The 88965-nt window shown below is 41.8% G+C and carries 80 protein-coding genes and 1 tRNA gene (1 of these 81 cut by a window edge); 41 read left to right on the top strand and 40 right to left on the bottom strand.

Features of this window, described 5'->3' with window-relative positions; translation table 11 throughout:
* Positions 1–778: 778 nt before the first annotated feature.
* Positions 779–1204, bottom strand: coding sequence for a nucleoside deaminase (locus HWQ36_RS13165; protein ID WP_292703089.1), 426 nt, complete (start codon positions 1202–1204; stop codon positions 779–781).
* Between the two features lie 88 nt (positions 1205–1292).
* On the opposite strand from HWQ36_RS13165, the gene HWQ36_RS13160 reads away from it, so the two are divergent.
* Both HWQ36_RS13160 and fghA read left to right on the top strand, forming a co-directional pair.
* Entirely contained in the window at positions 1293–2084 is a 792-nt protein-coding gene (locus HWQ36_RS13160; RefSeq protein ID WP_292703087.1) for an ion transporter, read from the top strand.
* A 66-nt stretch (positions 2085–2150) separates the two neighbouring features.
* Positions 2151–3038: an S-formylglutathione hydrolase gene (gene fghA / locus HWQ36_RS13155; protein WP_292703083.1), complete on the top strand. Its 888-nt coding sequence runs from the start codon at positions 2151–2153 to the stop codon at positions 3036–3038.
* A gap of 28 nt (positions 3039–3066) precedes the next feature.
* Here the strand turns inward: fghA and HWQ36_RS13150 are convergent, their stop codons facing one another.
* A complete protein-coding gene (locus HWQ36_RS13150) occupies positions 3067–3843 on the bottom strand; it encodes an FUSC family membrane protein (RefSeq protein WP_292703080.1) in 777 nt (258 codons plus the stop codon).
* A gap of 210 nt (positions 3844–4053) precedes the next feature.
* On the opposite strand from HWQ36_RS13150, the gene HWQ36_RS13145 reads away from it, so the two are divergent.
* Positions 4054–4788: a Uma2 family endonuclease gene (locus HWQ36_RS13145; protein ID WP_292703077.1), complete on the top strand. Its 735-nt coding sequence runs from the start codon at positions 4054–4056 to the stop codon at positions 4786–4788.
* A gap of 133 nt (positions 4789–4921) precedes the next feature.
* On the opposite strand, the gene HWQ36_RS13140 is transcribed toward HWQ36_RS13145, so the two are convergent.
* Positions 4922–6505, bottom strand: a complete 1584-nt coding sequence (locus tag HWQ36_RS13140) for a DUF1565 domain-containing protein (protein ID WP_292703074.1) — start codon at positions 6503–6505, stop codon at positions 4922–4924.
* 165 nt (positions 6506–6670) lie between these two features.
* Between HWQ36_RS13140 and HWQ36_RS13135 the strand changes: the two genes are divergently transcribed.
* The gene (locus HWQ36_RS13135; protein WP_292703072.1) at positions 6671–9226 is read left to right on the top strand and encodes a hypothetical protein; all 2556 of its coding nucleotides are present in this window, start codon (positions 6671–6673) and stop codon (positions 9224–9226) included.
* A gap of 226 nt (positions 9227–9452) precedes the next feature.
* Here HWQ36_RS13135 and HWQ36_RS13130 read toward each other — a convergent pair whose 3' ends face one another.
* Positions 9453–11834, bottom strand: a complete 2382-nt coding sequence (locus HWQ36_RS13130; RefSeq protein ID WP_292703069.1) for a phosphoketolase — start codon at positions 11832–11834, stop codon at positions 9453–9455.
* A 441-nt stretch (positions 11835–12275) separates the two neighbouring features.
* Here HWQ36_RS13130 and HWQ36_RS13125 point away from each other — a divergent pair, with 441 nt between their 5' ends.
* Both HWQ36_RS13125 and HWQ36_RS13120 read left to right on the top strand, forming a co-directional pair.
* Positions 12276–12401 (top strand): hypothetical protein, encoded by a 126-nt coding sequence (locus HWQ36_RS13125; RefSeq protein WP_292703066.1) that lies wholly within the window; start codon positions 12276–12278, stop codon positions 12399–12401.
* Between the two features lie 95 nt (positions 12402–12496).
* Positions 12497–12664, top strand: a complete 168-nt coding sequence (locus tag HWQ36_RS13120) for a hypothetical protein (protein ID WP_292703064.1) — start codon at positions 12497–12499, stop codon at positions 12662–12664.
* On the opposite strand, the gene HWQ36_RS13115 is transcribed toward HWQ36_RS13120, so the two are convergent.
* From HWQ36_RS13115 to thrC, 4 genes are all read right to left on the bottom strand, one after another.
* A complete protein-coding gene (locus HWQ36_RS13115; protein ID WP_292703060.1) occupies positions 12637–12813 on the bottom strand; it encodes a hypothetical protein in 177 nt (58 codons plus the stop codon). The two genes, HWQ36_RS13120 and HWQ36_RS13115, sit on opposite strands and share 28 nt — an antisense overlap.
* Positions 12814–13084: 271 nt before the next feature.
* Positions 13085–13155, bottom strand: a tRNA-Cys gene (locus HWQ36_RS13110).
* 364 nt (positions 13156–13519) lie between these two features.
* Positions 13520–14134 (bottom strand): chromophore lyase CpcT/CpeT, encoded by a 615-nt coding sequence (locus tag HWQ36_RS13105; RefSeq protein WP_292703058.1) that lies wholly within the window; start codon positions 14132–14134, stop codon positions 13520–13522.
* 363 nt (positions 14135–14497) lie between these two features.
* A complete protein-coding gene (gene thrC, locus HWQ36_RS13100) occupies positions 14498–15589 on the bottom strand; it encodes a threonine synthase (RefSeq protein WP_012407520.1) in 1092 nt (363 codons plus the stop codon).
* A 651-nt stretch (positions 15590–16240) separates the two neighbouring features.
* On the opposite strand from thrC, the gene HWQ36_RS13095 reads away from it, so the two are divergent.
* On the top strand, positions 16241–16432 hold the full coding sequence (locus tag HWQ36_RS13095) for a hypothetical protein (protein WP_012407519.1): 192 nt from the start codon (positions 16241–16243) through the stop codon (positions 16430–16432).
* Between the two features lie 294 nt (positions 16433–16726).
* Here the strand turns inward: HWQ36_RS13095 and HWQ36_RS13090 are convergent, their stop codons facing one another.
* A complete protein-coding gene (locus tag HWQ36_RS13090) occupies positions 16727–19099 on the bottom strand; it encodes a hypothetical protein (protein ID WP_292703109.1) in 2373 nt (790 codons plus the stop codon).
* A 429-nt stretch (positions 19100–19528) separates the two neighbouring features.
* On the opposite strand from HWQ36_RS13090, the gene HWQ36_RS13085 reads away from it, so the two are divergent.
* Entirely contained in the window at positions 19529–21226 is a 1698-nt protein-coding gene (locus tag HWQ36_RS13085; protein ID WP_292703049.1) for an iron uptake porin, read from the top strand.
* 63 nt (positions 21227–21289) lie between these two features.
* Here HWQ36_RS13085 and HWQ36_RS13080 read toward each other — a convergent pair whose 3' ends face one another.
* From HWQ36_RS13080 to HWQ36_RS13055, 6 genes are all read right to left on the bottom strand, one after another.
* Positions 21290–21415 carry a hypothetical protein gene (locus HWQ36_RS13080; RefSeq protein WP_292703047.1) on the bottom strand — a complete coding sequence of 42 codons (126 nt, stop codon included), beginning with the start codon at positions 21413–21415 and terminating at the stop codon, positions 21290–21292.
* Positions 21416–22683: 1268 nt separating this feature from the next.
* Complete coding sequence (locus HWQ36_RS13075) at positions 22684–23022, bottom strand: CpeR family transcriptional regulator (RefSeq protein WP_292703044.1); 339 nt, start codon at positions 23020–23022, stop codon at positions 22684–22686.
* On the bottom strand, positions 23016–23645 hold the full coding sequence (locus tag HWQ36_RS13070; RefSeq protein ID WP_292703041.1) for a chromophore lyase CpcT/CpeT: 630 nt from the start codon (positions 23643–23645) through the stop codon (positions 23016–23018). The genes HWQ36_RS13075 and HWQ36_RS13070 overlap by 7 nt, the downstream gene beginning before the upstream one ends.
* 60 nt (positions 23646–23705) lie before the next feature.
* Positions 23706–24242, bottom strand: coding sequence for a phycobiliprotein lyase (locus HWQ36_RS13065; RefSeq protein WP_292703038.1), 537 nt, complete (start codon positions 24240–24242; stop codon positions 23706–23708).
* Positions 24243–24412: 170 nt separating this feature from the next.
* Positions 24413–25171, bottom strand: a complete 759-nt coding sequence (locus HWQ36_RS13060) for a phycobilisome rod-core linker polypeptide (RefSeq protein WP_292703035.1) — start codon at positions 25169–25171, stop codon at positions 24413–24415.
* A gap of 661 nt (positions 25172–25832) precedes the next feature.
* On the bottom strand, positions 25833–26414 hold the full coding sequence (locus HWQ36_RS13055; protein WP_292703032.1) for a phycobilisome protein: 582 nt from the start codon (positions 26412–26414) through the stop codon (positions 25833–25835).
* Positions 26415–26595: 181 nt separating this feature from the next.
* Between HWQ36_RS13055 and HWQ36_RS13050 the strand changes: the two genes are divergently transcribed.
* Both HWQ36_RS13050 and HWQ36_RS13045 read left to right on the top strand, forming a co-directional pair.
* Entirely contained in the window at positions 26596–27258 is a 663-nt protein-coding gene (locus HWQ36_RS13050; protein WP_292703029.1) for a HEAT repeat domain-containing protein, read from the top strand.
* A 275-nt stretch (positions 27259–27533) separates the two neighbouring features.
* Positions 27534–27734: a hypothetical protein gene (locus HWQ36_RS13045; RefSeq protein WP_292703026.1), complete on the top strand. Its 201-nt coding sequence runs from the start codon at positions 27534–27536 to the stop codon at positions 27732–27734.
* A 15-nt stretch (positions 27735–27749) separates the two neighbouring features.
* Here the strand turns inward: HWQ36_RS13045 and HWQ36_RS13040 are convergent, their stop codons facing one another.
* Together HWQ36_RS13040 and HWQ36_RS13035 are read right to left on the bottom strand one after the other, a co-directional pair.
* On the bottom strand, positions 27750–27917 hold the full coding sequence (locus HWQ36_RS13040) for a hypothetical protein (RefSeq protein ID WP_292703023.1): 168 nt from the start codon (positions 27915–27917) through the stop codon (positions 27750–27752).
* Between the two features lie 132 nt (positions 27918–28049).
* Complete coding sequence (locus tag HWQ36_RS13035; RefSeq protein WP_292703020.1) at positions 28050–28898, bottom strand: pentapeptide repeat-containing protein; 849 nt, start codon at positions 28896–28898, stop codon at positions 28050–28052.
* 115 nt (positions 28899–29013) lie between these two features.
* Between HWQ36_RS13035 and HWQ36_RS13030 the strand changes: the two genes are divergently transcribed.
* From HWQ36_RS13030 to HWQ36_RS13020, 3 genes are all read left to right on the top strand, one after another.
* Positions 29014–29589, top strand: a complete 576-nt coding sequence (locus HWQ36_RS13030) for a phycobiliprotein lyase (protein ID WP_292703017.1) — start codon at positions 29014–29016, stop codon at positions 29587–29589.
* A gap of 312 nt (positions 29590–29901) precedes the next feature.
* On the top strand, positions 29902–30636 hold the full coding sequence (locus tag HWQ36_RS13025; protein WP_114082073.1) for a 15,16-dihydrobiliverdin:ferredoxin oxidoreductase: 735 nt from the start codon (positions 29902–29904) through the stop codon (positions 30634–30636).
* 50 nt (positions 30637–30686) lie between these two features.
* A complete protein-coding gene (locus HWQ36_RS13020) occupies positions 30687–31433 on the top strand; it encodes a phycoerythrobilin:ferredoxin oxidoreductase (protein WP_292703008.1) in 747 nt (248 codons plus the stop codon).
* Here the strand turns inward: HWQ36_RS13020 and HWQ36_RS13015 are convergent.
* Positions 31416–31550, bottom strand: a complete 135-nt coding sequence (locus HWQ36_RS13015) for a hypothetical protein (protein WP_292703005.1) — start codon at positions 31548–31550, stop codon at positions 31416–31418. The two genes, HWQ36_RS13020 and HWQ36_RS13015, sit on opposite strands and share 18 nt — an antisense overlap.
* Positions 31551–31729: 179 nt before the next feature.
* Between HWQ36_RS13015 and HWQ36_RS13010 the strand changes: the two genes are divergently transcribed.
* Positions 31730–33433, top strand: a complete 1704-nt coding sequence (locus tag HWQ36_RS13010; RefSeq protein ID WP_292703002.1) for a serine protease — start codon at positions 31730–31732, stop codon at positions 33431–33433.
* A gap of 10 nt (positions 33434–33443) precedes the next feature.
* Here HWQ36_RS13010 and HWQ36_RS13005 read toward each other — a convergent pair whose 3' ends face one another.
* Positions 33444–34340, bottom strand: coding sequence for a phosphorylase (locus HWQ36_RS13005; RefSeq protein WP_292702999.1), 897 nt, complete (start codon positions 34338–34340; stop codon positions 33444–33446).
* 238 nt (positions 34341–34578) lie between these two features.
* On the opposite strand from HWQ36_RS13005, the gene HWQ36_RS13000 reads away from it, so the two are divergent.
* Entirely contained in the window at positions 34579–35826 is a 1248-nt protein-coding gene (locus HWQ36_RS13000) for an HhoA/HhoB/HtrA family serine endopeptidase (protein WP_292702996.1), read from the top strand.
* A 658-nt stretch (positions 35827–36484) separates the two neighbouring features.
* Here HWQ36_RS13000 and aroF read toward each other — a convergent pair.
* The 11 genes from aroF to HWQ36_RS12945 form a co-directional block, all read right to left on the bottom strand.
* A complete protein-coding gene (aroF, locus tag HWQ36_RS12995; protein WP_292702993.1) occupies positions 36485–37543 on the bottom strand; it encodes a 3-deoxy-7-phosphoheptulonate synthase in 1059 nt (352 codons plus the stop codon).
* A 281-nt stretch (positions 37544–37824) separates the two neighbouring features.
* Positions 37825–38295 carry a PAM68 family protein gene (locus HWQ36_RS12990; protein ID WP_292702991.1) on the bottom strand — a complete coding sequence of 157 codons (471 nt, stop codon included), beginning with the start codon at positions 38293–38295 and terminating at the stop codon, positions 37825–37827.
* Between the two features lie 12 nt (positions 38296–38307).
* Positions 38308–38577: a 30S ribosomal protein S15 gene (rpsO, locus tag HWQ36_RS12985; RefSeq protein WP_041565894.1), complete on the bottom strand. Its 270-nt coding sequence runs from the start codon at positions 38575–38577 to the stop codon at positions 38308–38310.
* 525 nt (positions 38578–39102) lie between these two features.
* Positions 39103–40878, bottom strand: coding sequence for an iron uptake porin (locus HWQ36_RS12980; RefSeq protein WP_292702989.1), 1776 nt, complete (start codon positions 40876–40878; stop codon positions 39103–39105).
* Between the two features lie 574 nt (positions 40879–41452).
* On the bottom strand, positions 41453–41851 hold the full coding sequence (locus tag HWQ36_RS12975) for a hypothetical protein (protein ID WP_292702986.1): 399 nt from the start codon (positions 41849–41851) through the stop codon (positions 41453–41455).
* Between the two features lie 290 nt (positions 41852–42141).
* Positions 42142–42330 (bottom strand): hypothetical protein, encoded by a 189-nt coding sequence (locus HWQ36_RS12970; RefSeq protein WP_292702983.1) that lies wholly within the window; start codon positions 42328–42330, stop codon positions 42142–42144.
* 455 nt (positions 42331–42785) lie between these two features.
* Positions 42786–43424: a K(+)-transporting ATPase subunit C gene (gene kdpC / locus HWQ36_RS12965; protein WP_292702980.1), complete on the bottom strand. Its 639-nt coding sequence runs from the start codon at positions 43422–43424 to the stop codon at positions 42786–42788.
* Positions 43424–43693, bottom strand: a complete 270-nt coding sequence (locus HWQ36_RS12960; RefSeq protein WP_292702978.1) for a potassium-transporting ATPase subunit F — start codon at positions 43691–43693, stop codon at positions 43424–43426. Before HWQ36_RS12960 ends, kdpC begins: the two co-directional genes overlap by 1 nt.
* Positions 43694–43699: 6 nt before the next feature.
* Positions 43700–45841, bottom strand: coding sequence for a potassium-transporting ATPase subunit KdpB (gene kdpB, locus HWQ36_RS12955; RefSeq protein ID WP_292702976.1), 2142 nt, complete (start codon positions 45839–45841; stop codon positions 43700–43702).
* 159 nt (positions 45842–46000) lie between these two features.
* On the bottom strand, positions 46001–47746 hold the full coding sequence (kdpA, locus tag HWQ36_RS12950) for a potassium-transporting ATPase subunit KdpA (protein WP_292702973.1): 1746 nt from the start codon (positions 47744–47746) through the stop codon (positions 46001–46003).
* A 373-nt stretch (positions 47747–48119) separates the two neighbouring features.
* On the bottom strand, positions 48120–49355 hold the full coding sequence (locus HWQ36_RS12945) for an FIST N-terminal domain-containing protein (protein ID WP_292702970.1): 1236 nt from the start codon (positions 49353–49355) through the stop codon (positions 48120–48122).
* Positions 49356–49724: 369 nt separating this feature from the next.
* On the opposite strand from HWQ36_RS12945, the gene HWQ36_RS12940 reads away from it, so the two are divergent.
* The 7 genes from HWQ36_RS12940 to HWQ36_RS12910 all read left to right on the top strand — a co-directional run bounded on the left by HWQ36_RS12940 (position 49725) and on the right by HWQ36_RS12910 (position 57051).
* On the top strand, positions 49725–49970 hold the full coding sequence (locus HWQ36_RS12940; RefSeq protein WP_292702967.1) for a Calvin cycle protein CP12: 246 nt from the start codon (positions 49725–49727) through the stop codon (positions 49968–49970).
* 962 nt (positions 49971–50932) lie between these two features.
* Entirely contained in the window at positions 50933–51529 is a 597-nt protein-coding gene (locus HWQ36_RS12935) for a DUF3177 family protein (protein WP_292702964.1), read from the top strand.
* A 34-nt stretch (positions 51530–51563) separates the two neighbouring features.
* The gene (locus HWQ36_RS12930) at positions 51564–51860 is read left to right on the top strand and encodes a hypothetical protein (protein ID WP_292702961.1); all 297 of its coding nucleotides are present in this window, start codon (positions 51564–51566) and stop codon (positions 51858–51860) included.
* 240 nt (positions 51861–52100) lie between these two features.
* Positions 52101–52964, top strand: coding sequence for a tachylectin-related carbohydrate-binding protein (locus HWQ36_RS12925; RefSeq protein WP_292702958.1), 864 nt, complete (start codon positions 52101–52103; stop codon positions 52962–52964).
* A gap of 132 nt (positions 52965–53096) precedes the next feature.
* A complete protein-coding gene (gene cbiD, locus HWQ36_RS12920) occupies positions 53097–54209 on the top strand; it encodes a cobalt-precorrin-5B (C(1))-methyltransferase CbiD (RefSeq protein WP_292702954.1) in 1113 nt (370 codons plus the stop codon).
* Positions 54210–54433: 224 nt separating this feature from the next.
* Positions 54434–56056: a glutamine-hydrolyzing GMP synthase gene (guaA, locus tag HWQ36_RS12915; protein WP_292702952.1), complete on the top strand. Its 1623-nt coding sequence runs from the start codon at positions 54434–54436 to the stop codon at positions 56054–56056.
* Between the two features lie 590 nt (positions 56057–56646).
* Positions 56647–57051, top strand: a complete 405-nt coding sequence (locus HWQ36_RS12910; protein ID WP_292702949.1) for a response regulator — start codon at positions 56647–56649, stop codon at positions 57049–57051.
* Positions 57052–57167: 116 nt separating this feature from the next.
* Here the strand turns inward: HWQ36_RS12910 and HWQ36_RS12905 are convergent, their stop codons facing one another.
* Positions 57168–58070 carry a cation diffusion facilitator family transporter gene (locus HWQ36_RS12905; RefSeq protein ID WP_292702945.1) on the bottom strand — a complete coding sequence of 301 codons (903 nt, stop codon included), beginning with the start codon at positions 58068–58070 and terminating at the stop codon, positions 57168–57170.
* A gap of 96 nt (positions 58071–58166) precedes the next feature.
* Complete coding sequence (locus HWQ36_RS12900) at positions 58167–58325, bottom strand: hypothetical protein (RefSeq protein WP_292702942.1); 159 nt, start codon at positions 58323–58325, stop codon at positions 58167–58169.
* Positions 58326–58607: 282 nt separating this feature from the next.
* On the opposite strand from HWQ36_RS12900, the gene HWQ36_RS12895 reads away from it, so the two are divergent.
* Positions 58608–58961, top strand: a complete 354-nt coding sequence (locus HWQ36_RS12895; RefSeq protein ID WP_292702939.1) for a hypothetical protein — start codon at positions 58608–58610, stop codon at positions 58959–58961.
* Between the two features lie 511 nt (positions 58962–59472).
* Here HWQ36_RS12895 and HWQ36_RS12890 read toward each other — a convergent pair.
* From HWQ36_RS12890 to HWQ36_RS12880, 3 genes are all read right to left on the bottom strand, one after another.
* Positions 59473–59709 carry a DUF4327 family protein gene (locus HWQ36_RS12890; RefSeq protein WP_012407481.1) on the bottom strand — a complete coding sequence of 79 codons (237 nt, stop codon included), beginning with the start codon at positions 59707–59709 and terminating at the stop codon, positions 59473–59475.
* 681 nt (positions 59710–60390) lie between these two features.
* Complete coding sequence (rbfA, locus tag HWQ36_RS12885) at positions 60391–60810, bottom strand: 30S ribosome-binding factor RbfA (protein WP_292702937.1); 420 nt, start codon at positions 60808–60810, stop codon at positions 60391–60393.
* A gap of 123 nt (positions 60811–60933) precedes the next feature.
* Complete coding sequence (locus HWQ36_RS12880) at positions 60934–61140, bottom strand: DUF751 family protein (protein ID WP_292702934.1); 207 nt, start codon at positions 61138–61140, stop codon at positions 60934–60936.
* Positions 61141–61305: 165 nt separating this feature from the next.
* Here HWQ36_RS12880 and HWQ36_RS12875 point away from each other — a divergent pair, with 165 nt between their 5' ends.
* A complete protein-coding gene (locus tag HWQ36_RS12875; RefSeq protein ID WP_292702932.1) occupies positions 61306–62163 on the top strand; it encodes a DNA adenine methylase in 858 nt (285 codons plus the stop codon).
* On the opposite strand, the gene HWQ36_RS12870 is transcribed toward HWQ36_RS12875, so the two are convergent.
* From HWQ36_RS12870 to HWQ36_RS12860, 3 genes are all read right to left on the bottom strand, one after another.
* Positions 62135–62611, bottom strand: a complete 477-nt coding sequence (locus HWQ36_RS12870; protein WP_292702929.1) for a PD-(D/E)XK nuclease superfamily protein — start codon at positions 62609–62611, stop codon at positions 62135–62137. The two genes, HWQ36_RS12875 and HWQ36_RS12870, sit on opposite strands and share 29 nt — an antisense overlap.
* A 424-nt stretch (positions 62612–63035) precedes the next feature.
* A complete protein-coding gene (locus tag HWQ36_RS12865) occupies positions 63036–64256 on the bottom strand; it encodes a HetZ-related protein (protein WP_292702926.1) in 1221 nt (406 codons plus the stop codon).
* Between the two features lie 396 nt (positions 64257–64652).
* Positions 64653–65312, bottom strand: coding sequence for an L-threonylcarbamoyladenylate synthase (locus tag HWQ36_RS12860; RefSeq protein ID WP_292702923.1), 660 nt, complete (start codon positions 65310–65312; stop codon positions 64653–64655).
* Between the two features lie 245 nt (positions 65313–65557).
* Between HWQ36_RS12860 and larC the strand changes: the two genes are divergently transcribed.
* Positions 65558–66844, top strand: coding sequence for a nickel pincer cofactor biosynthesis protein LarC (gene larC / locus HWQ36_RS12855; RefSeq protein WP_292703101.1), 1287 nt, complete (start codon positions 65558–65560; stop codon positions 66842–66844).
* 818 nt (positions 66845–67662) lie between these two features.
* On the opposite strand, the gene HWQ36_RS12850 is transcribed toward larC, so the two are convergent.
* Positions 67663–68862 (bottom strand): PLP-dependent aminotransferase family protein, encoded by a 1200-nt coding sequence (locus HWQ36_RS12850; RefSeq protein WP_292702920.1) that lies wholly within the window; start codon positions 68860–68862, stop codon positions 67663–67665.
* A gap of 228 nt (positions 68863–69090) precedes the next feature.
* On the opposite strand from HWQ36_RS12850, the gene HWQ36_RS12845 reads away from it, so the two are divergent.
* From HWQ36_RS12845 to HWQ36_RS12835, 3 genes are all read left to right on the top strand, one after another.
* Positions 69091–69894, top strand: coding sequence for a basic amino acid ABC transporter substrate-binding protein (locus HWQ36_RS12845; protein WP_292702917.1), 804 nt, complete (start codon positions 69091–69093; stop codon positions 69892–69894).
* Positions 69895–70211: 317 nt separating this feature from the next.
* Positions 70212–72182, top strand: coding sequence for a serine/threonine phosphatase (locus HWQ36_RS12840; RefSeq protein ID WP_292702914.1), 1971 nt, complete (start codon positions 70212–70214; stop codon positions 72180–72182).
* 177 nt (positions 72183–72359) lie between these two features.
* On the top strand, positions 72360–73631 hold the full coding sequence (locus tag HWQ36_RS12835; RefSeq protein ID WP_292702911.1) for a protein kinase: 1272 nt from the start codon (positions 72360–72362) through the stop codon (positions 73629–73631).
* Between the two features lie 89 nt (positions 73632–73720).
* Here the strand turns inward: HWQ36_RS12835 and HWQ36_RS12830 are convergent, their stop codons facing one another.
* Positions 73721–73939, bottom strand: a complete 219-nt coding sequence (locus HWQ36_RS12830; RefSeq protein ID WP_012407469.1) for a DUF4327 family protein — start codon at positions 73937–73939, stop codon at positions 73721–73723.
* Positions 73940–74841: 902 nt separating this feature from the next.
* On the opposite strand from HWQ36_RS12830, the gene HWQ36_RS12825 reads away from it, so the two are divergent.
* From HWQ36_RS12825 to HWQ36_RS12765, 13 genes are all read left to right on the top strand, one after another.
* Positions 74842–75267 (top strand): tetratricopeptide repeat protein, encoded by a 426-nt coding sequence (locus tag HWQ36_RS12825; protein ID WP_292702875.1) that lies wholly within the window; start codon positions 74842–74844, stop codon positions 75265–75267.
* Between the two features lie 52 nt (positions 75268–75319).
* A complete protein-coding gene (gene pseB / locus HWQ36_RS12820; protein ID WP_292702873.1) occupies positions 75320–76309 on the top strand; it encodes a UDP-N-acetylglucosamine 4,6-dehydratase (inverting) in 990 nt (329 codons plus the stop codon).
* Positions 76306–77472: a UDP-4-amino-4,6-dideoxy-N-acetyl-beta-L-altrosamine transaminase gene (pseC, locus tag HWQ36_RS12815; protein WP_292702870.1), complete on the top strand. Its 1167-nt coding sequence runs from the start codon at positions 76306–76308 to the stop codon at positions 77470–77472. Before pseB ends, pseC begins: the two co-directional genes overlap by 4 nt.
* Complete coding sequence (locus tag HWQ36_RS12810) at positions 77469–78200, top strand: glycosyltransferase family protein (RefSeq protein ID WP_292702867.1); 732 nt, start codon at positions 77469–77471, stop codon at positions 78198–78200. Before pseC ends, HWQ36_RS12810 begins: the two co-directional genes overlap by 4 nt.
* A 17-nt stretch (positions 78201–78217) precedes the next feature.
* A complete protein-coding gene (gene pseG / locus HWQ36_RS12805) occupies positions 78218–79720 on the top strand; it encodes a UDP-2,4-diacetamido-2,4,6-trideoxy-beta-L-altropyranose hydrolase (protein ID WP_292702863.1) in 1503 nt (500 codons plus the stop codon).
* Between the two features lie 12 nt (positions 79721–79732).
* Positions 79733–80797, top strand: coding sequence for a pseudaminic acid synthase (pseI, locus tag HWQ36_RS12800; RefSeq protein ID WP_292702860.1), 1065 nt, complete (start codon positions 79733–79735; stop codon positions 80795–80797).
* A gap of 82 nt (positions 80798–80879) precedes the next feature.
* Entirely contained in the window at positions 80880–81236 is a 357-nt protein-coding gene (locus HWQ36_RS12795; RefSeq protein WP_292702857.1) for a hypothetical protein, read from the top strand.
* Complete coding sequence (locus tag HWQ36_RS12790; protein ID WP_292702855.1) at positions 81237–82223, top strand: GNAT family N-acetyltransferase; 987 nt, start codon at positions 81237–81239, stop codon at positions 82221–82223.
* Positions 82224–82258: 35 nt separating this feature from the next.
* Positions 82259–82969: a glycosyltransferase family protein gene (locus HWQ36_RS12785; RefSeq protein ID WP_292702852.1), complete on the top strand. Its 711-nt coding sequence runs from the start codon at positions 82259–82261 to the stop codon at positions 82967–82969.
* Between the two features lie 14 nt (positions 82970–82983).
* Complete coding sequence (locus HWQ36_RS12780; RefSeq protein WP_292702849.1) at positions 82984–83955, top strand: Gfo/Idh/MocA family oxidoreductase; 972 nt, start codon at positions 82984–82986, stop codon at positions 83953–83955.
* 8 nt (positions 83956–83963) lie between these two features.
* Positions 83964–85232: a DegT/DnrJ/EryC1/StrS family aminotransferase gene (locus HWQ36_RS12775; protein WP_292702847.1), complete on the top strand. Its 1269-nt coding sequence runs from the start codon at positions 83964–83966 to the stop codon at positions 85230–85232.
* Positions 85229–86209 carry a hypothetical protein gene (locus HWQ36_RS12770; RefSeq protein ID WP_292702844.1) on the top strand — a complete coding sequence of 327 codons (981 nt, stop codon included), beginning with the start codon at positions 85229–85231 and terminating at the stop codon, positions 86207–86209. Before HWQ36_RS12775 ends, HWQ36_RS12770 begins: the two co-directional genes overlap by 4 nt.
* A 254-nt stretch (positions 86210–86463) precedes the next feature.
* Positions 86464–88965 carry the 5' portion of a methyltransferase domain-containing protein gene (locus HWQ36_RS12765; protein ID WP_292702841.1) on the top strand. It continues 2187 nt past the right edge of the window, so only the first 2502 of its 4689 coding nucleotides appear in the window; it begins with the start codon at positions 86464–86466; the stop codon falls past the right edge of the window.

Raw genomic sequence — 88965 nt, 5'->3', positions numbered from 1 at the left:
ATCCCATACGTTGGCGCTTGAGCGCTGTTGTAAGGTTGTTGTCATTGTTTTATAAGTGCGGTTAGTGATTTATGAATCAGGCTCGTTTGTCTTTGCCTGTGAATACACTTTACAACGCTTTACAATTTTTAATCAAGTTTTATCACTTTTGTAAATCTGATGGGACTCATCAGGTTTACTTATTAATTAAGCAAAGTTACGAGAAAGCTAAAGGATTTGATTTCAGATGAATTTCCGCGATCGTTTGCCTAAATCTGCGATATTGCGGTTACTTATACTATTTCTATATGAAGCAGTACGAAATCAACCTTGATAAGGCAAAGGGCTAAAGCCCCTTATCCCTCTTTTATTACTCCGAAAAAATAAAATATTCGTAGGTTGGGTTGAACTTTAGTGAAACCCAACAAAACCAGGGATTGTTGGTGTTGGGTTTCGTTCCTCAACCCAACCTACACCTAAATTCATCAAAGTCTTTAAAAATAAGAGTGGATGATTTTTATCCGACGAGAGTCATAAAAGAGCGTTATGTACCAATACGCTTGGGTTAAGGATTTTTTCGATAACTACAGAGGTCTGTAGAGACGTTGCATTGCAACGTCTCTACACTGCCCGCAGAACAAGGGCTTTAGTTTTATCTGAACCGTATTCCCTTATATATAACCTCACAGATAATGGTATTGGGGACAAAAAATATTCCAACCAATGGCCGTAGCAACTTTCAAGACAGTTGCTACAATGATTTGCACTTACCTAATGAAAAAGTTAAATGTGTTGTAGATTATTTAAATAACTCCAAACATTCATTTTTTAGAATGCCTTTGGTGACTTTGATGTTTCTAAATGATTTAGCGATTACCTCTTCACAAGATAGATTAATTTGTGATTGATTTATCGAGATTAAGTCTTGAATTGAAGCACCATATACAATTTCTGATAAACCACTCCAAACACAAGCAGTTGCACACATCGGACAAGGTTCGCCAGTTGTATATATACTATAACCTTCTAAAAAAGGGCTTTTAAGTTTAGCTGTTAAACTACGAATAACGTTGATTTCAGCATGGGCTGATGGATCGTTCTCTCTGACAACAGTATTATGAGCTACGGCAACAACCTCATTATCTTTCACAATCACAGCACCGTAAGGCGTATTTCCTTCTTTTGCTTGCGCCAAAGCTAAACGCATAAAATATTCTGGAATCATAGAAGGTGAGGTTAATATAAGGAGAATTATTAATAGTATCGTATTTCTGATGCTATAACTGGGAATTAAGATTAGTTAATAGTCGAATATGTTATTGAGCAGACAAGAAACAGAATTCTACTTAAAAGACCTAGAAACACCGATAGGTAAAGCGATTAATTTAACACTTGCCGCTTTGGTACTATTATCATCAGGAATCTTTGTCGCAGAAACTTATAACATTCCTGATTCTGTACGATTTCAATTACATCTAGTCGATACTGCGATCGTCATCATATTCGCGGTGGAATATTTACTCCGTTTGTGGAGTGTAGAAAACAAAATTCAGTATGTTTTTAGCTTCTATTCGATTATTGACATAATGGCAATTTTGCCATTCTTTCTAGGGATGGTGGATATTAGCTTTATCCGGCTACTGCGATGGTTTCGGATTTTACGATTAATCAGATTTATAGATAGAAAATTTTTATTCGCTACTATCAGCACCGAAGATGGCATGATCTTTGCGCGAATATTATTTACATTATTTGCAATTGTTTTTATTTATTCTGGCTTAATATATCAAGTCGAGCATCCGGTTAATCCTCAAAATTACGGTACATTTTTTGATGCATTCTATTTCTCTGTTGTGACAATGACAACTGTGGGATTTGGCGATGTTATTCCAATTTCTGAATTAGGACGTTTGCTTACGGTATTGATGATTTTCACAGGAATTGCACTGATTCCCTGGCAAGTGGGGGATTTAATTAAGCAAGTTGTGAAAACTGCTAATCAGGTAGAAACGGTTTGTTCCAGTTGTGGATTGGCTTTCCATGATATAGATGCTGGGTTTTGTAAAAGGTGCGGGACTAAGTTACCTAGTCTGAGGGTTGATTGAAATGCGATACGCGATCGCAACTACGGTATATAGTGCTAATTACCAGGTAGTTCGAGAATATAATCAATGCCTAGCGTCAACCTCATTTCAGGATATAAAAGCTTTGGTGGCAAACTCGGCTTTTACAGTCATTTTTCCTCCACCTGTAACGGTGAAATGCGTTTTGCTGTTTATCAACCACCACAAGCAACTCAAAAACCTGTGCCAATTCTCTATTTTCTCTCTGGGTTAACTTGCACGGAAGAGAATTTTATGGTGAAGGCGGGGGGAGTGCAACGCTTTGCGGCTGAGTACGGCTTGATGCTGGTTTCACCAGATACGAGTCCGCGTAATACTGGCATTGCAGGCGAGGATGATGACTGGGACTTTGGCACGGGTGCAGGCTTTTATGTTGATGCTACAGAAGAACCGTGGCGTAAAAACTACCAAATGTATAGTTATGTCGTCCACGAACTACCTGCTTTAATTAATGCAAATTTCCCTACTCAACCTGAAAAACAAGGTATTTTCGGTCATTCAATGGGGGGACACGGGGCGCTTGTCTGTGCGATGAGAAACCCAGAACTTTACAAATCAGTATCAGCCTTTGCACCTATCACTGCACCTATGCGTTGTCCTTGGGGACAAAAGGCTTTCGGTGGTTATCTTGGTGGAAATCAAGAAAGTTGGCGTGCTTATGATGCTAGTGAATTAGTCAAACAAGTAGGATATCACAGTTCAATTCTCATTGACCAAGGGACTGCTGATAAATTTTTAACTGAACAATTACTACCTGAAGTATTTGAGAAAGCTTGTGCAAATGTTAAGCAGCCGCTAAATTTGCGTTACCAAGAGGGCTATGACCACAGTTATTATTTCATTGCTAGTTTTATTGAAGATCATATCCGCCACCATGCGATCGCTTTATTGATTACAGTAGTTTTTATCTATTTAAACCCCACGTTTCTATTTTGATTTTTGAACAAGAATACGATCGATATTTTCAGGAAATCATTGATGGAATTCGAGCGGAGCAGGCAATAACTGAGCCAAGCAAGCGATCGCCATCCTGAATTAGCACCAATAACTGCTCATCCATGCAACTCCGAGCCGGCTTTCCAATCCGTGCAGTACCTAAAGTAGTCCGTGCAGTCTCTGATACTTGTCTAATTCCGAGAATATTTTCAGGTGTTGCTACCTTACCGAGAAATGCCTGAATGTACTTGGCGATTCCACTAAAGCAATCAGCCAAAGCCATCCTGAGTGGGTCATAAGGTTTAAAAGGCCACATTACTAAGGATAGTAGCATCGCCCATCCACCTGCAATTAGACATAGCAGCGATCGCATGAGTGCGGTTTCCAAGTTTCCTGGCTGTGCGATCGTGGAAATAAATGATACCCCTACCACCAAACCAACATTTGCCCCAGCGTTACCATACATTGACGCAAAACCTGAAGCAAGTCCCCAGAAAAATGTCAGTACTACAGATAACGCTGGAATTTTAGCGACTAGAGTACCTACACATACTGAAACAGCTATTCCCAAAGTAGCCGCCGCCATCGCCTTAGCTTTGATTTGGTAAGGGCCACCAACATTTGCTAAGTTGACAAAGTGAGCCATTAAACCGACAAATAATCCGATTTCCCTTTGGTTGATGAGTTGCCCAATTAACATAGGAACCCCTAACGCTAATGCAGCCCGCAAGCCGTTGGATATTGCTGGTTTTCCTGGCTCTGGCTGGATCAGAAACCTGAGAAAATTACTTCGATTCAACTGCATCGTTTTTGTTAATAAAACAAAATTTTTATCTAAATTTTCTTAATATTCTTATATATTTGGATTTATTCTAATTCATTGTGGGCAAGTGAGAGCTTTTCCAAGGAATTAAATATTAGGATGCATATTTTGTCACTTTATCACCGACAGACTGACATCACCTTCATACCGTCCCAAAAGCGATAAGATCAAAAATAAATTCATACTGTGTTTATGGCAACCCAACTCAGTGAAGCCAAATCCCAAACTGAACTGGTAATCTCTTGGGAAGCCTTGCCCAAGGATTTTAAACTAGAGGATGAACCAGTGGAGAATACAGGTCAGCCACTTTTGGCTGGTGCTTTGCGTGAAAGCCTAGAAATCAGTGGATTCATCCAACCCCAGATGTTGATAGCTTCCAACTTTGGTCTTTGTGCGACAGTCAACGGCCAGTTTATTGCTAAAGCACCTGACTGGGTTTATGTACCATCGGTTAATCAAGTTGTGGGTAATCGTAAAAGTTATACACCCAATTTAGAAGGAGATATTCCAGCGATCGCTATCGAATTTCTATCGGATACTGAAGGTGGAGAATATTCGGTCAAGCGAACTTATCCACCAGGAAAATGGTTTTTCTATGAGCAAATTTTGCAGATTCCCATCTATATAATTTTTGAACCAGATGGCGGTTTATTAGAATATTATCAACTGGAAAATAAACGTTATGAGTTAAAGCAACCTGACGAAAATGGTCGTCATTGGATTGATGTAATGGGCTTATTTTTGGGAACTTGGCAAGGAACAAAAGAAGCTCGCACTGGTTATTGGTTGCGCTGGTGGGATCAATCTGGTAATTTATTACCGTGGGCTGTGGAACAAATTGAACAAGAACGCCAGCAAAAAGAACGACTGATTGCTTATTTGCAATCTCAGGGTATTGACCCGAATAATTTGCCTCCGTTCGAGTAGTAATTAAAAACTGCGTTTCTGAAATTAAATATGAATTTGCTCTGCCTCTAATTTAGAACCCTTTTTGTAAGGGCAATTCATGAATTGCCCCTACAAAAATTATCCAATTTTGCAAAACAGATTAGTTTACCAATTAAGCAGTCACAATATAAGGCGAGTCGATCGCCGCTACACGACCAGCGTCTACCAAGGCTTGATATACTATTGCCGCTACCTCGGCGCGTGTAGCATCACGGGTAGGATTGAGTTGTTTGAGGTTCGGGTGATTGACAATAATGTCCTTGTTTATAGCTTTTACTACCTCATCCTTGGCATATTCAGGAATCTTGGCTTGGTCATCGAAAGCTTTAATAGATGCTGTACCATCAGTAGATAGCCCCAACCCATTCACTAGGGAGACAATCACTTGCACGCGCTGAATATTTTTGTTCGGGCCGAAGGTATTGTCAGGAAAACCAGAGAGAAATAAACCTTGATATGCCTGCTGAATAACCTTGGATGCCCAGAAATCTGATGGTACATCTTTAAATTTGACCACGGGACGGTTTGGCGATGGGTTGAAAGCTTTTACTAATAATGCGGCGTATTGCGCCCGTGTCATCGTAGCATCAGGTTTAAATGTGCGATCGGGAAAACCATTAACTATCCCCAATTTGACTAATTCCCGAATAAACCCACCTGCCCAATGATTCGTAATATCGGTTAATTCGATAGTAGGCGTGGGTGTTGGTGTGGGTGTCGGAGTAGGCGTTGGCGTAGGCGTTGGTGTTGGTATGGGTGTTGGCGTGGGTGTCGGAGTAGGCGTTGGCGTGGGTGTTGGGGTAGGTATAGGTGTCGGCGTGGGAACCGAACTATCTGCAAACTCTATGCTTCCCGCGACTTTAGACGCATCTATTTTATTTCCTATAGAAACCAGCTTGTTAGAACTGGCATTCTGCAAATCAAATTTACCGTTATTGCGTAGAGTATTACCTCCTAAGTTATTGGTACCGCCGATATCCGGTAGGGCAGTTCCAATTACTGTGATCCCATCATCAGTGTTATTTTCACTGACATTGTTACGTAATAGAGGACGGGCACTACCAGAGATGACAATTCCAGAACGGTTTTCGTAAATTTTGTTATCTCGAAGGATGGGTGATGCAGTATCACTAATAGCAATGCCAAAACCTGTTTTGAAGCAAGTATTACCTTGAATTTGACCTTTGGAATTTTTAGCGATCGCAATTCCATTGGCTGCATTCTCACTGAACACATTACCTAGAATAATTGGGTTTGCCTCACCTGTAGCAAATACTCCCTCCCGCTTACAGTTGGTGAAAGTGCTATTAGCAACAGTAGGAGCAGTTGATTCAATCCAGACACCACTACCACGGCTAGCTAGATTTGTTACAGTTACCCCCCTGAGTTCGGCTTTATCCAGCAGCACAAATGTGACATTCTGACCAGCAAAAGTACGGCTCAGGTAACTACCACTCCCTTCAATCAAAATGCCCTTGCCAGTGTTTGTTTCATTACCCACCACTGTCACGCCAGATGGAACCGTTAGCGGAAAGACTTCGCCGCTAGCAGCATTATAATTCCCATCTGCCAGTTGAATCTTAGTATCAGCAGTAGCTACCTTGAGGGCTTTGGTAATAGTTTTAAACGGGGCTTGTTGGCTACCAACGTTAGTATCGCTACCTGATACTGGATTTACGTAAAAAGCTTGAGCCATATTTATACTTTAATAAAATACATAGCTATCCTAGCGCTAACTATAAAGGTGGGTAGCAGTTGATGCATTAAGTAACTTAAAGTACTTCTCATTGCAAAGTTAAAGAATTATGCAAACACTTCTGGTGTTACAATACGTTCGATCTGAGTGACAAACAAGTCATAAATGAAATTCCAAAGAGTCCACAAATCTACCTTACAAAGTCAGCAAAAACCCCAAGAAATATCCAAGTTGACACCTCGATACTTTGGTATCCAGAGTAAAGAGACATCGGAGAAGCCTCTCACCCAAGAACAAATAGATAATCAAGCCTTCCAAATTCAAAAAATGGACGCTACAAAATTAGAGATCCAGGCAAAATATGGCACGATAACGCCAGAAGGACAGGAACGCTTGGGTGTATTGCAAGCCAAGATGAATAACTTCTGGATGCAGAGAAAAGAAAGTAGCAAGGGTCAGCCTAACCTGTTAGAAATCCCTGATTTATTTACAAGGCGTGAAACACGTTTAGCACAACAGATTCAGCCACAACTTACAATTGGGCAACCTGATGATAAGTATGAGCAGGAAGCAAATAGGGTAGCTACACATGTCGTAAGCCAAATGCATCAACCGCAGAGTAAGGATATTCCCATTCAGACGGCTTCTAAACTAAAGCATCAGGTTGGTGTAAGCGATAAGAGAACAGCATCAAGTGCATCGGGTAATGTAGTGAATACAGTAGATGGGATACAGTGTAAGGTAACTCAGACAGATGGAGATGTTATCCAGCTTGTTGGCGTTCAAGATATGATTAAAAAGTTTGAACAGATAGCACAAGAAAATAAAGTTTCAACTGACTCACAACCGTGGCTGAGTGATAACAGAAAACCAACAACAGATCGGATAACGAATAAGCCTATCAAAGCAGAGGAAGAGGCGCAACAGTTAGAATCCGAGTCTGGATCGAGCATTTATACAGATTCACAAGCCTCAGATTTTCGACCTCAGCAATCAAAGGAAGAGGTGAAATCAGAAGATGAAATACCAAGTACCTCCTCTGAATCAGAAACAACCTTATTCGATATCAATCGAGAGGTTGAGAAAAATTTAAATAAAATAGCAGACTATCTTTTTTCTAAAAATAAAATAGAAGACTTTATTTTGTCTCAATATAAAGGAGGCTCAGATAGGTTCATATTAAAACAGAAGTTTAAAGTTTTTTACGACGATATAATGCAATCATCACGAAAATCATTAACTGATTTACTGTCAAGTAAAATCCAAAATGGACTCACTGAAATTACTCCTTTAAGCGATGAAGAAATCATAAAATTCGTAGAAGAAATTGAGTTAATCGTAAAAGAAATTAAGTTAAAAAACGAAGCTGAACAGTTAAGAAAAGACAATGAAGATTTAATAAAAAATATTAAATTCAAGACAACATTTATCACTTCAAACTATAAAACTGTTACAAAATCTCCTAGTTCTTCCGATAGTAAAAAGCAACTAAGTCTAAAAGAACATCTAAAAGAAACTCAAGATATTCTTGAGGGTGGAGATATTACAGAAGCACGAGAAAAATTACCTGATTTGCTGCTAAACCCTGGTAAGGTTGTCTCTCTCTTGAGTGATGATGAGGTTCGAGGTCTCCTGCAAAAGTTTCTATCGCGGCATGACCCGGATAAGCTCAAGAAGCCAACGAACATAGAGATACCAAAAAGCAAAGTAGAAGAGCAAACTAAACCAGAGATACCAAAAAGCAAAGTAGAAGAGCAAACTAAACCAAAGACAACCGGGAAGGAACGCTGGAATAAACTGAAGAAGATAGTAAGAACAGATTCATCTTTACCTCAGATAAAAGGTAAATCTAAAAGTTTAAGTTATTATGACCGCGACAAGGCCAACGAAAATTACTGGTTAGAGGCATGGGATGCACTGCATCGACCTGCTTTTAAATTAGGAGATGAACATTTTGGAAAATGGTTGTATGAGACTGGAATTAAAAAATGGCTGGATGAGCAAGAAGCAAAAGACAAAGAGATGAGAACGGCTTTTGAAGAGCAAAAACAACTAGAGGATGGCGAAACAAATTTTTGGGAGTGGAAAGCAAAATCAAAGTATGCTGGGAAATCTTCACCACCTCCCACTACAGAGTCTTTCTGGGATTACCTAGCTCGAAAAAACATCAATATTCCAGGAGTCAAATACCTGGAGTCGGAAGCAGAGCGCAGACCAAGAGGAGTCACGATTAGCGGAGGTACATGGACAGATGCCTTTGGAGATGACCTTAGCTCAGAACGTATGATAGCTCATGGTGCACCAGATAATGGAAAAGATTGGATGATTTTTGTTCTTAGCCCTGATGGAAAGTTCTATGCTGATGGCCATAAGGAAGGGGAGTATCATCATTCAAGTGCTTTAGCTGGCATCCCAGTCAAAGGTGCTGGTGCCATTAAGGTTATAAATGGCACACTTGAAGCGATCGCAGATAAAAGCGGTCACTATAAGCCTAACATGCATCAGATGTATACGACTTTAAGACATTTGGAAAAATTAGGTGTAAACCCTGAAACTTATATGGTATATACAAGAGATTTGGGGGACATGGAAGGTAACAAATGGATTGAAAAATATGAAAACAGTGGTGAATTCAAAGAATACCGCGAACAGCAGCAAAAGAACTTAAATACAATAGAGCAGAGAAGAAAGAGGGAAAAAGCCTCACGGGAGCCAAAGTAATTTTAAGTAGTGCAAACGGTAGGGGTGGGCAACCCCAAACTAACGCGCTTTGGAGATGCTCTCCCTACTTTTATTGGTTGCAAAACCAGTAAAAGCAAAGAGCGTCAGCGATGCTAGAATCCCCCGAATTTATTCTTGGGAAATGTCAAGAAAACTCCCTTACCTACAAAGTCAGGGAGTTAGCAAAGTTGTATATTCTCTTCAACTGAAAAAGCCTGTCTTCCTATTAATACGGCCACTTCCAGTCCCGAATTTCCGGCATATCGTCGCCGTACTTCTCAATGTAATGTTTGTGTTCAATTAGCTTATCTTGCAGATGCTGTTTGACATAAGCCGCCCTATATCCTAGCTTTGGCACACGAGCAATTACGTCCATTACTAGGTGAAAGCGATCGAGATCGTTAAGCACAACCATATCAAAGGGAGTTGTGGTGGTTCCTTCTTCCTTATAGCCACGCACATGCAAGTTATGATGGTTGGTCTGGCGATAGGTTAGGCGATGAATCAGCCAAGGATAGCCATGAAAGGCAAAGATAATCGGTTTGTCTGTAGTAAAAATCGTTTCAAAGTCTTTTTCACTCAAACCGTGGGGATGTTCGCTTTTTGGCTGTAGTGTCATCAAATCGACTACGTTCACTACCCGCACCTTTAACTCAGGGAAGTGCTGGCGCAGAATATCCACAGCCGCTAAGGTTTCTAAGGTGGGAATATCCCCAGCACAAGCCATCACTACATCTGGTTCGCCGCCTTGGTCGTTGCTTGCCCATTCCCAAATACCGATGCCTTTGGTGCAGTGCTTGATAGCAGCATCAATATTGAGGTATTGCAATGCTGGTTGCTTTCCGGCGACGATGACGTTGACATAGTTACGGCTTCTCAGACAGTGATCGGTTACAGATAGCAAGGTGTTGGCATCGGGGGGCAAATACACGCGAACGATCTCTGCTTTCTTATTGATTACATGGTCGATAAAACCGGGATCTTGGTGAGAGAAGCCATTATGGTCTTGTCGCCAAACGTGGGAGGTGAGTAGGTAATTGAGGGAAGCAATGGGTTTACGCCAAGGAATATGTCTGGTCGTTTTCAACCATTTGGCGTGCTGATTGAACATTGAGTCAATGATGTGGATAAATGCCTCATAGCAGGAGAAGAACCCATGTCGTCCTGTGAGGAGGTAGCCTTCTAACCATCCTTGACAACAAGTTTCGCTGAGAATTTCCATCACCCGACCATCGGGGGAAAGGTGTTCATCTTCCGGGAGGATCTGGGCTGCCCAATCCCTGTCCGTGACTTCTAGCACAGCGCCTAAGCGATTTGATACCGTTTCATCGGGGCCGACGATGCGGAAGTTGCGGCTTTCTTGGTTAAGTTGCATGATATCCCGGAGAAAAATTCCTGCAACTTGGGTAGCTTCGGCGATCGCTTGTCCTGGTTTGAGAACATCTACAGCATAGTCTTGAAAGTCCGGTATCTTCAAGTCGCGCAGCAAAATGCCGCCGTTAGCGTGGGGATTGTCACCCATGCGTCGATGACCTTTGGGAGCCAGTTCTGCTAATTCGGGAATCAGCTTACCGTTGCTGTCGAAGAGTTCTTCTGGTTGGTAACTCTTCATCCAATCTTCTAGGAGTTTCAGGTGTTCTGGCTGTTTGGCGATGTTGCCAAAAGGAACTTGGTGCGATCGCCAAGAACCTTCAGTTTTTTTGCCATCAACTTCCTTTGGCCCTGTCCAACCTTTGGGGGTTCGCATGACAATCATCGGCCACTGGGGACGTTCAGTAAAACCGTGGACGCGGACTTCTCTTTGAATACTTTGAATTTGGGCGATCGCTATATCTAGAGTAGCCGCCATCTGCTGGTGGACATCTGCGGGATCGTCACCTTCAACAAAGTAGGGTTTGTAGCCGTAGCCTACAAATAAGCTTTCTAATTCCTCATGGCTAATCCGTGCCAATACAGTTGGATTAGCAATTTTATATCCATTCAGGTGCAGAATCGGCAGTACAGCCCCATCATGCACGGGGTTAAGAAACTTGTTGGAATGCCAGCTAGCTGCTAAAGCACCTGTTTCAGCTTCGCCGTCACCCACAACAGCAGCAACGATCAAGTCAGGGTTATCAAAGGCAGCACCGAAAGCGTGGACGAGGGCGTAACCTAGTTCCCCGCCTTCGTGGATGGAACCAGGGGTTTCTGGTGCAACGTGGCTGGGAATACCACCGGGGAAAGAGAATTGTTTGAAGAGTTTCTGAATTCCTTCAGTATCCTGGGAGATGTTGTGATAATACTCAGTGTAAGTGCCTTCTAGATAGGTGTTGGCTACCAGTCCAGGGCCTCCATGACCAGGGCCAGCAATATAGATCGTGTTTAGGTCATATTTTTTAATGACCCGATTCAGGTGAGCATAGATAAAGTTCAGCCCTGGTGTTGTTCCCCAGTGACCCAAAAGCCTGGGTTTGACGTGTTCCACCTTTAACGGTTCTCTCAGTAGCGGATTGTCAAGTAGATATATCTGCCCAACTGAAAGATAGTTAGCTGCACGCCAGTAGGCGTTGATCTTCCGTAATTCTTCATCTGTTAAAGGCTTTGTTTGTGGAGTTGTTGCTAATGTCATTATCGACACTCCCTTACAAAAAGTTTTTGATGGATTCATCAGTAAGGAATTGTACTTGTTTTCCAGATGATGGCCATCTACCCATGATGAATTTTTCCAGCCTTTGTTAGCGAGGAAAGACAGAGGGCAATTCTTGCTGGAGGCAGGAGGAAGAAAATATATTTTTTGCCCTCTGGGAAGTGGGTTAAAAGCCAATACGATTTAGTTAAGGCTAAAAAGCTGATTAGTGATGTGAAATTTCGGAGCTTCTACTCGTTTTCCAGTACCTCTGTGTTTTGGCTTTTTAGAGCGAAACTATGATACGGTTTTTTTCACGACCCTGGGATTATTACGGCGAATTTGTTCGGGTAATAATGTATCCAGAATCTCTAGGGTTAACCAATCCAAAAAAGGGGGAATTCTTCTGGTTGCAAATGTTGAAATTTAGGAATAGCACGACGAATGACCCGTAATGTTCCTGTAAAACTCCTTTCTTGGGAACAATACTTAATTTACATGACTTCTGGCGACGGGACAGAGAACAGCCGACCGGCTGGGATAGTCAAGTGCGATCGCACCCCGTGTTAAGGCGATAGATTTGTTAACCCAAATTGATTTGCAGAAACTTGCCGTAGACGACCTGAAAGACTTGATTTGTGTAGCACAGCAGGAGTTGAACTCTCGTGAACAAGCGGCTGAATAGTCTGAACATCGACCCAACACAGCTAGTCACTATAGAGCAAGCGCATGAGAAGCTTGGCAAAGGCTACAGCCGCAGTAGCATTTTGCGCCGAATTAAATCCGGTGAGTGGAAGGAGGGCATTCACTGGATCGACGATCGCAGTCCATAGGTGGCAATCATCCCATACAGCCACTGCCACGACTGACTTTTGATATTTTCCCGAAACTCGGCAATCAGTTTGTCACTGGGCAATTTTCGCGGCTGTACGGCTGCTGCTTTTTGATGTGGGGTTTTGAAGGTAGGGTTGCCCTCAGCCAAAGCCTGTTTCCCCTCCGCTCGATTGATACCTTGGTATTTGCTGCTCGAAGCTTGTCGTTTGCCTCGTCTATTCTGCTATCCAAAATTGTGACTAAAATTGTAACTACTCAATTGGCATACTTTGATGTATTCTGACACAATTAGGTATATTTTGACGCTTCTTTAGTACCCCAGTTTTACGCCAATTGACAGTTTGGGTTGCTTTTGAATTGCTATTAATTTACGGCATAACCCTTGTTTTGCAAGGGTTAGTGAGAAATAATGAGTTAAAAGGCGGCAGACGGATTTGAACCGTCGGTGGAGGTTTTGCAGACCTCTGCCTTACCACTTGGCTATGCCGCCACATCGACACTATAAAGTCTTTTTTGCCTACCAATTGATATGTTAAGCAGGCAATAGCATCAGTCTAATGATAGTAGCACAAGATTGTGAGGTAGAGATAGTGGGTTAACTGGATGTTTCTGGTAGTCTTTTAATCTTGCATCGTCGTCCAGGTTCTCGTTATATCTGGATTAGCGATCGCTAATCCAAACTTCTGTCATCATGACGCAGTGATAATTTAGCATACCTTAACCCATGCTTCCTTGCTAGGAGCGTGTTCCAGACCCCCTATTTGACACCATTTTTAAGAATGTCAATAAATAAATTAACAGTTGTAAGTGGGATGTCGTGAAATAGATGTTGATGAACATCTACCCACAAGCGGCTAACTTTGAGCATCTAGCGCGTTAATTAGCTTAACTTCATCGGCAAAATTAGCCCATCGGACAAAGTGAAATGGGCCGGCGATGGAACCCCAGAGACGCTCATCAGTGTCTAAATCTCTTCCCCGGTCGAGGCTGAAAAATTCTTTAGCGTCAATCTCAAATTCGTTATCTAAATAAGTATTTTTGCCGTCACGAACTACAATGCAGCCTTTACCAGGTTCAACCCTGCCTTTAAAGCTATTACCTGTCCACTCTACGACCATGTTGCAACCTGACATTTTTTCCAATTGGTCAATGGATAAAACTTTTAAACGTTCAGGTTCACGAGATGCGCCGTAAAACTTTTGTTCTTCTTTAAGGGTGTAGTGTTCAATAATAATATGATTTTCTACCGGAATCAACTTCATTACTCGCATCCGGTAGGGTTGATTGAGCATAAAATCATAAGCTTGTTCAAGAAACAAACTTACCCCTGAGAACAATTCCAAGGGAAGGGGACGGATACATACGCGAATGTGAGCATAAAAAGGTGGATTTTCAAAAGCTTGTTCTTGATTACTAAAGTCAGCTGACATCCATTGGGCTAAGGTAGCAATATCAGTAGAATGAGTCACGTTGCTTCGCTCCAAATTCAAAATTCAATAATTTTTAATCCCCATAAATAAATTTAGGGGCTTGTATCATTTTCTTTGTTGGTGATTATTAAAATGATCAACCAGTTGATTAAAAATTCTTTAGGATTATACCATTTTGGATTTTAAATTTTAGACTTCGACTTCGCTCAGTCGAACGATTTTGGATTGGGGATTGCCTGGCTGCATCTTGCTTAGTCTGAATTCATCTATCGCAAACATTTTGCAATTTGGGGTTATTTTTACACTAGTCAGACTGAAAAATCTTGGCTGCGATACCTCCGGTAGGCTTTGCCTACGCAATTTTCCAATTAGATATTACGATCGCTTGTATTTCCAGGCTGCTTAAAATCCCATTGCTTCGGCGACTGCGCCCAATTCTGCTGCAATCCCCTGTTTAAATTGACTGTGATTGTGTTTAATGGCTGTATCTGGGTCTTTTAGACCATTGCCTGTGAGGACACAAACCACTGTCGCCCCTGTAGGAATTTGGTCTTTTACCTGCAATAACCCAGCTACAGAAGCGGCGCTAGCAGGTTCGCAGAAGATACCTTCTGATGATGCTAAAAGTCGATAAGCATCAAGAATTTCTGCATCGGTAACGGCATGGAAATTTCCCTGACTTGCGGTTTGGGCTGCGATCGCTAATTCCCAGCTAGCAGGGTTGCCAATGCGAATTGCTGTCGCTAGGGTTTCAGGATGCGCCACGGGCTGACCGTGTACTAATGGGGCTGCACCTGCGGCTTGGAATCCCATCATTCGGGGTAAGCGATCGCACTTTCCATCTTGATGATATTGACAAAAGCCCATCCAATATGCTGTGATGTTTCCTGCATTACCTACGGGGATACATAGCCAGTCTGGGGCATCACCCAGCGCATCGACGATTTCAAAGGCTCCTGTTTTCTGCCCTTCTAGGCGGTAGGGATTGACCGAATTAACCAAAGTGACCGGATAGCTTTCGGCCATTTCGCGGACAATTTCTAGCGCTTGGTCAAAATTACCTTTAATTGCCAATACTTCTGCACCGTAAAGTAATGCTTGGGCTAATTTGCCCAGGGCTACATAACCGTCAGGAATTAATACAAAGGCATTCATTCCCCCACGCCTTGCATAAGCGGCGGCGGCGGCTGAGGTGTTACCCGTGCTGGCACAAATTACTGCTTTTGCTCCTGCTTCCTTGGCCTTAGAAATTGCCATAGTCATCCCCCGGTCTTTGAAGCTGCCGGTAGGATTTAAACCATCATATTTTACAAAAACCCGTACTTGTCTGCCAATACGTTCTGCGATCGCTGGCACTGGTATTAGAGGTGTGTTGCCCTCCAAAAGAGTGACGACTGGGGTTTTTTCACTGACAGGCAAGTATTGGCGATAGGCTTCTATCAGTCCGGGCCAGGGTTGGCGATGAGATTTAGCAACAGACAGGCTCAAAGTCACAGGATTTAAAATTTCTTAATGTTTTGGATTCGATATTTTAGAGAAAGTGGCAGATCGAAACGGAAGAGGAAGAAAGTGAATTTTTCTTTGCCCTGTCCCAGCCCTTTAGTTCCAAAAGAATATTACTTATAGAATATTATTTTTTGTGGTGCAGGTGTTTCACTTGCCATTTTTATTTAGAATACCAGTTAAATAGGCAATGCGCTGTCTCTCCTTGGCAGTAGTCTTGGGCGAGTCCTTGCCCAAAGACTACTGCCAAAAAGAGTGGATGTTAAAAAGGTATATTTTTAAAGAGATTGGGGGAATCTCTGCAGCGTAAGTCCTCAATTTTCATAATTTAGCAGAATTCTTGATATAGTCTACATATAATTCGTGCGTAAATTCCCCAAAAACGGCGATAATAATTCATACAACCATAATTGATAGGCTATCAATTTAAGTATTGCTAAGTATCGTCAAGTGGGCGGAAGCTTTGCACACTTAGGGTGATGTTTTCTTTGGAACACAGCCATTACGATCACCGTCTCTTATGATTGAACCTAAAATCCATTAGAGTAATTGATGAAAAATATACAATATTTTAATAAAGCTTAGAAGAGCATTATTATAATATTTCTAATGGTGTGAGTTAAATTGTGGATTTAATTAGCGATGCCTACTTGTTTATCTAGTGTTTCCGATCGCGAGTCCCAGGCTAACTGGGTCAGTAAGCTAACCAAGTCTTATTATCAAGACGATCAGCAAGCTAAATTTATGCATTTACAAGCAGAAGTAGACTCTCTGTTGCAGCAGTTGGAAAACCTGAAGAACCAACGTCTAGCCGAAACTAACCAAAAAGAATAAGTCAATCAATTTTGGATTTTAGATACTTCGACTGCACTCAGTACAAGTTTGCGATTTTGGATTGACCCTGACCACAAGGATGCAAGGCTTGGGGATTTTTAGATTTGTTCCGACCACAAGGGGAGCCGCTGCGGTCTTGGCTCGCAGCCAAGATGAGCAAGTGGCGTGCGGGGCTTGAACCGAAAACCAAATCCAAAATCTAAAATTAGCACGTTAATTTTGGAGATAGCGATGTCTACGACGGGCTACGCCTACGCCAGTGCCTCTTTAATTTAAATTTGATTAGGGGGCGTGCTATTCAAAGCGCTGATTTTTCTCTGACCAGCGCCTCAAACTGTAGTTATGAGCATTTTCTACTAATAAAGCTAAAGATTGCACGTCTGAAAGCTTGGCGATCGCAGAGAGTCTTTGTAAGTCATTTATTGTAAAATCAGTGTAAATGACTTCGTTGCTATCAGACAAAATTATAGTCCGGTCGCGGCGTTGCTCTGTATTTTCCGCCTGAATTTCAGGTGAAGACTGATTCAAAGATGCGATTGCTGCTGCTGAGATAGTCAGTATTATTTCTGGTTTAGCGTTATTTGTTAAATCAATCACTTGAACGGGCCAATCACCCAACTTTCCCTGCATCTGCTCAAAGGTAGGAATAGCACCAGCCGCAACTTCACCAGATTGCTGTAAAGATTGCCACACACTCGATAATATTACCTTCACCCCTTGGGGATTTTGTTGATGCAGTTCTTGGAGAGTGATGGGAGATGGTTGTACCCATTCCAGTGCTGCATTTGTCAAAGCTAGAGGTTTGGGTTGGAGAACATCGTTTTGATTCTCTGGAATTTTTGGGCCCGCAGCCAATAGGCGCAAAACTTTACCCTGTAGTTGTACTGCTTTGATAGCGGCTATAGTAATTTTTTGTTCTCCATTTGGCAACCAGACTATAATCTGGATTTCCGGGTCAGAAGTGATTCCCAAAGTTTTCCAGAAAAATTGGGCGGCGGCAGTTTTGGGTGGGTGCAAATTCTCAAAGGGGGAATTTAGCCAGCTTTTACCGTCATTAAATGCACTCACCTCTACCTGATACCAAACTTGATTATCAGTGAGTTTCAATTCTGCTGAGGAATTTGGTTGCAGCCACTCGCTACTAGTAACTTGAGTAATTGGTTGCACTGTACCAACAATCTGGCTAGGGTGAGTAGAAGATATTTGCGACTTTGCACCCTCACCATTGAGTCTTGCTAACAGACCTTGAATATAAGCAAGATTATCTTTTGTAATTTTTGGTTGCGTCTTTAACCAGGAATTAGCGTGTTCTTTTCCCTGCTGAACTGCCAAAATCAAAGCGAACCAAGCTTGCACATCTAGTCTATTTGGGTTCACCCGCAACGCTGCGGCTGTGCGATTCCACAACCGTTTTTTATCGGCTTTGAGTAGAGTCGCAATTTCTTGGGCATTATGTGGCGACGCTTCAAACACCTGTAATGCTTTCCCCCAGCGACCATCAATCAAGTCTGCTAGCACTTCTTGACTAGGACTTGCCCATTTTTTCTGGGCTTGGGTTTTAGTAAGTTGCGAATGCAAGCGAATCAAATCCATTTGCGCTTGCGCCACCTCTGGAAAAACTCCTTTGCGCTGTTTCTTGATAAATTTCAACCATTCAAAAGCTGGTGTCCATAGTCCACTACGGGCAATTGACAAGGCGTTTTGGTATGCAGAATCTTTGAGGGGTGCTGATTTGAGGGTAATCGCCTCTAATTCAATTGGTTTGAGAAATAACTTCACAGGCTTGACTTGGTAAACCTGTAAATGCGGTTCTAAACCTATAGTTTGATCGACAACTAACTCTTTTGTACCATCACCAGTTACCTGCTGCCATCTGGGTAATTGTCCGTTGGGACTTGTCCAAGACAACATTTGTAGTAAATTGGTGCGTTGTGGATTGTAGTATACAACTTCACCATAAGCACCAGTACCTTGTTGGCGATGACCCCGCAAATTAAACCAAACCCCTGATGATGGTGTCCCACCGTCAAAGCGTTGCACTTCAGTTAAAGGAAGGGGAATACTGATATCTTGGGGTTCTGATGTCTCATCAAGTGAGGGTGAAATCACAGAGGATTCCTCTGGCCCAGTTACAGGTAATTGAGTGGCTAGATAGTAGTAATTTTCTGACTGAGATTTAAACTCTAACTCTTGTGATAGCTCGTAAACCCTGAGTTCGACAAGTTTTTGACAATCAGATTGACAATTAGCACGCTGTTGCAAAACTGGCAGTAAAAAAGAGTCTTTCGCATCTTGACTTAAAGGCAGAGTTTCGCCAAATATTTGGTTTTTTTGACTCAAATCGAGTTTAATTTGTTTGAGAGTTTTGGGGCGTTCGTGGTTCCCAAGGGGGATTTGTGCCCATGCAGGTAAAATTTTATTTAGCCAGCTTACCTGGTCTGGATTGAAGATGAAGAGAACGCTAATCCAGGCGAAAACCATAATTAGACTAGCACTACTCAACAAAATTGCGTAGCTTGCCACCGTAGGCATCGCTAACGTTGACGAAAACCAACTTCCCCCTTTTAGCTTTTTCTGGGGTTTTTTAGCGATGCGTTTCATCACACCTGTATGAGGTTTATTTTGTTTAGAGGCTTTTGGTGTCAGCTTGCGTGGACGATTTGCCATAGATTGGGGATTAAATAATTCGTAATTCGTAATTCGTAATTCCCGTTGCGTAACGGTTTTAGACATTTTAAATGGTCTGTTTATTTCCGCCGTACTGTACTAGGTACTGGGAACTAGGAAAGAGTTTTCTCAATTCCCAATCCTCAATTTTTAACTAAGTTTGGGGATTTAAGTCCCCTGGCTCTAAAGGCAGAACGAATTGAACACCTAAGCTAAATCCCCGTCACAAAACGTAATTACGAATTACGAATTACGAATTACGCGAAGCGGTACTAGTCCCCAGTCCCCAATACCCTGTTATACTCGTCCTTTTAGAAGTTGCCCAGAAAGATTAAGTCTAATTTTGGACAAAATCCGTAAATTTTCCCAGGTGAACGTTAGACAATAGCGAATACACTCTTCACTTAAGTATGTGAAGAGTGTAAAAAGTTGAAAAGTATACTTGTTAGCCACAGTCATCGCCAAACCTGGATACTCGCATGGTTGCTAATTGCGGGAGTAAATGGAGTTGGACAAAAAGTATCAGCACAAGAATACATCAATACAGAAACTACACAAGCCCAGGAGAGTATAGACTTAAATTCTCCTCCCCTCTCCCCTGAAGATTCGATGGCGCAAGTTACATCGGTTTCTCAACTCAAAGACGTACAACCCAACGATTGGGCATTCCAAGCATTACAGTCTTTGGTAGAACGCTATGGTTGTATAGCAGGCTATCCAGATAGTAGCTATCGCGGTAATCGCGCCTTAACTCGGTATGAATTCGCCGCCGGGGTGAATGCTTGTTTAGATAGAGTCAACGAATTAATCACTACAGCCACCAGCGATTTAGTCACCCGCGAAGATTTAGCAAGATTACAAAAATTGCAGTCAGAATTTGCCCCGGAATTAGCAACTTTGCGGGGTCGTGTCGATAGTTTAGAAGCCAAAACTGGCGAACTTGAAGCCAATAAATTCTCAACAACAACCAAACTCAGTGGACTACTAATAGTTGGTATTCAAGGACGGACTAGCAATCGTGGTGATGTGAACCCTAGAGATGGACAAAAAGATACAGATGATGCTGGGACAAACACCAATGTCATATCCCTGGCGCAACTATATTTGACTAGTCAAATTACTCCCCGTAGTTACTTGTTTACAGGTCTTATAGATGGTAAAGGAAAAACTACGCCTAGATTTACCAATAGTGTTTCCCGAAATGATGTTTTACTTGGCTACGAATTTCCTACAGATAGCTTGATTGTAAGTGACCTCAATTTTCATTGGCTGGTGACAGATAAATTAGCAGTGATGGTGGGAACAGAAGGTGTAAGTATGCCTGCTGCTTTCCGAGGCCCTAATCGGGTAGAAAGTGCTGCAACAGGGCCTCTGTCTTATTTTGCCCAAAGAAACCCAATTTTAAATATGGGATACGGTCACGGTGGTATAGCCATTGATTGGCAATTTGCTAAACGCGCTAGTTTGCAGGCAATTTATACTAGTTATCAACCAGGAAATCCCGGTAAAGGTAGCGGTTTATTTGATGGAACCACAACTACTGGTGTGCAATTGCTGCTGACACCAACTGATACTCTAGATTTAAGTTTGTATTACGTCAACAATTATGCTTCGGATGGTTGTTTGCTAACCTTTGTTGGTGATGAATGCTTAACTACAGTTAATACCACTACCGGAAAATCAGCACCTTTGCAAACTAATGCCGTGGGTGCGACTGTCACTTGGCAAATTTCACCCCGCATTAGCGCAGGTGCGTGGGGTGGTTATACTAAATCTTATATTCCTGGGCAATCGGGAAATGTAGAAACGACGAATTATATGGTGTTTATGAATTTTCCTGATTTATTTGCCAAAGGAAATTTGGGGGGAATTTATGTCGGTCAACCTCCTAAAATCACCAGTAGCGACCTACCTGTGGGGAATAATGTCCCTGATTTTATTAATACCGGTTTAGGACGTGCAGGTGGACAACCAGGGACTACTACTCAAATTGAGGCATTTTATCGTTTCCAGCTAACAGATAACATTAGCATTACACCAGGAATAATTCATATCTTGGAGCCTGGTAATACACCAGATAGTGACTCAGTTACCATTGGCATTCTGAGGAGTACTTTTAGTTTTTAATTTTGCTTGCAGACAAACATTATAGAGCTTACAGCATATCAGACGAGAAGTCCGTCTGATAAATTAAACTTTTTGGCGATTTTTGCGTAAGTTTTGGAGATATAAAAAAGGTTTGGCGGTGAGCCAAACCTCTATATAAATCCAGTGCATAACAACATCCCGAATTAATTTACTCATTATTATATTCATAGGGCATCTTCCTATAGGATGTGTGCAAATATCCTCAAACCTGATAGGATATTTTTCTAGTATCATTGAATACCTCAAATAAAAAATTAATCTGCCAAATGCTAGAGACTATGGCAGATTAATTTAGATATTAAAGATAGTAAAACAACTAAAAATATTTTTACATCCAAAACTTGCATGAAAGCGATTTTTCCAACTAGTAAGCAAAATAAAAGACGGGATAAATCATCCCGTCTAAATAGCTTGAAAGTGGCAATACACCTTGGACTCTGCAAAAAACAGCACAAATAAAACTTAATAGGTTGTAAGACGAACAAATAATATGAACAAAAAGAATGCTAGTTGAGCTTATTCTTAATGTTTTAATCATTTGCATTCTAGCTAATATATCACAGCTTAATTATCATGTAATGTCAAAATGCCAAATAATTAACAACAAAAAAGACGGGCGTTAGCCCGTCTTCTGTATAATAAGTAAAAACATCTTGGTAATTTCTGCAATATATCAAAATACTCTAATCACTGGCTGCCAAATTGCCAAATACTTATCAATCAAGGACAAATATTATTTTCTCTGTACTTAAATGTTTTTGTCGGCTATAAATTTTACTCTGAGGAAAAATTAATAGTTACTCAAATAATGTAGTTTTATCTATATTGTATAATAATTTACGAAAACCACGCAAATAGACGCTGTAGGGGCAATCCGGTTCGATTAAGATCCCCCCGCCTGCGGCGACCCCCTTAAAAAGGGGGTAAAAGAGGGTTAAAAGCCCCACTTTTTAAGGGGGATTGGGGTGGGGTTCTTGTGCCTTACTCAAGCGAGAACCCCACCCCCAACCCCGCTCTTCGAGAGGGGACTATGATGTACCTTGTATGATTAGGAAACGCTATACAGCGCTTCCGGCTATTATGCAATACAGTTTTTTTCCTTGCCCTCTCCTATCAAAGCTTTCAGATTTGGGAATGTACCTCATAGCTGCCGTAAGTGCTGTATTAGAACGTTAACCGAACCGTATTGCCTACAGTGCAGGTTTATTTATCATCAAAAAATGATTAAGAAAAATTTATTTTTTAGGCAAAATCTACGCAGTATTGGATTATTTTGTATAGTATGTATTTCTAACAAACTTAGACGGCTAACTGTTAATAAGTAACAGCTAATCATAGTAAATAATTAGCAATTAAACATTAACAATTAGCCGTCAATCCCTTTGGGGAGTATTTAAAATTCAAAACTTCAGAAGGATTTTCGAGGGAAAGTCACTCTAAGCACGCTCATCAAATCTAGTGTAGAAACCACCGTATTTTATCCAGTATTGTTTCAAAGTATGATGAGGAGTATGTAAACTAGCTTTGGCCTGATATAAAATTACTTGGCGATGATCGCCCATCCAGATTTTATTAATGGGGTCAACGGATATTACTGTTCCTCCTAAAGAAGCGACACATTCAGAGAATCTTTCAATGGTCGTATATTCTAATGTCTCGAATATAAAAAAGTTACCTGAACAAATCAAGTGGCGACTACGAATCCAACAGCGCATCTTTTTTTCAGCCTGTGGAGGTAACATTTTATATTTAACAGATTCAAGCTGAATCAACATAATGCTCTCACTGCAAGTAATTCATCAGCAAAACTTTCTCGTTTTTCAAATCGCAAAGGGCCAGCAGTTGATCCCCATATCTGCTTGTGGGTTTCAATATCTATACCTTTATCTAGACTTATCCAAGTATCCTCGGTTATTTCTACGTCGCTGACTAGATATGTCTGGCATCCATTGCGGTTAATCAGACATTGATTGCCTGGTTCCACGCTACCCCGAAACATTTCACCCTCTCGCATAAAAACCATCGAACAGTTATAACGCCGTTCGATGCTCTCTGGGGTGATGGTTTTGAGGATATCTAATTCACGAGCCGCACCTGCATAAAGCATCTGGTCTTTCAAGCTGTAATTTTCGATATAAATGCGATCGCCACAATCTACCAGTTTATGTACTCCCTGGCGATAGGGTGTCCATAAATCGTGATCGTAAGCTTGTTCTGAATAAAAACCGATGGCAGAAAAAAATTCAATCGGTAAAGGACGGAAAAAAATGTGAATGTGGGCGTAAAGTTGGGGATTTGCAAAAGATTGCTTGTAGTTGCTAAAATCTCCTGCCATCCAACAGGCTAAGGTGAGCAAATCACTAGCGTTGGTGCTAGATTCACTGGGTGCTATTGTCATAATTCAACCTCAGTAGTGACAAAACCAGATGATTCCTTCTATGTTTTAACCTGAATATTACTAACTGGTTGAACTAGACAAAGAGCGAATCTCTGAAGAAAAGGAAGCTGTTGTCACGCCTTTACCATCACTGGTTTTAATTGTCGCTACCCGAAATCGCAGATTTGGTGTGGCAAACCAAATTCGCTCTTCAGCAGCAGCGTGTTCATATTCTGTCAGCAGGGTAAAAATACCATCTTCACTTAAGTGGTATTTACCCACTGCTGGGATTGTCTCAGCGTATCCTCGATCGCGTAAGAGTTTTCCTTTAGAAGGATTTTCTATATCTGGAATTGGCACTAGCACGGTGCTACCAGAGATTGGTTTATCGTCCCAGTCTGACTCACCTTTCCAAGTCATCCGAAAGGGGTGAGTGATACTGCCGGGGTCAGTGTCATACAATTGACAAATTGCTAGTACCGCCGGATCGTCGGTGGATAGAGACTCGATGTCAATGTTAGACAGCACTTGTTCAAAGTGAGCGAATGCTAAATGATGACCGCTACGTTGCGATCGCCATTGTCCAATTGAAAGTTCAAAGAATTCAGTAATTTCCATTAGAAAAGTGATTTTAAAAAGTAGCTTACAATCCAAGAGATATCTTAGCTAAATAGTTATTCTCCCAGTTATATACTAGCTTCCTTGACTGAGTTGGGAGTTAGGAGAGACGCGATTAATCGCGTCTGTACAGGAGATTCTCCCCCCAGTCCTACTCCCCACTCACCTACTTAAGCAACTTCAGTGATACTGATGATTTTGCCGCCCGTTCTATGAATGTTTTGCACTTGCCCAGACAGTTGGTTGTAGTTAACTACATATTCAAGGTTGCCCAGACGAGTACGGAGATTATTTGAACCTTTGACTGCCTTAATCAAGAAGCGTTTGCTGGTGCTGTTTACACTAGAACCAGCAGCAGGAGCCTTGATAGATGTGGGTAAATTTGCGCCTATATCACGGATCAGTTTGGCTTTGCGATCGCTATCGCTGCTTGCTACTCCTCTCAATAAGGTAAAGGTGCGGTTAAAGGTAACGTTCTTAATTCCTATTTGGGAGCTAGTGCTGCGAGGATAAGGAACAATATTCTCGCCAAAATTCTGCTGATACTCTTCGCTATCGATATAGGATTCGATTTCAGCATCGTAGCCTTGTTCGTTGTAGATGCGGACGTGTTCGGCAATTTCTGCTTGATCGGCAGGAGGACGACCTAGCAAGTGTTTGAAGTTCAGTTCAATGAACCGATATTGGGAAGAAGAACTGAAAAACAGGGATTGATAGAGTTCTGATTTCGCAACGGTGTTGACGAATTCGCGGACGCTGATTTTGCGATCGCGCAATTGCGATTCGGCAGTAGCTAGGCGCTCACTTTCTAGCAAGTGAGCATTCCCCAAAACCTGTTTGTAAACTGCCCGAATCAGTGTTTGTAATTCACTTTCGCTGGTGTTCGGACGCAGTTCAACATTAGGTGAATCAATAGCCCATAGTGACATTGAAGTATCTCCCTAAAAACGTAAATTAAATGGAATTTTTGAGCATCCTACCCCTTATGGGCGTGGAATTTCGCCTCAGCTGTCAGTTATTTTTGCTACTGACTAGCATTTGTAAAACTTTATTTTTTTAAAGTGCGTTAGATATCTTTGTATATGACAACTGACGGCAGAATTGAGCAAACCCTAATCGTGATGCTGGTCTAAAAGCTATTCAAACTATCTCCCACATTTAACAACTAAATTTTATGAGAAGGAATTCAGCAGATGTTAAAAAAACTTTACATCTTTGTGACAAAGGAAAGGTCATAGAGACTTCAAATCCTTATTAGTCTTGATTATTTAAGTTTTTACATCATCAAATACCTTTACATATTTTGATACGATGCTGAAACCATATTTATTAATTTTTATTAAGTTAGATAATGCTTTAGAGAAATTTAAGCTTGTTTTTAGTATTTGATTTGCGATTGGGATGCAGGCGATCGGATTGTTGTTTTCCCTTGAGCAAGAGTATTTATCGTGCTGAGTCACTAAAGTTAATCTTGGTAAGTGGGCAAGAATAAATCAAACTATGTTACGTAATGTAAATTTAATTAAATTGGCTCTTGGTAAGCAGATATAGCCGTGACTACAAACCTTGAATTATTCACACTCACTTACCTTACCGAATTTGGAAAGTAGCCAGTTGGGTGATTAAATGGTCAAAGTAGGGATTAAGAATTTCTTGCTGATTGGCTGGGCAACGTTTCAAACTAGCAGCTTTAATGCTTTTTAAGCCTAAGAGCATTGCATCTAATGGAACTTGTAATTCCTGATAGAGTAAATTCATATAGTGCAGTCCTGTGGGATTTGTATACTCAGCGTGCCCACCTGCGATGCCATAAGTAATGCAGCGAAGAAAATGCCAAAAATCTCGCCAGCAAGCTTGGGCGCGTTCAGGCGGATAAAGGCCACCTCCAGGCTGGATAATTTCAGGATAGGTCGTCAAAACCTGCTCTCTAGCTTCATCAACAATTTCGGCGGCGCGATCGCGTAACAATACAGCAACAGGAATCAATTCAGAATTATCGGGTGACAAGGTTGTAATCTGCAATAAATCTTCGTCGTTCAGATAGCGGAAAGCATCATCCGCAGCTTGGAATATGGCAATTGCTACTTTGGAATGAGACTGTTCCCACTCAGCAAAGCTGATAATTCTAGCTTTGGCGATTAATTCTTTGACGGTTTCGCTTAATTGAGTCATTGGCTTTGGGAATTGGGAATTGGGCACTTGTACTGAGCGAAGTCGAAGTATTGGGCATTGGGAACAGAGAAGAAGTTGTAGTAAGTCTTTCCCCCCTGCCCTTGGTTAAATCTTCCCAAATGCGATCGCTATTTTTTGACATCTGTAAAATAAAGTAAAGATAGCTCTACCAAATGCACCTATGGAAATTCATCAAATCCAAACTGAACTGAAGAACCCAGATTTTCACCATCGTTTGAAGGCGATCGCAGCCCTCAATGATTATGAATCAGAAGTTGCAGTTCCTCTCTTAACAAGTAAACTTCATGACTCAGAATTTTTGGTGCGTTCTTTTGTAGCTAGGGGTTTGGGTAATCAACAATCAGCAGAATCCTTTGCTGCTTTGATGCAAATTATGAAATTTGATGATACCCCTAATGTGCGAGCAGAGGCGGCAAATTCTTTATCGCTATTTGGTAGAGTCGCGGTTTCTCATCTAGTTATGGCATTTTATCAGGATGACCACTGGCTAGTTAAGCGGAGCATTTTAGCTGCGATCGCTGAAATGGATTGTCCTGAAGAACTATTTGATATCTGCGTTCAAGGTTTAAAAGATGAAGATTTCACAGTTCAGGAATCCTGTGTTGATGGACTCGGCTTACTAGCTAATTCTAGCCAACAGACTGCGGCATTATCCCAAATACTAACGTTAGTGAATGATGAATCTTGGCGAATGCGCGTGCGAGTTAGCTATGCCCTCAAACGCTTTGACGAGCCGGAAGCAAAAGCAGCCCTAAACCAACTTAGACAGGATGAGGATCACCGAGTTGTCGGAGCCGCTTTAGAAGACTTGTTGCCACAATAGCCATCTGGGTTTGTGCCGAATATTTTTGCGATCAAAAGGAGTCAGAATACAGAATACCATACCTACAAATTCATCAAAGAATCGCACATAATTCATGCTGAATTCTGTTAGCGGTAGCGGGGCGTTTAGCCCGTCCTGAGTTTTGAATTCTTCTTTATAAAACTTATTTGAACAACAGATAACATATTATCTTACCTTAAAATTGACCAAAATATCCGGGTAATCTGCCAAAATCTGGAAGAAAAGATCAACATTTTCGAGATGAGGAGACATTTGTGACTGATATACAAACTGGTCAAATGACTTGGCGACCACCAGGTTCCTCAGAGTGTGCTTTACATTTGCGGCATAAAGCTTGGGAACCCTGGCGATCGTATAAAGAATTTCCCCAATATGCTCTACCCGATCCACCGGGTTTTTCCGAAGGATACGCTACATTTTTAGCGCTCCTAAAAAAGAACTGGCAACCTTTATGAAGAATGCTGTATTGGTCAAAATAATTCGTAGATAATAGAGCCTCCGGCACGCTGCGCGTTTAGCGAAGCTATGCCGCAGGCTTTACGTAATTCGTAATTGTTACCCCACGACTGAAGTCGCTTGCTCTGAAAAAAGGCAGGCTGTTTTTTATCTCCATCAATGAATTGAGTTGCTTTGTCCATTAGACATCTCCAGAAATTAAATATGCGTTATCCAGAACCCTTGTAGAGACGTAGCACTGCTACGTCTCTACATTCTTTTTTGGAGATGTCCATTAATTACGAATTACGAATTACGAATTAGTAATTATTTGGTCAAGCACTCAAACTCTCACGAGTTGTTGTGCGAGTGTAGGCGTTCCAAACGTCGAGTTCTGAATATGGACGGCTTTTAAGCATGGCTTTAGTTGCTTCTGTGAGTCCTTGGGCTAAAGTAAAATCTGCACCAGCGATACTTTGAAGATGCTCCATCTCTGCATCACAGAGGTCAGTTGCTCGTAGGTCTGCATCCCGCAAATCGGCTCCAGTTAATCGAGCATTCCGCAAACAAGCCCCAGTCAAATAAGCTTTCGTCAAGTCAGCGCCACTTAAAGCCGCACCTTGCAAATTTGCTCCTGTCAAGTCAGCGCCACTCAGGTAGGCTCCACGCAGATTAACACCTTGTAAATCTGCGTTCCGTAAAGAAGCTGTGTTGAGAAAAGCACCATTGAGATTAGCACCCGGCCCTACCGCTCCCGAAGCTTTGTAGTTATATTCTTGGGGCCATTTCGTATGTGTATCATAACGCGCTACTTGCAGTTTAGCTCCCTCCAAATTTGCGCCACTGAGATTGGCTTGTTGGAGGTTAGCACGGTTTAAATAGGCTCCCTGCAAATTAGCTCCACTCAAATCGGCTCCTTGCAGATTAGCGCCTCGCAAATCTGCGCCACTCAAATCGGCATTACTCAAAACTAGCTCACTGAGGTCGGCTCTTAGTAGCTTGGCTTTGCTCAAATTAGCTTGTTGTAAATCGACTTCCCTGAGATTGAATTGGTATAAATCGACCCAATCCAGAAGGATTCCGGCTTTGAGGGCTGTTAATATTTCTGGAGTTGGACTGGGGCGTTCGGCAAAGCCGTTGCCGTAGGCATCGCTAGTAATAAGTTGAATTTCACTATTTGTCATCAGTTGATAAAAATATAACTTTTGGAGTTATTCTACACTTTAGCGAAATCGGGACTTCATCTCATTGCTCAGTATTCAATAACGGCAAAATTTGATAAAAGAGGTTTTAAAACAGATGCATCTAATACCGCCCTTGTCAATGATCGACTTCTTCCGTAAAAGTGAGGGTACATGGTTTACGGAACGCTCCGTTCACCATTTTGACTCGGCGGCGGATGAGTCTGGGCAGTCAAATTTGATCATTAAAGTCATGAAAAAGAATGATCCGAAAGTCCAAGAAGTCTGTAAAGACCAAGGGATAGACCCTACTAAAGCAACAGGCGGTGCTAGCTTTGCATGGCAGGCTAACTTAGACACCAGGCTACCTAATGATAATGCTGCCATTTTGGTTGATATTCCCGACGAAACGAGGCGTTCTGGAAAACTGATCCGTAACCAAGGCTATGTTGAGAGCATTCCCGTTGTAAGTCGGTATCAGTTTGCCGATGATGGAGTGCTGACGATTGATACTGACTATGATAATAACCAAGGTCAAGAACGTTGTTGGTTTGTTACTGATGATTTTCGTGTCAGGGTTAGTACCGTGCGAATGATGAACGGTGTCAACTTAATGACTTATTGTTCTGAACGTCGCTGTGTTTCCCAAGAACTGCTAGAGCAAATGATCGCTCAGAATCATGCTAGGCGTTAGTGGGGAATGGGGAATGGGGAATGGGGGAGATGAGGGAAATAAGGGAGATGAGGGAGCAGGGAGACAAGGAGGACAAGGGGGACAAGGGGGAATTATTGAATAGTCTCTTCCTTGTCTCCCCCCTCTTCCTTGTCTCCCTTGTCTCTTCTTCATGCCCAATGCCCAATACTTCGACTTCGCTCAGTACAAGTGCCCAATGCCCAATGCCCAATGCCCAATTCCCCATTAAGGAATGTTGCTTTGTTTCTCATAAATGAGACGTGCATGATTGACATCATTTATTTTCATGCAAGGGTTAATAAATCATGCTCCATGTATAAGCCTTTCCTGGAATTTTTAGAAAAAGAGCTATTTCAGCGCTTTGATTTACAAAGTAGGGTCATTCCCCCTGGTTTGGAATTCAAAGTTAGCGATCGCGGCAGAAACCCTGCAACTATTCGCAGTTGGTGTTACCAATCTCAAGAGTTGCGGAAAATTCGCTATACCTATATTGATGCCGGGGAAAGCGCCCAAATTTTTAACAGCGTGGTTTATCCTAGTCATAACTACGATTTACCTCTGTTAGGGATTGATTTTTTATCCTTTGGCAAAGTCAAAAATCTAATTGTGCTTGACTTTCAGCCTTTGTTTCAGGATGAAGATTATCAAAACAAATATATAGCTCCGCTAAAATATCTCCATAATAAATACCCAGATTTGGCGCAAAACTTAGAAATGAAGTTTTACGATGCCAACCAGTATTTTTCTAAGTACCTCTTGTTTGCCAAAACAGATGCCGAAACAGTCTCAACGCGAGTCTTTGAAGCTTTTCAAGATTATTTAAACTTGTATTGGCAAATGCTAGCAGATGCCCAAGCGCTTCAAGATCCAGAAGATATCCAACGGATTGTCAAAGCCCAAAAAGACTATGACCAATATAGTGCAGACCGAGATCCGGCATCTGGTTTGTTTAGCAGTTACTTCGGTCATGAATGGGCGGAGCGTTTTCTCCATGAGTTCTTATTTGAAGATGCTGTTCCTCTAGCAGTCAGTGCCAGCAAAAGATAACCAATTCGGCATTGGTTGAATTTTGAATTTTGAATTCGGAGCGAAGCGACGTGACACTTTATCAGCCATTTCTCGATTATGCGATCGCCTACATGCGATCGCGCTTGGATTTAGAACCCTATCCCATCCCCACTGGGTTTGAGTTCAAAAGTGCTGTTGTGGGTAAGGGCAAAAATCAAGAAGAAGTTGTCACCACTAGTTACGCCTTTCAAACTGCAAAATTACGGCAAATTCGTGCTGCTCATGTCCAGGGTGGTAATTCGCTGCAAGTGCTGAATTTTGTGATTTTCCCCCGCCTCAACTACGATTTACCCTTTTTTGGGGCGGATTTGGTGACATTGCCAGGAGGACACCTAATTGCTTTGGATATGCAGCCCCTATTTCGGGATGATTCAGCATATCAGGCAAAATATACTGAACCGATTCTGCCCATTTTCCACACCCATCAACAGCATCTATCTTGGGGAGGAGATTTCCCAGAAGAAGCACAGCCCTTTTTCTCTCCCGCTTTTCTGTGGACTCGTCCCCAAGAAACGGCTGTAGTAGAAACTCAGGTGTTTGCCGCTTTTAAAGACTATTTAAAAGCTTATCTAGATTTTGTCGAGCAGGCGGAAGCTGTAACAGATTCCCAAAATTTAGAAGCCATCGAGCAAGCCCAACTGCGATACCTACGATATCGGGCTGAAAAAGACCCAGCACGAGGGATGTTTAAACGCTTCTATGGTGCCGAATGGACTGAAGAGTATATCCACGGCTTTTTATTCGACCTAGAGAGAAAATTAACAGTCGTCAACTAGAGGCTCTTGTACAGGAAGTAAGGAGCAATGGCAAATTATAGTAGCCCAAGCAATGGCGATCGCATGGTAAGAATTATTTAAGCGATCGCTTTTGTATGTAATAAACTTTGACCTCACTTCCATTCCTCTCTCTACAAAACCAAAATGTTGTAGATCCTCCTAAATCCTCCGATAAATTGGAGGACTTTGAGAGTTTTTTGCCCCCCTTTTTAAGGGGGGTTGGGCAGGGTGGTTTCATACAACCAGAGAAAAACTAAAACTGGGTTTCAAAGCCTCTCTCCGTTTCGGGGAGAGGTTTGGAGAGGGGTAAAAACCGATGCCACAAAACGAGAAATCAAAATGATGCCGAAGCTTACGTTGGTATAGGCTATGTGCTAAATGCTCAAGGTAAACAAGAGGAGGCATTAGCATCTCACCAAAAAGCGATTCAACTCAACCCTAACTTGGCTATTGCTTACAACGGTCTGGGCAATGCGCTCAGTGACCAGCAGAAATTAGATGCAGCAGTTGCAGCATATCAAAAAGCAATTCAACTCAACCCTAATTATGTTATTGCTTATTACAATTTCGGCATTGTCCTGAAAGACCAAAAGAAATTAGATGCAGCAGTTGCCGTCTTCCAAAAAGCGATTCAACTAAACCCTAACTTTGCTGATGCTTACAACAATCTTGGTGTTGCCCTGAGGGAGCAGAAGAAATTAGATGTAGCAGTTGCCGCCTACCAAAAAGCGATTCAACTCAACCCTAACTTTGTTTATGCTTACAACAATCTCGGCAATGCCCTGAGTGAGCAGAAGAAATTAGATGCAGCAGTTGCCGCCTACCAAAAAGTGATTCAACTCAACCCCAACTTTGCTTATGCTTACAAAAGTCTCGGCATTGCCCTGAGTGAGCAGAAGAAATTAGATGCAGCAGTTGCCGCCTACCAAAAAGCGATTCAACTCAACCCCAACTTTGCTTATGCTTACAACAATCTCGGCGTTGCACTGAGTGAGCAGAAGAAATTAGATGCAGCAGTTGCAGCCTTCCAAAAAGCGATTCAACTCAACCCTAACGATGCTAATACTTACAATAATCTGGGTATTGCGCTAGTACTTCAGAGAAAACTAGATGCAGCCTTTGCCGCCTTCCAAAAAGTCCTAACATTGTCAGAAGACAAGTCTATAAGCCTAGCCAGCACTCATACGCTCGCTCACAATTTCTTGGGTTTACTATTCCAATTGCAAGGGAAACTAAAAGAAGCCATTGCAGAGTTTGACAAATCAGAAGAGATTGACCCCAATTATATCTATACCAGTAACAATAATAGAGAAGCACGACAATTATGGACAGAGCAACAGAATAAACTAGGTAGTGTAGAAGACGATCGCCAATGGTTGCCTAAGAATGACCCAACCGTAACCGTTAAGCGTTCTGTGGTACGCATCACTGCGGAGTTTTTTAACAGCGATCGCCAAGGAACAGAGATTGGCACTGGTATAGTAATTAAGCGAGAAGACAACCGGACATTAATTCTCACTAATCGTCATGTCATTTTTGATGGCAATGAACAAGGTAAAAATATCCAAGTGGAATTTTTCAGTACACCGCCATCCAACCGAGTGCGAATGCGGCGAGATGCCAAGCTGTTCAAAATGACCTCTGAGGAACAACTCGATTTAGCCGTTTTGGAAGTTATTGGTAAACTGCCAGAAGATATCCAACCATTATCTATCTCCTCAACTGCGATCGCCCCGAAAATGCCCATTCGGATTATCGGTCATTCTGCCCAAAGAGGTGAAGATAAATCTTGGTCTATGCAATCAGGACAAATCAGCTATCAAAACCAGCAATTAGAAATATCTCAAGCTGCACTCAAACCCGGTTATTCTGGCAGTCCTGTAATTGATTCGCAAAATCGGCTTTTAGGCATCGTCTTTGCAAGAAAAGGCGAAGACCGAGATTTAGCTTATCCGATGTCTGAAGTTCAAAAACAACTGCTTACCTGGAGCATTCGTTAAACAAACTGAATTAAGATATAGCAACACTCTTGAGGATAGTCATCGGCCCTTGGGCTTTGAGAATTTCCATTTCTGTTGCATTCCGCACCAACAAAGTACCAGCAAATCCTAATGAATTCACAGAGATAGACTGAAAATGCTCCTGCGATCGCGGTACGATCGACATCCATTCTCGTGTCGCTAGCAGATTGTAAGCACCTAATTGCTTTGCATCTAAACCCACAGCCCCTAGCAAACTACGATAAACTTCTAGTGTTGCTTGGGCTGCTGTAAGTGGCGACTGCATCCAATCAGGATTTAGTGGCGCAAAAGCGTGTACAAAAGGAAGCTTTGCTAAAGTTGCCTTCGAGTCCTGAAATTGTGCTGCCCTCAGTAGAGGTTCAATAGGTATCTGCGGCCCTGAAGGTACAAGTGGTAGTGGAACTAACTGTAAGTGTTTGTGTCGCTGACTAGCACCTGCATTTTTGCCACTGTTGTAAAATGCTAAACCATCGAAATCAGCCAAACACGCCCACATAGCCACAAAATCTTCCAGAGTCAGCAAACTTTCCTGTTCCTCGAAGGCACGGGTGATGATTAGCAGATGGCGATCGACAACATTATATTTATTTAAAATACATACATGAGTATCAGAGATATCCGCCACAAATAAATCCTCTTCGTATGGCAAAAAAGGATTAAATTCTTGACCAGAGATAGCAGATTGTTTTTCCTGTTTCTCCTTAGCTGCTTTTTTGCGATTCAGATTAGACAAAATCCGCACCAAAAAGCGCACGCCATCCTGTTCGACAAATTCAAATTCTGTCGGAATCGACAGTAACGCCCCACATTGCAAAGCATGTTCAGTTCGTTCTTTAACACTTGTCCATAAAGTGCCAGATTTCAGTAAGATTTTCCCCTGTGGCATTTTTCTTCCTTCACACATGGTATAAAATACGCAGTCAACTTAACGTAAAATTGTTGGTTATAAACCGCTCTGGCTCTAAGTTGACACGCATCACAACTGTGTAACCCTACGAATGAGTATATTCCAATCAGGTTTAGTAAAATACCAAAGCTTTCACAACAACGCAATACCTCTGCAACAAAACTGTCACAAATCATATCTACATTAGTAATACATCTAAATATCCTTCCAGACAGCAATGCAAAACCAATCTCGTGATGGAGAACACCCATCAAATAGCATTTTATCCAACACTAATCAAGCACCCTGGAAAAAGGCTGCCGCCTCTCTATCGCTGGTGCTGCTGGGATCGGGGATGACATTGGCAGGTGGCTACATGGCTGGACATTCTCGGCAGGTGTCTGATAGTGCATCTAATTTGGCAGTGAGTCGAGTAAATGCCGCTCCTCCATTATCAGCCGCCACAGATCCTAACTTTGTTACCCAAGTGGTGCAAAAGGTTGGGCCAGCTGTAGTAAGAATTGATTCTTCCCGAACCGTAAAAAGCCAAGTACCAGATGAATTTAACGATCCATTTTTCCAACGTTTCTTTGGCTCTCAAATGCCAGCACAACAGAATCGGGTAGAACGAGGTACTGGTTCAGGTTTTATTATTAGTGCTGATGGTCGTATACTCACCAACGCCCACGTAGTTGATGGTGCTGATACGGTGACAGTAATACTCAAAGATGGACGTAGTTTTAAAGGTAAAGTATTAGGAAAAGACGAGTTGACTGATGTTGCTGTTGTCAAGATTCAGGCGGACAATCTGCCGTTAGTAGCATTGGGTAACTCAGATCAACTGCAACCGGGAGAATGGGCGATCGCGATCGGCAACCCCCTTGGACTAGATAATACAGTAACTACCGGAATCATCAGTGCAACCGGACGCAGTAGTAATCTAATCGGCGCTGCCGATAAGCGAGTAGAGTATATTCAAACTGATGCAGCCATTAATCCCGGTAACTCCGGCGGCCCCCTGCTAAATTCCCGTGGCGAGGTGATTGCCATGAATACAGCCATTATCCAAGGGGCACAAGGATTAGGTTTTGCTATTCCCATCAACACAGCACAACACATTTCCAGTCAAATAATAGCTACAGGCAAAGTAGAACATCCTTATTTGGGAATTCAAATGGTGGGGTTAACACCTCAGCTAAAACAAAATATCAACTCAGATCCCAATAGCGGTTTGAGTGTGGATGAAGATAAAGGTGTATTAGTTCTAAAAGTTGTGCCAAATTCACCGGCTGCTAAAGCAGGGATACGTGCTGGTGATGTTATCCAAAAGCTTGGCGGGCAAGCAGTTACAGATGCCAGCAGTGTCCAAAAGGTAGTAGAAAATAGCCAAATCGGGGGTGATTTGCGCTTAGAATTACGTCGCAATGGACAGAATCTTAACGTAGCCGTGCAACCTGGTGCTTTCCCCACCCCACCAATACAATAAAAGTTTTGCTATTGAGTCAAAGTGAATTTTTTGGGATGGGTATTTTATCCGTCCTTTTTTTAGGTAGCAAAGATAAGGTGGGCATCTTGATTCTGACTTCTGAATTATTCTTCAACTATGACATCGGTCACGGTTGAACTAATTACCTTTTTCACTAGTGTATATCTATTTTCAGTCCTATTATTTACTTGTCAAAGAGATTAAGATTTTACGAAAAATTAATCTCTTTGATGTCTACATAATAGAAGGAAAATTTGCCAATGAGTATTAAAAGAATGCTTGCTAGTGCAGCACTGATTTTACCAATTGCGTTCAGTTAAGCATTTCTTTCTTCTCTCTGCGGACTCTGCGCCTTGGCGGTTCGTTAAAAAATTGACTTGGATAACAGAGTTTTAGCCTTAACCCAAGCGTATTGGCCTATCAATATTGATTGCAGAGTTATTTTTTTAATAGGTTTAGTTAGTGTTTAAAAATCCCCCTTTAGAAATATTTTAAAGGGGGATTATTTCATATTTAAAATAAATAGGTAGGCATAATTAAACATATAAAAAACTTAGTTTGTAGTGAGCGATTCATCGCTTCTTCAGATTTACTAGGACTAAAGTCCTGACTACAAACTTTAATTTATTTATGCCTAGTAACAAGTTGCAACTGAATTTTAAGCTAGAGCTACTGCTGGTTGCTGCCAGCGTCCTACCGCCTTACCAATTACTGCTAATTCTTGCATTAATTTATCAAAACGGTCTGGTGTCACAGATTGGGGGCCGTCGGATAAAGCTTTGGCAGGGTTGGGATGAACCTCTATCATAAGAGAATCTGTGCCAGCTGCGATCGCAGCCATTGCCATTGAAGGCACAAACTCAGACCACCCTACGCCGTGGCTAGGATCAATCATAATTGGCAGGTGAGTCAGCTTTCGCAATACTGGCACTACCGATAAATCCAGCGTATTTCGCGTATATTGGCGGTCAAAGGTACGTATTCCCCTTTCACACAAAATTACATTGGGATTGCCAGATGCCAAAATATACTCGGCTGCCATCAACCAATCTTCAATAGTAGCCGCCATTCCCCGCTTCAAGAGAACTGGTTTCGGCTGCGCTCCCACTTTTTTGAGCAAGGAGAAATTCTGCATATTTCTTGCTCCTACCTGAATCACGTCAGCAACTTCGGCAATTTTATCCAGGTCAGCCGCATCCATCACTTCTGTAATAATACCTAGTCCACTGACTTCCCGCGCCATTGCTAATAAATCCAAGGCACTCTCGCCGTGTCCTTGGAAGGCGTAAGGTGAAGTTCGGGGTTTGTATGCCCCACCGCGCAAAAACTTTGCTCCCGCCGTCTTGACGCGCCGTGCTGTCTCTACAATCATTTCTTCATTTTCTACTGAGCAGGGGCCGGCAACGACTACCAAAGGCTGATGTTCACCAAATACCACTGCTCCATTAGGAGTATTAACTACTACTTCCGAAGCTTCACCGTGACGGTACTGGCGACTGGCTCGTTTGTAAGGCTGCTCTACCCGTAACACCTGCTCAATCCAGGGGCTAAGTTCCTGAATTTGCAATGGGTCTAAGCTGGCAGTTTCACCTACAAGACCAATAACTACTTTATGTTGACCAACAATTTTTTCTGGAGTTAGCCCCCAGCTAGTTAGTTCCTCATCAATGCGGTTTATTTCCGCTTCTGGAGAACCACTTTTCATTACTATAATCATGTTAAAGTTCCTGATTAATTGAGTAAAATTTTTTGTAAATGGGCTAACTTTATTGTTGCCTATTACCCTAATTACGAATAGTTAAAAACAAAATTTATTTACAAAATAAATAGACAAAATTATAGCGCTCAGTCAGTAGTTTTACTACTGGGTAGCTGGATGTAGGTATAAAAAGATTATATAATTTTAATTAGCAATATTGAAGTTATAAAATTTCAACTTCAACATTCACTTCTTCATTTACCCAATACCGCAGTTACCTAATATCTGAGCGCCATTAATTATGAGTTTTTTTGCCGAGTTTCGCGCCAAACTGTCACCATTCGTCCCCAATTGGTGTTGAACTCACCCAAACCAAGCAAACTTCCAACTCTTTCTTCATCCCAAGAGGCAGAGAGAACGCCATAAGTTATCCCTAAGACTCCCAAACCAAATAATCCCATGTTCACCAATAACACGGCGATGGGAGGTAGTTGGATATCGGAGTAGATAGCAAGCAGATAGCTAACAACCAGGCTGGTAATGCCCAAAGCTGTTGGTACGCCACAGAAACCAGCTACCCGTCGGATCATTCTCTGGCTGACTATTTGGGGAATAGCCATCTCTTCTTTGGTGTAAGTCGGTTTTCTATCAGCCTGTTTGCCAGATTCTTGTGGCTGTGCTGCTGGTTTACTTTGAGTTTTGGCGGGTTTTTGGCGCTTTTTATTTGGTTCAAAGGGCAAGCGACTGCGTTCAGATTCTTCAGCAGACATAAGCGTTAGTCCCTATCCACGAATACCGAGGCGAGCGATTAAAGCTTGATACTTTTCCCGACTTTCCTGCGATATGTAGGCTAAAAGACGCTTACGCTGACCAATTAGCTTCAACAGTCCCCGTCGAGAAGAATGGTCTTTTTTATTTGCCTGGAGATGTTCGCTGAGGCGGTTAATCCGCTCAGTTAGCATGGCAACTTGGACATCAGCCGAACCAGTGTCGGTTTCGTGAACTTGGTAATTGGAAATTATTTCTTGTTTCCGCAGTTGCGTCAGGGCCATGATTGATTCAATTTCTAGTTTTTCTAAATGTATGTAGCAGTCTCCCATAATATCACAGCCCTTAAGCTGGATGTCGAATCATCTTTGCTGGTATGCCTGGCACTCTAGGAGACTAATTCAGAAGGCAGGGGGCAGGGGGCAGGGGGCAGGAGAGGAAGATAGCGCAACGCAAAGCTTTCTCTACAAGAGGCTTTGCCAAAGACATAGCTGCTTGTAGAGACGCTATGCGTGCGATCGCTTAGAGCGAGTCCGCGTACTCCTTCCTACGGGGATCTTGCTAAGTAAGCTGGCGCGAAAAAACTAAGTATGTTACGAAACGTAAATAGGCTTAAAGCCCTTACTAATGACCAATACTTCGGCTTACCTCGGCTTCGCTCGGCACAAGTCGCTCAGTACAAGTGACCAATGACAGCCTTTACCAGTTAGCTTTAATTGCGCCGGTCTACTTAGCAAGAGCGTCTGGTAGAGAGCATCGGGCAGTATTCTTCTAGCAAGACTGCCCATACTCTAGAACTGTCTCTCTTGTTAAAAGGTGAAAGTTGTTCTCAGAGTACCGATAATTGCATCGTCGTTAGCGCTGCTTTGACCAGGAGAGGTCAACCAGATGACACCAGGGGTAATTGAAATGTTATCTGACACGCGATACTTGTAGAAACCTTCAAAGTGATAAGGGATATCATTACCAGCAAAACCTGGTCGGTTAAACGAATATGGTTCTGCACCAGCAAAAATACCTAAAACGTTACCTTTTTTACCGAAGTCAGGTAACGCTACCCCCAGACCGTAGCTCCAAGCTTCATAATCATCACCAGCACCAAAGCCTGTGACATCATGGTAAGAAATGAAGCCACTAATTGATAGTTTGTCGCTGGGTCTGAAGGCTGCTTCTATACCGTAAGAATTACTGGAAGATGCGTTGAGGGTACTTAGGGTGTTAGCCTGATTAGTACCTACGACGCGGTTAGCACTACCCAAACCACCACCTAGATCAAATAAATTACCGCCTCCAGCACCATGATAGCCGTGAACGTAGGTAGCAGCGATCGCCAAGCGATCGCCAACACTAAAGTTCAACTGCCCAAGAGCGGCATAGTTACCCTCCAACAAACCTTGATTTCCTCCAGGATTATTAGCATTTGATGCCAAGTAACCAACAGTCAATGAACTTGGTTTGAAAAAGCTGCCACCGCTACTAAAAGGTATAGTCAATGCAGCACCTGCACCACCACCAATCCGATAGATGGGACTTTCAGAAGCAAAGGTAGACAAAGCACCGTTACCACCGTCATAGTCTTCAAAGTAAGGGTTGTTAGTGGCAGCATAATCGCTATGAATACCTCCGGTAGCCGCAAAGTAAGCTTCAACTGGACCTATGGGTACGTAATACGCCAACCAGTCTATATTGACACCGTTGTTACCACTGCTACCGATTTGAAGGGTTTGTGTACCTTCAGCACTATTGAGAACCCCATTAGCGTTATCCCTTAGTGAAAAGGCTTGTGCATTACCGGCTGCAAGACGGGTGTGTAAAAGGTCTTTACCTGTGAAGCTGGTTTGCAGGTCTAAACGTACTCTATCTTGGAAAACAGTATTATTAGCATCGCCAGTGTTACCACCAAAAATATCACTAACGGCAAAAATAGCTTCACCTACCAATTTTGTGGTAGTAGAAAACTGATTTGCTTCTAGTTCAGCAGTCCGTGCTTCTACAGCATCAACTCGACCACGTAAAGTTGCTAGTTCTGCCGAGAATTCTTCTTGCAAACGCTGGAGGGTTGCTAAATCTTGTTTTGTCACCAAGTCAGCAGTCGCTGTGGCAATCAGTTCATTAACCCGATCTAAACAAGCATTCAAACCTGCGGCAAATTCATAACGAGTCAATGCCCGATTACCACGGTAAGTAGAATTTGGGTATCCAGCAATACAACCATAGCGTTCAACCAAGGATTGTAAGGCTTGGAACGCCCAGTCAGTCGGCTGTACATCAGAAAACTGAGAAACTGATGTAACTTGAGACAGTGAATTTTGGTTCTTACCCTCACTGCTGTAGCGGTTAACCTCTTCTAAAACCTTATTGTCATCAGTCTTTTGGGCAACCAATAGCTGATTAACTTTTGGTGGCTCTGTTTGAATAAATGTTGAAGCATCAGAAGATATTGGTGCTTCTGTCTGAGCAGTTTTTGCCTTTATATCTTCAGAAGATCCTGCTACTTCAATAGCTATAGCCCTAGCGGAAACTAACACCGTCACTCCCAAAACTACTGGACTTAGTACCAGAGCTTTCCACAATAGATGAGACATTTTTTGATTTTCCTTTCCTAAAAAATACCCGAAATCAATGGGTTAAAGAAAAAGATAACAAGCAGTTATTCTACTTGTTTGAAATCTTATCAGATTGCTGTTACGTAAGCTATATCTGACACAATTTTTACGGATGAAGAATCGTAAAGTCTTGCTTATGTCTCAATACACTTCTAGTTAAGCATTTCTTCCTTCTCTTTCTTCTCTTCCTTTGCGTCCTTCTCTACGAGACGCTACGCGAATGCGTCCTTTGCGGTTCGTTAAAAAAATAACTTTGACAAATAGTTTTAACCTTAACTGAACCTTATGGGCTTACGTCTCGTTTGCCAGATTAGAGCTTATGATTGAATTTAGCTTAATTTTGCGCCATTTTTGGACTTTAGCTTCTTGTTCTTGACTCTAATTTGCCGTAAATCCTTTTGATTTTTGTAAAGGTAACAAATTTCAACTAGAGTAGACTTTGGCTAAATAGTGTCCTGGGATTGCTACTAACATCACAACCAAGAACAGGGTGAGGAAGATTTGCACAAAATCTTAAAATATAATCGAGAAGCTTCGCCATAGACGGACTAAACTATTTAGGAATGTAGTCAGAGCAATTGAGCGCTTCTTTAGTTAGAGTAGTGGCAGGGTTTACTGCACACTTTAGATAAGAGTTTTTATTAAAAAATTGGCAGCTTTTACAGGGATGTTGCTGTATATGTTTGATGCTTACTATTTCGTCTTTATCTTGCACCGCATTTTCTGGGGGATCTTCTAGTGCTTTGCAGAAAGATGAAACGAGATAAACGACAATTGCCCAAACAATCATAAAGGAAATGTGAGCCAAAAACACTGCTATCAAAGGAATATCTCCTTCGTGTAGTTTTGTGTCTTTATGTGTTGTGTTTGCCAGGTTTGCTTCAATCAGAGTAGACTGACAAACACTTTTTTGGGTGGATATATAAACTTGAAGAAGCCGCGAAGTATACATATTAAATAATTCGTAATTCGTAATTCGTAATTCGTAATTAAGTTTTGTGACGGGGATTTAGCGCCAAGTGCGGTCTTGGGGTCTCCCCCGCCACAGGATGCGCGAAGCGCTGTAGAGGAGCAACTTTGCAAGACACCCCGACCCAAAACTTTCTGCCTGTAGAGGCAGGGGAATTAAACGCCTAAACTTTGTTAAAAACAAGAAATTTAGTCAGACTCCGATTTAGGCAAGGTCATCTAAATTAAACATTTTCAGCTAGCGACAAACTAGTGTTTTGCTTGGTTTCCATCTCAGATTTTGGAAGAAATTCGCCATTGAAAATAAATCAGAAATATTAACTCACTTGCTACCTGATTGCTAACTGTGTCTGTATTACTGTTACCACTCCAAGGAGAGGTAATAAATTCAATCTTATGAATCTGGATTAATCTGTAATAGTTGAGAACAACAGCATTCCAAGCGGTAGTTTCTGGCTTCATCCGAGTAACCAAAAGTGTAGAAACTCCTGTTGCTAACCAATCTCCTTATAATATGGGTGGAGTCTCAACGATTACAATCGATTCGGTGAGAATAGTCTGACTAGCTCTAATTCTTTGCCCACCCATAAACTGAGTTTTAATAAAAACAATTTTTTTAACTCTAATAGTATTGTGCAATACTTTACACAAAAAATATTTTATTACAGATATATTTTGCAGATATATAAAATGGATTAGATGATTTTAAATAGGCATATATTTAGAGATATAGTTTTACTTATTAGGGCTTACGTAAAAGTCCAATCGGTAGGGGCAATTCATGAATTGTTCCTACGTAAGAATAAGATTTTGACATTGTGGGCGTAAATCCTAACTTAATTAATCATGAAAAAAGAGATCCCCAACAACTTTTACGAAGTTGGGGATCTGAGTGAGTCTTAGATTTTTCTTTAGCTTTATTTCTTAATCTGATCCAGAGCTAAATTCAGCTTCAACACATTAACTCCAGGTTCGCCAAAGATGCCGAGAAAGCGACCATCGGTGTTTTGGGAAATCAAAGTTTCTAGTTGGTTCGGCTGAAATCCTCGGGCCTTGGCTACTCGCGCAATTTGCGCGATCGCAGCTTTCGGGGTAATGTGGGGGTCAAGGCTAGAACCAGAGGTGTAGACTAAATCGCCAGTCGGCTGTACACCTGCTGTTTTCAGACGAGTCAGATCGCCTTCAATTTTTTTGCTGGGGTCTGGATCATCTTTACCTTTGATGCGTTCCAGTAATGCGGGATTACTGGGAGCCAAGTTACTAGCACCAGAAACCCCAGTTTTCAAAACTCCCGCATCATCCTTTTTGGGATCGGCTGTGCTGTAACTGGTGGTACTGGGACGGCTGTTAAAATAGCGATCGCTAGTAAAAGGTTGACCAATCAAGGCAGAACCTACAACTTGACCTGTGCTATTTGTCAGCAGACTACCATTTGCTTGAAACGGAAACACAATCTGCCCAATGGCAATCATTGCAAAAGGATAAATAATCGCACCGATTACCCAGAGTACTAAAGTAGAACGAATAGCTCTGCTAGCTTCACGTGCAAAACTCATCAGAATTTCTCCGGTACAAACATTACAAAAAATAAATAGATGGAAAGTCCCAGTGTCGTTAGTCCTAACAGTCCCAATCCCCAAGATTGACTGCGGGAAAGTTGTTCGCTAGTAGCTGCATAAACTAGAGGTGCAACCACTAGGTTGAAACACATCGCCAGGAATAAATACAGTGGTAGCTTTTGTCTGCGCCATTGACACCAAATATCGGTTATTTCTTCAACTACTTGGGATGCAAAGATAGTGCGGCGGATGCGAACGGGTTTCATAGTAAATTAAGACAAAGGTAAGATAATATCTATTAATTTGATGGCAATAAAGGGAGCAATGATGCCACCAACGCCATAGATGAAGATGTTGCGACGTAGCAGTTGATCTGCTGTTAAAGGTAAAAACTTTACCCCTTTGAGTGCTAGCGGAATTAGTGCCGGAATAATCAAGGCATTATAAATCAGCGCCGAGACGATCGCAGATTGGGCACTCTTTAATCCCATAATATTCAGTGCGCCGATTCCAGCAGCCGCAAAGATAGTCGGAATGATCGCAAAATACTTGGCAATATCGTTAGCGATGGAGAATGTTGTCAAGGCTCCACGAGTAATTAGCAACTGTTTACCTATGGTTACTAGGTCAATTAGCTTTGTGGGGTCAGAGTCTAAGTCCACCATGTTAGCAGCTTCTTTGGCAGCTTGCGTCCCAGAGTTCATTGCCACACCGACGTTTGCTTGCGCTAAGGCAGGGGCATCGTTAGTGCCGTCCCCGGTCATTGCCACCAGCTTACCCTGAGATTGTTCGGAGCGAATCACCTCAATTTTGTCTTCTGGAGTCGCTTCGGCAATGAAATCATCCACCCCAGCCTCTTCAGCAATTACCGAAGCGGTAATTCGATTGTCACCTGTAAGCATAACGGTACGAACACCCATGCGGCGGAGTTGGTCAAATCGTTCCCGCAGACCAGGTTTGACAATATCTTTGAGGTAGATGACACCATAAATTTTGTCATCTTGGCAAACAGCTAAAGGTGTACCGCCTAATCGGGAAACTCGCTCATAAGCTTCATCTATATCATCAGGAACATAGCCGCCACGAGAACGGACAAACCCCTTAATGGCATCCACTGCTCCTTTGCGAATTTGTTTGCCATCGGGTAGATTTGTGCCACTCATCCGGGTTTTGGCGGTAAATTCCACACCTTCGGCTTTATCGATATTAAAATCTACCGCAGCCTGAGACTTTTCTGCCAATATCACAATTGACTTTCCCTCTGGCGTATCGTCAAACAAGCTAGCAGCTAGAGAGACTCGCGCCACATCCTCTAGTGAGTGATTGTCCAGAGGAATAAACTCATCAGCCATCCGGTTCCCCAAGGTGATTGTACCCGTCTTATCCAGCACCAGGGTGTTGATGTCGCCGCAGGCTTCTACTGCTCGACCAGAGGTAGCAATGACGTTAAATTGGGCAACCCGATCCATGCCTGCAATACCGATCGCACTTAGCAATCCCCCAATAGTTGTCGGAATCAAAGCTACCAATAGCGAGATGAGGATAGCAACGCTAGCACCCGCCCGCAAACTGTTTCCTGCCTCAACGCCAAAAGCAGTGGTAATAAAGCTAGCGATGTAGCCAACAAAGGGTGTCATAGTTGCTACCACAATCAAGAACACCTGCGTTAGCACTGCCAACAATACCGTCAAAGCAATCTCGTTGGGAGTCTTGGTGCGTTGTGCCCCTTCTACCAAGGCAATCATGCGATCGATAAAGCCTTGACCAGGATCGGCACTAATGCGAATTGTCAACTCGTCTGAGAGTAGGCGTGTACCGCCTGTCACCGAACTAGCAATATCTGTACCTGGTTGCTTCAATACCGGGGCAGATTCCCCAGTAATGGCAGACTCATCTACTGAGCCGATGCCTTTAATGACATCCCCATCGGCGGGAATCATATTATTTGCACTCACCTTGACCAAATCGCCCCGTCGCAGTTCTGTAGAGTTGACTTGTTGTATGGAACCATCAGGGAGGATTTTATTAGCGATCGTATCCGATCGCGTCGATCGCAGTGAATCAGCCTGTGCTTTACCACGTCCTTCAGCTACAGCTTCGGCAAAGTTGGCAAAAACGAGGGTGAAAAAGAGAATAAAGGTAATCAACCCATTTAACAGGCGTTGTTGGTTGATATCTGCCTGGACTGTGCCAAACATATTTGGGTTAAGGGTAACAAGAAAGGTGACAATTGTCCCCACCCAAACAACAAACATAACTGGGTTTCTGACAGTAATTCGCGGATCGAGCTTGACAAATGACTCACGAATTGCTCTCTGGTAAAGTCCCCGCATATCTGTTTTAGGGGTGTGCTTACGCGAGTCACGAGTTCCAGATGGAATACGGGGCGAAGGAGAATCAGTAGTAATTGGCATATATTAAATTAATTCGTAATTCGTAATTCGTAATTCGTAATTCGTAATTCGTAATTGGGAATGGGGCATTGGGCATGGGGCATGGGGCATGGGGCATTAGTTCTTTATTCTTTCTCCCCCTGCTCCCCCTGCTCCCTCATCTCCCCCACTCCCCACTCCCTAGCCGATGCCTTTAGCGATAAAGAAAGCTTCAGCGATGGGGCCTAATGCCAGCACTGGGAAGAATGTGAGTGCGCCCAGGATTAAAATTACGCCTGCGGTAACGCCTGTAAATAGTCCGGTATCGGTTCGTAATGTACCAGTGGTGTAAGGAACAGCTTGCTTGCGAGACATACTATCTGCTAATAACAGCAAACCTAAAATTGGGATATAGCGTCCAGCTAGTAAACTGAAGCAGGTACTCAAGTTCCACCACAAAGCAGTTACAGTTGGTGCTGTACCTGTAGCGTTGGCAAAAGGAGAAGGTTGTGAATCGCCTAAACCTTCAAAACCAGAACCGTTGTTCGCAGCAGCTGAGGCATATTCGTAAATAACTTGAGAAAAGCCATGAAAGCCGGGATTGCTAATCCCTGCCAATTGGTCAGGAAATGCTAAGGCGATTCCCCCCGGAATCAAAATGGCAATGGGGTGAACTAGCAAAATCAAGAAGCTAGCAAGTACAACCTCACGCTTTTCAATTTTGCGTCCCAGAAATTCTGGCGTGCGTCCCACCATCAAACCTGTGACAAATACCGCCAGGATGCTATAGGCAAACAAGTAAGCTGTTCCTGTACCCTGTCCACCCCACATAATTTGCAGGAACATATTAGAGAGAAAAATAAAACCGCCGGCGGGCATGAAGGAATCGTGGAAACTGTTGACTGCGCCGCACATAGTGCCGGTTGTACTTACCGCAAATAATGCCGATTCTGCCCAACCAAACCGGACTTCTTTCCCCTCTAAGTTCGGTTGCTGACTGCCCAAAAGCGCATTTACAGCCGGATTGCCGTTGTATTCACCAATGGCAGTGACAATCAGAAATCCTAGAAAAATTACACCGACCATGCCGTATAGTAACCAGGCTTGTTTGGTGTTATTGGCAAACAACCCATAAGTATAGATCAGGGATGTGGGAATCGAAAGCATTGCCACGATCTGAATTAAATTCGTAAATCCACTGGGATTTTCAAAGGGATGTGCTGAGTTGATAGCGAAAAAGCCGCCGCCGTTTTCCCCTAATTGCTTGATAATTTCAAAGTGGGCAACAGGGCCACGAGCGATCGCTTGACTAATATTCGGATCTTCCAAGGTAGGGAATACAGCTACACCCGCCAGAGTTTCAGGAACGCCAGCAGCCATCAATATAATCCCGCCCACAATACAAATAGGCAGCAAAATTCGGGTAATCGAGCGAATTATGTCTACATAAAAGTTGCCTAACGATCTACCCGTCAATCCCCGAATAAAAGCAATTCCTACAGCCAAACCAGTGCCAGCAGAGGTAAACATGTGATAACCCAGTCCCCACATTTGGCTGGCATAGCTCATGTAGGTTTCACCAGAATAATGCTGCTGGTTGGTATTAGTAATAAAGGAAATTGTAGTATGCAGTATTGTATCCCAAGTTGGGGCTTTTATCCCCGTGGGATTGAGGGGCAACCATCCTTGACTCATGATGATAAAGAAAAGCAGCAACCCCATTACTACGTTGCTGTAAACGATTGCCCGCCCATACTGCCAGCCAGTCATGTTTTCTTTGGCTTTAACACCAACTAAAGCATAAAGCACTCGCTCAACCGGATTCAAAACTGGGTCGAGAAAAGTACTTTGCTCTAGGTATACACGCGCCATATAGCGCCCAAAAAATGGAGTAATCGCTACTATAATTAGCAGCGTCAAGGCAATTTGAATCCATCCTTCTAGCATTGGATTATTTCAACTCCGACATGAATAAATTTCAGAGAAATATCAGATATTTTTTGGCGCTGAATCAGAAAAAACAATGAAGTATATTGACATTATTATTAGCTAACCTATAACTATGTCTTTTCTCAATCAATCATCGATCTTTTTGTTAGAGAATACAAGGTATAAATTAATATTTAAACTAGCCTATACAAGAAATATACTTGTCTATATAGATAAGTATTCAGAGCGTTTATCTCGATATATATCTGTAAATATAGAAAGACAGTGAAAAGTAAGATCCCCGACTTCTTTAAGAAGTCGGGGATCTGGACACTGCGAATTTTCACAAATCAGATAGAATTACTGTATAAACAACAGTCTAATTCATAACTCATAACTGATTTTGGCGACAAATTCCAAATGCGGAAGTGTAGGCATGTAAGAAGGTTCTGCCACCAATAGGGCCGATTTCACCACCACAAAAAAACCCACCTACAGGAATATCGCTAAGGTAGCGGCGAAATAGTTCAGAATCGAAATTGGGTTTACCATAGAGTCCTTCGCCTCGCCCCAGACAGGAAAACATTAAGGCGGCGACGGCAGAGGGTTCAGATGCTCGTTGGGTTTGATAACTTTGGAGGAGTAATTCTAGGTCTTCAGCAGAGGCTTGGGCATCGCGGAGGTGGAATTGCAGCCTTTGACCGGGACGAACACGATCGCCAATTGCGATCGCTCCAGCTGTAGGATCAACCCCAAGAATACCACGAATTAAAAAGTCTCCCTGCTGCAAAGCCAGCTTAAACTCATCCATCGCCACACCAACAAACAAAGAATGCTGTGCTAAAGTTCGTTCGTGTTCGCTCAGACTAGCAATCAAATCTCGCAACACCACTAGCGGCACTTGCTCATCTAACTCTAAGATGATGTTGCGATCGGCTTTTGTAACTTGCAATGGTTTGCCAATCGGTCGGCATCCTTGGGCTACAATCGTTTCCAAAACAATATTGCCAGTCAAAGCTATCCCAACAGTGCCCTCACGATACAAGCTTTGGCATTCCTCCCCGTCAGTCTCATTACAAAAGAGGGCAGCACGACCACCCATACCTCCACCACTCGCCTGTCCTCCCACTATCACCGATCCTGGATAAGCAAAATCCAACCCCTGCAACAAATCGTTGATTCCAGAGGCGAAGGAACTAGACAGTAAAATGAACTGGGGTGTCGGTGATGCTGGCACACCAATCAAATCAACCCAAGCATCTGGAGAACTATCTAAGTCAGGTAATTCTTCAGCAACAACATGAAAAACTTGAACCTTCACCCCTGGAAGATGCGCTAAAGTCAAGCTAATAGCTGGTTCAGCTTCTAGCTCTTGGGTTTCTCCGTTAACTGTCGTCCCAATCACACCTCCACCACTACAGCCAATTAGCACAGGTACAGAAAGTTTCTCAGCTAACAAAGGTAACAATCGGGAATACTCACTCGTAAAAGCAGACGAAATGAATACCAGTCCTAGATCCGCAGGTGCTGTTAACGATGAGACAGCACGTTCCACCACATCCGTAACGGCGGCTTCTAAAGAATGATGGGTTGATAGGGCGTTTGCCCACTGCATTTGGTCTGCCATGAGTTTTGAGCTTTTTTCTCTTTTTGGGCTAGTAGGTTTTGATTTTTATTATGGGAAGAATTGCATCCTACAAAAATTAGTGCCAGCCTTTTGTCTCCTCCATTCCAAGAAGCTGGGGTTGTCATTCCCTAATAGATGCATCTAAATATATTGTATGATTGTTTATCTATGGTACTGATTCCACAAAATCTTAAAACATAAAGATGAATGCATTATAGATGCGGCAGTTTACTGTATTGGTTATAAATCAACAGGCTAAAGTACTAACTTATGAGCTAAATAGTTAGAATGGTTAGTAATCAAGCTAAAATCTGCCATTTCTGAAGTTTTTCTATACTAGTATTAACAACACACAACGAGACTAAAGCAATGACCAACATCCAAGAAACAGCAAAAGGCGACATCCAAGAGAAAATTCAAGAAGAAGTAGAACAAGCGCGTACTGTTTGTGACATTAACGGTAGCAGTTCACCAGAATGTGCTGCTGCTTGGGATGCAGTAGAAGAATTGCAAGCTGAAGCTTCCCACAAACGCCAAAGCAAGCCAAAAAATTCTCTAGAACAGTATTGTGATGACAACCCAGATGCAATTGAATGCCGGGTTTATGACGACTAGAAATTTAAACAAGTGAATTTTCTGTTCGTTTGTCACCAAGCAACCAAGATTTACTTACTGAGATTTCGCACTTTTACGCTACTTCCGGCTCAAATCGTACTCTTCCTCTTTCATAATTTTATCTAACGAAGAAAAATTGATGAAATATCTGGAGTTATTGGATGTATGAAGGTTAAGCTTTGAGAGTTTTTATCTTGAAAAGGAAACCTTTACACCCAAAAAAATTGGGCTTTTGTCCGCAAGTATCAAGTATATAGCTGCTGGGTGGGTTTGGAAAAGGCTCCCTGACGCTACTACAAGTAGGTGCAAAATCTAAGTTTAGGGTCTTTGAGTTGCTTGTTTTTTTGCAAAATAGAGAGATTTAGGAAAGTATATTAAACAACTGACCATGTAATACCTTTTCCAAAAATCTTTGCAACAAATAAATTGGCTGTAGGGGCGTACATCTGTATGCCCCTATAAACGTATTTATAGTATAAATTGTGTGAAATGGTATAAGTTGGGTAGCCACTTGCTTGCACAAAGAAGTTAGAGCGCAGTCTTGAGGCTAGATTTTGTGCTTTGATTAAACTGTTTGTAATATAGATAGACTACTAGCTAGCTAATAGCTTACAGGTTTGTCAGTTATATAGGAATCCGATTTGATTTATGAAAAAATCTAAGTATATGTAGGGTGTGTTAGGCGTAAGCCGTAACGCACCTGACTCCAAAGCTTTTGGTGCGTTACGCTGTCGCTAACACACCCTACTGGCGTGGCACAGCTAAATTTGTGCATTAGCAAACTCTTGTGGGATGGGCTTCTAGCCCGTCCTAATTGGCGGGCAAGATGCCCGCCCCACAAGAAAATTTATTGCAACATTTTAGTCTTGTCACGCCACTACGTCTATTTCAAAAATCAAATATGAGTCCTATAGATACTTGCTCTTAGTTAGAAATGTTTTATTTATCGTTTGAGAAAAACTATGGACTATAACGTTTGGTTTCGCCCTTTCGTCTGGATTGATTACCGACTGTCAGTATTATTCTTGGTAATTATTCCGCTAATTCTTCTGATTTGGGCATTTGTGCAAAAAACAGAAGGTATACAACGCTTGTTGACTATATACTGGAAAGTATCAAGCCTGGTGGCAATCACGATTTACTTAATGATTGCCCAATATCCAGTTAGCTTTATCTCTGGATTGATGGCTCAGATTTTGATCCCAATTTCGCTGTGGTTCTGGATAGATATCAACGATGAAATTGAGTATCAAACCAGTGGCGCTTTAAAATTTATTTTTACCTCTTGGCGCTGGGCTACAACTGTTTATTGTATTTTGGGTACACTAGCGTTTATCCCATTTTTGGGTTGTGCTTTTTCTGCCAGTGTGATGAAGACTGCCTATTGTCGCGTCTGGTTCGAGATTCCGTTATTATTCAAAGAATATTTTCATGCTAATAGCAAAGCTGAGTTCTTAGGTTTTCTTGGCATAACTAGTTTAGTAGTTTATGTGGTTTACTTAAGCTATTTTGTTCTAATTAAGCTGGGCAAACAGGGGCGTTCAGCCACACCACAGTAACTGTCGCTACGTCACCATCCCCCTACTTAAAAAAATGAATTCCATTGGTAAGCGACTGGAACAATACACCACTAAACGCCCCCAAGAAGTCTTAATTGTAATAGTGGAAATTGCCGATGAGGAAGATACAATTGCTATTTTCAAAGGTTTTTCCAGCTCTTTGATGCGCCCAACGGCATTTGATGCAGATGTACCAGTTTTGCCAGATGGGGCAATTATCCTCAACATTGACCGAGTAGCCAGTCCTTATAATCCTGAAGCACCTCGTTATATTCAACAAGGAATTTCTTGGGAAGCTATGGAAGCTCTATTATCAGAAGTGGGAGTCTAACTAATTCGTAATTTGTAATTCGTAATTCGTAATTTTGCGGAAAGGCTGACTTTGAGATTGTTGATGGAGCGATGAATACACTCATCAAGAAATATTCTGTAAAAATACCCTGTGTGGGTGCCATATCCAAACAAGCGTAAATCCTTGGTTGTGCATAAATGAAAAATTCTTGATGGGATGCGATAGTCTTTGAAACCATGATGTGCGGTACACTCCATAAAGTTATCGGAAGTAGTATAAATGGCTGATGAAATTAAGGTTTGTTCGGTGCCAGTGCTATCAGATTCAGGACAAGCGTCTGATGAATTCTCCCTTGTAGGTGTATCTGCTTTCTTCTGGGAGAATGGCAGAACTTTACAAGTTCGCTTCTTGGATGGAGTTCCTGAAGTTCAATCCAAGGTTGAGCAAATTGCTCATCAATGGAGCCAATTTGCAAACATTAAGTTTGCGTTTGGAAGTGATCCTCATGCAGAAATCCGAATCTCATTCCAACGAGAGGGATCTTGGTCAAAGCTTGGTAGGTCTGCTTTAGAAGTGACTGATCCTAATGAGCCAACAATGAATTTTGGTTGGCTGCGTTCAGACACCCCTGATGATGAATATTCAAGAGTAGTGCTTCATGAATTCGGTCACGCTCTCGGATTTGCACACGAGCATAAGCATCCCGAAGCTGGAATCAAATGGAATAGAACAGCCGTTATTGATTACTATCGACAAACTCAGGGATGGGATGAGGAGAAAACAGTTAGGAATGTACTTCATGCAGAGAGTAAGGATGCAACGCAATTCTCAAAGTTTGATCGAGACTCGATAATGCTTTATGCAATACCTTCACAACTTACAACTGATGGTTTTTCAGTTGGTTGGAATACGGAACTTTCAGAGACAGATAAACAATTTGTATCAGAAATTTATCCATTTGATTCAGATCGTTCAAGCCATCTTGCAGCGACCGGAGTAATCTATGCTGTTAAACCTGATGGCACACTGGAGTGGTATCGGCACAAAGGGTGGCAAGATGGTAGCAATGACTGGGCTGTAGACGTGAAAGTAATTGGCAGTGGTTGGAATAGTTATACCCAAATATTCTCAGGCGGTATTTGAATAGTGGCTATTCTAAAAACAATCTAACAATTCGCTTGGAGCGGACTGCCGAAAACTCTTGGTACATTGCGTAAAATACTTCCAGCCGCTCAAGCGAATTTGAAGAATTATTTTGACTTTTAAATTTACAAAATGTCCCGTTCTGGATACACACTTCCCGTCTTTGCCTGTGCTGCTGCTGTTGCAGCTTTACATTGGTTACACGATCGCAAATCCCTAACTTTAGCATCTGTAGATTTGATTGAACCCGCTCAAATCGCCGAAATCCCCATTGAACAGGTAGCAGGATTATCTGAGAATATGGCTTTGGCGATCGCTCGCAGCGATCCCGGTGATAATCTCGATTTGACTAAAGATACACCGATTTGGGCGCTGGTGGAGTGGAGGCAAGAGGGTGAGACTGTAATTATTAAAGGTGGGGAAGGGATTGGCAGGCAATTAAATGCTGATGATAAACCGGCTATTTATGCTTATGCTCAAAGGCTGTTGCAAGAGAATTTGCAACGAATGCTAGCACCGGGGGAAAAAATCACGGTGACGATTATTTTACCTCAAGGGCGATCGCTTGCTGTTCGCACTTCAAATTCTGCTTTTGGTGTGGTGGAAGGACTTTCGCTTTTAGGTACAACCGGCATTTCTCAACCTTTGAGTACACCAGATCAGCTTGCAGTCTTTCGGGCGGAATTACAAAATAAAGCTAGTCGTTTTGAGAGTCTAGTATTCTGTATCGGTGAGAATGGGCTAGATTTAGCGCGTAAACTAGGGATTAATCCCGAACAATTAGTCAAAACTGCTAACTGGCTTGGCCCAATGTTAGTAGAAGCTGATGTGCTGGGCGTGAAAGAAATCTTATTATTTGGCTATCACGGTAAGTTGATGAAATTAGCCGGGGGGATTTTTCATACCCATCACTACTTGGCTGATGGAAGACGAGAAATTTTAGCAGCGCACTGTGCGATCGCAGGTTTAAAATTACCAGATATCCAAGCTGTGTTTAACAGTGCTACCGCCGAAGCCGCACTAACATACCTAAAATCCCTAGATGCTGCAACTGGTAGTGATTGGGTAAATCAAGTTTACAGTGCGATCGCCGAAACTATCGATGTTCGTTCTCAAGAATACATCCAAAGCCATAGCGAAAGGGGCACAGCAGTTACAGTCTGTGGCTCTATTCTCTTTGATCGCGATCGCAAAATTATCCTGAAGAGTAAAACTGCTGCTCTTTTGATGGGAAAATTATGTTAATTTATTATGAATAATCGTAAACAATTCAAATAAATAATCTTTTAAGTAACCACTCTAGGGTAAGTTTATCGTTCTAATACCATCTCCGACTCCAAAACTAGACAAACGCACATAACCTCGCGTTTGTCTAGGGCTTCTATACCATTATCAGTCTAACCAGGCTGAATAATAGCATCACCATAGACCACAAAGCATCTACCCTTAACAGATATAACACTCCCGTCATGAATACAGTGGTGACTCTACCGACAGAACAAGCGCCCCAAACATTGGAAAATGTTGGGCGGCTTGATCGCCAATTGATAGTAATTCTAGACTTTGGCTCTCAATATTCTGAGTTGATTGCTCGTCGCATCCGCGAGACTCAAGTATACTCTGAAGTTTTATCCTATCGCACTACTTCTGAACAATTACGCCAACTCAATCCCAAGGGAATCATCCTTTCTGGTGGGCCGAGTTCGGTTTATGGTGACAACGCTCCCCATTGTGACCTAGAAATCTGGAATTTGGGAATACCCGTTTTGGGTGTTTGTTATGGGATGCAGCTAATGGTAAACCAACTCGGTGGCGAAGTGGCAAAGGCTGACCGAGGTGAGTACGGCAAAGCATCATTATATATTGATGATCCCACAGATTTGCTCACTAATGTTGAAGATGGTACCACGATGTGGATGAGTCACGGAGACTCAGTTACCCAAATGCCATTAGGGTTTGAATTGCTGGCACATACAGAAAATACGCCCTGTGCGGCGATCGCCGACCATGAAAGGAAACTTTACGGTGTTCAATTCCATCCAGAAGTGGTGCATTCTCTTGGTGGTATAGCATTAATCCGTAATTTTGTCTACCATATCTGCGATTGTGAACCCACTTGGACAACTGCGGCTTTTGTGGAAGAGGCAATTCGGGAAATTCGCACCAGAGTTGGCGAGAAGCGAGTGCTGTTGGCGCTATCTGGGGGAGTGGATTCTTCGACGCTGGCGTTCTTGCTGTATAAAGCCATTGGTGAGCAACTAACTTGCGTATTTATCGATCAAGGCTTTATGCGAAAGTATGAGCCAGAGCGATTGGTAAAGCTGTTCCAAGAGCAATTTCACATTCCTGTAGAGTATGTTAATGCCCGCGATCGCTTTTTAGCTAAGGTTGCTGGTATTACAGATCCTGAAGAAAAACGCCGCCGCATCGGACACGAATTTATCAATGTATTTGAGGAAACCTCCAAGCGCCTGGGTCATTTTGACTATCTAGCTCAAGGGACTCTTTATCCAGATGTCATCGAATCTGCTGACACCAACGTTGATCCCCAAACTGGTGAGCGGGTAGCGGTAAAAATTAAGAGCCATCACAATGTTGGCGGTTTACCCAAAGACCTAAGATTTAAATTGGTAGAACCACTGCGGAAATTATTTAAAGATGAAGTCCGCAAAGTTGGGCGTTCCATTGGTTTACCAGAAGAAATTGTCCAACGACAACCTTTTCCTGGGCCTGGTTTGGCAATTCGCATCTTGGGGGAAGTTACATCTGAGCGGTTAAATATTTTGCGCGATGCTGATTTGATTGTGCGGCAAGAAATTAACCAACGCGGTATGTATCATGATTTCTGGCAAGCATTTGCTGTATTGCTGCCAATTCGTAGTGTTGGTGTTATGGGCGATCAACGTACTTACGCTTACCCTATCGTCTTGCGGATTGTTACCAGTGAAGATGGCATGACTGCTGATTGGGCGAGAGTGCCTTATGATGTCCTAGAAGTGATTTCCACGCGGATTGTGAATGAGGTGAAAGGGGTGAATCGGGTGGTTTATGACATCACATCTAAGCCGCCTGGAACCATTGAATGGGAGTAATCAGGTTTTGAGTTGACTTAACTAAAAGCTCATCACTCTTTCGGATAATTGAGATTATTTGCGGTAGTTTAGATTCACATATTTTAAAATGGCAATGCCAACCTGATGTATTTTTAGTTTTGGCATTGTCTGTTTTTTGGGTTTAGTAAGGTATTCTACGTTTAGATTACATAGTTATGGCGGTCAAAATGCCTACCCTACACGAGCTTGATTTAATTTATGCAATTTAGATATTTTTAGCTTCCTAGCAAAATGTCATAGTTACTAAATTTAAAAGTCCTATCAAAATCGCAAGTTTTTAGTAATAAAGAAGGCAGCGATTATCAAAATGATTTTGTAAACACAACTATTTATTAGAATGAACTTTTTAAATTTAACCAAATTTAAACACCAACATAATTTTATCTACTCAATCATCATAAATGCCAGCAAATAATTAACCATCAATTAGATGGTGGTTAGACAAATTGAATTATCGTCTAGGAAAATAGGCGCGATCGCAGTAAAATTACTAAGGGTGTGGTAACAGACAAAAAACCAGCATGCTCATTAGAAATAACTTTCATTTGATAAACATTTATGGAGATGTTATGGAACCTCCTCTCCCACTTGCTGGCTTAAACATCCTCGTAGTTGATGATGATGACGATAGCCGCTTTTACATTACTACCGTGTTAGAAGCTGATGGAGCCACCGTCATGGCAGTTCCATCGGCGGCGGTAGCATTGAAAGTACTACCTGAGTTGCAACCAGATATCTTAATTTGTGATATTGCTATGCCTGGTGAAGATGGCTACACCCTTATCCGTAAGATCCGGGCGCTGAAGCCTAATATTTGGGAAAAACTCCCCGCGATCGCCTTAACAGCTTATGGTGATAGCGAGTATCGTAGCCGTGCGCTAGAAGCAGGCTTTCAGACTCATGTGCCTAAACCAGTCGATCCAGGAGAACTAGTTGCGATCGTTGCTAATTTGGTTGCTTCTTGTAAGAGTTAACGCAAAGATGCAGTCATTGGGTATGGGGTATGGAAAAGAGGCAGAGGGGCGGGGGGCAGGGGGAAAACTCTTCTCCCTTGCTCCCAGCTAAGAGCTCCCCATCTCCCTCATCCCCCTCATCCCTTCGTTTCAAAACTAATTTGCTCAGACTTATATGCTGGTGGCTCGACGTGAATTAAAATCCTCACTGGACGAAACTTTTCTTCTAATCGGCTTTCTACTTCTTCGGTGATGTGGTGAGCGGTTTCTACGTCTGGTGCATCTACGATTAAATGCATTTCGATGAATACCTGACGACCAAGAACACCGCGAGAAGCAATATCATGACAGTTAATTACACCTGGAACAGAAGTGGCGATCGCATGAATTGCTTCTGGTGCGATCGCCATTTGATCCACAAGCCAAGGCAAATTTTCTTTTAAAACTGACCAGCCACTCCAAAATACCAACAAGGCGACAGGAAAAGCTAACACCAGATCCATCCATTGATAACCTAGCCAAACTCCTATCAACCCGGCAATTACAGAGATTGTCACCCAAATATCGCTCATGGTATGTGTAGCATCAGCTATGAGAATTGAGCTACCTACCCGCTTACCCACAGCACGTTCGTAAAATGCCACAAAAATATTTACACCTAGCACAATTAGTAATAACCACAACTCAGGTGGCGATATTCTCACAGGTTCACCACCACCTTTGAGAATTCGTTCGATTGCTCCTTGGAGAATTTCAAAACAGGCTATTCCTAAAAATGAGGCAATTCCTAACGCTCCCACAGCTTCAAATTTGCTGTGTCCGTAAGGATGCTCGCGATCGGGTTGTGGTGAAGAAAATTTACTCGCAACTAATCCTAAAACGTTGTTGGCGCTATCTGTCACACTATGCAAGGCATCAGCTAGCAAACTCAACGAACCAGTCCAGTAGCCCACAACTGCCTTCAATCCCATTACAAACAGGTTGAGTAGTAGGGTAATAATTAAAACCTTTCGCACTTCGGCGCGGTTATCGTAAACCATAGATAATTTATCACATCAAGTTCTATGACTTCTAATGTAGAACTCAAAACATAAATAAACACAAATAAAATGTATCAAAGTCTTACGCAGTAAGAATTAAGTCTCTCTATAGGCTTTATCTTTTATACCATTTTGTTGAGATTCTTTATAACTAACAACAGCTACAAGCTTTATAGCTATTAGTAATGCCTTTACAGATAACAGCAGATTTTTAGCATTAATTACAGGAATATTTTCATTAATTTTGTTATTCATACATCCAGCCAGTCCAGATCAAATTGTATTCAAAGATATTATGACGACTATTAGATATCTGTACTTACTCAGGATAAATGACGAACTTAGTGAGTTTTATTTACTACCTGATTACGAAATGTAGGGGCAATTCATGAATTGCCCCTACAGTAAATCAAGGCTTTTACAGCCTTTTTGCATAAGTCCTATTCAAAAAAGTGGGCTTCGCAGCCGTAGATATCGGCGGCGAAGTCTCTTCTTCCGGTAAGATTAGTACTTATCAATAAGCTTTAATAAAAACTTATGTCTTCAATTCCTCTAACATTGAACCTAATTGAAGGTTCTGTCTCCTTCAGTTTTTCACCCCAAGCAGCACGAGAATTAAAGACAGCGACAGATCAACTGATGGAGCGCCTGAAAGCTGTCGCCGCTAAACCCACACCTGGCGGCGGGAAAGTCACTCCTCAGCCTCCACTGGAATATCGTTATACGGGTGAAGTATTTTTAGAAATTTTCTGTAATCCTAATATCTGGCCAACACCTTTTGCAGCCAAAGTTTTGCTGACTGTCCGCAACGTCAACATCCGCTTGACTACTGAAGCTGAACTTACCCGTATTATTGAAGACATTAATCAATATTTAGAGCAAGTCGGATAATCGTTCATATAATTTTTCTCTGCTTTTAGAGATTTTTTAACAAATAATCCTATACAAATTTGGGATTTTGCGAAAGTTGAGCCAGTTACTTGCGGAGGTTTCCTCTATTGTCGGTTAGCCCGACTGAGCAAACTTTTCAAGACGGATTCTACCTTTGAACAGCAATTGACAGCATCATTTACTTCAGGGAAACGATGCTGTCAATTGCGAGTCCAAAGTGAAGTTCCTACACTTCTATCGGATCAATGTAGGAGCTTCACAGAATTTACATACTAAACTCAAGCTGTAGCACCAGATATACAAAAAAATGGTTTTGATGCCTTATTTAACTTGAAACGCTGTATAAATTCAGACTCCAATGCTTTTGTGTTAATGAAAAACGCAAGATTCTGTATGGGGCAATCATTAAAAACCAGAGATTATCCCCTAGATTGGGCGTAGGATCGTTGACTGTGACATCCACACATCGAAAATTAACCCCCAATCCCAAAGCCGAAATACAAACATTGATTTAGTCGTTGTCCCACTGTTCACGACCAATTAGATCGCCAATGCGATCGCGTAACAAAAAGTCACATTTCTCTAATTCACATTCAACGCAAACCCACTCTCTCGCTGGAATGTATTGGCACAGGGTATATATTGGCTGTTGTCGGCTAATCATTCCCTTTTGCACCAGTCGGCGTGCTTCGTCTTGAATTAAATCGAGAGAGTAGTAATTGATAGAAGGCACCGTATTCACACTCATGGTTTTTACTCACAAATTAACACTTACGATAGTGTTCCCGTTAATAATTAGGAACAAACATTACAGAAATTAGACTTGTGGCTAGTATTTTGTAGTTTGCTATACGGAACTATTTTTATTTTGACGCTAGATATCCTGAAATTATCTCAAGAAATGTTAAGAAAGTCAACAAATCCTGACATTTTTCAAAAATCCGCTTTACAAAAAAAATTCCGAGTAGTTAACTTAACCTGCTATGGCGGTTGTATGGTTTTTATGCAACAAGTCTGAAAGTCTTGCCATTAGTCCTATTTAGGCAAGATTTGTTGGGTGGGAAGAATTCATATTGCGTAGGCGTAGCATGCCGCAGGCATCGTTTACATATCAAATAGTCACCTTAAAGCCGGATATAGAACTGCTGGTATTTATCTAAGGGTAAACAACACAAGAATATTTGTCAGACAGTAGGGTATAAACTGTTGCAAAACATAACGGCTAAAGTACACTACGAAGGCTTTTGCTCTAGCATCTGTTAACAATTTCTTAAGTAAAGTCGTGATTGCTTGGCGTATAAATGCAACTAGCGATCGCTGAAGTAGGTTATGGTTACATTAAAACAGACGCGATCTAGTCACGTCTGTAAACTGTTTGGCGGATTTGCTGAGATTAATTGTTCTGAAGTTACATTGTTATTTAAGTTACTTATTCACTAAATGATTCATCATTTTCATCTGTACTGTCTTCTACTGCTAACAGATTTTCTGGCGGACGATCGTGATTGAGTTGGCTTAGTAGTGCCAGTACCTTATTACCGCGTTCTATGGAGCGATCTTCGAGAAAGATAACTTCTGGTGTACGACGTAGCCGTACCCGCGCCCCAAGTTCACTGCGGACGTAACCTGTGGCAGACTTTAAGCCTGCCATTGTTTCTACCTTAGCTTCATCTGTACCATAGATACTGACGTAGATTTTGGCGTGTTGGAGATCGCCAGAAACATCAACATCAGTCACACTTACCATTCCAGTACCCACACGGTCATCCTTGATGCCGTTGAGCAGCATTTGGCTAACTTCCCGTTTGATCAATTCAGCAACGCGGGAAACCCGGCGATTTGTAGCCATAAAAATTTCGCCTCCTGACAGAGGTTGTACAACAAAAATAGATGCAAGTTGGGTAGACAGTACTTAGCGAGAGCAACGCCAAGAGTAACCGTCTGTAGTGCATAGCCCCGATATAGCGCTAGTCTAGATTGCACTCAAACCCAGCATTGCCCGTAGGGTGAAAGTAAGAAAGACTAGGCTGCTCACAAATAAACCTAAGAGGGCGATCAAGGTAAGTGGGCGCTTCAACAGGGGCACTAATGGCGCAAAGGTGTTCAAAAACAGCCCTAAGACGATAGTAATTAAGTACCGGGGGTAGCGAAAGACGTTATCCCAAAATCCGTCAAACATCTGAATCTAAACTGCCTTGTTATATACTTACGTTTGTTTTGATATGCTTTATCCACTTAATTGTAATCTATGCAGCCGGAAAATTAGCCAGCTAATATAAAATATGGTTCGTCGGTTATATTGGCTTTATTTAGTCACGATTATTTTCAGTTAAATCGCAAGTAAATGGTAATTCAAATCCCCAAGGAAACTAGCCCGCGTCCATTTTTGAAGTGGGCAGGGGGTAAAAGTAGGTTGATACAGCAATATATTCCTTATTTTCCCAAGAGTTATAAAAATTACTATGAACCATTCTTAGGTGGTGGTGCTGTTTTTTTCTATCTGCAACCAACTACAGCAATTTTAACTGATATTAATGCCGAATTAATTAATACTTATTGTTGTGTTAGAGACCAGGTTGAGGAATTAATTTCTCTATTGAAAGAGCATAAAATCCGACATAACAAAGATTATTATTATAGTGTCAGAAACCACTCTGGTGGCACTGATATAGAAAAAGCGGCTCGTGTAATTTATCTCAATAAGACTTGTTTTAATGGTCTTTATCGAGTCAATTCACAGGGAAAATTCAATGTGCCTTTAGGCAAATATGAAAATCCCAATATTTGTTCTGAGGTTTTGCTGCAAGCTGCATCAGAAGCGCTTTCTCATGCAGAAATTAAACAAGCAGATTTTACAGAAGTCCTAAATCATGCAACTAGCAGTGATGACTTTGTATTTTTTGACCCACCCTATCATCCTATCAGTGAGACTAGCTATTTCACCGCTTATAGTCAAAATCGTTTTAGTAAAAAAGACCAAGAACTTTTAAGAGATACTTGTGCAGAGTTGGCAAGTCGTGGTGTTAAAGTTATGGTGTGTAATTCTGAGAGCGAATTTATTAGAAATATTTATACGGATATCAATTTTGAAGCCTATAAAATCAAAGCGGCCCGATCAATTAACTCCAATATAAAAAATAGAGGCATGGTTGACGAACTATTAATTACATCTTTTAAAGATTTTTATTTGCCCAAGCAATGAATCTGTCTAAGCTATAAACTGCTAATAAATTATGGTTATCATTAACTCTTGCTTTTAGCCATTTGCTTGCACCTTCTCGCATCCCTTCACCGCCTAAAATGACGATAGTTGGTGCAGGGTAATAGTGCTGGATGTTCATGTTCAAGTAAGGAAATTTTTCATCAACCGAACCGGGGCTTTCTTGCCATTTGCACTCGAAAATTAAACCAGATGGCATTGCAGGTGAGCCAACAACATAAAAATCAACTTTCAAATCGGTATGATAAATTCCAGTTCCAATATAAACTTCTTTTCCATAACGCTTTGGCAATAAAGCAGCATTTAGTATCAATTCTTTTGGGACATAGTTCCCTACTTGGAAATAATTATACCCATTCAAGATTGCTTCTACATTTTTTTCTAAAATATTCCCAGACTTATTTGCCCGTCCACCTTGAGTCAGAGCCATCCTAAATCCCTCTGCCAAAAGTCCTGCTTATTATAGGATTTCACAGAAGTAGTAAAAAAGGGTCAGTTGCTTAATATGAATTTTTTATTTTGATGTAAACAAGGTTGGATTAATGGGTGAAAAATCGGAAAGTATTGGTATTTTTGTACTAAATAAATACAAATGTATTAATAATTTGGATGAGGAACGAGTTAGTAATTCAGATAAGAGTTATTTGTGGAAGATTGTGGCGAATTGAGGGGTGAAATTTAAACGCATAGGCGCTTCGCCTTCCCGAAGGGTAGGGGCGCAGAGGGAAGCGCAGAGGTACGCAAAGAATTGGCTACGAATTAATGAAATTTTTTACTTAGTGTATAAGCTAAATTCGCGCTCCTCGTCCCAGTTATAAGCTTCGATAATGTTTTTTGGTTATTTCGCCTTAGCTTCAACCTGTTTGTGCCTCAGTATGACCGTTGCGGATAGACCATGCTAGTTCTAAGAGTTGAGTCCAGCGCTTTTGTAACTGTTTGGGGGTGCATTTGATGGTTTTAGCGATCGCTTGATCGCTTTCTCGTGAACTTTTTAACTGTAATATTTGCTGTTGCTGTTCTGTGAGTTGATTCACAAAGATTTCCCACTGCTGGGAAGATAGACCCAATTTTTGCTCTAAACCTGCGCCTAACCATTGATGTACTAATTGCCAATGATGTTGTTTGGCAAACTTTTCGACGTGGTATTTAAACCGTTGTTGGAGATAATCGCGCTGACGGCTGGTTAAACCGAGAATTTGGTCAATTTCAGGGGCTGAGAGGTCTTGAAGTTTCAAGCTGAGGTAGTTCATACAATCAGATTGACCTTGAGACTCCAGATATTTCATCAATTCAGTGATGACGCGATCGCGTTCTGATTCTTCAGATGGATCAAAATTAGTTTGGGCAATCATCTGCGATCGCAACTGTTGCACCGCCGAGTTACGCTGGTAAGATTCTGCTTCTTCGCCCTTAGCAGATTCCACCGCCATTTCAATGTCCACGGTAGTCTCTTGTGGCTGACGACGAGCAAAACCTTGGGCCCGCAGGATAATCAATTGCTGATTTGCACCACCAGGTAAATTGATGCGGCGTTTGGCGTACTGTTCTGTAAACGCCATATATTCAGCTAATTGCAGCTGAGTACGCGGTGTGTGATCGTTAGGTAGTTCGTTTTCTCTGCGGAAAGCTTTGATAGCTTCGATATAAAATGCTTGTAAAAAATCTTCAATTAGGCTGTAACGAGCATCAAAACCCAACTCAGAGCCGGCTATAGTTACATGACGGTAAACCATAGCACCCAAATTGCTATGTAATTCCACCCGCCCTTGTTTGGAACCTAGTTGGTAGTAACGTAAGCACTTGTGCATCCGATGCCTTCCCAACGTAATCTGCCAGGATTTGATTTCCCCAGATGTTTGGATACGGGAGCTTTTATCGCAAATGCGTTCTACTTCTACGGCTATGCGATTTGCTAATGCTTCTACGCACCTGGGTGCTGCCTTCACTTGTGCTTGCATTTCTTGACACAGCAATTCAATCAAGGTTTCGCTGCTGCTGTCTGAAAATTCTTCGGTCGAAAGGTGGTTATCAAAAATGGGTGTAGAGTTTGGTAGATTGATGACGTTAGCTTTCATGACTTTTCCAGGGAGTAGTATTGCACCGTAATTACAACGCAGACACAGCAATCAAGGCTAGCCTTGGCTTACAAATCTTTGGGCATTCATCAATTAAGACTTGCCCCATATAATGCTCACATCTAAAGCTCATATATAAAACTGTAGGAAATACGAGAGGGTTACAGTTATGCCAATGTGTCGGTTTTTTCACAAGCCACCACATTGACGCGGGTACATCAGTACCCAGCATTTTGTCAAAGTTGTCAAATCCCTTGCTGTAACGACTGTTACCACCATCCTGTTATTGCATCTATGCCCGTCGTAGACATCACATTTAAATATGACAATTTAAAAACTGGAGTCGCTTTGATCGCAATTTCCGAAACAGAGAGGTGTGCCTGTGAAGTCTCATTCTTATACCCATGCTGCTGCTGCTTCCCAACCTAAACCCCTCCGTATAATTGCTGCTTCGTCTCCCGTCATATCTAAGATGGTAGAGACTTCATAAGTAGGTTCTTCGCCAGTGTCTACAATGATGTCTACCAACTTGTCCAAACGGTCAAATAGCTCTACCCGCGACTGAACAGTTTCTGGATCTATCCGAATCATCCCATTATCTGCTTCATCTGGTGGCAGATGTGCTGAAGTTGAAATAATCGGATTGCCTAAGGCTGCCAGCAACTCCAAACACACAGTATGGTTTGGGACTCTAATTCCAGTACTTTTCCGCTTGGGGCTTTGCACCAATCGCGGTACTAATTTAGTTGCTGGGAGCAAAAACGTGTATGGCCCTGGAATCAGGCGTTTCATAATCCGATAGGCTGTGTCACTTACGAAGGCATAAGTTGCCACATTTGAAAGCGAGGGACATAAAAATGTCAGTGGTTTATCATTTGCTAGCTGTTTAATTTGCCGCACTCGTTCTACCGCCGACTTAGCATTCAAATCACAACCGATCGCATAAACTGTATCAGTAGGGTAAAGCATGACTGCGCCACTAGAAAGCGCCGACTTTATTTCCTCTATTCGACGAATTTGAGGATTATCCGGATGAACTGGGAAAATTTTTGCCATAGGATTGGGGATTGGGGAGTGGGGGGCAGGGGGCAGGGGGCAGGGGAGCAGGGGGAGCAGGGGGAGCAGGGGGAGCAAGGGGGACAAGGAGGACAAGGAGGACAAGGGGGAATTATTAAAATTAAGTCTCTCCCTTGTCTCCCCCCTCTTCCTTGTCTCCCTTGTCTCTTTTCCATGCCCTGTTTGGCCAATGCCCCATGCCCAATGACTAATGACTAATGACTAATGACTAATGACTAATGACTATGAATAAAATCGCTTATCTTCAATGTCCGACAGGAATTTCTGGTGATATGTGCCTGGGTGCTTTGGTAAGTTTGGGTGTTCCTGTGGAGTATTTAATTGAAAAGCTCAATGGGTTGGGTATTGAACAGGAATATCAGTTAAGGGCGGAATTTGTCCAACGGAATGGGCAGCAGGCGACTAAAGTTCATGTGGATTTAGTACACGATCGCCATCACCATGACCACCACGACCACGAACACAGTCATCATCACACACGCCACTTGCCAGAAATAGAGCAGATGATTCTCAAAGCGGGGTTGCCATCACGAGCAGAAGCTTGGAGTTTGGCGGTATTCCGACAGCTAGCAGTCGCAGAAGGGGCGGTGCATGGAATTTCTCCTGAAAAAGTTCATTTTCATGAAGTGGGTGCTATAGATGCGATCGTAGATATTGTGGGTACTTGTCTAGGATTGGATTGGTTGGGGATTGAGAGTAATAACGAAGGATTGCCCCTACTTTACTGTTCGGCGTTTCCCACTGGTGGCGGTACTGTTCGGGCTGCACATGGTCAAATGGCAGTACCAGTACCAGCAGTATTAAAACTTTGGGAAATGCGGGGTTGTCCAGTTTATAGCAATGGCATTGATAGAGAACTGGTGACACCAACAGGAGCTGCGATCGCTACTACTTTGGTAAGAGATTTTGGTTCACCACCCGCGATCGCTATCAAGCAGGTAGGATTGGGAGCAGGAACCATAAATTTACCCATTCCCAATATTTTACGCCTCTGGCTGGGCGAAAGCGCAAGTTTACAGTCAAATTTCAGCAATTATGAAGATACTAGCTCAAATTTAGAAACTATCTCGGTATTAGAAACCCAAATTGATGATTTAAATCCGCAAGCGATCGGGTATGTATTTGAGGCTTTGTTTGCTGCTGGTGCGGTGGATGTTTTTACCCAAGCGATCGCAATGAAAAAGTCCCGTCCAGGAATTTTGCTGACTGTGATTTGTCATCCAGAAAATTTACTCAGTTGTGAAACGGTTATATTCCGTGAAACTACAACTTTGGGTATTCGCCGAACAACTCAGCAACGCGCCATTTTACAACGGGAAATTCAACAAGTGGACATTGAATATGGCAAAGTGCGTGTGAAAGTAGCATGGAAGGGACAATCACCAGAAAAAGTTATTGCAAATGTTCAGCCAGAATATGAAGATTGTGCAGACTTAGCCAGAAAACATAATATTCCCTGGCGCGAAATTCAACGGTTGGCGCTACAAAATTGGTATTTGGTCAATAACTAAATCTCCTCGCTCTCCTCGTTGCTACACTGCCAATACGGTTCGGTTAAGAGAAGAGACGCGATAAATCGCCGTCAAGACAAAGGACTTATTATCGCTCTTTTATGACTCTGATGAAAGAAAAAATGTAGGTTGGGTTGAACTTTAGTGAAACCCAACAAAACCAAGGGTTTTTCGTGTTGGGTTTCGTCCCTCAACCCAACCTACTCGTAAATTTATCAAAGCCTTAAAAATCAAGGGTTCTGAATTTTTATTTAACGAGAGTAATAGAAGAGCGTTATTGTAAAGACGGCGATTTATCGCGTCTTTGCGATCTAAGGCGTGTCATCAAAAGACTTTATCCGAACCGTATTGGCTACACTCCGTACATGGGTGACAACTTAAAGCGATCGCTAAAATGTCAAGTGCAGTGTAGAGATAAGTCCAAAGTGTCTTACAGTTGAGATTTGGGTTGATATTTAACATTTTTGAGGGGTCTAAGTCCCTCGCTTATATTGCGCGACAAGTTTTGCGGTGGGGTTAAAATCCCCTATACATTACTTAATTAACGCCGTGTGCAACTTTCTCTCAAACCTAACCCCCAACCCCTTCCCTACTAGCGTTGGGGAGCAAGAATCAAAGCCTCTCAGGAGTGGGGGAGAGGAATGGAAGCGGGATTCTAAGAAGTAAGTTGCACATCGCGTTAATTACGAATTACGTAAAGCCTGCGGCATAGCTTCTCTTCTCCTATCGGAGACGCTGCGCGAACGAGACGCTACGCGAACGCTTAACGCGGAGCGTGCCGGAGGCTCTATTACGAATTACGAATTACGAATTACGAATTACCTCAATCCGCGCAATACCGATCCTAATGTAGCGATTCCCTCAACAATCTTCTGTGTTGGCTGAAAGCTAAAAGCTAACCTGATGGCATCATCCCCTTGTCCATTGGCGTAGCAGCGAGTCCCTGGCAGAAAACTGATGCCGTGTTCATTGGCAGCAATGAGGAGGGCTGTAGCGCTGATATCTGGTGGCAATTTACACCAAACGAAGAAACCGCCATCAGGACGCAGAGCAACTATATCACTGGGAAACTCTTGAGCGATCGCTTCTAATAACAAATTGCACTTATGTTTATAGCAGGCAATTAGCTCTTGAACGTGATTGTCTAGTTTCCCTGTAGCACAATAGCGGGCGACCACATGACTGACAAATGGCCCCACAGGCCCCTCACTTTTGAACATCGCCAGCCGCTCAATAATCGCTGGATCGCCACAAGCCCAGCCTAGCCGGATACCAGGCGCAATAATTTTCGAGAAGGTACTGACATATAATACCCACCCCTCTTGGTCGAGGGTTGCCAGGGGGGGTACAGTTTCTCCTTGGAAGCGCAAATCGCTATAAGCATCGTCTTCCACCACCACCACGCCATATTCAGCCGCTAATGCTACCAGTTTTTGGCGGCGAAATAACGGCATAGTAGCACCTGTGGGATTATGAAAGGTGGGAATAGTATAAATAAATCGGGGTCGGATGCCCTGTTTCTTTAAATCGTTCAATGTGACTTCTAGCGCATCTACATCCATCCCTAACTCATCCACAGGAATAGTAATTATACGTGCGCCAGCGTGGACAAATCTGGCAACTACTCCCAAAAAAGTTGGCCCTTCTACAATTACTACATCGCCAGGTTCCACAAACACATCTGGTAGCAAGCCGAGAATCTGACCAGAACCGTAGCCAATGATTAGGCGATCGCGATCGGTAGCAATTCCCTTAGCCTGCAAGCGGAGGATAATTTGCTCATACAGTTGAGCGGAAGGTGGGCCATAATTGAGAGCGATCGGAGCCTCCTCTGCCAGCACAACGGCACTTGCAGCAGCCAAGTCAGTGTGAGGAAAGAGAATTGGGTCAGCTAGACCGTAGGCAAAACTGACAGTGACGATTTTGCTTAACTCTGTACCGTAAGTTGGTGGTGCAAGGTTCTTTGCTCGTTCGGCAAACAAATCAGTAATTCGGTAAGCAGGGGTTGTAGAAACCATAAGTAGTTAAAAATTGGAAGTCAGAATACAGAACACACAAGATAGGTAATTGGCGAAAAGTGGGATTGGAAACTTCCTCCGATCTCAACTTTTCACGAGAGTAAGGGTATTAAACTTTCGTTAGTCGCACAGAATTCATGGTGGATTGTGGCTGCTGACGGATGTATTCTTTCTTATAACATCATGACAACTATCGTGAATATTGACTGATAGAACGGAATTACTACGGTGAAATTATTTAACCTCAAGTGGCAGCAGCTAATTTTAAGCTTAGGCTGTCTGCTACTGATTATTGCCTGTAACAATTTCTATCCTACTAATCACTCAGATGCTATACCTCTTAGGGTGGCGACAGATCCCACCTTTGTCCCTTTTGAAATCCAAAAGGCTAGCGGTGACTTGGAAGGTTTTGATATTGATTTGATGAATGCGATCGCTAAAGGAGCAGGTTTTGCAGTTCAATTTGAAAGTCTGCCCTTTGATGGCATGATCTCGACTTTGCAAGCTAAAAGAGTTGATGCGGCAATTAGCGGAATCACCATTACCGCCGAACGCCTGAAAACAATTGCTTTTTCACGACCTTATTTTAAAGCCGGACTAGCGATCGCTGTCCGCGAAGACAACCAAAATATTCAAGACTTCAATAGTCTTAAAGGGAAAAAAATTGCTGTCCAAATTGGTTCCACTGGGGCAGATTTTGCCAAAACCATCCCCAATGCTAAAATTAGTACTTTTAATTCTGGTCCAGAATTTTTCCAGGACTTGCTAAATGGCAACGTTGATGCTGTGGTTAGCGATGCTTTTGCAACTTTGTATGCGATTAAAAATGGCAAACTCAAAGGCATCAGAGTTGTTGCCGATCTGCTTACTGAAGAATACTACGGGATTGCCACACCAAAAGACTCCCCCCATTTAGATGCAATTAACAAAGGTATAGCGACTTTGTTATCCAATGGCACTTACAAGCAAATTTATCAAAAATGGTTTAACGCCGAACCCCCGCAATTACCAGATTCTGGGCATAGGGCATAGGGCATTGGGTATGGAGAAGAGACAAGGGAGACAAGGAAGAGGGGGGAGACAAGGAAGAGACTAGAGACTTGTTCAATAATTCCCCCTTGTCCCCCTTGTCCCCCTGCTCCCCCTGCTCACCACTCCCCACTTATAAGCAATTGGCTACCAATATATTAAATATTTATCTAATATGCGTCACAATTAATACTGCCACCAAAATTCATTGATAAACTACAATCTCTTGTAGGTCTACTGTAGTCAGGGACAGCCAACTGTGGCACCTTTGATCTTAGTGGCTAGAAGCACCTTGGAGCGCGAATAAAGGAACTTCCACTATGCTGATTTGCCCTCAGTGTAAATTTGAAAACCCCAAAAGCAACAAATTCTGTCAAAGCTGTGGCACATCCCTGACCCACAAAGTTTGTCCTGAATGCAGCGCCGAAGATATACCTGTAAATGCACTACTTTGTCACAACTGTGGTACGGAATGTGGAACAGTGTTTTGGGCAATTATTGCTAAAGAAACGATTGAGGAAGCTTTGGGATTAGAGAGAGATCAGGGGGATGAGGGAGATGAAGAAGCAATATCCTCGTCATCTCCTCTATCCCTTAGTTCTCAGATTGCATTAGGCTCTTATTTAGACTCCCAAGAGCGCTATCAATTGTTAGATCCGCTACCTACCTCAACGGAAAATGCCACCATTACTGATACAGGTGTGAGAGTTCTAGACTGCCAGCCGTATCAAATATCACCGATTGAAGCAGTACTAGCAACGCCATCAGTAGATGCAAGTGGAATTCCTCACCTTGCGAAACCTTATATTGCCTTACACTCCCAAAGTCAGCGCGAGATACCACTGATTCACGATGCATGGCAGCAGGGGGATATGCAGGTAGTAATAATTGAAGACCGCTCAAATTGGCAGCCTTTAGTTGACTTATGGCAAGAAGAGACAACAAGTTCGTTAAAAATTTTGCACTGGTGTTATCAAATGACCCAACTTTGGGCATTGTTGGAACCAGTAAATTGTCGTCAAAGCCTTTTAGATTTGTCAAATTTGCGATTGGATGAAGACCAAACGCTGGCGCTACAAAGGTTGTATGTGGAATCATCAAGTTCTCTGCCTGTCAGCGAGTCGCCAGAAGATGACGAAGCCCAAACATTTGCTATTCCAGAAGAGCCGTTAACCATTCAAGCTTTGGGGCGAGTTTGGCAAGCACTATTTAGGCAGTCTCAACGCACTCAATTTGGCTCTGTAGTCCAAATGTTGGGAGATTTAGATGTAGGTAAAATTCACACGATCGCACAATTGCGATCGCGTTTGGAGGAAATCTCTATTGAACTGGAAGCACTAGAAACCGCAACTTTGCCCCCACCCCCAATAAAGGAGAACAATACTACTGTGCCCACTATGCCGCAATCAGACGAACCAGAAAATATCATTAGCAAAATTGATGATATGCCAACTGTTGTGCTGGCGATGCAGTTAAGTAGCTTGGAAGATGCAGGATGCACAGATGTAGGTCGTCAACGTCATCATAATGAAGACTACTTTGGCATTGAAACCAAAATTCAGAAGTTGGAGTTCCCTAAAAGTCGAGTTTTGGAAGGGCATGGTTTGTATATTCTCTGCGATGGTATGGGTGGACATGCTGGCGGCGAGATAGCCAGTGAGTTAGCAGTCAACACCCTACGGGAATACTTTCAAGAACACTGGATTGCCAATCAACTGCCAACAGAAGAGAGCATTCGTGAGGCAGTGTATTTAGCTAATGAGGCGATTTACAAGCTCAATCAACAAGATGCCCGTTCTGGAGTAGGGCGTATGGGTACAACTCTGGTAATGCTCTTAATTCAAGATACTCAAGCGGCAGTTGCCCATGTGGGAGATAGCCGTCTCTATCGCTTGACGCGTAAGCGGGGACTAGAACAAGTCACAGTAGATCATGAAGTTGGGCAACGGGAAATTACCCGAGGAGTGGAAGCAAGCATAGCTTACGCCCGCCCGGATGCCTACCAACTCACCCAAGCTTTGGGGCCTCGTGATGAAAACTCGATTAATGCTGATGTAGGCTTTTTTGAGATTAATGAAGATACTCTTCTACTTTTGGCATCGGACGGTCTATCAGATAATGATTTACTAGAAACCCATTGGCAGACTCATTTAGAACCCTTACTTAGTTCGGGCGCTAACTTAGAACAGGGTGTTACAAAATTAATTGATTTAGGAAACCAATACAATGGTCACGACAATATTACTGGTATACTTATTCGGGCAAAAGTACGCCCAAATTTGGAAAGTTAAAAATAAATTGGAATGGGGAATGGGGAAGATGAGGGAGACAAGGAGGACAAGGGGGAATTATTGAATAAATCTCTCCCTTGTCTCCTGCCTGTTGCTTGTCTGCCTTGTCTCTTCTCGATACCCAACGCCCAATGCCCAATGCCCATTCCTTAATCCATTTACCTTGTAGGTTGTATTGTGGTTAGTCTGACTCTGTTAGAACCGCAACAGAAAACGCCCCTCCAGCAGTGGTGCTTTGAGAACTCTTCCATAATTCGGATTGGTCGAGCAACAGATAATCACGTTGTTTTAAGTGATAGTTTAGTTTCGCGGCATCATTTAGAACTGAGACACGTCGATTCTGCCGACAATAGCAGTGGTTGGCGGCTGATTAGTCAGGGTACAAATGGGACTTTCCTCAACGGTGTCCTTGTGATTCAGAGTCCGTTACCAGATAATTCCCTTTTGCAACTGGCACAAGGAGGCCCATTACTGCAATTCCAAATTCAGGAGGTAACAGTACTGGAAACTGGTTTGCGATCGCCACAACAAATACAAGGGACAGAAGAAAACGCTGTTGCAACAGTCTATTCAGCCCAAGGCAAATACACTTGTACGCACGAAGGTAACTCCCCGAACAATCTGTTTTGCATCCACTGCGGTCAACCTCTCTCAGTACAACAGAAAATTCGCCATTATCAGGTGTTGCGAACTCTCGGACAAGGAGGTATGGGTACTACTTATCTCGCTTGGGATGGTGGTCAGATTGGGAGTGTCCCACAACTGCTGGTGTTGAAGCAAATGAATGCTGATATGGCAAAAATTGCCAAAGCTCAAGAATTATTTGAGCGGGAGGCGTATACTCTAAAATCGCTTAACCATCCGGGAATTCCCAAATATTACGACTTCTTTGTAGAAGGCGGAAAAAAATACTTGGCAATGGAACTAATCCACGGACAAGATTTAGAGAAACGTGTTTATACAACTGGGCCAGTTACGCCAAATCAAGCGATCGCTTGGATGATCCAAACCTGCGATATCTTAGAATATCTTCATAGTCAAGAGCCACCACTAATTCACCGCGACATTAAACCCGCCAACTTAATGGTGCGAAGTTCACTAAATCGCATAGTAGTGCTAGATTTTGGCGCAGTTAAGGAAATTGGCACAGCGCCCGGTACTCGGATTGGTGCAGAAGGTTATTGCGCTCCTGAGCAAGAACGAGGACAACCTTTGACTCAATCTGATTTATATGCAATTGGGCCAACCCTGATTTTTCTACTCACAGGCGAAAACCCGTTCAAGTATTACCGCCAAAGGGGGCGAAACTTCAGGTTTGATGTGGCAAAAGTTCCTACCATCAGTTCCCAATTAAGAGATGTGATTGATCGCGTTACAGAACCATTGCCACGCGATCGCTACCAAACTGCAAAGGAATTAGCTGCCGCCTTAGCTGCTTGCAAAGTTTAAAGAGTGGAAATTGGGTAGAGACGCGATTAATCGCGTCTTGTACTAGGGAGTGGTGAATTGTAAAAATTCCTATCCCTATTCCCTATTCCCTATTCTTCATCCCAAGTTTCTACAGCTAGCAGTTCACTAACTGGGTCTTGCATACTAAAACCAAAGTCTAGCAGTTCCTGTTTCCAGTGCTGCCATTCATTACCATATAGCAAAGCGATTTTCCAGATGCTATCGCTTGGCTTGATAATATTCGATTCTATTAGTGATTGCACGTTGCGCTGCAATTTCACCATCGGGTGAATCACTTGCTGAGTCATAACCTCGATTGAATTCAGATTTTGTTGGTAAATACTTAATTAAAACTGCTTTCCATTCTGCAATTGTTGCCGGGTCGTAGAGTGGTGTAATTTTGGTAAAGCTAGTCTTAACTTTCTAACTATACCATAACAAACTCTACTAAATTACTGGTAAATTCGGTTTTGTACGGTAATTACCACCACAAAACTCCAATTCCACCAAGTAGTCCTTAAACTTTTTGCAGAAACCAGACAAAAGTTCAGGGTAAGGGTTAAAAGATAAAGGATGCTTCTGTTTCCCCTTTAACCTTTTGCCGTGTTATTTTTCCCCTTAACTTTTACTGTCTCACCCCCAGAGTGAAACAGTACCTCTTGTAAGATATCTGTTGTGGACACCGAGCAAAATAACTAGTCCTCTGGGAAGTTGCACTAAGTAGTGAGACTGAGGACGACTGGAAAAATTCTATTTGTTTGGATCGCGAAAAATATGTTTGCTTGTTGAACAACCCACTATGACACGGGCTAGTTTGAAAGTTTCTGCCTGACAAGGGAAATTTGCAATTCATTACAAATGTCCATTGTTTTAGTTTATTAAACGTTATTTAGAATATCGCAAGCATCTAGCATTAGGCAGAATCATCGTAAATATTTATATAATTTTGATCTGCCTAAAGAATAGAACCTGGAGGATTGGCTTTGTTTAGGTGTAAGAGAGGGTTTTGCTTGAAGCATGAGAGCGATCGCATAGCAAAATTGTCAGTACAGCATGGGCTTACTGTAAAGTTTCTTCGTCTTCAGAGTCAGCTTTTGAAGTTTGTGTAAAAAATTTGTAGCCAAGATGTTAGTTTCTGTTGAGCAGATGGGTATCCTCAAAACGGGAGGGTTGCTGACACCTAACTATTTACCGCAGCAATAATTAATACATGGCTGGCTCAGATGAAGAATACCTAATTACCCGCAAAAAGCAGATTGAGCGGCGACAGAAGATTTTAACGATAGTGTCGATATTCTCGTTTTTTGGATCTACGGTATTTGCAATCATTCCAGCAATCCAACAGGCTAGCCAGCCTAAGCCAGCAACTGCATCTCCTTCTGCTGAATCAGTATTACAGCAACAGGCACAGGGTTACGAGTTGGTTTTACGGCGGGAACCAGAAAACCAACTCGCTTTAGAGAAACTGTCTTTGGTGCGGTTGCAATTGAAGGATACGAAGGGTGCAATGGAACCTTTAGAAAAGCTAGTGAAGTTGCATCCCGAACGAAAAGATTACAAAGTTCTATTAGAGCAGATTAAGAAACAACAGAGTAATGGCGATCGCAGCACAAATAAACAACCCAAATCTAATTAACAATTTTACTTAAATATTTTTGCAAAATAATTAATTTTGAGATTACTAGAAGATGTTTAATGGCAAATCGATTTTAATCACTGGTGGTACAGGCTCCTTCGGCAAGCAATTTGTCAAAACGATTCTCAGCCGATATCAACCTCTGAAAGTCATAATTTATTCACGGGATGAACTGAAGCAGTACGAGATGGCGCAGGAGTTTAATGCACCAGTGATGCGCTATTTTATTGGAGATGTGCGCGATCGCGACCGGCTACGTCTGGCGATGCGGGGTGTCGATTATGTTATTCATGCTGCGGCGCTCAAGCATATTCCTGCTGCTGAGTACAACCCAATGGAATGTATTAAAACTAATATTCATGGGGCAAATAATGTCATTGATATCGCTCTCGATCAAGAAGTAGAAAAGGTGATTGCCCTCTCAACAGATAAGGCAGTTAATCCAATTAATCTCTATGGTGCGACCAAGCTAGCTGCCGATAAACTTTTTGTTGCAGCTAATAATATTGTTGGGACAATGAAAACCCGGTTTGCTGTAGTTCGCTACGGGAATGTCGTCGGTTCAAGAGGTTCAGTTGTACCCTTATTTCAAAAACTGATTGGCGAAAAATCCACAGAAATTCCCATTACAGATCCACGCATGACCCGCTTTTGGATTACCCTGGAACAAGCTGTGGATTTAGTTTTCAATAGTTTTCAAAGAATGCATGGTGGAGAAATATTTGTCCCGAAGATTCCTTCAATGAGAATTACTGATTTGGCTGAAACACTTGCACCAGGAGTCCCAATTAAAATTGTTGGCATTAGACCAGGAGAAAAACTACATGAAGCCATGTTTTGTGCTGAAGCTTCACACTTGGTCTTAGAGTTTTCTGACCATTATGTGATTAAACCAACTATTGAATATGCCTATTCTATTGATTACACTTGCAACGCTTTGGGAGAAAAAGGAGTCCCTGTGGCAGAAGGTTTTGAGTATAGCTCCGAGATAAATACAGAATGGCTAAAAGGTTTTCAACTACTGGATATGTTGAAGCAATGAGTGACTACATTCCTTATGGTAGACAAGATATTAGTCAAGAAGATATTGATGCTGTAATTCAAGTTTTGCGCTCAGATTGGATTACTCAAGGCCCAGCTATAGAGAGATTTGAACAAACTATTGCTAACTATTGTGGTGCAAAATATGCTGTAGCAGTTTCTAGTGCTACATCCGCATTACATATTGCTTGTCTTGCAGCTGGTTTAGGAGAAGGCGACGTTCTTTGGACATCACCAAATACTTTTGTTGCTTCAGCTAATTGTGGGCTTTATTGTAATGCCAAAGTAGATTTTATTGATATTGATTCAACTACCTACAATTTAAGCGTAGATGAATTAGAAAGTAAGTTAGTCGAGGCAGAAAAGCAAGGGTGTTTGCCAAAAGTATTAATACCTGTACATTTTGCCGGACAATCTTGTGAAATGGAGAAAATTGCCGCTTTATCGCAACAATATAATTTCAAAATTATTGAAGATGCTTCTCATGCGATCGGCGGAAGGTATCAGGGACAACCTGTTGGTTATTGCCAATTTTCTCATTTGACAGTTTTTAGCTTTCATCCAGTGAAAATTATCACGACTGGCGAAGGCGGTATGGTACTAACAAATCAAGAAGAATTATATCAAAAATTAATTAAATTAAGAAGTCATGGCATAACTCGCAATCCAGATTTCATTCAAGGAGGATCTCACGGTTCTTGGTATTATCAACAACTAGAATTAGGTTTCAACTATCGGATGACAGATATCCAAGCAGCATTAGGTTCTAGTCAGATGCAAAGACTAGATGAATTTGTAGAACGTCGCCGATTTTTAGCTAACCGTTATAATCAACTATTGCGAGATTTACCTTTAATGCTGCCGTGGCAACATCCAGATAGTGAATCTAGTTGGCATCTTTATGTAATTCGGCTCAAACTGGATAAAATTAATAAAACTCATCGGCAGGTATTTGAACAACTTCGCAGTGTAGGAATTGGTGTGAATTTACACTATATTCCAGTTCATATACAGCCTTATTACCAACAATTTGGGTTTAAATTAGGGGACTTTCCAGAGGTTGAGAAATACTATAAGGAAGCTATCACTATCCCCTTATATTATAGCCTAAATGAAGAGAGTCAGGATAAGGTAGTAGCTTCACTAAGAGAGAGCCTGATATGAAAACTGTAATTATTGTTCAGGCAAGAATGACTTCAACTCGTCTCCCTGGAAAAGTACTAAAAAAGGTATTAGATAAGTCTTTGTTAGAATATCAGATTGAGAGATTAAAGCGGGTAAAATTGGCTGATGAAATTGTAATTGCTACTACAATTAATAGGAAAGATTTACCAATTATTGAACTTTGCGATCGCCTTTCAATACCATATTTTCGAGGCTCTGAAGAAGATGTGTTAGCCAGATATTATCAGGCTGCAAAAGAGCATCATGCAGATGTAGTGGTTCGTATAACCTCCGATTGTCCACTTATCGATCCACAATTGATTGACAAGGTAATTCAATTTTATCTTGAGTATGAATATGATTATGTTTCTAATTGTTTACAGAGAAGCTACCCACGGGGAATGGATACTGAGGTGTTTTCATTTTTAGCCTTACAACAGGCGTTTGTAGAAGCAACGGCACAACCCGACCGAGAACATGTTACTGCGTTTATTTATATGCATCCTGAGCGTTATCGATTAGGTCAGATAATTTATTCAGAAAATCAAAGTTTACATCGTTGGACAGTGGATACAGCAGATGATTTTGAATTGATTAAAAGAATTATTGAAGCCCTTTATCCTCAAATTCCAAAATTTACCTTAGAAGATTGTTTAGATTTGCTCAGACAGTATCCTGATTGGTCGCTAATTAACGCACACGTAGAACAAAAGAAATATGTTGCATAACTATTAATTTATCAACAATGAAGTTATTTATCAGAGTAGATGCATCAACAAAAATAGGTACAGGTCATTTAATGCGTTGTCTAGCTTTAGCCCAGGCTTGGCAAGATGCAGGTAATCAAGTAATTTTTGTGATGGCGACGGAAGCACCAGATTTAATAAATCGCTTAAAGTCCGAAGGAATGGAAGTTATCCACTTACCGATTGAGATTGGAAGTACTGAAGATGCTGAAGAAACAGCGAAACTCGCACGCCAGTTTGATGCAAATTGGGTTGTAGTGGATGGCTACCACCTTGGTGCTAAGTATCAAGAAATCATCAAGGAATTTGAGCTAAAACTTTTATTCATTGATGATTATGGACACGCAAAACAGTACCACGCGGACATTATTTTAAATCAAAATATTCATGCTGGTGAGGAATTGTATATAAATCGACAGCCATATACTCAACTTTTTCTTGGTACAAACTATACCCTTTTGCGGCGGGAATTTTGGTCTTGGCGGGGATGGCAGCGATCGCTCCCTCTAATAGCTAAAAAATTACTAGTTACACTAGGTGGTGCAGATCCAGATAATGTCACTCTCAAGGTGATTGAAGGATTGCAACAAGTAGAAGTAGAAGGACTTGAAGTAGTCGTTGTTGTTGGAGGAAGTAATCCACATTATGAGCAACTGCGATCGGCTAGTCAGGAATCACGTTTTCCTATTCAACTGAAAAGGAATGTAACGAATATGCCTGAGCTAATGGCTTGGGCTGATATAGCAGTGACAGGTGGTGGTAGCACTTGTTGGGAACTAGCTTTTATGGGTTTGCCTAGTCTAGTGGTGATTTTAGCTGAAAATCAACGGGCGATCGCCGAAAAACTACAGGTAATGGGAGTAGTTGTAAATTTGGGATGGCATGAAAATGTTTCTACTGTTGAAATAGCATCGGAAGTAGTGCAATTAGTGATAGCTACCGGAAGGCGGGAAAAAATGACTAGATGTAGCCAAGAATTAGTTGATGGTCAAGGAAGCATTAGAGTTTTGAGCTATCTAAAAGATAACTTTTTTCAATTGCGCTCGGTGCAACAAGATGATTGTCGGTTGCTATGGGAATGGTCAAACGCTCCAGAAGTACGTGGGGTTTCTTTTTCCTCTAAGTCTATACTCTGGGAAGATCATGTTCAATGGTTTAAATCTAAATTGATAAATCCTAATTGCATCTTTTATATTGCCATTAATAAGAATGATATACCTATTGGACAGATTCGATATGACATAGAAAATTCTGAAGCTATTGTTTCCATGAATATTGACCCAAATTTTCGTAATCAGGATTATGGAAGCAGCTTGATTAAATTAGCTTGTAAAAAACTATTCTCTGATTTCGATGTTAATAGAATTAATGCCTACACAAAACCAAGTAATCAGGCATCTGTTAGGGCATTTTCCAAAGCGGGTTTTCAGAGTATGGGAATAACTACACTACAAGGACATCAAGCAATCCTTCTTATCATAGACAAGTATAAACTTGGTTAGTTGAGAGAGCAAATGCGAAAAATTAACATTGCAGATAGAATAATTGGTGCTAGTCATCTTCCCTTTGTGATTGCCGAAATGTCTGGCAATCATAACCAATCTTTAGAAAGAGCTTTAGATATCGTTGAAGCAGCTGCTAAAACCGGAGTAAATGCACTTAAACTCCAAACTTATACTGCTGATACGATGACCTTAGACATAAATGAAGATGATTTTTACATTAATGATCCTAATAGTCTATGGCACGGTAAATCCCTGTATCAGCTATATCAACAGGCTTACACACCTTGGGAATGGCACAAACCTATTTTTGAGCGTTGCGACGAACTAGGAATAGTTGGGTTCAGCACTCCTTTTGATACTAATGCTGTAGATTTTCTCGAATCTTTAAATGTACCTTGCTATAAAATTGCCTCTTTTGAAAATACTGATTTACCTTTAATTCGCAAAGTTGCCAGCATGGGTAAACCGATGATTATTTCTACTGGTATGGCAACGATTTCTGAGTTAGATGAAACTGTTCGGACAGCGCGAGAAGCTGGATGTCAAGACTTAATATTACTCAAATGTACTAGTAGCTATCCTGCGACACCAGAGAATACTAACTTGCTAACTATTCCTCAAATGCGCGAGTTATTTAATGTGCAGGTGGGGTTATCAGATCACACAATGGGTATTGGAGTTGCTGTTGCGAGTGTTGCTTTAGGAGCTACATTAATTGAGAAACATTTTACTCTGTGTCGGGCTGATGGTGGAGTTGATTCAGCCTTTTCAATGGAACCAGCAGAGATGCAGCAATTGGTAATAGAGTCGCAAAGAGCTTGGCAAGCTTTGGGCAGTATAAAATATGGAGCAAATGAGGCTGAAAAAGAGTCGCTGGTTTATCGGCGATCGCTCTATGTAACCAAAGACATGAAAGCCGGAGAGATTCTCACTCCAGAAAACCTCAGAGCAGTACGCCCAGGTTTAGGATTACCACCCAAGTTTTTCGACATTGTTATCGGTAAATCAGTGAATCAAAATATCAAAAAAGGTACGCCTTTTACCTGGAAAATGGTATTAGCAAGTGAGCAATAAAAAGCTCACGAATAGACAGAATAATGCTAATTTTGGTTTTTATCTATATGTTTAACATTAAAAAATGAAGGATGAATTGTCAATGAATCAAGTTAGCACAACTGTGCAGATATTACGAGAACACTATCAGAATCTTGTACAGATAAAAGGGGACTCACCTGGTTCTGGACAGTGGGGTTCTATAGATGAATCTCTTGTCAGATATTTAGAACTTATGAAAATTGGAGACCTCAATGGATGTCGAATTTTAGATATAGGATGTAGTATCGGTTATTTTGCAGAATATTTACAAGAACATTATGTGAATTTTCGACAAGAAACAATGGCTTATTATGAACCAGAGGCAGTTTTAAGGTTCTGTATTCAGCAGCTATCTAGAAAAGTTACAATAATTCATCACTACTATCATTGTGATGTTTGTATTTATGTTTACAAATAAATGAACACTAAAGATTTTGTAATTAATTGGCGGGAAATAGCAAATACTTGGGATGATTTTGTTGAAGATTCACCTCAAGGAACTGTTTTTGCAAAAACTGACTTTATCAATGCATTAGGAGTTACTTTTCAAATTATTACAGTCTACTTCAGACAGAAAATAGTTGCAGGTACTATTATCTTGTTTTCTGAAGATGGCAAGATATTACCCGCTCCTTTCCCTTTCACGCCCTATCAAGGACTGTTACTAGCTGACAATTTTACTAAACCAGATCATAAACGTAATTCTGAAGAATTTTTGATTTTAACTTGGTTCATAGAACAACTTATAGAAAAATTTGAGAAAATTTCCCTAGCCCATTCATGGCAGTTGCAAGATATCCGGCCATTTCAATGGTATAACTACCATACACCTGAAAAGGGAAAATTTGAAGTTCAACTCAGATATACGGGTATATTAAAATTAACAAAATTTGATAATTTTGACTTTTATCTCAGTTGCATCCGCGCTGTCAGACGACAGGAAATGCGGAAAGCTATCAATAATAAATTATCTATTCAAGTGTCTGACAATATTGATATTTTAGACAAATTACACCGAGAAGTTTGGGCTAGACAAGGAATAGAAAATATAGATAAAGAATCTTACTTACTTCAAGCAATAACTCATAAATCTTTAGACAAAGGATTTGGAATACTGAAAGTATGCTATTTGGATACAAATCCTGTTTCTGCAATTTTATTCCTATTTGATCGTCAGCGCGGTTATTATATGTTTGCTGGGAATAATCCCGAATACAGAGAAACTGGTGGCTCAACCTTTTTACTGCTCGATTTAATTGAAGAATGTTTTAAACGTCAGTTGCAAGAAATAGACTTTGTAGGAATCAATTCTCCAAATCGAGGAGATTACAAACTTAGTTTTAATCCAGAGGTTAAGCCTTATTTTGTCACAAATTTCAATACCAATTTGGATCTCTATAAATAAATATAAAAATTTTTAGTGGAGAAGTGAGTAAAACTGTGAATCGTGTCATTGCCACAATAGAAGCCCGGATGGGTTCTTCACGGCTTCCTGGTAAAGTCCTCAAGGAAGCAGTGGGTAAACCAATGCTGTTGTTAATGATTGAGCGTATCCGTCGCGCTCGTTATATAGATGAAGTAGTTGTGGCAACTACTACTAATGAAAAAGACGAAGCGATCGCATCTTTATGCACTAAACACAATATTCCTTACTTTCGTGGTTCAGAAGAAAATGTATTAGAACGAGTTGTGGAAACAGGGCGACACTATCAAGCAGAAGTTAGTGTCCTTTTAACCGGAGATTGTCCCCTAATTGACCCTTATGTAATTGATCAGCATATCTGTGCATTTTTCGCGGCTTACCCCCATGTAGATTACGTTGCTAATTGTGAAGTACGTTCATATCCTCATGGCTTGGATCTCATGGTGTTGTCTTGGAAAACACTAGCTCAAACAGTTGATTTTGCCTCCAACGAACCCTTTCGTGAACACGTTGGTTGGTACATCCGACGACATCCAGAGAAATATTGTCGCTTGGATATCATTGCTCCTCCAGGCTTAAGTAATCCTTTTTTCCGTATTACCCTTGACTATCAAGAAGACTACGATCGCATCAAAGCCATTTTTGAAGCACTTTATCCTCACAACTCCCAATTTACGACAGTAGACATTCTCAACTATGCCCAACAACAAGGATGGATTGACTCTTAAGAGAGATTAAACTCATGAAAGTATGTGTCGGTATTATTGGTTTAGGAAAAATTGGACATCGCTTTGGCATTTCCCCACAAGGCGATCCACTCAGCCATTCCGAAGGGTATGCTCAAATCCCCAACGTAACAGTTTTATTAGGAGTAGATCCAGATCCACAGGCGTGTAGAGATTTTCAGCAACGTTTTTCCGAAGCACAAGTATACTCCAGTTTGATAGATGTACCAGATGAAATTCACCTCGACGTAGTATCAATATGTAGTCCCACTCACTTACACACTCAGGGAGTTATTGCTGCACTGGCTTGGCAACCCCGCGTCATCCTGTGCGAAAAACCCCTTGCACTTAATGTAGCAGAGGCAGAAATAATGTTAGCTGCTTGCTCTGCACAGGGCTGTATTTTGATGACTAACTATTCGCGTCGCTGGACACCAATGCTGCAAGCCTTGAAACATCTAACAAGTCAAGATGATGGCTTGGGAACTCCAACTGGTGCTTGTTTACGCTATAACGGTGGTTTACTGCACAATGGAACCCATTGGATCGATATGTTGTTGGCTTTATTCGGATCGGTTGCTTGTGCATATCGTCTGGAAAAATCACCTGTTACTGAAGATGACAGTGCTGAGTCAATTGCATTATCCTGGAACGGCGGATTAACTGCATATTTGATTGCAGTACGTGGAACTGGGTGTTCAATCGGCGAAGGGGAACTCTGGGGAACCGGGGGTATGCTGCGGTATAGCGCCGGAGGAGGGCAAATCATTTGGCAGACAGTTAAACCTAGTCAGTGGTCAGGCTTTCAAGAGTTAGGTCAAGCAAAGATGATCTGTGAAGCTGGCTTAAAAGGCCACATTTTGGGGGCTGTCACCGAAGCTGTGCAATTAGCACAAATTGGCGGACAACCAACCTGTTCTGGCGCTGATGGTGTGCTTGCTTTACAAGTTGTTGAAATGGCAAGAAACAACAAATTTCTAATTAAGTAGGTAATTTGATGGTTATTACTACAGAAAAACCAGCTTTGCTCGGAGGTTCCAAAGTTTTTCCAGAGCCATTACCAAGGTATATCAGTATTAGTTCCCAGGAGACTGAAGCCGCGATTCAAGTACTGAAAAGCGGTATTTTATCTGACTATATCGGTGCTGCTGGACTGTACTTTATGGGTGGCAAACAAGTTCGCACCTTAGAAGAACAATGGGCTAAGTACTTTAATGTTCGTCACGCTTTGAGTGTTAACTCTGCTACTAGTGGTTTACATGCCGCCATGATTGCAGCCGGTGTTAATTTTGGTGATCAGGTAATTGTGCCACCGCAAACGATGTCAGCAACGGCAACGGCAGTGGTTATGGCAAATGGTACTCCTGTTTTTGTCGATCAAGAGGAGACTAGTTGCTGTATTGATCCAGAAGCCGTTGAACGTGCTATTAGCCCGCGCACAAAAGCAATTATCGCAGTCAATTTGTTTGGAGGCCCAGCCCAACTGTTGCGCTTACGTGAGTTAGCAGATCGACACGGTTTGATTCTAATTGAAGACAACGCTCAAGCACCGGGAGGTCAGCATCAGGGGCGTTGGCTGGGAACAATTGGACATTTGGGGGTGTTTAGCCTCAATTGTCATAAAACCATTCAGTGTGGTGAAGGGGGGATTGTCGTTACTAATGACGATCGCTTGGCGCGGCGAGTGGCGTTGGTACGTAATCATGGAGAGAATGCAATTGAAGCGGAAAACTGGGATGAAGATGGTGATATTGTTGGTTACAATTACCGTTTAACGGAACTTCAAGGGGCGATCGCTCAGGTTCAACTGCAACGTTTAGAAGAATTGACACAGCCACGGCTGAAAATTGCTGAAGCTTTAGACCAAGGGCTGTCTGAGTTTAAGGCATTGCGGACGGCTAAAGTTGACAGTGGCGATCGCCATGTTTACTATACATATCCCATCTGGATCGATCCACAACAAGCTGGATTGTCGCGGGACAGATTTGTAGAGGCACTTCAAGCCGAAGGATGCCCGGTGACGGGGCGTTACGTGCGTCCTCTATACAGACTACCTCTTTTCCAAAAGCTGCAACAAGAAGGCAAGACAATTGTCAGTCATCCTACTGGTGTTTGTCCCATAGCCGAAAAGACATATAACGAGACGCTTTTATCTACAACTCTCATTCAAATACCTGGGGGTATTGACTTAGTTGATCGTTTCGTAGCTTCTGTGGGTAAAGTCTTGGCTCATGCCGAAGAGTTAAGTCAAGGGAAAGATGAATGAAGATTATTGCGATCGCTCACGATCCAGGCGGTGCTAATGCTGTGGCTGCAACTGTTGCAGCCTTACGAGAAACAGGTACAGAGGTTGAAGCGTATGCTAAAGGGCCAGCCATCCGTCAATTTCAACGTCTTGGAGTTGCTTGCACGTCAATTTCTGAAGAACACCAAACTCTTTTTGTAAGATTAACAGGAGATATTCTACTCACAGGAACATCTCAATATGATGAGTTTGAACGCGATGCTATTTTTTGGGCGAGGCAAGAGTATATTCCTAGTATTGCTGTCATAGACTATTGGGCAAATTATCGACAGCGTTTTCAACCAATCAACAATCCTAATACAGAACCAACTTTTCCAGATATCATCGCAGCTATAGATGAAGTGTGTAAAGCAGGAATGCTTGCTGATGGAATACCAGAAAAACGAATCCGCGTTGTGGGACAGCCTTATTTTGCTTGGCTAATTGCTAGACAAAAATCCAGAAAAAGTATTTTTAAACCAATAGAAAATATTCTTTTTGCTTCTCAACCCAATGCCAATGAAATTGAAATCCTCCGTATCTTAATTAAGGTATTAACTGACTATAAACCTTTAAAAAAACTTCTGATCCGGTTTCATCCCCGCCAAGGTGAGTGTCATGCGTCGCTTGATTTACTGGCACAATCAGTTTTGCCATTTGCCATTGACGAAAGTGTTGACACACTTGCCACTTTGTGTAATCAAGATATAATACTGGGAATCACCTCAATTATCCTAATTGAGGCAGCTTTAATGGGAATACCAGCAGTTAGCTTGATGAGCGGTGTGGATGAAACACTTGTTACCAATCAAAGGGGAATCACGATTCCCTTAAACTCCTCAGAAAAGCTACGAGAGTTTTTGTATTTTCCCCAATATGGAGAAATAGAAGAACAATTTGTTGAACAGCAGCGCCATGCAGATTTCCGAGTAGCACAGTTATGCAAGGCAATAATTTAGTTATTGACTTTGAAAGAATTTTTCAAGTGCTGGGTACTATGTGGTGTGGAGTAATTAAGCCTGAAAATAATTCTTTAATTTTCAGGCTTTAGCTTTACATAAATAAAAATACTCAGCTAGCGTTATTTATACACTTAAAAACTTAAATGCATAGCATTCAAGCTTAGTTTAACTCCGAAGTATTGAGATATATAACTAGGAAATTAAATTAAGCAGGATACAAAAAAATAAATCAATAATATAGGGTTTCTTCAATGGTTGATAGATTATACCTAGCATATACAATTGCAGATGCTGAGTGGCTAATTGCACACCCAGAGCTATTAAAAGAAGGTAGAGTTATTTATTCAGGAATTGAGCCTCATTTAGTTTTTTGTTCAGCAGGAATTCCTGCTGATGATGCAGTAGAATTATATCGGCAATTAGATTTTTGTACTATTGCCAATGAAGCAGAATATCTAAGATGTAAATTTGAACAAACTTTGCGACAGGTTGGCCCTGATTACGGTCTATCACTAATTTATCAAGATATTGATATTTTATCTTGTTCTCTTCATCTGCTCTACTATTTTTTCTACGAAGCTGTCACTTCCTATCATCTTGCAGTAGCAATTCTGCAAAAATACCAACCCAAAGAAATTTGGGTAAACCAATCACCATTTACTGCTGTAACACAGTGGGGTTTGGCTCCTCCACCTCAGACTAATTATGAAAATCAAGTCTGGGGTTCCATGAGAAATATAGGAGTAATTATCAAAGATTTAGAAATTCCTAATACTTTAGAATCATCGAATGTTCAAGAGCAGCAGATTGACTTAATTTATAGATCACAATATCAGCCTTGGCAGCCTCAAGATCGGCAAAGATCCGCAGTTTTCCCAACTAAAAACTCATTAAAATCAGATGTTTTATTAGCACTACAAAATAATTTCCTAAAAAATTATGCACCTATTGGTGAAGCATTGGCAAATTCTTTTAATCTCAAAACACTAGATTTAATTCAACAGAATCTATGGTTGGGATGGCATGATGCTTCAGATTCAATTCCCGTTCCTCTCATTCAGGATTTAAACAATGTAAGTTCAATACAAATTAATCACATTTTGAACGATCGGCGGTTTTCCCATGCTTTCTTAGACTATCCGCTAGACATCTGGAAAATTATTCAATCAAGAGTAGACCTTTTACTAAGCTTTGATATTCCCTTTGTTGGTGCTTGGATAGAATGTTCTCACTGGGTACTAGCTCAGGTGCAACCTAAATTTATCGTGATGGCGGAAGAAGTCTCACTAGCAGCGCGTTCATTGGGAGCAGTAGCAAAACTGCATGGAATTAAAAAACTTGTAATTGAGCATGGGTCTCCCGATACTCAAATATCAAAAAATGAACGTTCTGATATGCATTACTGGCAGCATAATTATGCTGAAACTAGACCTGATTATGTGGCTACATGGGGTTCGTATGGTCAGCATTATTATGTAGAAAATCTTGGTTGGTCAGCGAAACAAGTTATTCCTACAGGCTGGCCTTGGATTGAAAGGGAGATTAGACAGTATCTCGGCAGTGGAAAAACAAAACAGGTTGCCCATGTGCAAAGGCATTTACTATTTTTAAGTACATCAACACATAAGTCTTACCATTATTTGTATGAAACGCTTCTGGAAGCAGCCAAGCAATTGCATGTTGAGATTGTTATCAGACCTCATGGTGCTGAAAACATGGATTACTTGCGCGACTTAGCTAATCTCGTTGGCATCAACGTCAAGATTGATAACTCCAGTAATATACTCGATCAAATTGCAGAAAGTGATATTGTTATTGGCGGAGCAACCAGTGTACTAAGTTATGCGATCGCACTGAGTAAGCCTTGTATTTTTTTAGATTTGTTAGGAATGAGAGATTATAAGCCTTATGCCATAGAAGGTGCAGCAATAGGGGTATATAATCGCGAAGAATTAATTCCGGCAATTGAAAAGCTAAACAGTGATGATGAGGAAAGAAATCGCCAGCATAAAAAACAAAAGCTATTTACACAACAATACTTAGGCGAACTAGACGGTAAGGCAACTGAGCGGATTATAAATTTTATAAAGATGGAGATTCAAATGCAAGATAAGTTATCAACGAAATATCAAAATTATAGAACACAAACAGATATATTGCGTGTAGACATAGGCTGTGGAATTCATAAGCCTAAAGATTTCATTGGCGTAGATATTGCTCCTGGTGTTGGTGTTGATATTGTTGCCGATCTCAGTAAAGAATTTCCTTTTCCTGATAGCTCAGTCGATGAATTAAGAGCGCACGACATTATCGAACATCTCTATGACCGAATTCATACAATGAATGAGATTTGGAGAGTCTGTAAACCTGGTGCAAAAGTTGACATTCGTGTGCCATCTACAGATGGACGAGGAGCTTTTCAAGACCCCACTCATATCAGTTTTTGGAATATTAATTCTTTTCTGTATTACTGTAGTGAATTTCCAGCTTATATAGAACTTTGTAAAAGATATGGATTTCAAGGCGAGTTTAAAGCTGTGAAACTTGAACATGAAGAATCTCCTGATGGAGTAATTCATGTCAGGGCTGAATTGCTTGTAGTTAAGTCAGTATCTAATTTAAGCCAAAATTATTTGCCAATAACCCAAGAATATCAGCAGGAAATTCAGAAACAATTCGCTCCTGAAGTTAATGTATATATTCAAAGTCAAGAACAAGATGTTTTTTCTCAAATTTCTACTTATGTCAAACAA

This window comes from Nostoc sp. NMS2 (assembly GCF_017115105.1).
Classification (GTDB): domain Bacteria; phylum Cyanobacteriota; class Cyanobacteriia; order Cyanobacteriales; family Nostocaceae; genus Nostoc.
This window is presented reverse-complemented; position numbering and strand designations above follow the sequence as displayed.

Excerpts from the sequence above, each read along its gene's own strand:
- HWQ36_RS13165 (WP_292703089.1), bottom strand. The coding sequence starts at position 1,204 with ATGATTCCAGAATATTTTATGCGTTTAGCTTTGGCGCAAGCAAAAGAA.
- HWQ36_RS13160 (WP_292703087.1), top strand. The coding sequence starts at position 1,293 with ATGTTATTGAGCAGACAAGAAACAGAATTCTACTTAAAAGACCTAGAA.
- fghA (WP_292703083.1), top strand. The coding sequence starts at position 2,151 with ATGCCTAGCGTCAACCTCATTTCAGGATATAAAAGCTTTGGTGGCAAA.
- HWQ36_RS13150 (WP_292703080.1), bottom strand. The coding sequence starts at position 3,843 with ATGCAGTTGAATCGAAGTAATTTTCTCAGGTTTCTGATCCAGCCAGAG.
- HWQ36_RS13145 (WP_292703077.1), top strand. The coding sequence starts at position 4,054 with ATGGCAACCCAACTCAGTGAAGCCAAATCCCAAACTGAACTGGTAATC.
- HWQ36_RS13140 (WP_292703074.1), bottom strand. The coding sequence starts at position 6,505 with ATGGCTCAAGCTTTTTACGTAAATCCAGTATCAGGTAGCGATACTAAC.
- HWQ36_RS13135 (WP_292703072.1), top strand. The coding sequence starts at position 6,671 with ATGAAATTCCAAAGAGTCCACAAATCTACCTTACAAAGTCAGCAAAAA.
- HWQ36_RS13130 (WP_292703069.1), bottom strand. The coding sequence starts at position 11,834 with ATGACATTAGCAACAACTCCACAAACAAAGCCTTTAACAGATGAAGAA.
- HWQ36_RS13125 (WP_292703066.1), top strand. The coding sequence starts at position 12,276 with ATGACCCGTAATGTTCCTGTAAAACTCCTTTCTTGGGAACAATACTTA.
- HWQ36_RS13095 (WP_012407519.1), top strand. The coding sequence starts at position 16,241 with ATGCCTACTTGTTTATCTAGTGTTTCCGATCGCGAGTCCCAGGCTAAC.
- HWQ36_RS13090 (WP_292703109.1), bottom strand. The coding sequence starts at position 19,099 with ATGGCAAATCGTCCACGCAAGCTGACACCAAAAGCCTCTAAACAAAAT.
- HWQ36_RS13080 (WP_292703047.1), bottom strand. The coding sequence starts at position 21,415 with ATGAATATAATAATGAGTAAATTAATTCGGGATGTTGTTATGCACTGG.
- HWQ36_RS13075 (WP_292703044.1), bottom strand. The coding sequence starts at position 23,022 with ATGTTGATTCAGCTTGAATCTGTTAAATATAAAATGTTACCTCCACAG.
- HWQ36_RS13070 (WP_292703041.1), bottom strand. The coding sequence starts at position 23,645 with ATGACAATAGCACCCAGTGAATCTAGCACCAACGCTAGTGATTTGCTC.
- HWQ36_RS13065 (WP_292703038.1), bottom strand. The coding sequence starts at position 24,242 with ATGGAAATTACTGAATTCTTTGAACTTTCAATTGGACAATGGCGATCG.
- HWQ36_RS13060 (WP_292703035.1), bottom strand. The coding sequence starts at position 25,171 with ATGTCACTATGGGCTATTGATTCACCTAATGTTGAACTGCGTCCGAAC.
- HWQ36_RS13055 (WP_292703032.1), bottom strand. The coding sequence starts at position 26,414 with ATGACTCAATTAAGCGAAACCGTCAAAGAATTAATCGCCAAAGCTAGA.
- HWQ36_RS13050 (WP_292703029.1), top strand. The coding sequence starts at position 26,596 with ATGGAAATTCATCAAATCCAAACTGAACTGAAGAACCCAGATTTTCAC.
- HWQ36_RS13040 (WP_292703023.1), bottom strand. The coding sequence starts at position 27,917 with ATGGACAAAGCAACTCAATTCATTGATGGAGATAAAAAACAGCCTGCC.
- HWQ36_RS13035 (WP_292703020.1), bottom strand. The coding sequence starts at position 28,898 with ATGACAAATAGTGAAATTCAACTTATTACTAGCGATGCCTACGGCAAC.
- HWQ36_RS13030 (WP_292703017.1), top strand. The coding sequence starts at position 29,014 with ATGCATCTAATACCGCCCTTGTCAATGATCGACTTCTTCCGTAAAAGT.
- HWQ36_RS13025 (WP_114082073.1), top strand. The coding sequence starts at position 29,902 with ATGTATAAGCCTTTCCTGGAATTTTTAGAAAAAGAGCTATTTCAGCGC.
- HWQ36_RS13005 (WP_292702999.1), bottom strand. The coding sequence starts at position 34,340 with ATGCCACAGGGGAAAATCTTACTGAAATCTGGCACTTTATGGACAAGT.
- HWQ36_RS13000 (WP_292702996.1), top strand. The coding sequence starts at position 34,579 with ATGCAAAACCAATCTCGTGATGGAGAACACCCATCAAATAGCATTTTA.
- aroF (WP_292702993.1), bottom strand. The coding sequence starts at position 37,543 with ATGATTATAGTAATGAAAAGTGGTTCTCCAGAAGCGGAAATAAACCGC.
- HWQ36_RS12990 (WP_292702991.1), bottom strand. The coding sequence starts at position 38,295 with ATGTCTGCTGAAGAATCTGAACGCAGTCGCTTGCCCTTTGAACCAAAT.
- rpsO (WP_041565894.1), bottom strand. The coding sequence starts at position 38,577 with ATGGCCCTGACGCAACTGCGGAAACAAGAAATAATTTCCAATTACCAA.
- HWQ36_RS12980 (WP_292702989.1), bottom strand. The coding sequence starts at position 40,878 with ATGTCTCATCTATTGTGGAAAGCTCTGGTACTAAGTCCAGTAGTTTTG.
- HWQ36_RS12975 (WP_292702986.1), bottom strand. The coding sequence starts at position 41,851 with ATGTATACTTCGCGGCTTCTTCAAGTTTATATATCCACCCAAAAAAGT.
- HWQ36_RS12970 (WP_292702983.1), bottom strand. The coding sequence starts at position 42,330 with ATGAAGCCAGAAACTACCGCTTGGAATGCTGTTGTTCTCAACTATTAC.
- kdpC (WP_292702980.1), bottom strand. The coding sequence starts at position 43,424 with ATGAGTTTTGCACGTGAAGCTAGCAGAGCTATTCGTTCTACTTTAGTA.
- HWQ36_RS12960 (WP_292702978.1), bottom strand. The coding sequence starts at position 43,693 with ATGAAACCCGTTCGCATCCGCCGCACTATCTTTGCATCCCAAGTAGTT.
- kdpB (WP_292702976.1), bottom strand. The coding sequence starts at position 45,841 with ATGCCAATTACTACTGATTCTCCTTCGCCCCGTATTCCATCTGGAACT.
- kdpA (WP_292702973.1), bottom strand. The coding sequence starts at position 47,746 with ATGCTAGAAGGATGGATTCAAATTGCCTTGACGCTGCTAATTATAGTA.
- HWQ36_RS12945 (WP_292702970.1), bottom strand. The coding sequence starts at position 49,355 with ATGGCAGACCAAATGCAGTGGGCAAACGCCCTATCAACCCATCATTCT.
- HWQ36_RS12940 (WP_292702967.1), top strand. The coding sequence starts at position 49,725 with ATGACCAACATCCAAGAAACAGCAAAAGGCGACATCCAAGAGAAAATT.
- HWQ36_RS12935 (WP_292702964.1), top strand. The coding sequence starts at position 50,933 with ATGGACTATAACGTTTGGTTTCGCCCTTTCGTCTGGATTGATTACCGA.
- HWQ36_RS12930 (WP_292702961.1), top strand. The coding sequence starts at position 51,564 with ATGAATTCCATTGGTAAGCGACTGGAACAATACACCACTAAACGCCCC.
- HWQ36_RS12925 (WP_292702958.1), top strand. The coding sequence starts at position 52,101 with ATGGCTGATGAAATTAAGGTTTGTTCGGTGCCAGTGCTATCAGATTCA.
- cbiD (WP_292702954.1), top strand. The coding sequence starts at position 53,097 with ATGTCCCGTTCTGGATACACACTTCCCGTCTTTGCCTGTGCTGCTGCT.
- guaA (WP_292702952.1), top strand. The coding sequence starts at position 54,434 with ATGAATACAGTGGTGACTCTACCGACAGAACAAGCGCCCCAAACATTG.
- HWQ36_RS12910 (WP_292702949.1), top strand. The coding sequence starts at position 56,647 with ATGGAACCTCCTCTCCCACTTGCTGGCTTAAACATCCTCGTAGTTGAT.
- HWQ36_RS12905 (WP_292702945.1), bottom strand. The coding sequence starts at position 58,070 with ATGGTTTACGATAACCGCGCCGAAGTGCGAAAGGTTTTAATTATTACC.
- HWQ36_RS12900 (WP_292702942.1), bottom strand. The coding sequence starts at position 58,325 with ATGAATAACAAAATTAATGAAAATATTCCTGTAATTAATGCTAAAAAT.
- HWQ36_RS12895 (WP_292702939.1), top strand. The coding sequence starts at position 58,608 with ATGTCTTCAATTCCTCTAACATTGAACCTAATTGAAGGTTCTGTCTCC.
- HWQ36_RS12890 (WP_012407481.1), bottom strand. The coding sequence starts at position 59,709 with ATGAGTGTGAATACGGTGCCTTCTATCAATTACTACTCTCTCGATTTA.
- rbfA (WP_292702937.1), bottom strand. The coding sequence starts at position 60,810 with ATGGCTACAAATCGCCGGGTTTCCCGCGTTGCTGAATTGATCAAACGG.
- HWQ36_RS12880 (WP_292702934.1), bottom strand. The coding sequence starts at position 61,140 with ATGTTTGACGGATTTTGGGATAACGTCTTTCGCTACCCCCGGTACTTA.
- HWQ36_RS12875 (WP_292702932.1), top strand. The coding sequence starts at position 61,306 with ATGGTAATTCAAATCCCCAAGGAAACTAGCCCGCGTCCATTTTTGAAG.
- HWQ36_RS12870 (WP_292702929.1), bottom strand. The coding sequence starts at position 62,611 with ATGGCTCTGACTCAAGGTGGACGGGCAAATAAGTCTGGGAATATTTTA.
- HWQ36_RS12865 (WP_292702926.1), bottom strand. The coding sequence starts at position 64,256 with ATGAAAGCTAACGTCATCAATCTACCAAACTCTACACCCATTTTTGAT.
- HWQ36_RS12860 (WP_292702923.1), bottom strand. The coding sequence starts at position 65,312 with ATGGCAAAAATTTTCCCAGTTCATCCGGATAATCCTCAAATTCGTCGA.
- larC (WP_292703101.1), top strand. The coding sequence starts at position 65,558 with ATGAATAAAATCGCTTATCTTCAATGTCCGACAGGAATTTCTGGTGAT.
- HWQ36_RS12850 (WP_292702920.1), bottom strand. The coding sequence starts at position 68,862 with ATGGTTTCTACAACCCCTGCTTACCGAATTACTGATTTGTTTGCCGAA.
- HWQ36_RS12840 (WP_292702914.1), top strand. The coding sequence starts at position 70,212 with ATGCTGATTTGCCCTCAGTGTAAATTTGAAAACCCCAAAAGCAACAAA.
- HWQ36_RS12830 (WP_012407469.1), bottom strand. The coding sequence starts at position 73,939 with ATGACTCAGCAAGTGATTCACCCGATGGTGAAATTGCAGCGCAACGTG.
- HWQ36_RS12825 (WP_292702875.1), top strand. The coding sequence starts at position 74,842 with ATGGCTGGCTCAGATGAAGAATACCTAATTACCCGCAAAAAGCAGATT.
- pseB (WP_292702873.1), top strand. The coding sequence starts at position 75,320 with ATGTTTAATGGCAAATCGATTTTAATCACTGGTGGTACAGGCTCCTTC.
- pseC (WP_292702870.1), top strand. The coding sequence starts at position 76,306 with ATGAGTGACTACATTCCTTATGGTAGACAAGATATTAGTCAAGAAGAT.
- HWQ36_RS12810 (WP_292702867.1), top strand. The coding sequence starts at position 77,469 with ATGAAAACTGTAATTATTGTTCAGGCAAGAATGACTTCAACTCGTCTC.
- pseG (WP_292702863.1), top strand. The coding sequence starts at position 78,218 with ATGAAGTTATTTATCAGAGTAGATGCATCAACAAAAATAGGTACAGGT.
- pseI (WP_292702860.1), top strand. The coding sequence starts at position 79,733 with ATGCGAAAAATTAACATTGCAGATAGAATAATTGGTGCTAGTCATCTT.
- HWQ36_RS12795 (WP_292702857.1), top strand. The coding sequence starts at position 80,880 with ATGAATCAAGTTAGCACAACTGTGCAGATATTACGAGAACACTATCAG.
- HWQ36_RS12790 (WP_292702855.1), top strand. The coding sequence starts at position 81,237 with ATGAACACTAAAGATTTTGTAATTAATTGGCGGGAAATAGCAAATACT.
- HWQ36_RS12780 (WP_292702849.1), top strand. The coding sequence starts at position 82,984 with ATGAAAGTATGTGTCGGTATTATTGGTTTAGGAAAAATTGGACATCGC.
- HWQ36_RS12775 (WP_292702847.1), top strand. The coding sequence starts at position 83,964 with ATGGTTATTACTACAGAAAAACCAGCTTTGCTCGGAGGTTCCAAAGTT.
- HWQ36_RS12770 (WP_292702844.1), top strand. The coding sequence starts at position 85,229 with ATGAAGATTATTGCGATCGCTCACGATCCAGGCGGTGCTAATGCTGTG.